The organism is Streptomyces sp. NPDC059679 (genome assembly GCF_042734105.1).
In the GTDB taxonomy this organism is placed as follows: Bacteria; Actinomycetota; Actinomycetes; order Streptomycetales; family Streptomycetaceae; genus Streptomyces.
Map to the genome: position 1 here is coordinate 1 of NZ_JBHWES010000004.1, position 115,343 is coordinate 115,343.

79 protein-coding genes and 10 pseudogenes (1 of these 89 running past the window's edge) are annotated in these 115,343 nt (G+C 69.9%); 48 read left to right on the forward strand and 41 right to left on the reverse strand.

The window, feature by feature from the left end; genetic code table 11:
• The first annotated feature begins 321 nt into the window (after positions 1 to 321).
• From ACFV2X_RS06850 to ACFV2X_RS06875, 6 genes are all read left to right on the forward strand, one after another.
• On the forward strand, positions 322 to 1,842 hold the full coding sequence (locus tag ACFV2X_RS06850) for a gamma-aminobutyraldehyde dehydrogenase (RefSeq protein ID WP_385612384.1): 1,521 nt from the start codon (positions 322 to 324) through the stop codon (positions 1,840 to 1,842).
• A 79-nt stretch (positions 1,843 to 1,921) separates the two neighbouring features.
• Positions 1,922 to 3,181 (forward strand): spermidine/putrescine ABC transporter substrate-binding protein, encoded by a 1,260-nt coding sequence (locus ACFV2X_RS06855; protein WP_385612387.1) that lies wholly within the window; start codon positions 1,922 to 1,924, stop codon positions 3,179 to 3,181.
• Positions 3,182 to 3,202: 21 nt separating this feature from the next.
• On the forward strand, positions 3,203 to 4,357 hold the full coding sequence (locus ACFV2X_RS06860; RefSeq protein ID WP_385612390.1) for an ABC transporter ATP-binding protein: 1,155 nt from the start codon (positions 3,203 to 3,205) through the stop codon (positions 4,355 to 4,357).
• Positions 4,354 to 5,295: an ABC transporter permease gene (locus ACFV2X_RS06865; protein WP_385612393.1), complete on the forward strand. Its 942-nt coding sequence runs from the start codon at positions 4,354 to 4,356 to the stop codon at positions 5,293 to 5,295. Before ACFV2X_RS06860 ends, ACFV2X_RS06865 begins: the two co-directional genes overlap by 4 nt.
• Positions 5,295 to 6,089: an ABC transporter permease gene (locus tag ACFV2X_RS06870; RefSeq protein ID WP_385612395.1), complete on the forward strand. Its 795-nt coding sequence runs from the start codon at positions 5,295 to 5,297 to the stop codon at positions 6,087 to 6,089. Before ACFV2X_RS06865 ends, ACFV2X_RS06870 begins: the two co-directional genes overlap by 1 nt.
• A 5-nt stretch (positions 6,090 to 6,094) precedes the next feature.
• The gene (locus tag ACFV2X_RS06875) at positions 6,095 to 7,540 is read left to right on the forward strand and encodes an NAD(P)/FAD-dependent oxidoreductase (protein WP_385612397.1); all 1,446 of its coding nucleotides are present in this window, start codon (positions 6,095 to 6,097) and stop codon (positions 7,538 to 7,540) included.
• 168 nt (positions 7,541 to 7,708) lie between these two features.
• Here the strand turns inward: ACFV2X_RS06875 and ppk2 are convergent, their stop codons facing one another.
• Positions 7,709 to 8,554 carry a polyphosphate kinase 2 gene (gene ppk2, locus ACFV2X_RS06880; protein ID WP_385612399.1) on the reverse strand — a complete coding sequence of 282 codons (846 nt, stop codon included), beginning with the start codon at positions 8,552 to 8,554 and terminating at the stop codon, positions 7,709 to 7,711.
• 112 nt (positions 8,555 to 8,666) lie between these two features.
• On the opposite strand from ppk2, the gene ACFV2X_RS06885 reads away from it, so the two are divergent.
• Together ACFV2X_RS06885 and ACFV2X_RS06890 are read left to right on the forward strand one after the other, a co-directional pair.
• Positions 8,667 to 9,647 (forward strand): helix-turn-helix domain-containing protein, encoded by a 981-nt coding sequence (locus ACFV2X_RS06885; protein WP_385612401.1) that lies wholly within the window; start codon positions 8,667 to 8,669, stop codon positions 9,645 to 9,647.
• Positions 9,648 to 9,807: 160 nt separating this feature from the next.
• A complete protein-coding gene (locus ACFV2X_RS06890; protein ID WP_385612403.1) occupies positions 9,808 to 10,293 on the forward strand; it encodes a rhodanese-like domain-containing protein in 486 nt (161 codons plus the stop codon).
• A gap of 278 nt (positions 10,294 to 10,571) precedes the next feature.
• Here the strand turns inward: ACFV2X_RS06890 and ACFV2X_RS06895 are convergent.
• Positions 10,572 to 10,814 (reverse strand): annotated as a pseudogene (locus tag ACFV2X_RS06895) (transposase); the annotation flags it as partial.
• A gap of 405 nt (positions 10,815 to 11,219) precedes the next feature.
• On the opposite strand from ACFV2X_RS06895, the gene ACFV2X_RS06900 reads away from it, so the two are divergent.
• The 3 genes and pseudogenes from ACFV2X_RS06900 to ACFV2X_RS06910 all read left to right on the forward strand — a co-directional run bounded on the left by ACFV2X_RS06900 (position 11,220) and on the right by ACFV2X_RS06910 (position 13,533).
• The gene (locus ACFV2X_RS06900) at positions 11,220 to 11,657 is read left to right on the forward strand and encodes a cupin domain-containing protein (RefSeq protein ID WP_385612406.1); all 438 of its coding nucleotides are present in this window, start codon (positions 11,220 to 11,222) and stop codon (positions 11,655 to 11,657) included.
• A gap of 144 nt (positions 11,658 to 11,801) precedes the next feature.
• Positions 11,802 to 12,082: pseudogene (locus ACFV2X_RS06905) on the forward strand (ATP-binding protein); the annotation flags it as partial.
• A 476-nt stretch (positions 12,083 to 12,558) separates the two neighbouring features.
• The gene (locus ACFV2X_RS06910; protein ID WP_385612409.1) at positions 12,559 to 13,533 is read left to right on the forward strand and encodes an acetylxylan esterase; all 975 of its coding nucleotides are present in this window, start codon (positions 12,559 to 12,561) and stop codon (positions 13,531 to 13,533) included.
• Positions 13,534 to 13,613: 80 nt separating this feature from the next.
• Here the strand turns inward: ACFV2X_RS06910 and ACFV2X_RS06915 are convergent, their stop codons facing one another.
• Positions 13,614 to 14,387, reverse strand: coding sequence for a hypothetical protein (locus tag ACFV2X_RS06915; RefSeq protein WP_385612411.1), 774 nt, complete (start codon positions 14,385 to 14,387; stop codon positions 13,614 to 13,616).
• Between the two features lie 30 nt (positions 14,388 to 14,417).
• On the opposite strand from ACFV2X_RS06915, the gene ACFV2X_RS06920 reads away from it, so the two are divergent.
• Entirely contained in the window at positions 14,418 to 16,190 is a 1,773-nt protein-coding gene (locus ACFV2X_RS06920) for a family 43 glycosylhydrolase (RefSeq protein WP_385612413.1), read from the forward strand.
• Positions 16,191 to 16,411: 221 nt separating this feature from the next.
• Here ACFV2X_RS06920 and ACFV2X_RS06925 read toward each other — a convergent pair whose 3' ends face one another.
• Complete coding sequence (locus tag ACFV2X_RS06925) at positions 16,412 to 16,789, reverse strand: zinc-binding dehydrogenase (protein ID WP_385612416.1); 378 nt, start codon at positions 16,787 to 16,789, stop codon at positions 16,412 to 16,414.
• Positions 16,674 to 17,177 carry an alcohol dehydrogenase catalytic domain-containing protein gene (locus ACFV2X_RS06930; RefSeq protein ID WP_385612419.1) on the reverse strand — a complete coding sequence of 168 codons (504 nt, stop codon included), beginning with the start codon at positions 17,175 to 17,177 and terminating at the stop codon, positions 16,674 to 16,676. The genes ACFV2X_RS06925 and ACFV2X_RS06930 overlap by 116 nt, the downstream gene beginning before the upstream one ends.
• Positions 17,178 to 17,202: 25 nt before the next feature.
• On the opposite strand from ACFV2X_RS06930, the pseudogene ACFV2X_RS06935 reads away from it, so the two are divergent.
• Positions 17,203 to 17,337 (forward strand): annotated as a pseudogene (locus ACFV2X_RS06935) (winged helix-turn-helix transcriptional regulator); the annotation flags it as partial.
• A 229-nt stretch (positions 17,338 to 17,566) separates the two neighbouring features.
• Positions 17,567 to 18,454 carry an alpha/beta fold hydrolase gene (locus tag ACFV2X_RS06940; protein WP_385612422.1) on the forward strand — a complete coding sequence of 296 codons (888 nt, stop codon included), beginning with the start codon at positions 17,567 to 17,569 and terminating at the stop codon, positions 18,452 to 18,454.
• A gap of 70 nt (positions 18,455 to 18,524) precedes the next feature.
• Here the strand turns inward: ACFV2X_RS06940 and ACFV2X_RS06945 are convergent, their stop codons facing one another.
• The 4 genes from ACFV2X_RS06945 to ACFV2X_RS06960 form a co-directional block, all read right to left on the reverse strand.
• Positions 18,525 to 19,787, reverse strand: coding sequence for an SMI1/KNR4 family protein (locus ACFV2X_RS06945; RefSeq protein WP_385612424.1), 1,263 nt, complete (start codon positions 19,785 to 19,787; stop codon positions 18,525 to 18,527).
• Positions 19,788 to 19,798: 11 nt separating this feature from the next.
• Positions 19,799 to 20,572, reverse strand: coding sequence for a copper homeostasis protein CutC (locus tag ACFV2X_RS06950; protein ID WP_385612908.1), 774 nt, complete (start codon positions 20,570 to 20,572; stop codon positions 19,799 to 19,801).
• Between the two features lie 92 nt (positions 20,573 to 20,664).
• Positions 20,665 to 22,185 (reverse strand): M81 family metallopeptidase, encoded by a 1,521-nt coding sequence (locus ACFV2X_RS06955; RefSeq protein WP_385612427.1) that lies wholly within the window; start codon positions 22,183 to 22,185, stop codon positions 20,665 to 20,667.
• Positions 22,186 to 22,210: 25 nt separating this feature from the next.
• Complete coding sequence (locus tag ACFV2X_RS06960; RefSeq protein ID WP_385612429.1) at positions 22,211 to 23,443, reverse strand: ROK family protein; 1,233 nt, start codon at positions 23,441 to 23,443, stop codon at positions 22,211 to 22,213.
• 312 nt (positions 23,444 to 23,755) lie between these two features.
• Here ACFV2X_RS06960 and ACFV2X_RS06965 point away from each other — a divergent pair, with 312 nt between their 5' ends.
• The 10 genes from ACFV2X_RS06965 (at position 23,756) to ACFV2X_RS07010 (ending at position 48,150) form a co-directional block, all read left to right on the forward strand.
• The gene (locus ACFV2X_RS06965; RefSeq protein WP_385612431.1) at positions 23,756 to 25,573 is read left to right on the forward strand and encodes a peptide ABC transporter substrate-binding protein; all 1,818 of its coding nucleotides are present in this window, start codon (positions 23,756 to 23,758) and stop codon (positions 25,571 to 25,573) included.
• Between the two features lie 50 nt (positions 25,574 to 25,623).
• A complete protein-coding gene (locus ACFV2X_RS06970) occupies positions 25,624 to 26,586 on the forward strand; it encodes an ABC transporter permease (protein WP_385612433.1) in 963 nt (320 codons plus the stop codon).
• Entirely contained in the window at positions 26,583 to 27,482 is a 900-nt protein-coding gene (locus tag ACFV2X_RS06975) for an ABC transporter permease (protein ID WP_385612435.1), read from the forward strand. Before ACFV2X_RS06970 ends, ACFV2X_RS06975 begins: the two co-directional genes overlap by 4 nt.
• Positions 27,479 to 29,236, forward strand: a complete 1,758-nt coding sequence (locus tag ACFV2X_RS06980) for a dipeptide ABC transporter ATP-binding protein (RefSeq protein WP_385612437.1) — start codon at positions 27,479 to 27,481, stop codon at positions 29,234 to 29,236. Before ACFV2X_RS06975 ends, ACFV2X_RS06980 begins: the two co-directional genes overlap by 4 nt.
• 11 nt (positions 29,237 to 29,247) lie before the next feature.
• Positions 29,248 to 30,168, forward strand: a complete 921-nt coding sequence (locus ACFV2X_RS06985) for an ROK family protein (RefSeq protein WP_385612910.1) — start codon at positions 29,248 to 29,250, stop codon at positions 30,166 to 30,168.
• A 379-nt stretch (positions 30,169 to 30,547) separates the two neighbouring features.
• Positions 30,548 to 33,655 (forward strand): amino acid adenylation domain-containing protein, encoded by a 3,108-nt coding sequence (locus tag ACFV2X_RS06990; RefSeq protein WP_385612440.1) that lies wholly within the window; start codon positions 30,548 to 30,550, stop codon positions 33,653 to 33,655.
• Positions 33,656 to 33,657: 2 nt separating this feature from the next.
• The gene (locus ACFV2X_RS06995; RefSeq protein ID WP_385612443.1) at positions 33,658 to 36,255 is read left to right on the forward strand and encodes a beta-ketoacyl synthase N-terminal-like domain-containing protein; all 2,598 of its coding nucleotides are present in this window, start codon (positions 33,658 to 33,660) and stop codon (positions 36,253 to 36,255) included.
• A complete protein-coding gene (locus ACFV2X_RS07000) occupies positions 36,252 to 39,743 on the forward strand; it encodes an amino acid adenylation domain-containing protein (RefSeq protein ID WP_385612446.1) in 3,492 nt (1,163 codons plus the stop codon). The genes ACFV2X_RS06995 and ACFV2X_RS07000 overlap by 4 nt, the downstream gene beginning before the upstream one ends.
• A 167-nt stretch (positions 39,744 to 39,910) precedes the next feature.
• A complete protein-coding gene (locus tag ACFV2X_RS07005) occupies positions 39,911 to 47,119 on the forward strand; it encodes an amino acid adenylation domain-containing protein (protein WP_385612449.1) in 7,209 nt (2,402 codons plus the stop codon).
• On the forward strand, positions 47,116 to 48,150 hold the full coding sequence (locus tag ACFV2X_RS07010) for a MupA/Atu3671 family FMN-dependent luciferase-like monooxygenase (protein ID WP_385612452.1): 1,035 nt from the start codon (positions 47,116 to 47,118) through the stop codon (positions 48,148 to 48,150). Before ACFV2X_RS07005 ends, ACFV2X_RS07010 begins: the two co-directional genes overlap by 4 nt.
• Positions 48,151 to 48,206: 56 nt before the next feature.
• On the opposite strand, the gene fabD (ACFV2X_RS07015) is transcribed toward ACFV2X_RS07010, so the two are convergent.
• Entirely contained in the window at positions 48,207 to 49,220 is a 1,014-nt protein-coding gene (gene fabD / locus ACFV2X_RS07015; RefSeq protein ID WP_385612455.1) for an ACP S-malonyltransferase, read from the reverse strand.
• Positions 49,221 to 49,246: 26 nt separating this feature from the next.
• On the opposite strand from fabD (ACFV2X_RS07015), the gene ACFV2X_RS07020 reads away from it, so the two are divergent.
• From ACFV2X_RS07020 to ACFV2X_RS07040, 5 genes are all read left to right on the forward strand, one after another.
• On the forward strand, positions 49,247 to 50,119 hold the full coding sequence (locus ACFV2X_RS07020) for a thioesterase II family protein (RefSeq protein WP_385612458.1): 873 nt from the start codon (positions 49,247 to 49,249) through the stop codon (positions 50,117 to 50,119).
• The gene (locus tag ACFV2X_RS07025) at positions 50,112 to 51,470 is read left to right on the forward strand and encodes an MATE family efflux transporter (RefSeq protein ID WP_385612461.1); all 1,359 of its coding nucleotides are present in this window, start codon (positions 50,112 to 50,114) and stop codon (positions 51,468 to 51,470) included. Before ACFV2X_RS07020 ends, ACFV2X_RS07025 begins: the two co-directional genes overlap by 8 nt.
• Positions 51,471 to 51,545: 75 nt before the next feature.
• A complete protein-coding gene (locus ACFV2X_RS07030) occupies positions 51,546 to 53,330 on the forward strand; it encodes an amino acid adenylation domain-containing protein (RefSeq protein WP_385612463.1) in 1,785 nt (594 codons plus the stop codon).
• On the forward strand, positions 53,330 to 54,613 hold the full coding sequence (locus tag ACFV2X_RS07035) for an ATP-grasp domain-containing protein (protein WP_385612913.1): 1,284 nt from the start codon (positions 53,330 to 53,332) through the stop codon (positions 54,611 to 54,613). The genes ACFV2X_RS07030 and ACFV2X_RS07035 overlap by 1 nt, the downstream gene beginning before the upstream one ends.
• A 36-nt stretch (positions 54,614 to 54,649) precedes the next feature.
• Positions 54,650 to 55,831 carry an argininosuccinate synthase-related protein gene (locus ACFV2X_RS07040; RefSeq protein WP_385612466.1) on the forward strand — a complete coding sequence of 394 codons (1,182 nt, stop codon included), beginning with the start codon at positions 54,650 to 54,652 and terminating at the stop codon, positions 55,829 to 55,831.
• 48 nt (positions 55,832 to 55,879) lie between these two features.
• Here ACFV2X_RS07040 and ACFV2X_RS07045 read toward each other — a convergent pair whose 3' ends face one another.
• A complete protein-coding gene (locus ACFV2X_RS07045) occupies positions 55,880 to 56,437 on the reverse strand; it encodes a hypothetical protein (RefSeq protein WP_385612468.1) in 558 nt (185 codons plus the stop codon).
• Between the two features lie 93 nt (positions 56,438 to 56,530).
• Between ACFV2X_RS07045 and ACFV2X_RS07050 the strand changes: the two genes are divergently transcribed.
• The 4 genes and pseudogenes from ACFV2X_RS07050 to ACFV2X_RS07065 all read left to right on the forward strand — a co-directional run bounded on the left by ACFV2X_RS07050 (position 56,531) and on the right by ACFV2X_RS07065 (position 60,289).
• A complete protein-coding gene (locus ACFV2X_RS07050) occupies positions 56,531 to 57,352 on the forward strand; it encodes a phytanoyl-CoA dioxygenase family protein (protein WP_385612471.1) in 822 nt (273 codons plus the stop codon).
• A gap of 165 nt (positions 57,353 to 57,517) precedes the next feature.
• Positions 57,518 to 58,432 (forward strand): annotated as a pseudogene (locus ACFV2X_RS07055) (UbiA family prenyltransferase); the annotation flags it as partial.
• On the forward strand, positions 58,350 to 59,216 hold the full coding sequence (locus ACFV2X_RS07060; protein ID WP_385612474.1) for an oxygenase MpaB family protein: 867 nt from the start codon (positions 58,350 to 58,352) through the stop codon (positions 59,214 to 59,216). The pseudogene ACFV2X_RS07055 and the gene ACFV2X_RS07060, both read left to right, overlap by 83 nt.
• Positions 59,217 to 59,365: 149 nt before the next feature.
• Positions 59,366 to 60,289: a GNAT family N-acetyltransferase gene (locus tag ACFV2X_RS07065; RefSeq protein WP_385612916.1), complete on the forward strand. Its 924-nt coding sequence runs from the start codon at positions 59,366 to 59,368 to the stop codon at positions 60,287 to 60,289.
• A 161-nt stretch (positions 60,290 to 60,450) separates the two neighbouring features.
• On the opposite strand, the gene ACFV2X_RS07070 is transcribed toward ACFV2X_RS07065, so the two are convergent.
• The gene (locus ACFV2X_RS07070; RefSeq protein WP_385612477.1) at positions 60,451 to 60,831 is read right to left on the reverse strand and encodes a hypothetical protein; all 381 of its coding nucleotides are present in this window, start codon (positions 60,829 to 60,831) and stop codon (positions 60,451 to 60,453) included.
• Between the two features lie 391 nt (positions 60,832 to 61,222).
• Here ACFV2X_RS07070 and ACFV2X_RS07075 point away from each other — a divergent pair.
• Both ACFV2X_RS07075 and ACFV2X_RS07080 read left to right on the forward strand, forming a co-directional pair.
• Positions 61,223 to 61,722: pseudogene (locus ACFV2X_RS07075) on the forward strand (class I SAM-dependent methyltransferase).
• Between the two features lie 20 nt (positions 61,723 to 61,742).
• The gene (locus ACFV2X_RS07080; RefSeq protein WP_385612480.1) at positions 61,743 to 62,312 is read left to right on the forward strand and encodes a GNAT family N-acetyltransferase; all 570 of its coding nucleotides are present in this window, start codon (positions 61,743 to 61,745) and stop codon (positions 62,310 to 62,312) included.
• Here the strand turns inward: ACFV2X_RS07080 and ACFV2X_RS07085 are convergent.
• Positions 62,301 to 62,879, reverse strand: coding sequence for a TetR/AcrR family transcriptional regulator (locus tag ACFV2X_RS07085; protein WP_385612482.1), 579 nt, complete (start codon positions 62,877 to 62,879; stop codon positions 62,301 to 62,303). The two genes, ACFV2X_RS07080 and ACFV2X_RS07085, sit on opposite strands and share 12 nt — an antisense overlap.
• Positions 62,880 to 62,964: 85 nt before the next feature.
• Here ACFV2X_RS07085 and ACFV2X_RS07090 point away from each other — a divergent pair, with 85 nt between their 5' ends.
• Positions 62,965 to 63,846: an SDR family oxidoreductase gene (locus ACFV2X_RS07090; RefSeq protein WP_385612485.1), complete on the forward strand. Its 882-nt coding sequence runs from the start codon at positions 62,965 to 62,967 to the stop codon at positions 63,844 to 63,846.
• 395 nt (positions 63,847 to 64,241) lie between these two features.
• Here ACFV2X_RS07090 and ACFV2X_RS07095 read toward each other — a convergent pair whose 3' ends face one another.
• The 4 genes and pseudogenes from ACFV2X_RS07095 to ACFV2X_RS07110 all read right to left on the reverse strand — a co-directional run bounded on the left by ACFV2X_RS07095 (position 64,242) and on the right by ACFV2X_RS07110 (position 66,511).
• Positions 64,242 to 64,727, reverse strand: a complete 486-nt coding sequence (locus ACFV2X_RS07095; protein ID WP_385612488.1) for an integrase — start codon at positions 64,725 to 64,727, stop codon at positions 64,242 to 64,244.
• 104 nt (positions 64,728 to 64,831) lie between these two features.
• A pseudogene (locus ACFV2X_RS07100) lies at positions 64,832 to 65,386 on the reverse strand (tyrosine-type recombinase/integrase); the annotation flags it as partial.
• Entirely contained in the window at positions 65,319 to 65,708 is a 390-nt protein-coding gene (locus tag ACFV2X_RS07105) for a site-specific integrase (RefSeq protein ID WP_385612491.1), read from the reverse strand. The pseudogene ACFV2X_RS07100 and the gene ACFV2X_RS07105, both read right to left, overlap by 68 nt.
• Positions 65,709 to 65,914: 206 nt before the next feature.
• A complete protein-coding gene (locus ACFV2X_RS07110; protein WP_385612493.1) occupies positions 65,915 to 66,511 on the reverse strand; it encodes a DUF308 domain-containing protein in 597 nt (198 codons plus the stop codon).
• Positions 66,512 to 66,723: 212 nt separating this feature from the next.
• Between ACFV2X_RS07110 and ACFV2X_RS07115 the strand changes: the two genes are divergently transcribed.
• Together ACFV2X_RS07115 and ACFV2X_RS07120 are read left to right on the forward strand one after the other, a co-directional pair.
• Complete coding sequence (locus ACFV2X_RS07115) at positions 66,724 to 67,917, forward strand: sensor histidine kinase (RefSeq protein ID WP_385612496.1); 1,194 nt, start codon at positions 66,724 to 66,726, stop codon at positions 67,915 to 67,917.
• Complete coding sequence (locus ACFV2X_RS07120) at positions 67,914 to 68,576, forward strand: response regulator (RefSeq protein ID WP_385612498.1); 663 nt, start codon at positions 67,914 to 67,916, stop codon at positions 68,574 to 68,576. Before ACFV2X_RS07115 ends, ACFV2X_RS07120 begins: the two co-directional genes overlap by 4 nt.
• Before the next feature lie 456 nt (positions 68,577 to 69,032).
• On the opposite strand, the pseudogene ACFV2X_RS07125 reads toward ACFV2X_RS07120, so the two are convergent.
• From ACFV2X_RS07125 to ACFV2X_RS07135, 3 genes and pseudogenes are all read right to left on the reverse strand, one after another.
• A pseudogene (locus ACFV2X_RS07125) lies at positions 69,033 to 69,215 on the reverse strand (transposase); the annotation flags it as partial.
• Between the two features lie 156 nt (positions 69,216 to 69,371).
• A pseudogene (locus tag ACFV2X_RS07130) lies at positions 69,372 to 69,581 on the reverse strand (helix-turn-helix domain-containing protein); the annotation flags it as partial.
• A 7-nt stretch (positions 69,582 to 69,588) separates the two neighbouring features.
• Positions 69,589 to 70,518, reverse strand: coding sequence for an NADP-dependent oxidoreductase (locus ACFV2X_RS07135; RefSeq protein WP_385612500.1), 930 nt, complete (start codon positions 70,516 to 70,518; stop codon positions 69,589 to 69,591).
• Between the two features lie 91 nt (positions 70,519 to 70,609).
• Between ACFV2X_RS07135 and ACFV2X_RS07140 the strand changes: the two genes are divergently transcribed.
• From ACFV2X_RS07140 to ACFV2X_RS07155, 4 genes are all read left to right on the forward strand, one after another.
• Positions 70,610 to 70,990: a winged helix-turn-helix transcriptional regulator gene (locus ACFV2X_RS07140; protein WP_385612504.1), complete on the forward strand. Its 381-nt coding sequence runs from the start codon at positions 70,610 to 70,612 to the stop codon at positions 70,988 to 70,990.
• 589 nt (positions 70,991 to 71,579) lie between these two features.
• Positions 71,580 to 72,365 (forward strand): phosphotransferase, encoded by a 786-nt coding sequence (locus ACFV2X_RS07145; protein WP_385612507.1) that lies wholly within the window; start codon positions 71,580 to 71,582, stop codon positions 72,363 to 72,365.
• A 23-nt stretch (positions 72,366 to 72,388) separates the two neighbouring features.
• Positions 72,389 to 72,601 carry a helix-turn-helix domain-containing protein gene (locus tag ACFV2X_RS07150; RefSeq protein ID WP_385612918.1) on the forward strand — a complete coding sequence of 71 codons (213 nt, stop codon included), beginning with the start codon at positions 72,389 to 72,391 and terminating at the stop codon, positions 72,599 to 72,601.
• A gap of 333 nt (positions 72,602 to 72,934) precedes the next feature.
• A complete protein-coding gene (locus tag ACFV2X_RS07155) occupies positions 72,935 to 73,468 on the forward strand; it encodes a hypothetical protein (RefSeq protein ID WP_385612509.1) in 534 nt (177 codons plus the stop codon).
• A 791-nt stretch (positions 73,469 to 74,259) separates the two neighbouring features.
• Here the strand turns inward: ACFV2X_RS07155 and ACFV2X_RS07160 are convergent.
• From ACFV2X_RS07160 to ACFV2X_RS07180, 5 genes and pseudogenes are all read right to left on the reverse strand, one after another.
• Positions 74,260 to 74,547: a hypothetical protein gene (locus tag ACFV2X_RS07160; RefSeq protein WP_385612511.1), complete on the reverse strand. Its 288-nt coding sequence runs from the start codon at positions 74,545 to 74,547 to the stop codon at positions 74,260 to 74,262.
• A 429-nt stretch (positions 74,548 to 74,976) separates the two neighbouring features.
• A pseudogene (locus ACFV2X_RS07165) lies at positions 74,977 to 76,483 on the reverse strand (DUF4246 domain-containing protein).
• A gap of 569 nt (positions 76,484 to 77,052) precedes the next feature.
• Positions 77,053 to 77,886 carry a PIG-L family deacetylase gene (locus ACFV2X_RS07170; protein ID WP_385612512.1) on the reverse strand — a complete coding sequence of 278 codons (834 nt, stop codon included), beginning with the start codon at positions 77,884 to 77,886 and terminating at the stop codon, positions 77,053 to 77,055.
• A 319-nt stretch (positions 77,887 to 78,205) separates the two neighbouring features.
• Positions 78,206 to 79,021, reverse strand: a complete 816-nt coding sequence (locus ACFV2X_RS07175) for a helix-turn-helix domain-containing protein (protein WP_385612514.1) — start codon at positions 79,019 to 79,021, stop codon at positions 78,206 to 78,208.
• A gap of 10 nt (positions 79,022 to 79,031) precedes the next feature.
• Positions 79,032 to 80,060 carry an SDR family oxidoreductase gene (locus ACFV2X_RS07180; RefSeq protein ID WP_385612516.1) on the reverse strand — a complete coding sequence of 343 codons (1,029 nt, stop codon included), beginning with the start codon at positions 80,058 to 80,060 and terminating at the stop codon, positions 79,032 to 79,034.
• Positions 80,061 to 80,479: 419 nt separating this feature from the next.
• Here ACFV2X_RS07180 and ACFV2X_RS07185 point away from each other — a divergent pair, with 419 nt between their 5' ends.
• On the forward strand, positions 80,480 to 81,145 hold the full coding sequence (locus tag ACFV2X_RS07185; RefSeq protein WP_385612518.1) for a hypothetical protein: 666 nt from the start codon (positions 80,480 to 80,482) through the stop codon (positions 81,143 to 81,145).
• Between the two features lie 55 nt (positions 81,146 to 81,200).
• Here ACFV2X_RS07185 and ACFV2X_RS07190 read toward each other — a convergent pair whose 3' ends face one another.
• Complete coding sequence (locus tag ACFV2X_RS07190) at positions 81,201 to 81,521, reverse strand: hypothetical protein (RefSeq protein WP_385612520.1); 321 nt, start codon at positions 81,519 to 81,521, stop codon at positions 81,201 to 81,203.
• A gap of 347 nt (positions 81,522 to 81,868) precedes the next feature.
• Complete coding sequence (locus ACFV2X_RS07195) at positions 81,869 to 82,069, reverse strand: type II toxin-antitoxin system VapB family antitoxin (protein WP_385612522.1); 201 nt, start codon at positions 82,067 to 82,069, stop codon at positions 81,869 to 81,871.
• A 239-nt stretch (positions 82,070 to 82,308) separates the two neighbouring features.
• On the opposite strand from ACFV2X_RS07195, the gene ACFV2X_RS07200 reads away from it, so the two are divergent.
• From ACFV2X_RS07200 to ACFV2X_RS07210, 3 genes are all read left to right on the forward strand, one after another.
• Positions 82,309 to 82,587 (forward strand): polyprenyl synthetase, encoded by a 279-nt coding sequence (locus ACFV2X_RS07200; protein ID WP_385612524.1) that lies wholly within the window; start codon positions 82,309 to 82,311, stop codon positions 82,585 to 82,587.
• Positions 82,577 to 83,632, forward strand: a complete 1,056-nt coding sequence (locus ACFV2X_RS07205) for a polyprenyl synthetase family protein (protein ID WP_385612526.1) — start codon at positions 82,577 to 82,579, stop codon at positions 83,630 to 83,632. Before ACFV2X_RS07200 ends, ACFV2X_RS07205 begins: the two co-directional genes overlap by 11 nt.
• A 98-nt stretch (positions 83,633 to 83,730) precedes the next feature.
• On the forward strand, positions 83,731 to 84,891 hold the full coding sequence (locus ACFV2X_RS07210; protein ID WP_385612529.1) for an oxygenase MpaB family protein: 1,161 nt from the start codon (positions 83,731 to 83,733) through the stop codon (positions 84,889 to 84,891).
• 316 nt (positions 84,892 to 85,207) lie between these two features.
• On the opposite strand, the gene ACFV2X_RS07215 is transcribed toward ACFV2X_RS07210, so the two are convergent.
• The 5 genes and pseudogenes from ACFV2X_RS07215 to ACFV2X_RS07235 all read right to left on the reverse strand — a co-directional run bounded on the left by ACFV2X_RS07215 (position 85,208) and on the right by ACFV2X_RS07235 (position 88,434).
• Positions 85,208 to 86,176: a DUF1775 domain-containing protein gene (locus tag ACFV2X_RS07215; RefSeq protein WP_385612531.1), complete on the reverse strand. Its 969-nt coding sequence runs from the start codon at positions 86,174 to 86,176 to the stop codon at positions 85,208 to 85,210.
• 224 nt (positions 86,177 to 86,400) lie between these two features.
• Positions 86,401 to 86,772 (reverse strand): annotated as a pseudogene (locus ACFV2X_RS07220) (copper resistance protein CopC); the annotation flags it as partial.
• An 87-nt stretch (positions 86,773 to 86,859) separates the two neighbouring features.
• Positions 86,860 to 87,549, reverse strand: a complete 690-nt coding sequence (locus ACFV2X_RS07225; protein ID WP_385612534.1) for a hypothetical protein — start codon at positions 87,547 to 87,549, stop codon at positions 86,860 to 86,862.
• A 504-nt stretch (positions 87,550 to 88,053) separates the two neighbouring features.
• Complete coding sequence (locus ACFV2X_RS07230) at positions 88,054 to 88,239, reverse strand: hypothetical protein (protein ID WP_385612537.1); 186 nt, start codon at positions 88,237 to 88,239, stop codon at positions 88,054 to 88,056.
• A 33-nt stretch (positions 88,240 to 88,272) separates the two neighbouring features.
• Positions 88,273 to 88,434 carry a hypothetical protein gene (locus ACFV2X_RS07235; protein WP_385612540.1) on the reverse strand — a complete coding sequence of 54 codons (162 nt, stop codon included), beginning with the start codon at positions 88,432 to 88,434 and terminating at the stop codon, positions 88,273 to 88,275.
• A 7-nt stretch (positions 88,435 to 88,441) separates the two neighbouring features.
• Between ACFV2X_RS07235 and ACFV2X_RS07240 the strand changes: the two genes are divergently transcribed.
• A complete protein-coding gene (locus ACFV2X_RS07240; protein ID WP_385612542.1) occupies positions 88,442 to 88,606 on the forward strand; it encodes a hypothetical protein in 165 nt (54 codons plus the stop codon).
• A 116-nt stretch (positions 88,607 to 88,722) separates the two neighbouring features.
• Here ACFV2X_RS07240 and ACFV2X_RS07245 read toward each other — a convergent pair whose 3' ends face one another.
• A complete protein-coding gene (locus tag ACFV2X_RS07245) occupies positions 88,723 to 89,400 on the reverse strand; it encodes a TetR/AcrR family transcriptional regulator (protein WP_385612545.1) in 678 nt (225 codons plus the stop codon).
• Positions 89,401 to 89,474: 74 nt separating this feature from the next.
• Between ACFV2X_RS07245 and ACFV2X_RS07250 the strand changes: the two genes are divergently transcribed.
• Positions 89,475 to 90,704, forward strand: a complete 1,230-nt coding sequence (locus ACFV2X_RS07250; protein ID WP_385612548.1) for an FAD-dependent monooxygenase — start codon at positions 89,475 to 89,477, stop codon at positions 90,702 to 90,704.
• Between the two features lie 95 nt (positions 90,705 to 90,799).
• Here ACFV2X_RS07250 and ACFV2X_RS07255 read toward each other — a convergent pair whose 3' ends face one another.
• The 8 genes from ACFV2X_RS07255 to ACFV2X_RS07290 all read right to left on the reverse strand — a co-directional run.
• Positions 90,800 to 95,359, reverse strand: a complete 4,560-nt coding sequence (locus tag ACFV2X_RS07255; protein ID WP_385612550.1) for a hypothetical protein — start codon at positions 95,357 to 95,359, stop codon at positions 90,800 to 90,802.
• 120 nt (positions 95,360 to 95,479) lie between these two features.
• On the reverse strand, positions 95,480 to 96,676 hold the full coding sequence (locus ACFV2X_RS07260; RefSeq protein WP_385612552.1) for a serine hydrolase domain-containing protein: 1,197 nt from the start codon (positions 96,674 to 96,676) through the stop codon (positions 95,480 to 95,482).
• Positions 96,677 to 97,002: 326 nt separating this feature from the next.
• Positions 97,003 to 99,453, reverse strand: a complete 2,451-nt coding sequence (locus tag ACFV2X_RS07265) for a hypothetical protein (protein ID WP_385612555.1) — start codon at positions 99,451 to 99,453, stop codon at positions 97,003 to 97,005.
• A gap of 166 nt (positions 99,454 to 99,619) precedes the next feature.
• The gene (locus tag ACFV2X_RS07270; RefSeq protein ID WP_385612557.1) at positions 99,620 to 100,336 is read right to left on the reverse strand and encodes a DUF6333 family protein; all 717 of its coding nucleotides are present in this window, start codon (positions 100,334 to 100,336) and stop codon (positions 99,620 to 99,622) included.
• A 96-nt stretch (positions 100,337 to 100,432) separates the two neighbouring features.
• On the reverse strand, positions 100,433 to 103,690 hold the full coding sequence (gene fabD, locus ACFV2X_RS07275; RefSeq protein ID WP_385612559.1) for an ACP S-malonyltransferase: 3,258 nt from the start codon (positions 103,688 to 103,690) through the stop codon (positions 100,433 to 100,435).
• Complete coding sequence (locus ACFV2X_RS07280) at positions 103,687 to 109,710, reverse strand: amino acid adenylation domain-containing protein (RefSeq protein WP_385612562.1); 6,024 nt, start codon at positions 109,708 to 109,710, stop codon at positions 103,687 to 103,689. Before ACFV2X_RS07280 ends, fabD (ACFV2X_RS07275) begins: the two co-directional genes overlap by 4 nt.
• Before the next feature lie 37 nt (positions 109,711 to 109,747).
• Positions 109,748 to 113,431, reverse strand: coding sequence for a beta-ketoacyl synthase N-terminal-like domain-containing protein (locus ACFV2X_RS07285; protein WP_385612565.1), 3,684 nt, complete (start codon positions 113,429 to 113,431; stop codon positions 109,748 to 109,750).
• 16 nt (positions 113,432 to 113,447) lie between these two features.
• A protein-coding gene (locus ACFV2X_RS07290; protein WP_385612567.1) for an SDR family NAD(P)-dependent oxidoreductase crosses the window boundary here: on the reverse strand, positions 113,448 to 115,343 show its 3' portion. Its footprint extends 7,092 nt past the window's final position; the window shows 1,896 of its 8,988 coding nt (coding positions 7,093-8,988); the start codon falls outside the window, past its right edge — the gene reads right to left on this strand; its stop codon occupies positions 113,448 to 113,450.

Below are 115,343 nucleotides of genomic sequence, written 5' to 3' on the forward strand. Positions count from 1 at the left end.
ACGGCGGCTTCAAGAAGTCCGGCTACGGCAAGGACCTGTCCGCGTACGGGTTCGAGGACTACACCCGGATCAAGCACGTCATGACCTCGCTGGGCGGCTGACCGACCCCGCGGAACCCCGGGGGGCACGGTCGCGCACACCGCGTCCGTGCCTCCGGAATCGGTGACCTCCAGGCCCTATCCGATCACCGAATCCGTCGTGAAACTAAAAAGCAACAACGGAATCCCTTGTTGAAGTGAAGGTCCTCTGTCAGGATCGGCCTTCGATTCCGGCTAGAACGACGCCATGCCCCGAGAGGCGACCGGCGGAGGAGAGCACGCGATGGATCAGCGGTTCGATGTGACGGAGCGGTTCGCCCAGGGTGCGCAGTACATCGCGGGTCGGCTGCGCACAGGCGGCTCGGAACACCTGCACGCGGTCGTCGACCCAGCCACCGGCGAGCAGGTGTACACCTACCGGCTCGCCGGTCCGGCCGATGTCGACGACGCCGTGGCGGCGGCGGAGGCCGCCTTCCCCGAATGGGCGGGCGCCACCCCCGGTGAGCGCTCGGACGCCATGCACGGGTTCGCCGCCGCGCTCGGGGAGCGGGCGGAGGAACTCGCCTACGCCGAGTCGTTGCAGTGCGGTAAGCCGATCAAGCTCACCACCGAGTTCGACGTCCCCGGCACCATCGACAACACCGCCTTCTTCGCGGGCGCCGCCCGCCATCTGGAGGGCAAGGCGGCCGCCGAGTACAGCGGTGACCACACCTCGTACATCCGCCGTGAGCCGATCGGCGTCGTCGGCTCCATCGCCCCCTGGAACTATCCGCTCCAGATGGCCGCGTGGAAGGTCCTCCCGGCCATCGCCGCGGGCAACACCATCGTCCTCAAGCCCGCCGAACTCACCCCGTTGACCTCGCTGATGTTCGCGCAGGCGGCCACCGAGGCGGGCATCCCGGACGGTGTCGTCAACATCGTGACCGGCACCGGCCTGGAAGCCGGTGAACAACTGGTCGGCCACCCCGGCGTGGCCATGACCTCCTTCACCGGCTCGACCGCGGTCGGTAAGCGGGTGGCCGAACTGGCCACCGCCACCGTCAAGCGGCTCCACCTCGAACTCGGCGGCAAGGCGCCCTTCGTCGTCTTCGACGACGCGGACGTCGAGGCCGCCGCCCATGGCGCCGTCGCGGGCGCCCTGATCAACACCGGCCAGGACTGCACCGCCGCCACCCGCGCCTACGTCCAGCGCCCGCTGTACGACGCGTTCGTGGCCGCCGTCGCCGATCTGATGGCGTCCGTACGCCTCGGCGACCCCTTCGACCCGCACACCGACCTCGGCCCCCTCATCTCGCACACCCAGCGCGACCGCGTCGCGGGCTTCGTCGAGCGGGCCCGCGGCTACGCCACCGTCGTCACCGGCGGTGAGGCCCCCGGCGGCGATCTCGCCAAGGGCGCCTACTACCGGCCCACCCTCATCACCGGTGCCGCCCAGGACAGCGAGATCGTCCAGTCCGAGATCTTCGGCCCGGTCCTGGTCGTCCTCCCCTTCGACAGCGACGACGAGGGCCTGGCGCTGGCCAATGACACCCCCTACGGCCTCGCCGCCTCCGCCTGGAGCCGCGATGTCTACCGGACCCACCGCGCCACCCGCGAGATCAAGGCCGGATGTGTGTGGATCAACGACCACATCCCGATCATCAGCGAGATGCCGCACGGCGGCTTCAAGAAGTCCGGCTACGGCAAGGACATGTCGGCGTACTCCCTCGAGGAGTACACGCAGGTCAAGCATGTGATGTTCGACAACACGGCGGAGGTCCGCAAGGACTGGCACCGCACGGTCTTCGGGGACCGACAGATCTGATTCGTGCGGCCACCGCGTGTGGCCTTCGGCCGGCTGGGACCGGCCCGCACCGGCCGGCACCTTCGAAAGGCACAGCTTCATGGAACCAACGGAACCAACCCACGAGCCCGAGAGCCTGTCCCCACCGCAGATCGCCGCGATCCGCCGCAGCATGACCAGCGGCCGGATGGCGCTGACCCGCCGCAGCCTGCTGCGCGCGGGCAGCGCCGGAGCGTTCGCCATCGGCGGGCTCGGGGCGCTGAGCGGCTGCGGCATCCCGCCCGCGGGGCGCGCCGAGGCGGACAACGCTTCCGACGACCACTCCGACGACGAGAAGCGGGTCAACTTCTCCAACTGGACCGAGTACATGGACGTCACCGACGACAACAAGCACCGTCCGACGCTCGAGGAGTTCCAGCGCCGCACCGGCATCACGGTGAAGTACACCGAGGACATCAACGACAACGTCGAGTTCTTCGGGAAGATCAAGCCCCAGCTCGCCGCGGGCCAGGACACCGGACGCGACCTCATCTGCGTCACCGACTGGCTGGCCGGACGGATGATCCGGCTCGGCTGGATGCAGCAGCTGAACGCGTCCAACCTGCCGCACGCCTACACCAACCTGGGTGAAGGCTTCCGCAACCCGGACTGGGACCCGGGCCGCGCCCACTCCTACCCGTGGACCGGTATCCCCGCCGTCATCGCCTACAACAAGAAGGCCACCGGCGGCCGCGAGGTCACCTCCGTCTCCCAGCTGCTGGAGGACCCCAAGCTCAAGGGCCGGGTCGGAATGCTGACCGAGATGCGCGACACCGTCGGGCTCACCCTGCTCGACATGGGCAAGCGCCCGGAGACCGTCACCGCCGACGAGTACGACGCCGCCATCGCCCGGCTCCAGAAGGGCGCCGACCGGGGCCAGATCCGCCGGTTCACCGGCAACGACTACACCGGCGACCTCACCAAGGGCGACCTCGCCGCGTGTATCGCCTGGGCCGGTGACCTCATCCAGCTCCAGGCGGACAACCCGGAGATCGAGTTCGCCATCCCGGAGGCGGGCTACATGATCTCCACCGACAACCTCCTCATCCCCAACAAGGCCCGCCACAAGAAGAACGCCGAACGGCTCATCGACTACTACTACGAGCCCAAGGTCGCCGCGAAGGTCGCCGCGTACATCAACTACGTCTGCCCGGTCGACGGCGTACGCACCGAACTTGCGAAGATCGACAAGGATCTGGCGAACAACCCGCTGATCATCCCGGACGACGAGATGGTCGCCAAGGCCCACGCCTTCCGCCTGCTGTCGAGCAAGGAAGAGACGGCATTCGAGGACAAGTTCGCCAAGCTCACCGGCGCCTGACAAGCGAGGAAGACCCCAGCCATGCCCCAGCAGCCCACCACCGGCGGTGATGTCCGCCTCACCGGGATCAGCAAGACCTACGGGTCGTTCACCGCCGTCCACCCGCTCGACCTGGACATACCCGCCGGCTCCTTCTTCGCCCTGCTCGGCGCCTCCGGCTGCGGCAAGACCACCACCCTGCGCATGATCGCGGGCCTGGAGGACCCCACCACCGGCACCGTCCTGCTCGCCGGACAGGACGTCACCGCCCTCCCGCCGTACAAACGCCCGGTCAACACCGTCTTCCAGAGCTACGCCCTCTTCCCGCACCTCGACATCTACGAGAACGTCGCCTTCGGCCTGCGCCGCCGCGGCATCAAGTCGGTGAAGAAGCAGGTCGACGAGATGCTGGAACTGGTCCAGCTCGGCGACTTCGCCCGCCGCAAGCCCCAGCAGCTGTCCGGCGGCCAGCAGCAGCGCGTCGCCGTCGCCCGCGCCCTGATCAACCACCCCCGGGTGCTGCTCCTCGACGAGCCGCTGGGCGCCCTCGACCTCAAGCTGCGCCGTCAGATGCAGCTCGAGCTCAAACGCATCCAGACCGAGGTGGGCATCACCTTCGTCCATGTCACCCACGACCAGGAGGAGGCCATGACCATGGCCGACACGGTCGCGGTGATGAACGGCGGCCGCGTCGAGCAGCAGGGCGCCCCCGCCGAGCTCTACGAGAACCCCGCCACCACCTTCGTCGCCAACTTCCTCGGCACCTCCAACCTCATCGAGGCCGAGATCAGCGACAAGAGCGGCGGCACCCTGGTGCTGACCACCGCGGGCGGCAAGCTCGCCCTGCCCGCCGCCCGATGCGGCGCACCCGTGCGCACCGGCGGCAAGGTGCTCGTCGGAGTGCGCCCGGAGAAGATCTCCCTCACCCACACCGAGGACGCCGACACCGTCGCCGACGGACGCAACCGGATCACCGGCCGGATCGCGGATTCCAGCTTCATCGGCGTCTCCACGCAGTACGTGGTGAAGACCCCGGACTGCCCCGAGATCGCCGTCTACGAGCAGAACATCGAACGCGATCCGCGGCTGGTCCCCGGCGCCGAGGTCGTCCTGCACTGGAACCCGGCCCACACCTTCGGCCTCGACGCCGCCCAGGACATCGACGCGGGCACGGAACGGGACGAGGAGGCGGCGTGAGCGCGACCACTGCGCCAAAGCCGGCACCCCCGGCCCCGCCCCCGGCAGCCCCGGCGGGCGTCCGCAAGGCCGCGCTCCGCAAGAAGCTGGTCCCCTACTGGCTGCTGCTCCCCGGCATCCTGTGGCTGGTGATCTTCTTCGCGGCGCCGCTGGTCTACCAGGCGTCGACCTCGGTCCAGACCGGCTCCCTCGAAGAGGGCTTCAAGGTCACCTGGCACTTCCAGACCTACTGGGACGCGCTGACCGAGTACTACCCGCAGTTCCTGCGCTCGGTGATGTACGCGGCGACCGCCACCGTGCTGTGCCTGCTGCTCGGCTATCCGCTCGCGTACCTCATCGCGTTCCGCGCGGGCCGCTGGCGCAACCTGGTGATGATCCTGGTCATCGCGCCGTTCTTCACCAGCTTCCTGATCCGCACGCTGGCCTGGAAGACCATCCTGTCCGACAGCGGTCCGGTGGTCGGCGTGCTGAACTCCCTGCACATCCTGGATGTGACCAGTCAGCTCGGGCTCACCGAGGGCGAACGGGTGCTGGCCACGCCGCTGGCGGTGGTCTGCGGTCTGACGTACAACTTCCTGCCCTTCATGATCCTGCCCCTCTACAGCTCGCTGGAGCGCATCGACGGCAGGCTGCACGAGGCGGCCGGGGACCTGTACGCCAAGCCCTTCACCACCTTCCGCAAGGTGACCTTCCCGCTGTCCATGCCGGGCGTGGTCGCGGGCACCCTGCTCACCTTCATCCCGGCCACGGGCGACTACATCAACGCCGAGCTGCTGGGCTCCACCGACCAGAAGATGGTCGGCAACGTCATCCAGTCGCAGTTCCTGCGGGTACTCGACTACCCGACGGCCGCGGCACTGTCCTTCATCCTCATGGCGGCGATCCTCGCGATGGTCACCGTCTACATCCGCAGGTCCGGGACGGAGGATCTGGTCTGATGGCTCTGACACGCTGGATACGGCGGAACCTGGTCGTCATCGCGGGGCTCGGCACGCTCGCGTATCTGATCCTGCCCAACGTCGTCGTCCTGGTCTTCTCCTTCAACAAGCCCAACGGCCGGTTCAACTACGAATGGCAGCGGTTCTCCACCGACGCCTGGACCGACCCCTGCGGCGTCGCCGACATGTGCGGCTCGCTCTCGCTGAGCCTGAAGATCGCGGTGTGGGCGACCATCGGCGCCACCGCCCTGGGCACCATGATCGCCTTCGCGCTGGCCCGATACCGTTTCCGGGCCCGCCCGGCCGTCAACAGCCTGATCTTCCTGCCGATGGCGATGCCCGAGGTCGTCATGGCCGCCTCGCTGGCAACCCTCTTCCTCAACATGGGCGTCGACTTCGGCTTCTGGACGATCCTCATCGCCCACATCATGTTCTGCCTGAGCTTCGTCGTGACCGCCGTCAAGGCGCGGGTGCTGAGCATGGACCCCCGGCTGGAACAGGCCGCCCAGGACCTCTACGCCTCCCCGGCCCAGACCTTCCTGCGCGTCACCCTGCCGATCGCGGCCCCCGGTATCGCCGCCGGTGCGCTGCTGTCCTTCGCGCTCTCCTTCGACGACTTCATCATCACCAACTTCAACGCCGGCTCGACCGTCACCTTCCCCATGTTCGTCTGGGGATCCGCACAGCGCGGTACGCCCGTACAGGTCAACGTGATCGGCACGGCGATGTTCGCCATCGCGGTGCTGTGCGTCCTCGTCGGCCAACTGGCCGGCACCCGCCGCAAGAGGAGCTGAAACCCATGGCCGCAGACGCCATGACGCGCTCTACCGGGGACAGCGCCCCCGGACCGTCCGCCCTGGAATCCCTGGCCGACGCCGCCTACACCCCGTACTGGCTGGAGGACCCCGGCCGGCCCCGTGCCCGTTCCGCCCTCATCGGGGACGAGCACTGCGATCTGCTCGTCATCGGCGGCGGCTACAGCGGACTGTGGACCGCCCTGATCGCCAAGGAGCGCGACCCCGACCGCGATGTGGTGTTGCTCGAGGGCCAGGAGATCGGCTGGGCCGCCTCCGGGCGCAACGGCGGCTTCTGCGCCGCCTCCCTCACCCACGGCCTCGGCAACGGTCTGGCCCGCTGGCCCGGTGAACAGGCCGAACTCGAACGGCTCGGCCACCGGAACCTCGACGAGATCGAGGCCGCCGTCGCCCGCTACGGCATCGACTGCGACTTCGAGCGCACCGGCGAGATCGACGTGGCCACCGAGCCCCACCAGATCGAGGAACTGCGCGAGACCGCCGAACTGACCGCCCGGCTCGGCGTCGCGGAGCAGGAGTTCCTCGACCGCGACGCGGTACGCGCCGAGGTCGACTCACCGACCTTCCTGGCCGGGCTGTGGGACCGCAAGGGCGTGGCGATGGTGCACCCCGCCAAGCTGGCCTGGGGGCTCAAGCGCGCCTGCGCCGAACTGGGCGTACGGATCTACGAGCACACCCCGGCCGAGCGGCTGACCAGCGCCGGGGCGGCGATGGCCGTCCGTACCCCGTACGGCCGGGTGCGCGCCCGTCAGGTGGCACTCGCCACCAACGCCTTCCCCGCGCTGGTGCGGCGCGTCCGCCCGTATGTCGTGCCCGTCTACGACCACGCGCTGATGACCGAGCCGCTGACCGAGGAGCAGCTCGGCGCGATCGGCTGGAAGCGGCGGCAGGGGCTGAGCGACACCAACAACCACTTCCACTACTTCCGCATCACCGCCGACCACCGCATCCTGTGGGGCGGCTACGACATCATCTACCGCTACGGCGGCCGGGTGCGCGCCGAGTACGACCACCACCCGGCCACCTACGGCACCCTCGCCCGGAACTTCTTCCGCTGCTTCCCGCAGCTGGAGGGCGTGCGTTTCAGCCACGCCTGGGGCGGCGCGATCGACACCTGCTCGCGCTTCTCCCCGTTCTTCGGCAGCGCGCACGGCGGACGGGTGGTCTACGCCCTCGGGTACACCGGCCTCGGCGTCGGGGCGACCCGCTTCGGCGCGGAGGTGATGCTCGATCTGCTCGGCGGTGAGCCCAGCGCGCGCACCCGGCTGGAGATGGTGCGCAGCAAGCCGCTGCCCTTCCCGCCGGAGCCGGTGCGCTGGGCGGGCATCGGGATCACGCAGTGGTCGATGACCCGGGCGGATGAGAACGGCGGCCGCCGGAATCTGTGGCTGAAGGCGATGGACAAGATGGGGCTGGGCTTCGACAGCTGAGGTGGGCCTTCGGGGCTTCGGGACTTGTCGCCCCGTTCAGTGCGGTGACGGTTTCGGGTCCAGGGCGGCGAGCGTACGGCGCACCTCGGCCTCGTCGACCCGGCCGCCCTCCGGCACCCGGGGAAGTTTCGCGCGGAGCAAAGTCGTCAGGGGCGGTGTGCCGTGTCGTCATCCGTGCGCCCCTTCGCCGGGGGTTTCGCGATCCGGTGCCAGGAGCGAGGCGGCGTGGTCGGGTACATAGGTCTGCAGATGCCGGGGCGGCCGCTCGTACCCGGTGGGCGCGGGACGGGGCGGCAGTCGCAGGTCCGGCAGCCGGACGTCGCCGTACGGCACGGTGGACAGCAGGTGGGCGATCATGTTGATGCGGGCCGCGCGTTTGTCGTCGGCCTCGACGACGTACCAGGGGGCCTCGGGGATGTCTGTGCGCGCGAACATCTCGTCCTTGGCCTGGGAGTACGCCTCCCATCGCGTGACGGACTCCAGGTCCATCGCCGAGATCTTCCAGCGCCGGGTGGGGTCGCTCAGCCGCCTGCGGAACCGCTGCTCCTGTTCGGCGTCGCTCACCGAGAACCAGTACTTGCGCAGCAGAATCCCGTCCTCGACCAGCATCCGTTCGAAGACCGGGCACTGGTGCAGGAAGCGCTGGTGCTCCTCCTCGGTGCAAAAGCCCATGACCCGCTCGACGCCGGCCCGGTTGTACCAGCTGCGGTCGAAGAGCACGATCTCACCCGCGGCGGGAAGCTGCTCGACGTAGCGCTGGAAGTACCACTGCGTGCGCTCCCGCTCGGTCGGCACCGGCAGGGCGACGATCCGCGCGATACGCGGGTTCAGGCTCTCGGTGACCCGTTTGATCGCGCCGCCCTTGCCGGCAGCGTCACGCCCCTCGAAGACCACCACCAGCCGCCACCCCTCGGCCCGCACCCACTCCTGGAGCCTCACCAGCTCGATCTGCAGACGTGACATCTCCTGCTCGTACCTGGCCCGGGGCAGTCGGCCAAAGCCGCGGTCGCCCATGAGGCCAGTGTCGCATCGCACGGACCGCTCCGCCCCCGCCCCCGTGCCCAGTCGCCCATCGCACCGCCCGCGCCCGTCATGGCTGGATCTTGGCGATTGTTAAGATCCCGCCATGACGAAGACGCATGTGGTGGCTGTACTGGCCTTCGATGGCATGGCGCCCTTCGAGCTGGGCGTGGTGGTGGAGGTCTTCGGCCTGTCCCGGCCCGAGCTGGGAGACCTGCCCTGGTACGAGCTGCGGGTATGCGCCGAGGAACCCGGCCGGGATCTGCGGGCGGTCGGCGGGTTCACGCTGCGCGCCGAGCACGGGCTCGATGCGCTGGCCGCGGCGGACACGGTGATCGTGCCGGGGGTGGCCAAGGCCGGGGCGGAGGTTTCGCCCGCCCTGGTGGAAGCGCTGCTGCGGGCCCATGCGCGGGGGGCGCGCCTGGTATCGATCTGCTCGGGGGCGTTCGCGCTGGCTGCGACCGGCCTGCTGGAGGGCCGGCGCGCCACCACCCACTGGCGCTACGCCCGCGCGCTTGCCGAACGGCATCCCGGAATCGAGGTCGACCCCGACGTGCTGTACGTCGACAACGGCGATGTCCTCACCAGCGCGGGCAGCGCGGCCGGTATCGACCTGTGCCTCTACCTGGTCCGGGCCGATCACGGTGCGGCCGTCGCCAACGCGGTGGCGCGCCGCTTCGTCGTTCCGCCGCACCGCGAGGGCGGGCAGGCCCAGTTCATCGAGGCGGCGGTGGGAGAGATCGACCCCGAGGACGACGGCGTCACGGAGAGCATGAACTGGGCGCTGCGCCATCTGCACACACCGCTGTCCGTGCCCGCCCTGGCCCGGGCTGCGTGCATGTCGGAACGCTCGTACTTGAGGCACTTCACCCGCCGTAACGGCGTGAGCCCCATGCGCTGGGTCATCGCCCAGCGGGTGGCTGCCAGCCTGCCACTGCTCGAGTCCGGCGAGGGCACCGTGGACGAGGTTGCCGCCGCGGTCGGCTTCGACAGCACCGCGACGTACCGGCACCACTTCACCCGCCAGATGCGTACGACGCCGACGGCCTACCGCAAGACGTTCACCCGCGTCCCCGCGCACTCATAAGGGTCACCCCGTACAGCTGGCGGAATCTTGATGAACTAAGGCGTTTACGCCACTCCTAGGGCGGGCCCAGGGATCAGAGGATGGAGCCGTCGCCGCCCGGGAGAAACCCGGCACGGCCCACCGGCCCCCGTCCCGACCAGCAAGAACAAGAGGTACCCCCATGTCTGTCACCGCTTCCGCCGAGATCACCAGCGCCGTCCTGAGCGTGCCCGCCGCCACCCCGGCCGAGGCCGCCGCCCACTACGCCGCCCGCCTCGCCTTCGAGGCGGATGTCTCCGACGTCCACGCCGATCTGGCATCCGGCGCACCCGGGATCGTGGTGGTCGACACCCGCAGCAATGCCGCCTGGGACCAGGGCCACATCCCCGGCGCCCTCCACATCCCCACCGCACAGATGGCCGACCTGGCACCGCAGTTGATCGACCCGGCCCAGACCGTGGTCACCTACTGCTGGGGCCCCGGCTGCAACGGCGCGACCCGCGCGGCGCTGGCCTTCGCCCGCCTCGGCTACCAGGTCAAGGAAATGCTCGGCGGCTTCGAGTACTGGGCACGCGAGGGCTACTCCTACGACTCCGCCATCGGCGCCGAGCAGCGCCCTGTCGACGACCTGACCGCCCCGCGCTCGGGCACCTCCTGCGCATGCTGAAGGGCACCGCACGGCCGAGCGGCGTGATCCGTCAGGATTTCCCCGGCGTCACATGGGATGACTTCTTAAGGGCGCGGGGCGTGAAACGGAAAGTCCGCCGCCCGGTGTGACGCACTGGGGCAGCGGACCTTGATGGCACGGCTCTGAGCTGGTCGGCCGATGGGGTTGACGAAGGTGGCGGGGCGGGTGGCGCTGCGCTGGTCGACGAGGCTGTCGTTCTCCCAAGGCCACTCGGTCTTGAGGGACTTGGTCTCGTTGGGTGGGGTGATCTCGACCCAGGCCGGCTGGTAGGTCGAGAACGGCGGGCCGTGCTCGGCCGGCTTGGATTTGGCGATCTTCCTGACCTCGCGCCACTCGGGCAGCGTAAAAGTCCTCGGGCGACCGCCCTTGTACTTGGGGTAGAGCGCCTCGAAGCAGTCGGTGTCGAAGTCGTGAATCACATCGCGGACCCGGTCCGCGCTGGTGAACGTCACCTCGGCGATCTCCGCCACCGCCATGCCCTGTGCTGACAGCAGCACCATCTGGGCCCGCCGCCACGTCACGACCGAGCCGGTGCCTCTGCGGATGATCCGCAGCAGCCTCCGGCACCCGAGTGGCGCGTCACATCACAACAGGGCAGACGCTGTCCGATACGGCGCTGGATGCCCGCCGATGACGTGGCGCGATGCGGTCTCGATGCCGCTGACTCCCGGATTGCGGCGGCCGCCGACGGGAGGCAGGGTGGTGTCGAGACCGTTTGGGCGAGCCAGAAGGCACACAGCCTGTCACGGATGCGGGTTGTGGCATGTCCTCATCGCGAAGCGAGTTGTGTGAGCAGGGAACCGGCGACCTTGGTCACAGCCGAACGAGTGGGTCGGTACACCGGTCCGGAACGCGGTGGCCGACGCAAGATCATCCATTCGGGCAGGCTTACGGAGGTGTGGTACATGTCAGCGAAGAACCCAGAGCACGGGAGCGCCCACGAGGTGTCCTTGCCGCCCGAAGTCAAGTTGCTGCAGGAAGTCACTCCGCCCTTCTTTCCCGAAGGTGGTTCGGGAATGACCATCCTCGTCGAGTGGCCTCCCAGTCACCCCGGGCTCCCTCCACATCGCCACTCGGGCCCGTCGTTCGGCTACGTGATGGAGGGCGCGCTCCGGTTCGAGCTCGAGGGTGAGCCGGAGCGTGTGGTCGAGGCCGGCGGGACGTTCTGGGAGCCAGGCGGTGACGTGATCCACTACCAGGACGGCAACGCCCTGTCGGACGCACAGACCAAGTTCGTGGTGACCATGTTGTGCGCGCCGGGCCAGCCGATGCTCACGCTGGTCGACGAGGAGGAGCTGAAGGAACGGGCGCACCTGCGCGCCCCGCGTCCCTCCGAAGGCTGACCCGCGAGATCGACACGAGTGCGGAATTCGGAACACCGGTCCAGGTGCCGGGGTTTGCAGCAACCTCCGGCCTTCCTCGTCATCGATCTCACGAGCCCGCACACGTTCTGCCCCCGGACAGACTCATGGTGACGCATCGCCGGCAAACTCGACTACCTCACACTCGACCGACGCGGCGCCTGGATGCTCTTCCAAGTACTGACCGAGCGCCAGGAGAAGGACAGCATCACCATCGCCCACCAACGAGGCGTTCACGGGCCGGACCAAGACCTTCACCGGGCCCACGGCTCTGCGCGGCGGTCGTCGACCGGCTCCCCTTCAACGCCACCCTCATCGGGACCGGCACCGAGCCCTTAGCGAATGATCGTCGGCTGTCAGGGATAGGGGGTGGTGCGGGCGACGTGGGTGTGGAGCAGACGTGGTGAAGCCTCAAAACCGTGGCGGGAGTATGCCGGGATCGCACGAGGACTGGAGTGCACGGTGACCCGTTCGAGTCCGAGATCCCGGGCCCTGGCCAGGACCGCGTCGATGAGCACGGGCCTCGATCTTTCGACTGGTGCGAACGATTCATTGACATGCTCAGATCGGGGGACGTAACGGTGGCCAGAAAGACCGGGAGGGCGACGATCACGTCGGTCGCGGAGTACGCCGGTGTCTCCCGGCAGACCGTCTCCAACTTCCTGCACACGCCCAGAGATGGTGGTGCCGGAGACCCGGCAGCGTGTCGAGGAGGCGATCGCCGCGCTGGATTACCGGCCCCACCTCGCGGCACGGAGCATGCGCACCGACCGGTCCCAGGCGATCGCGGTCCGGATCTCATCGGAAGGCGCGCCACCGTACGTCCCACCGGCGCATAGGTCACCCAACTCGCCCCCGTTCGACAGTGATCTACGATCACCGCATGCCGCGCTTCGCACACGACTTCCCGTTCGACCCGTCCTACGGCCGAGCGCTCGACGAACTGCTGCGGATCGCGGCACCCGCCGCCCCCGCCGACTTCGACAGGTTCTGGCGCGACAGATACGAGGCAGCCCGCCGGGTCGAGCCGGAGTCGCGCATCGGCGCACTCGTGGAAGAGCGCGATGGTGTGCGGATCTTCGACGTGTCCTACGCGTCGACACGCGGCCGGCGCGGCGGATGGCTGGTCCTGCCTGCCGACGTGGCATCGGTGCGCCACGGTTTCGTCATCGGCCATGGCTACGGCGGCCGGGCCCAGGTCGGCCAGGACATCCCGCTTCCCCTGCCCGCCTCGGCGGCGATCCTGCCGTGCGTGACCGGCATGCCGAGCAAGGGACTGCTTCCGGGCGTGCCGAGCGTCGCCGACGGCCATGTGCTGCACGGCATCGACTCGCGTGACGGCTATGTCATCGGCGACTGTGTCGCGGACCTGTGGTGTGCGGCCTCGGCGCTCACCGAGCTGGTCCCGGCGCTCGCCGGCCGTGGGTTCGGGTACCTCGGGGAGAGCTTCGGCGGCGGCCTTGGCGCCCTCGGGCTGCCGTGGGACGAGCGCTTCGCGGCGGCACAGCTACGGGTCCCCACCTTCGGCAACCACCCGCTGCGCCTGACGCTTCCCTGCGTCGGCAGCGGCGAGGCCGTGCGCCGCCACCACCGAGAACACCCCGGCATCGTCGATGTCCTCGCCTACTACGACGCGGCCACCGCGGCGACACGGATGGACATCCCGGTGCTTGTCGCCCCCGCCCTCTTCGATCCGGTCGTGCCGCCGCCGGGCCAGTTCGCGGTGTACAACGCGCTCTCGGGGCCGCGCGAACTGCGCGTCCTGCAAGCCGGCCACTTCCCCTATGACGGGGAAGACGTCGAGGCACAGGCGCTGCGTGCGGCCACGACGGAGTTCTTCACCAAGCACCTGGCATGACATCGGCACCGGTTTCCGTCGCCGTGGAGTGGCGTGGCGTAGGAGACCGGTGCCGATGGCCAATAGGGGTCAGTCAGGGCCTACGCGGCGTCGGCCCCGATGTTCGGCGGGCTGGGGATGGTGGCCCCGTAGTAGTCCACACCGCCGTTGCCGGACACGGCCGTTCCCGTTCCGAGTGCCGGGGAACCCGGCTTGAGCGTGTAGGCCTGCGGACACGGCTGCGGCCCCGTGCCCGAGGTCGGAGACCACGAGCACGTGCCGCCCCCGCCGGGCGTGGTGAACAGCGGGTCACCCCACACCGCGCCCGACTCAAGACCCGCCGCCTTCCACGCGGCGAAGTCGGCGTAGGTGGTGCCGCTCCAGCGCCAACCGCCGGTGTTCGTGCCGTAGTACAGGTTGTTCGACAGCGTCATGCCGGTCTGGCCGTACGGGTTGTAGTACATCTGGCCGGTCTTGCCGTACGTGCCCTTGTTGGCCATGTGGCAGATGTTGTCCTTGATCTGCGAACCGCTGGCCCATGTGCCCGAGGCATAGCCGAACAGGAAGCACGCGCTCGCGCCGGCCTTCTTGTTGGCACTTTGGTCCTTGTTGGTGAAGCAGGTGTTGCCGTAGATCGACAGCGCGTTCTTCGGTGCGCTGGGCACCACGTCGAACAGGCCGCCCTGGGCGTTCGCCCAGTCGTCGTTCTCGGAGATGTTGTAGCGGTAGGTGTTCGGCCCCCACACCCTCGAACTGGCGGTCGAGGTGTAAGCCAGGTAGCCGCTGCCCGCGTTGTTGTGGGTGTAGTTGTACTCCACCACCGAGTCGTCCCCGGGGGCTCCCGGTGCGCCGAATTCACCCACCACTGTCACCATCCACTGTCGCTCACTCCAGGAGACCCGCCGATGCACTCCTCCAAGCGCGTGCTCTGCAATCCCCTCGACCTCGCCTACCGCTACCAGGACATCCGCGCCACCGGCAGCGCCGACGGCATGAACGGCAGTGAGCCACGGCGGTCCGTCCACCGGGAGGCCGCGGATCCCTCCATCGTGCGGTACCGCGGCCGCTTCTATATGTTCGCGTCGATGTCGGCGGGGTTCTGGCACTCGGAGGATCTACTGCGGTGGGAGTACCGCGCGACATCCAAGCTGCCCGCCCTCGACTACGCGCCGGATGTCCGGGAGGTCGACGGAGCGCTGTACATCAGCGCGTCCAGGAAAGCGGACGACTGTCCCTTCTTCCGCAGCGTGGACCCGTTGACCGACGACTTCGTCGAGGTCACGCCGGGCACCTTCCCCTTCTGGGACCCGAGCCTGTTCCAGGACGACGACGGCGGCGCCTATCTCTACTGGGGTTGTGACAACAACACGCCCCTCTACGGGGTGCGACTGTCGGGCACCTTCGAGCAGATCGGCGAACCGGTACAGCTGATCCGGGCTGATGTCACCACTCACGGCTGGGAGCAGGTCGGCGAGGACTACATCGCCACGCCGACCAGCGCCGACCAGGAGGAACTCCTCTCCCGGCTCCAGGGCAAGCCCTATATCGAGGGCGCGTGGATGACCAAGCGCGACGGGACCTACTACCTGCAGTACGCGGCGCCCGCCACGCAACTCAACACCTACGCAGACGGCTATTACACGGCCTCATCCCCGCTGGGTCCGTTCGAGTACTCGCTCGACAGCCCGTTCTCGTCGAAGCCGGGCGGTTTCATCACCGGGGCAGGTCACGGATCCACGTTCCAGGACCGTCATGGAAACTGGTGGCACGCGTCGACCATGCGCATCTCGGTGAACGACGACTTCGAGCGGCGCATCGGGATCTTCCCCGCCGGATTCGACGAGGACGGCGTGCTCTTCTGCAACCAGAACTTCGCCGACTACCCCTTCATCGTCCCGGACGGGCCGTTCGCCCCTTGGACGCCTCCGGCCTGGATGCTGTTGTCCTACAAAGCGCACACCACCGCCTCGTCCTCCGCCCCCGGCCGCACTCCCACATCAGCGGTCGACGAGGACATCCGCACCTGGTGGGCAGCCGGGGGGCGCGAACCGGGCGAGTCACTGACCGTCGACCTCGGCGTGAGCAAGACGGTGTACGCAGTGCAGGTCAACCTGGCGGATCACAAGCTCGGCGACCTGGCTCCACAGGCCCCCGAAGGAGCCGACTGGAACAGCTCCTTCTGGCGTGGCATCTTCCCCACCCATGAGCCGGCGGATGCCTTGGTCGAGATCTCGCAGGACGGGCGCCAATGGACCGTCGTGCGCGACTCCCGGGGAACGAACACCGATGCCCCGCACGCATTCATCGTGCTCGACGCACCGCTGCGCGCCCGGTTCGTCCGGGTCACCGGCGGCCGCATGCCGTTCGACGGCGCCTTCGCGGTCAGCGGTCTACGGGTCTTCGGCACGGGTGACGGCGCGGCGCCGCGCTCGGTTCGTGCTCAGGGCCGCCGTGTCGACGGCCGCACCGCCAGGGTCGAGTGGGGCTCGGTCACCGGGGCCACCGGCTACAACATCCGTTACGGCCGCCATCCGGAGAAGCTGTACCACAGCTGGCAGGTGCACCAGCGCACCTCGCTCGACCTGCGCTCGCTCAATGCTGACGCGGAGTACTGGGTGGCGGTGGACGCGTTCGGCGAAGGCGGCGTCACGCCCGGGGAGACGGTACCGGTGAAGTGATCGGGGGCAGGGAGGACTGATTCGCTTCTCCGGCCCTACCTGGGGCCCCGGTTGGAACCCCGCCGACGCGTGGACCGCGCTGATTCGAGATCGACCTCGACGGCCCTGGCAGGGCAACCCGTTCACCGACATCGATTCGGCGCGACGTTCGGCAACGGGCAACGCGAGCTGCGTGCGGATGCCTGTGATCGCGGTCGGCCGCGCACTCGGCACCGGGCTGGTCAGGGGCAGATGATGTAGCGGCCGCGGAGGCCGCCCCCGGCGCTGGCCCGGTGGGCTTCGGCGGCCTGGTCCAGCGGGACGACGGCGTGGACGCGGGTCGGGAGGTCGCCGGCGGCGGCGCGGGTGAGGAGGTCGGCGAGTCGGGTGCGGTCGGAGGCGGTGACCACGGAGGTGACCGAGATTCCGCGCTCGGTGGGCGGTTCGAGGCCGGGCCGCAGGCCGACGTAAGAGCCGCCGTCGCGGACCAGCTTGACGGCCTGGTCATTGAGTTGTGCGGGGTCGACGGCTGCGTCCCATTCCGGCTCGGCGTGTGCGGTGAAGTCGGCGCCGAGGCCGCGGACGAACTCCTCGTCGCCGGCGCGGGCGAGCCCGGTCACCTGCCAGCCGCGTTCCCGGGCGAGGACGGTGACGTTCGCCCCGACCGCCCCCCGCGGCGCCGATCACCAGCAGTCGGCCGGCCCCGGCGGGCGCGTCCCCGAGCAGGTCGACGACCTGCGCGGCGGCCAGCCCGTTGAGGGGGACCGTGGTCGCGGCCAGCAGGTCCAGCCCGTCGGGGACCGGGGCGACGTCGGCCGCTGGGACCACGATCTGCTCGACGTACGTGCCGTAGTCGCGGTCGAAGCCGGCCACCAGGCCGGCCACCCGGGTACCGACGGCCCAGTCGACGCCCGGCCCGACCGCGTCCACGACGCCGGCGAACTCCCAGCGGCACTTGAAAGTACGTAAGCCCCCTTCGGGTACCGAAGGAGCGATCAATGCCGACACGGACAGCGGCTCAGCGCCGGGCCGAGGAGAAGACGGGCCCCGGTCGATGCGCTTCTCCGAACTGTCCCGCCGGCTCGCGGGCGCCCGCCAGAAGATGCTCACCCAGACCCTGCGCTCCCTGGAAGTCGACGGCCTGGTCACCAGGACCGTCACGCCCACCGGGAGGAACACCACCGCGCGGCAGCCGAACACTGAGCTTGCTGTCTGAAGCTGACCGTTGACGGCTCGATCGGCGCCACGGCTACGAAAGATGCGAACAGGGCGAGGCCGAACCATTATTCGACATCATGTGGATCATCTGCCCATCATGGCAGTGGCCTCGGCCGGAGCCGTCCTCCGCTCCGACGCCTCGTTCTCAGAGACCCCCCATACGAATCGAGGAGTACACCGTGAGCAAGCCCGGACAGACCGTCGAGATCCCTCACCTCGGAGGATCGACCATCGGGTACACCTTCGGCAAGCCGTACGACCCCGCACTCCCGACGCTGGTCCTGATCAACTCGTACACCACGTCGGCCGAGTTGTACCGGCCGCAGTTCGCCGACTCGGAGCTCGGGTCCGCGGCCAACCTGCTGGCCCTCGAACCCTACGGGCACGGCCGCACGAGGGCCGCGTACCAGCACTTCACCTACTGGGACAGCGCGGTCGCGAACCTGCAGGTCCTCGAGGCTCTCGGGATCGACGAGGCCTTCGTGCTGGGAACCTCGCAGGGCGGCTGGGTGGCGGTCCGCATGGCGCTGCTCGCCCCGGACGTCGTGAGGGGCCTCATCCCGCTCGGCACGTCGATGGACTTCGAGAGCCCGCGCAGCCGCGACCTGGGGTGCTGGGACGCGATAGGACTCAACACGCCGCTCGTCGACGCCCTCGCCGACCCGGTCGGCGAGGACTGGGTCGTGCCGGACGAGGTCGTAGACGCCGTCCTGGCCACGTCCCTGGGCAGCGTCTCAGCCGAGGAACGCGAGTTCTGGCTCACCGCCTACCGCGCAAACTACAGCGGTGACGCCGGACGCCACCGTCTGCGCCTCAGCACGGTGAACCTGCGGGACCGCGACGGGCTCCACGGCAGGCTCGACGAGGTCCGCTGCCCCGTCCTGTGGCTGCACGGCACCGCGGACCAGGTGTACTCCGTGCCGAACGCCCAGGACGAGATCCGGATGTTCACCAGCTCCCCCGAGGCGCGCCTGGAGATCATTGAGAACGGGCAGCACTTCCTGAGCGCCTCGCATCCCACGGAGGTCGGCTCCGCAGTGATCGAGTTCCTGAAGCGCTGGGCCTGAGCCTGAAGCCACCTGCGCGTCGGCCGGTTGATCTTCTGCGGCCGGGCGGGTCCCTCACCCAGGCACCGGTTCAGGCTGTCGCCGAAGGTGGCTCGTCGTAGGTGGTGACCCAGGCCGTTGAGATCGGCCAGTCGCGTTCGGGGCGGTGGGGGTGGAGACCGACGACGGCCAGTGGCGGCAGGTCGTCGAGTTTTGACAGCTCCCGCCATTGGTCCTGGGTCACCTCCAGGTAGCGCAATCCCTTCAGCTCACCCACCGTGGCGATGTCGGCGACGGGTGCCGCCGCGATGTCCAGCGCCCACAGGTTGGGCAGCGTACGGAGCGGAGCCAGCTCGACGGGACGCGCGCAGGTGACCGACAGCGAACGCAGCTCCCGGTTTCGGGCCGGCGCCGTCAGGTCAGCCGACTCCACATCCAGCTCCAGATACTCCATCGGAGGGCTGCCGAGCGGAGTCAGGTCGGGCGAACCCCCGCTCGACAGCGCCAGCGAACACACGTCGGGCAGCGCGGCGAGGAACGCGCAATCCTCGACGCCGGACACCCGGACCTCCTGCACGCGCGGACCGGCCTGCTCGGCCCGCGCACGGGAAGGTCGGCCGTCGCTGTAGCTGGTGTGCCCGCGGGACAGGCCCGGCAGGTCCGCCTCGATCCACAGGCCCTTGTTGTGATGGCGGTGGGCACCGCGTTCCAGCGCTTCCACCAGACGGCGCAGGAACGTGGTCACCGAGTCAGCGACGTACGTCGGCCCCCGCGTGTGGTCGACACCGACCGCGATGACCTGCCCGGGACGACCCTTCGGCCCCGGATCCATGTCCACGGCGAGCCAGTTGCCACCGGTGTCGAACGCGAACCGGATCCAGCCCGCACGCAGCGGCGACCTCCGGACGGTGTTCGGGGGCTGGGCATCGAACACCGTCTGGCGCCAGGGTTCGTGCTCCCATTCCCGGGCTATGTCGAGCCACTCGTCATCCAGGTCGCCGATCTCGGCGAGGGGGAGCCACTCCTGCCGGTCGAACAGCGGGTTGACGACGCCATCACCTTCACCGTCGGCGATGCCGTACAGCGCGCGGAGGTCCGGAGGCAACGCGACGCCGAGTTCCTCCTCCGCCGCGGCGAGGTCCTCCTCACTCGCGGGCTCGGGGAGTTCCTCCTCGTACCCGAGGATCTGCGCCATCAGCCGCCGGTAGTGGTGGAAGAGCCGCACCGCCTCGTCCGGATCACCAGCCGGAACCGCAGACTCAGGCCCTTCCTGCTCATCACCCCGGTCGGGCGGAACGAAGTCTTCATCGATCACGTAAAGGAACGGCGACTTCTGCGGGGAGGATGTCGTCACGCCGCCGCAAACTAGCACCCGCCCCCGACACCGCGGCCCGTGGTCCGTGCGGCGTCCAGTGCCTGCCGGGCCTCGGCCACCACCTCCGGGTCGGTGACGAAGTGGGTGTCCTGGAGGGCGGAGGCTCCCGCGGCTCCGAGAGGTATCCACGCACCGCCGCGCCGGGGCTCGGCCCGGGTCTTGGCGGAGAGGTGCACCGCGGCGACCCCCGCGGCCACCAGGGCGGGGATGTCAGCGGTGCGGACGCCGCCGCCTGCCATGACCTGCACGCCAGGAACCGCGGCGACCATCGCGGCAAGCGTGGTCGCCCCGCCGGCCGCGGTCGCCGCGCCGCCGGAGGTGAGAACCCTGGTGATCCCCAGTGAGGGGAGCAGCGCCGCGGCGGCGACCGGGTCGGCGGACTGGTCGATCGCGCGGTGCAGGGTGATGTCTACGGAGCGCTCGTGCTTCGATGCCGCGTCATGGGCGGCGTCGGTCAGGCGGGTGACGGCATCGGTGTCCAGGAGACCTTCGGCGGTCAGCGCGCCGACCACCACGCCCGAGGCGCCCGAGGCGACGACCGAGCGTACCTCGGCGACCATCAGGGCGATCTCCTCGGCGTCGTACACGAAGTCACCGGGACGGCACCGCACCAGAGCGTGCACCGGCGACCCGACGGCTGCGACCGCCTCCACCGAGGCCGCCGACGGGGTCAGGCCGCCCAGTTCGAGCCCGGTGCACAGTTCGACCCGGTCCGCACCGTGGTCGCGGGCGGCACGGGCACCCGCCGGGGAGGTGACCGCGATCTCGAGGGTGGTTCCCGACGTACCGGTGCCGCCCGGAGGGCCGGACCGCCCGCCGGGTCGGTTCTGGTCAGGGGCGTGACCGCTGCGGCCGGTCACTCGTCGTCCCCGGTGAGCGGCTGGTCGGAGGCCGGGATGAGCCGGGCCGCCAGGTCCGGGTCGGCCATGTCGCGGTCGAAGGGGAACATGGGCCGACGGATGCGCTGGTAACCGAGTCGCACCAGGTCCTGGTCGACACCGCCTGGTGTGAGGGCCATCTTCCACGCCGCGGCCATGTCGAACAACTCCGGCTCCAGGTAGCCGATCTTCACGATGACCACGTCGGCGGAGCGGGGGCCGAGGTCCAGGTCGGAGAAGTCGCGTTCATGATGGTAGGGCTTGCGCAGCCGGGTCAGGATCGCGTATACGCTGCCGACGCGGACCACGACCTCGGTCTCGGCGTCGCGGTCGCCGTGCCGGATCGCGTGTACCACGCCGGTGAGGGTGACGGGACCGGCGTGCCGGTCGTCCACCTCGGCTCCGGCGGTGACGGTGACGGTGGCGCCCACGCCGGCGGCAACCGCGGTGTCAACGGCGGCGGGGCCGGGCACCGAGGCGTACAGGACGGTCGGGCCGTCGTCCTTCTGGAACTCCGGGCGCTCCAGCAGCCTGGTCAGTCCCCAGGTGACGTCGCCGGCGCCGCCCGCGGTGGGGTTGTCGCCGGTGTCGCTGATGAAGTACGGCCGCTGCTGCGAGCCCAAGGCCTCATCGAGGAGGTCGTCGAAGGTACCGGTCGGGGCGACGAAGCCGAAGTCGTGACGGGCCTCCCAGAAGCCGCGGGCGAGGCGTTCGGCGCCTGACGACACGGCGTTCCGGTCGGGGCCGGTGACGACGACGGCCGCGCGGTTGCGTGGTTCGTCGGCCCAGGCGTAGCCGACCCATATCGCCGCGTCGGTCACCCCGTCCATGGCCTCGACCTCGTCGACCGCCGCGTACACGCTCCTGGCGGGCTCGATGCGGGTGGAGGTCTGCTCTCCGGCCAGCAGCACCGGGACCGGTACCCATGCCTTCACCGGTCGGGGGGCGCCGGAGGCGAGCAGGTCGACCAGGTTGCGCACGGCGCGCTCCTTGGTCTCCATGTGGTCCTCGTGCGGCGCCATCCGGTAGCAGGTGATGAGGTCGCTGCGGTGGGCGAGTTCGCGGGAGACGTTGCCGTGCAGGTCCATCGAGGTGGAGACGATCACGTCGGGGCCGACGGTGGCACGGATGCGTTCCAGCAGGACGGCCTCGGCGTCCTCGACGCCCTCCACGGTCATCGCGCCGTGGATGTCGTACCAGAGACCGTCGAGCCGGGGCAGTGCGGCGAGGCGGTCGATGAGTTCGCCGGTGAGTGCGGACCAGGCGGCGGCGGTGACCATGCCGCCGGGCAGCGACTTGCCCACCAGGGCGCCGTGCCAGTCGGCGGCCTCGCGCAGTTCCTCGCCGGGCGCGAGGAAGGGGTAGCGGCCGAACACATCAGCGCCCCGCAAGGGATGGAACGCGGGGGCCTCGGTGCGGGCCGGGGAGAAGGTGGACGACTCGATACCGAGCCCGGCGATGGCGATGACCGGGCGGGCGGCGGTGCGGGATTCCGACATGGCTCCTCGTGCGGGGTGTGGTGCGTCAGGGGGTGCGGTGTGCGGCGGGGCCGAAGTGCTCGACACCGAGCCCGGTGCCGCCGACGTCGCGCAGGGCGTGCGCCATGGCGCGCTGCAGGGCGAACTGTCCGGCCCCGACGACTCCGGCGTCGACGCCGAGGCTGGCCCGCTCGATCGTGAGGTGCTCGGTGACCAGCGGGTGGCAGCTGTCGTAGAGCTGGCTGCGGACCGCGGCGACGAAGGGTTCCAGAGTGGAGAGGATGCCGCCGAGGTAGACGGCGTCCGGGTTGAAGAAGTTGACGTTGGCGGCGAGCACCTGCCCGAGATGTTCTCCGGCTCGGCGGACCGCGCGGGTGGCCTCGGGGTCGGCGTCGGCGGCGAGGCCCACGACGTCCTCGAGGCTGCTGACGTCGGCGCCGCGCTCGCGCAGGATGCGTACGAGGGCGGCACCGGAGGCCACTGTCTCCAGACAGCCCGTCTTGCCGCAGGAGCAGGGGATGTCGGCGGCGCCGTCGATCCGGATGTGGGTGATGTCGCCGGCGGCGCCGGTAGCGCCCCGGTAGAGGCGACCGTCGACGATGACGCCGGCGCCGATCGCCGAGCCGATCTTCACCATGATCGACTGTCGGTGTTCGGCGGGCCGGACGGTGTGCTCGCCCATCGCCATGCAGTTGGCGTCGTTGTCCACCGCGGTCGGGACGCCGAAGCGTTCCTCCAGCCAGGTGGCGACCGGGAAGCGGTTCCACCCCGGCATCCGCGACGGCAGCATGGCGGCTCCGGACCGGATGTCGACGGGGCCCGGCAGGGACAGGCCGACACCGCACATCCGGTCGCGTCCGTGTTCCTCGGCCAGGGCCTCCAGGGTTTCGGCGAGCCGTGGCAGGGCCTGCTCGGGGCCGTCGGCGATGACGAACGGAACGGTGGAGACCTTTTCGAGTCGGCCGCCGGGCAGCGCCACACCGATCCGGGCATGCCGGCCGCCGAGGTCGGCGGCGACGGCGAACTCATCGGTGCCGCCGAGCCGCAGGACCTTGCGGGGGCGCCCGCCGGTGGACGACTGGGTGCCTTCCTCGGCGATCAGCCCGCGCTCGACCAGCTGCCCCACGGTGAGGGAGATGGTCGAGGGGGCGGCACCGAGCAGGCCGGCGAGTTCGGCGCGTGACGAGGCCTGGCCCGAGGCCACGAGTTCCAGGACGCGGGCGGCGAGGGGGGAACTCCCCTTCGTCGGCTGACGGTTCCGCGCACTTATTTCAGTCATGTACGAAGTAACTTCCGCAACGGTGGATGTGACGAAGACAGTACGCCCGCACAAGGCGTACGTGAACCGCTTCTCGGACGACATTGTCGTGATCGACAGCATGACAAATCGGACCAAAGGCAGTGTTTTCGCCACCCGGACAGGGCTTCGGGGAGTTCTGTCGAACTCGCAGAAACTTACTTTTTACTAATTCTTGTTTGTTTAATCAGCACGTGAGACGTTGACTGTCGTCGCAGCGCCGATCCCCGCGGCGCCCGCCCCAGGCCCAGGCCCAACGGGGCACACACGGGTCCTTTCACTCCGAGGAGAGTCATGTTCCTTGCTCATACGGCGACCGGCCGCCGCTGGGCCCTCGTCGCGGGTGCCGCCCTCACGTCCGGCGCACTGCTCACCGGCTGTTCCGGGGGCGGTACCTCGTCGTCCGGCGGACACTCGACCGACACCATCAACTACGCGCTCCCGGCCAACTTCACGCCGAACTGGATCCTCCCGGTCGGCACGGCCGCGCACCTCAACACCAACAACTCCTCCATATCCCAGTCCCTCTGGGAGCCGCTGATCGCCTATGACGGCTCCACCGGCGAGGTCGGCTGGAACAAGGACAACTCCCTCGCCACCGCGGCGGACTTCGCCAAGGACAGCAAGAGCGTCACGATCACCCTCGGCAACCGGCACTGGAGTGACGGCAAGCCGATCACCTCGCGCGACGTCGAGTTCTGGTTCAACCTGGTCAAGGCCAACAAGGCCGACTGGGCAAGCTACAGTCCGGGCAAGGCGCCGGACAACTGGACCTCGCTGAAGATCGTCGACGACACTCACTTCACCATCACGTTCGACAAGGCGTACAACAAGCAGTGGATGCTCGCCAACGAGTTGAGCATGATCCGCCCGATGCCGCAGCACGTCTGGGACAAGACCGGCGACTCCGACGCCGTCTCCGACCTGGACCGCACCCCCGCCGGCGCCAAGAAGGTCTGGAAGTACCTCAACAGCGCCGCCAAGAACATCTCCGGTTACGCCACCGACCCGCTGTGGAAGACCGTCAGCGGTCCGTACACCCTCAAGTCCTTCTCCACCGCGGGCAGGGTCGAACTGACCGCCAACGCCAAGTACGACGGCGGCGGCAAGGCCAACATCAGACACGTCAACCTCCTGCCGTTCACCACGACCGACGCCGAGGCGAACGCGCTGCGGGCGGGCACGGTCGACTACGGCTACATCAACGCCACGGACCTCAGCCAGGAGGAGTCCTTCAAGGCGAAGGGCTACACGGTCAAGCCGTGGGCGGGCTGGGCGATCACCTACATGCCCTACAACTTCAACAACCCGGCCATGGGCACCGTCTTCAAGCAGCTCTACGCCCGCCAGGCGATCCAGATGTCGGTCGACCAGACCAGTCTGGCGAAGGTGATCTTCAACGGCACCGCGGTCCCCACCTACGGTCCGATCCCCCAGGGACAGGCCTCCGACTTCGTCTCTCCTGAGCAGAAGAAGAACCCGTACCCGTTCGACACCGCCAAGGCGAAGCAGCTGCTGACCTCGCACGGCTGGAGCGAGCAGAACGGCACCATGGTGTGCACCGACGCGGGCAGCGGCGACGACCAGTGCGGCTCGGGCGTCGACAAGGGCACCAAGTTCGAGATGCAGGTGCTGTCCCAGTCCGGCTCGACCGTGACCGACAACATGATGAGCGCGCTGCAGTCCTCCTTCTCGAAGACCGGTATCAAGTTCACCATCAAGACCGCCCCGGTCAACTCCGTACTCTCGCAGTCCGGTCAGTGCAAGTCCGGTGACTCGGGTTGCAAGTGGCAGCTGTCCTTCTTCGGCACCGCGGGCAGCTGGTACTTCCCGGCGTACCCGAGCGGTGACTCGCTCTTCCAGACCGGCGGCGGTTCCAACTTCGGCAGCTACTCCAACCCGGCGGTGGACAAGCTGATCGCGCAGACCACCACCTCCGAGTCGGCCGCCGCCGTCCAGGAGTACAGCGCCACGCTGGCCAAGGACCTGCCGGTGATCTGGCTGCCGGAGCCCGACTACCAGGTCTCCGTGGTCAAGAACGGGCTGGGCGGTTTCGCCCAGGACTCGCTCGCCAACTTCCACCCCGCCATGTGGAAGTGGACGAACAAATGAGCCCGGCCGGTGACCCAGCGCATCCCTGAGCCGAAGCGACCGGAAAACACATGAGTACTCCTTCGTACCTGATCAGACGCGTCCTCCAGGCCGTCGCGGTGATCGTGATCGTGACGATCGTGGTCTTCGGTCTGCTGCACGCCCTGCCCGGGGGTCCCGCCCGCGGCATCCTCGGCCCGCAGGCCACGGCGCAGCAGATCGCCCGCTTCAACCACGAACAGGGCCTCGACCGGTCTCTGCCCGTGCAGTACTTCCACTACCTGAACCAGTTGCTGCACGGCGACCTCGGCACCTCGTACACCCTGAACGCGCCGGTCTCCCGGCTCATCGGGGAGCGGCTGCCGAAGACCCTGGTCCTGACCGTCCTGTCGATGGTCATCGGCCTTCTCCTGGCGATCCCGCTGGGGATGTGGCAGGCCGTGCGCCGCAACGGGCCGGTGGACTATGTCATCACCACGCTGAGCTTCATCGCCTACTCCACGCCGGTGTACTTCCTCGGGCTGATCCTGATTCTGGTGTTCAGCCAGGTGCTGCCGTGGTTCCCGTCCCAGGCGCCGCAGGGGGACTCGCTCGCCCAGGTGTTCTCCGACCCGCAGGCCCTGGTACTGCCGGTGGCCGCCGGCGCCGCCTCCATGGTCGCGGTGTTCAGCCGCTACATGCGCGCCGCCACCTTGGAGAATCTCTCCGAGGACTACGTCAGGACGGCGCGGGCCGGGGGTTCCCGCTCCCGCGCCATCCTGTGGCGGCACGTCTTCCGTAACTCCCTGACGCCCGTGGTCGCCATGCTCGGCTACTACCTGCCGGTGCTCTTCGGCGGTGCGCTGGTGGTCGAGCAGCTCTTCAACTACCCCGGTATGGGGCTGCTGTTCTGGTCAGCCGCACAGGCCTCCGACTACCCGGTCCTGCTGGGCTGTGTGCTGGTCATCGCCGTCGCCACCGTGGTCGGCACGCTGCTCGCCGACATCGTCCAGCGGATCATCGATCCCCGAGTGAAGGCAGGCAGCCGGGCATGAGCGCCGTCATCCAGCCGGCCAAGACGCCCGGCACCGCGGACACCCCCCGGGAGAGCTCCGGCACCCGGCTCGCCGTGCGGCGCTTCCTGCGCAACCGGCTCGCCGTCGCCGGACTCGCCGTCGTGGTGTTCTTCATCCTGTTCTGCTTCGTGGGCCCGCTGGTGTACCACACGGACCAGACCCACACCGCCCTCCAGCAGGTCAACCTCTCGCCGAGCGGAGCACACTGGCTCGGCACCGACGCCGTCGGCCACGACGAGCTGGGCCGGCTGATGTACGGCGGCAAGGTGTCGCTGATCGTCGGTCTCGCCGCAGGCGTCCTGGCCACCGTCATCGGCACCCTGTGGGGCGCGGCCGCGGGCTATGCCGGCGGCTGGATCGACGCGGTGATGATGCGGATCGTGGACGCGGGCATCGCCATCCCCGCCCTCTTCATCCTGCTGGTGGTCTCCGCCATCACCACCCCCGGCCTGGCCGGCCTGATCCTCATCCTCGGGCTGGTGTCCTGGCTGGTGCCGACGCGGCTCATCCGGGCCGAGACCCTGACCCTGAAGAACCGCGACTACATACTGACGCTGCGGGCCATCGGAGGAACACACGCCCGCGCGATCCTGCGGCACATACTGCCCAACTCCGTGTCGACCATCGTCGTTGCCACGACCTTCCAGATAGCCGACGCCATCCTCCTCGTGGCGTACGTCTCCTACCTGGGCCTGGGCCTGCAGCCGCCGGCCACCGACTGGGGCGGCATGCTCTCCGCGGGACTCACCGCCGCCTACTCCGGCTATTGGTGGCTCATCCTGCCGCCCGGCCTGGCCATCATCCTGGTGGTCTGGGCGTTCAACGCGATCGGGGACGGGCTCCGTGACGCATTCGACGTGAGGGGACGCGGATGACCGCCACCCAGACCTCCGCCGCCCCGACGGCCGAGCCGATTCTCGAACTCGACGACCTCGGTGTCGTCTTCACCACCGAGTCCGCGGAGGTTCCCGCCGTACAGGGGGTGTCCCTGCACGTCCGTCCCGGTGAGACCCTCGCTCTGGTCGGCGAGTCGGGCTCCGGAAAGTCCACCGTCGCGCTGGCCGCGATGGGGCTGCTGACCGGAAACGCCCGTGTCACAGGCCAGGCCGTGATCGACGGCACCGACATCGTCGGGGCTGACGAGGCAGGGCTCGCCGCGCTGCGCGGCCGGACCGTCTCCATGGTGTTCCAGGAGCCGGCCACCGCGCTCGACCCGCTCACCCGGATCGGCAGGCAGATCGCCGAGGTGATCCGCAACCACAACGACGTCTCCGCCAAGGACGCCGCCGCTCGCGCCGTCGGCCTGCTGCGCAGGGTCGGCATCCCCGAGCCGGAGAAACGCGCGGCCGCCTACCCCTTCCAGCTCTCCGGTGGCCAGCGCCAGCGGGTGGTCATCGCCATGGCCATCGCAAACGACCCGGCCCTCCTGATCGCCGATGAGCCGACGACCGCGCTGGACGTCACCGTGCAGGCCGAGATCCTCGACCTGCTGCGCAGGCTCGCCGCCGAGACCGGCACCGGCGTCCTGCTCGTCACCCACAACATGGGTGTGGTCGCCGACTTCGCGGACCGGGTCGCCGTGATGTACCAGGGCCGGATCGTGGAGACCGGCCCGGTCGAGGACGTACTGCTGCGCCCGTCCCACGACTACACCCGGCGGCTGCTGGCCGCAGTGCCCCGGCTGTCGGTCGCGGAGTCCGACGAGCGCCCGCCGGCCTCACGTCGCCGCAGCGCCACGGCAGTTGGCGAGGCCCGCCCGGACGGCGGGTCCGGCAGCGGCGACACCACCGCGCCGGTCGTCGAACTCCACGACATCTCGGTGGTGTTCGGTCGCGGAAAGCGCGCGGTGCACGCCCTGGACGGCATCTCGCTCGTCGTCCGCCCCGGCGAGACCCTGGGCCTGGTGGGCGAGTCGGGCTCCGGCAAGTCCACCGCGGCGCGGGTCGCACTCGGCTTGATCCCGCCGACGTCCGGCGCCGTGTCGCTGTTCGGTGCCGACCTGGCCCGTACCCGTTCCCGTGCCCGCCGGAGGCTGCGGTCCGGCATAGGCGTGGTCCTCCAGGACCCGGTCGCCTCGCTCGACGCCAGGATGACGGTCGGCGAGTGCGTCGCCGAGCCGCTGCGGGTACATCGCCGTGAACTGTCCGCCCAGGAACAGCGCAGCAGGGTCGAAGCAGTTCTCGACCGGGTCCGGCTGCCCCGCGACATCGTCCGGCGCGCCCCCCGCGAGCTGTCCGGCGGTCAGCGCCAGCGGGTCAGTCTGGCCCGCGCGCTGGTGCTCGAGCCGCGGCTGCTGGTCGCCGACGAGCCCACCAGCGCGCTCGACGTGAGCGTGCAGGAGTCCGTGCTGAAGGTCATCGCGGAACTGCAGGACGAGTTGGGCTTCGCCTGCCTGTTCGTCTCCCACGACCTCGCCGTCGTCCAGCACTTCGCCCGCCGGGTCGCCGTCATGCGGGCCGGGCGGATCGAGGAGCAGGGCCCCACCGGTGAGACGCTGCTGCGCCCGGAAACCGACTACACCCGGCGGCTGCTGGCCGCCGTGCCGGTCCCCGACCCGGTGGTCCAACGCGGACGCAGAGCCGAACGCCTGGCCACCTTGGCGGCCGGACGCACGGAGGCCGAGGCGTGAGCGACCGCCCCTTGTTCGCCGGCGTGGACATCGGCGGGACCACGACCCAGGTGGTGCTGTGCGACGACGACCTCACGGTGCTCGACCGGGCCGGAACGACCACTCCGGCGGCCTCCGGCGGGCAGGCCATGATGGACGCCGCGCTCGGTGCACTGGCACCGCTGTTGCGGCGTACGCCCGGCCGACTGATCGGCGCCGGCGTCGGCGCGGCCGGGGTGGTGGACACCGCCGTGGGCCGCATCCTGGTGGCCAGCGACTCCTTCAGCGGCTGGTCGGGCTTCCCCGTCACCGCCGCCGTGGAGGACGCCCTGGGCGTTCCCGCGTTCCTCGACAACGACGTCAACGCGTTCCTGCGCGGGGAGGTGTCGGGCGGCGCGGTACGGGGTGAGCCCGATGTTCTCGGCATTGCGCTGGGCACGGGCGTGGGCGGTGCGCTCTGGGCGGGCGGCCGGCTCTTCGCCGGTCCGCACGGCGCGGCCGGCGAGATCGGGCACATCCCCGGATTCGGCGATTTGCCCTGTACCTGCGGGGGGCGTGGTCACCTGGAGACCTTGGCCTCCGGCCGTTCCATCGGGGCCCGATTCGCCGAGCGCACCGGCCGCCGGCTCACCGCGCGAGAGGTCGCCGACGCGGCCGCGTACGGCGACGAGGACGCCCTGGAGGTGTACCGCGCCGCCGGCGCCGGGCTCGCGCGGGCGGTCGTCATGACAGCCGGCCTGGTGGACATCACCACGGTGGTGATCGGTGGCGGCGTCAGCGGTGCCTGGCACCTTCTCGAGCCCGTCGTACGGGCCGAACTCGCCAAGGAGCCCCCGGTCAGTGGTCATCCGGTCCGCCTGGTCCGTGCCCGGCTCGGCGCCGATGCCGTACCCGTGGGCGCCGCCGCCCGCGCCCGCCTGGAGACGACGGCTATTCGCACGGCCAACCGCTGAGTCAAGAGGCTCGATGAAAATCAGCCACGCCAGACTTAATATCGCCAAGAGTCCCGGCCGACATCATGTGCACCAAAGCGGGCAACAGGGGGGGTACGCTCCTCAATCCACACCCCCAAATGCGTGACCTGCATCACAAAACCGCGACAGCTATGGTCGGAGCGACGCCACGTGTCGCAAACTCACTGCGATCTTCTGTTAGAAGAATTGCTCACGGGGAACTCGGTTACGAGGGGGCAACAGTGGGTCATCTATCGATTCAGATACGCGCTTCCAGATCCAGCGGATCGCCGGTTTTGAGGCATATCGCCGCCGATATTCACGCAAGCTCAGGGAAACCTGGACATCTCGCATTCCAGCACCTCTCCAGGGTGACTCTGTGAATTCCGCCGGGCATCCGCTGTCCCGGCAGCAGCAGACCGTCTGGGCCTCGCAGCAACTCCAGCCCGACGGGGACTCCTACCATGTTCCCGTGGCCTACCGCCTTTCAGGTCACGTCGCCGAGAAGGAGCTTGCCGAGGCCATCCGGTCGGTGCTGGACCGGCACCCCGTGCTGCGTGTGGCGATTCATCAGTTATCGAGCGGCGAACTTCGTCAGAGCGTACGTCCCACGTCGGACCGCGTCCTGGATGTACACCAGGTGACAGCCGATGAGCTGCGGGAACGGCTCGCCGCAGCCGCTTCGGAGCCGTTCTCCGGTGAAACCGCGTGCCGTGTGCGAGCCGACTTGTTCCGGCTGTCCCCGCAGGACGCCGTTCTCCTCCTGGTGTTCGACCACATCACGGTGGACGCACCTTCGGTCGGCCTGATCATCGAGGAATTAGGCCAGGCCTATGACGATGCCCTCGACGGCCGCCTCCCGGCGGATGCGCCTATTGACGAGTCGCCCTATTTCTCCTACGTCCGCCAGCAGCAGGAGCGGACGAATCTCCCCGAAGAGCAGGAACACACCGACTTCTGGGAGAAATACCTGGAGGGCATGGACGTACTCGCGTCCGCACCACGCAAGCGCCCGTACGGCAATGATTCGCCCATTCGCCATTCCTCCTGCCCGCTGTCCTTTCGGGCGGATTTCTTCGAGCTCGTCGAACGTCGGCGGGTGACCCCCTTCGCAGTGCTGCTGTCCGCTTACTCTCTGACGCTTCAGCACTTCCTCCGCTCCGATGACGTCGTCGTCTCCTATCCGGCTGTCGACTGGCGACGCACCGAATTCGACAGGGTGGTGGGGCTGTTTACGGACATGATGCTCTTCCGCTGCCCTCCGCAGGCTGAAACAAGCCTTCAGGAGTACGTCCGGGAGGTTCAGGAATCGCTCTTCACCTGCCTGGAGCATCAGGGAGAGTCCCTGGAGAAGCTGTGGGCCCGTATGCGGGTGATCGCCGGTGGCGGTGCGGCCCTCCCGGCCATGCTGTCCGTCAACGACCTGGGCACGGACCCCCGGTTGCGCGGGCTGGATGTGGAACGCATCCCGCTGATCCCGCGTGACGGCAAGTCGGAGCTGCTGCTGGCCATCAACATCAGCGGCACCGAAATCACCGGGCGGCTGGACTTCGACCCCGACGTGTACGCCCCGGCCACCGCACAGCGGCTGGCCCGCGCGTGGGAAACCGTGCTCGGCCAGATCGTCGACGGCTGGGACGGCACCGCGCGGGAAGTGGAGCTCATCACCGAGGCCGACCGCTCCCTGGTGCTGGACACCTGGAACGCGCCGCCCGGCGAGCTCGACCCGCCGCACGTCCCGGAGTCCTTCCTGCGTCAGGCCACCGCCGCCCCCGAGAAGGTCGCCCTGATCGACGAGGGACACGAGGTCACCTACGGGGAACTGGAACGGGCCTCCCGCTCCCTTGCCGCCCGTATCACGGCCCTCGGCCTCCCCTCGGGGAGCGTCGTCGCGCTCTGCCTGCCGAGGTCGGCCCGGTTCGTCGAGGCGGCCCTGGCCGTGCTGCGATGCGGTCTGGCCTTCCTCCCCGTCGACATGGAACAGCCGCCGCGCCGACGCGCCTTCGTCCTGTCCGACGCGGGAGCGGCAGCCGTGATCGCGCCGAGCCATGCCGGACTCGACGCTCTGCCGCCCGGGGTGAAGCCGCTCGGCCTGGACGCCGCCGAAGCCGCTGCCCCAGGCGACGGGTTCGAAGACCGGCCGGTGGACGCCGAAGCCCCCGCCTACGTCATCACCACGTCCGGAAGCACAGGGCTGCCCAAGGCGGTCGTCGTCCCGCACCGTGCGCTGACCAACAACCTCCGGTGGAAGCGGGACGAGTTCGGCTTCCGCCCGGAGGACCGCTTCTACTTCAAGACGCCGCCCATCTTCGACGCGTCGGTTTGGGAGTACCTCGCCCCGCTCACCGTGGGCGCCACGCTGGTGGTGGCGCCTCCGGGCGCGCACCGGGACCCGGCGGCCATGCTCGGCGAGATGCGGCGCCACGCGGTGACCGTGGCGCAGTTCGTCCCCACCCTGCTCAAGGCCCTGCTGGCGGAGGACGGATGGGGCGGCCTCCCCGCGCTGCGCCGGCTCTTCGCCGGTGGAGAGGCCCTCGACTCCTGGGTCGTGAAAGCCGTGACAAAGGGCTGTCATGCCCAGGTCATCAACCTGTACGGGCCGACCGAAGCGGGCTGCGACGCGACGTCCCACGTGTGCCGCCCCGGCGCCGAGCCGGAAGCGGCGGTGCCCATCGGCCGTCCCATTCCCGGGGGCCAGGCCTATGTGCTCGGGCCCGGCGGGCAGTTGATGCCCCCGACCTTCGTGGGGGAGCTCTGCCTCGGCGGGCTCCCGCTGGCTCTCGGATACGCCAACCGCGCCGAACTGACCGCCGAACGGTTCGTACCGCACCGGTTCAGCGAGGATCCCGGCGCGTTGCTCTACCGGACGGGTGACCTCGCCCGCTTCACCGAGGACGGCTTGCTCGAGTTCCACGGGCGCGACGACGGGCAGGCGAAGCTCCGCGGACTGCGTGTGGAACTGGACGGGATACGCAACCTGCTGCTCGGGCACCCCGGAGTCCAGGACGCCGTCGTGACGGTCCGCCCCGAGCTCCCGGACTCCCTGCTCGCCTACGTCGTCTGCGAACCGGACGACGTACTCGCCGACCTCCGCGGACACCTCGCCGACCGGCTGCCCCCGGAGCACCTGCCCACCCACTTCGTACGGCTGGCGGAGCTGCCGCTCACCGCCACCGGAAAGGTGGACGTACGAGCGCTGCCGCTGCCCGAGGCGGGAGCGGCCCCGTCGTCGCACAGCGAACCGCGTACCGGCCTCGAACGGCGGCTCGCCGCGCTGTGGGCGGAGGTCCTGGGCACGGAACCCGACCGGGTGCCCCGCGACGTGAGCTTGTTCCAGCTCGGGGGCAGCTCACTGACCCTGATTCAGCTGCATCGCCGGCTCAGGACGGAGATCGCGCCCGGCTTGTCGGTGACGGACCTGTTCAAGTACCCGACCGTTGCCGCTGTCGCCCGCTCGCTGAGCGGCTCGGAGAACGACGGAGGATGAGCATGACCCTTGCGCAGGAGAGCCGGCTCATAGCGGTGGTCGGGATGGCCTGCCGTTTCCCCGGCGCCCGTGACATCGACGAGTACTGGAACGCGCTCATGAAGGGGACGACGTCCCTGGTGCCGCTGACGGCCGACGAACTCGCGGCGAAGGGCGTCTCCCAGGAGGTGCTCGCCGACCCGAGTTACGTTCCCGTGGCCGGGGCGCTCGAAGACGTGGAGATGTTCGACGCCGCCTACTTCGGGATCCCGCCCGCCGAGGCGGCTGCCATGGATCCGCAGCACCGCCTCTTCCTCCAGGAAGCGGTGCACGCCCTGGAGCACGCGGGGTGGGCGGGCGGCGAGGACCGCAGGGTCGGGGTCTTCTGCGGCTCCGGCGAGAACCGTTACGCGGCGATGCTGCCCAGCCCGGACAGCGGCGCCCGGACCCACCGGTCCATGTCCGACACCCCCGCCGCGCTGCCCCTGCGCGTCTCCTACCATCTCGACCTGCGAGGGCCGAGCGTCTTCATCAGCAGCCTGTGCTCCACCTCGATCACCGCCGTCCACTTGGCCAGGCGCAGCCTGTTGGCGGGCGAGTGCGAACTCGCCCTGGCGGGCGCGGTGTCCGTGCAGCTGCCACAGCACCACGGCTATCGCGCGCTCGACGGCTCCGTCATGTCCCCGGACGGTCGGCTGCGCCCGTTCGACAGCGCGGCAGCGGGCACCGTACCCGGAAGCGGCGCGGGAATCGTCGTCCTCAAGCGCCTGGACGACGCCCTGCGCGACGGCGACACCGTCCACGCCGTCATCCGTGGCTCCGCCCTCAACAACGACGGGGCGGACCGGCAGAGCTTCGCCGCGCCGAGCGTGCGCGGACAGCGCGACGTCGTCATCGCCGCGCTCACCGACGCGGGTGTCGACCCGGCGACCGTGGGGTACGTCGAGGCACACGGCACCGGCACCTCCCTCGGGGACCCCGTGGAACTCGCGGCGCTCCGCGAGGCCCGGGAACAGCTGGGTGCCACCACTCCCTGTGCGATCGGCGCCGTGAAGTCGTCCCTGGGGCATCTGGACACCGCCGCCGGCATGGCCGGGCTCATCAAGGCCGTACTCGCCGTCCGCGAAGGCACGGTGCCCGCGACGGTGGGGCACGACGAACTCAACCCCCTCATCGACCTGGGGGACAGCGGCCTGTACATCAGCGTGGGCAGCCACCCGTGGCCGCATACGGAGCACCCCCGGCGCGCCGCCGTCACCGCGCTCGGCGTCGGCGGCACCAACGCCCACTTAGTGCTGGAACAGCCACCCAGGCAACCCGCACCGTCCGGGCCGGCCGCCCCGGACGAGCCGCACATCTTCCCGCTCTCCGCCCATACGCCGGTGTCGTTCGACCGGCTCTGCGACCGGCTCGCCGAGACGCTGGACCACAAGGAACACGCCCCGGGCGATGTGGCCCGCACCCTCCAAGAGGGCCGCCACCACCGCACGCTGCGCCGGGCCTGGGTCGCCTCCTCCCTCCAGGGGATCGGCACCGCCCTGCGCGAGAAGCCCGTCCCCGCGCCGGCGGAAGGGCTCGTGCTGGCGATCGACCTCGGGGACGAGAACCCGTACGACCTCGACGAGCGGCTCGGCGAGCGCATCCCGGAGCTCCGCCGTGCCCTCGAGCACACGGGCTCCGGGGCCTCCCGGGCGGTGGTCGCGGCGCACACCGCGCGGGGCCTGCTCGACGCCCTGGCCGCACGGGGAGTCGTCCCGGACGCCGTGGCCGCGGTGGGCGCCGGCGAGTACCTGGCGTTCGCCCATGCCGGAGCCCTGCCCTGGGACGTGGCGCTCCGCTGCGCCGAGCGGCACAGCCGGGCCCTGGAGGCGTCACTGCCCGGCGGGGATCTGAGCGTCTGCGAACGGCTGCTGGACGAGATCGAACGGGACCTCGCAGCCTGCCCGCCCACTCCTCCGGCCGTCGAGGTCCGGTCGCTCACCTCGGGCACCGGTTTCCCCGCCGGCCGGGTACCGCCGACGGGACACCTGCCGACGATGACCCGGGCCGCGGTGACCGGAGAAGAAGCCTCCGCACCCCCGCCGGGCTGCCCCAGCCTGCTCGACGGCGCGGCAGGCTGGGAGCAGTGGCTGCGTCTGGTCGCCCACTGCTGGGAACGGGGCGCCGACGTGGCCTGGCACCTGCTGCGCGGGGCCGGACGCCGGATTCCGCTGCCGGGCTACCCGTTCGACGAGGCCCGCCATTGGGCCGCTCCGGCGCCGGATGCCACCGCGGGACACACTCCCGTACCTGCCGGCACCACCGCGGCCGCCACCTCCCGCGCAGGCGGTGCGCAGGACGTCCTGACCGAACTGGGCGCCATCTGGCGGACGGTCCTCGGCGTTCCCGAAGTGGTGCCCGAGGACAGCTTCTTCGACCTCGGCGGGCACTCGCTGCTCGCCTCCCAGGTCATGACCAGGATCCGCGAGCTGTTCGAGGTGCGGATCCCGCTCGGCGATCTGCTGGACGCCGAGACGCTGGAAGGCATGTCCGAACTCGTTCAGGGCGAGCTTGCCGCGCTGCGTGTCTACGCGACGCAGACCGCCCCGACCGACGAAGCGATGGAGACGGTGGAACTGTGAGCGTCACCCGCTTTCTGGAGGACATGTCCGCGCGCGGGATCCGCATCGCGCCCAACGGCGAGAAGCTGTCGGTGTCGGGCCCCGACGGCGCCCTCACCGACGCCGTCAAGGACTCCATCCGCACGCGACGCGCGGAGATACTCCGGTTCTTCCGCGAGTACGAGGAGGAGCAGTACCGTCGCGGCGTCCGCATTCAGCGCGTCGACCGCCGGGAACCGATCCCCGCGTCCTATGCCCAGCGGCGCCTGTGGCTGGTGGAGCAGACGGCGAGCGACCTGTCCGTCTACAACATGTACTTCGCCACCGAATTCCGGGGCGACCTGGACGAAGCGGCCCTGCGCGGCGCCGCCGACGATCTCGTGCGGCGCCACGAGATCCTGCGCACGGCCCTGACCGAGACGCCGGAGGGCCTGTTACAGACCATCGACGACGACTGTGCGGCGCCGTTCGGGACACATCGGGCGGACACCCCGGAGGAGCACGACAGGCTGCTCCTCGACGTCGTCTCCACGCGTTTCGACCTGGCCGCGGCCCCGCTCATCCGCTTCGACCTGCTGCGCACGGCACAGCGGCGGTGGACCTTCGTCGTCACACAGCACCACGTCATCTCGGACGGCTGGTCCACCGGGCTGATCAAGAAGGAACTGTCCGAGCTGTACGCGGCGCGCGTCGCCGGGCGGAGCCCGCGGTTACCCGAGCTCTCCGTGCAGTACGCGGACTACGCCGTCTGGGAGCGTGAATGGCTCGGCAGCGATCTGGCGCAGCGGCAGCGCGCGTACTGGCGCGACAGGCTCGCCGAGCTTCCACCGCTGCTCGACCTGGTCCCCTCCCGGCAGCGCCAGGCGGTGCAGAGCTATCGCGGCTCCGCGCTGACCTTCCGGTACGGACGCGAACTCCTCGACAAGGTACGGGGGTTGTGCCGGGAGACCGGTACCACCCTCTACAGCACCTTCATGGCGGCGTACTCACTGCTGCTGTCCCGCATGACGCGGCAGTCCGACATCGCCGTCGGCAGCCCTCTGGCCAACCGGCCCTATCCGGCGCTGGAGCGGACCCTGGGGCTGTTCTTCAACACCATCACCGTGCGGACCCGGGTCGATGAGAGCAGTACCGTCCGCGACTACCTGGCGCAGACCCGGAGCAGCGCGTTCGACGCCTTCGCCCACCAGGACCTTCCTTTCGACCAGGTGGTGCAGGCGACGGCCCCCGAGCGCAGCAGCTCGCACTCCCCGATCTTCCAGACCATCTTCATCCTGCAGACCTATCCGGGCGAGCAGTTCACCTTGCCCGGTGTCCACGCCGAGGCCGCTCCGACCCCCTTCTACTCGGCCCAGTACGACCTGATGTTCAAGCTGCGCGAAGACAGCCGGGCGGCCGGGCTGCAGGGGCTGCTGGTCTACAACGACACGCTGTTCGACGAGGCCGACGCGCGGCGCTTCGCCGACTGTTTCGTCCGCCTTGTGGAGCGTATGTGCGAGGACCCGGACGCACGGCTCGCGGATCTGCCGCTGATCGACCCCGACAGCTCCCGGCACATCGACCGGTGGAATGCCTCCACCAGCCGGCCGGTGCCGGCGCGGCGCGTGGAGGACGAGCTCTTCGACCGGCTGCGCGAGGATCCCGAGCAGGCGGCCGTCACGTTCCGGGGGACCGTGCTGTCCCGGGGTGAACTGGCGCACAGGGCGGAGTCCGTCGCCGCCGGCCTGCGCTCCGCGGGGCTGCGGCCCGGCGGCCGGGTGGGCGTGCTGGTGCCCAGGTCGCCGGAGCTCATCGCCGTACTGCTGGGGATCCTCCGGGCGGGGCTGGTGTACGTGCCCCTGGACGGTGCCGCTCCGGATGGGCGCACCACGTCCATGCTCGACTCGGCCGGCTGCGCCGCGCTCGTGACCGGGGAGGTGTACGAGGGCAGGTGCCCGTCGTTCGCCGGTGTGCGGCTGAGCGCCGCGGACCTGCTCCGGCACCCGGGGACGGCCGGCTCCCCGGGTGAGGCCGCCGCCAACGCCGCCTATGTCATCTTCACCTCCGGCTCCACCGGGCGGCCCAAGGGCGTCGAGGTGTCGCACGCGAATGTGCTGAACCTCTTCACCGCCCTCGACGCGGTGGCTTCGCCTCCGGATCCGGCCGTGTGGCTCGCCGTCACCCAGGTCACCTTCGACATCGCGGTGGTCGAGCTGTTGTGGACCGTGGCCCGCGGTGTTCCCGTGGTGCTCTCGGAGACGTCCGAGACGCTGCGGCACACCACGAGTGACCCGCAGGGGCTTCAGGCGCCCGCGACCATCCCGGAGCTCATCCGCCGTGAGGGGGCGACGGCCATGCAGGCGACCCCCACGCTGCTGCGCGGCGTGCTCCGCCTGCCCGGCGCCGAAAGCGCCCTGGCCGGACTCCGGCTGCTGATGGTGGGCGGCGAACCGCTCGACCTCACCCTGGCCCGGCAGCTCAAGGACCTCGGCATCCCGCGCGTGCTGAACATGTACGGACCGACGGAGACCACCGTGTGGTCGACCTGCTGGGAGGTCCCGCGGGAGCCCGACCGCATCCTCGTGGGCCGGCCGCTGGCGAACACCGCGGCCCACGTGGTGGACGCGACGCTGGGCCCCGTGCCGATCGGCATGTTCGGCGAGCTGGTCCTCGCGGGGGCCGGTGTGGCCCGCGGCTACGTCGGCAGTCCCGGGCTCACCGCCGAACGCTTCCCCACCCTTCCCGCCCTGAGCGCTCCCTCCCCGTCCGCCGACGGTCGCGTCTACCGCACGGGGGACATCGCCCGGTGGCTGCCGAGCGGTGAGATCGAGTTGGTCGGCAGGGTCGACAACCAGGTCAAGGTGGGCGGCTACCGGATCGAGCTGGAAGAGGTGGAGCAAGCGCTCAACTCCCTCGCCGGAGTAGCTGAATCCGCTGTGACCGTCCAGCGTGAGCGGGAGCGCGGCCTGCTGGTCGCCCACTATGTGCCGGCGCCCGGCGCGGTGATCGACGAGGCGTATCTGCGGGCCGGGCTCGCCGACCTGCTCCCGGACCAGATGGTGCCCTCGGCCTTCGCGCCCTGTGCCGCCCTGCCCACCACCAGCAGCGGCAAAACGGACCGCAACGCCTTGCCGCACATTCGCGTCGAGACCCGGGAACAGACGGCCAAAGAGCCCGCGAACGATCTGGAGGCCCGGCTGCTGGCGGTCTGGCGAGCGGTGCTCGGCGACGACGGCATCGGCCCGGCCGACGACTTCTTCCAGTCGGGGGGCACGTCGATCCTCGTCGCCCAGCTGCTCACGGAGGTGCGCGACCGGGTGCACGAGGAGGCGCGGATCGTCGACCTGTTCCGCTACCCCAGTGTCCGGGCGTACGCGGCCCATGTCAGCGGGACGTCCCCGGCCGAGGACCCGCGGCGCGGTCGGGCGCCGGCCACGGACGCCCGCCGGGCGGCCCGGCAACGGCGTGGCCAACAGGTCTCCCGGAAGAAGCAGCTCCGGGCGGACGCGTTCCGGCCCGCCATCGACTGACCCCCGTCCCGCGCGACCCCGTCCCGCGCACCCCCGTCCAGCGCACCCCCCATCCCGCGCACTCGGCGTTTCGCGCGCCGCTGCCCCACGCGTCCCTCGCCGCATCCCGGTACGCCGACTCGCCGCTCCCGCGAGTGCGTGCCGGCAGAAGTCCCGGAGTGTGAGCCTTGGCTGCCGAACTTCCCGACGAACCCGACGACGAGCTCCCGGCGATCGCCATCACCGGTATGGCCTGCCGCTTCCCCGGGGCGGATTCCACCGATGCGTTCTGGGAGCTGCTGCGCGACGGCGTGGAGCCCCGGGAGACCGTTCCCGACGAGGAGCTGAGGCGCGCGGGACTGCTGGACCGGGTGCGCGACGACCCGTCGTACGTCGCCACCCGTATGCGGTTCACGGACCCCTCGCTCTTCGACGCGGGCTACTTCGGCATGACTCCGGCCGAGGCGGCCGCGACCGACCCGCAGCAGCGCCTGCTGCTGGAGACCACGGTCCACGCCCTGCGGGACGCCGCTCTCGAACCAGGGACGTTCGACGGCAGCGTCGGCGTGTACCTGGGCATGAACCTCTCCGACTACCTGCTGCGCCATGTGATGAGCCACCCCGAGGTGGTCGAGGCCCTGGGCTGGCACCGCGTCCTCATGGGCAACGACCGGGGTTTCACCGCGACCGGTGTGTCCTACCGCCTGGGCCTGACGGGCCCGAGCGCGGCGGTCGACTGCGCCTGCTCCTCCAGCCTCGCGGCGGTGCACCATGCCTGCCGCGCGCTGCTGGACTACGAGGCGGACGCCGCCGTGGCCGGTGGCGCCGGCATCAAACCGACCGACCTCGGCTACTCCTATGTGGAGGGCGGCATCGGTTCCCCCGACGGCCGCTGCCGACCCTTCTCCGCGGACGCCCGGGGCACGGTGTTCTCCAGCGGTGTCGGGGTCGTGGTGCTGCGGCGTCTGGAGGACGCGCTCGCGGACGGCGACCGGGTACTCGCGGTGATCCGGGCCGGCGGTGTCAACAACGACGGGGCGCGGAAGAGCGGTTACACCGCGCCCAGCGCCCGGGGACAGGCCGAGCTGATCACCTCGGTGCTCGAGCTGGCGGGCATCGACGCCGAGCAGGTCTCCTACGTGGAGGCGCATGGCACCGGCACCGCTCTCGGCGACCCCATCGAGGTGAGCGCCCTCACCGAGGCCTTCCGCACGACGAGCCGTACGAGCGGTACGAGCCCTGCGACCGGCTTCTGCGGGATCGGGTCCGTGAAGTCCAACATCGGTCACCTGGACTCGGCCTCGGGGATCGCCGGCCTGATCAAGGTGGTCCTCGCGCTGCGCCACCGGACCCTGCCCCCGACTCTGTGGTGCGAGGAGACCAGTCCGCACATCGACTTCGACACCTCACCGTTCCGGGTCACCGGAAAGCTGCGGCCATGGGACGGCCCGCGACCGCTGCTCGCCGGGGTGAGCTCGTTCGGCGTGGGCGGCACGAATGTGCACCTGCTGGTGGAGGAGGCGCCGGAGGAGCCGGAGGCGGCCGGCGACAGCGTGTCGTCCCGTCACGCACGGCTGCTGCCCTTCTCGGCCGCGTCGCGTACGGCCCTGGACGCATGGGAGTCCGGCCTGCGGGAGCGGCTTTCGGCGCAGACTCCCGAGGGCGTACGCGACATGGCGTACACCCTTGCCCGCGGGCATGCCGTACTGCCCTTCCGGCGCGCACTGCTCTGGACCTGTGGCCGGGAACCTGTCACCCTCGACGGGGACGGCGCGGACACGCGGCGCGGGGGCGTCGCCTTCGTGCTGCGGCACACCGAGCCCGACCAGAAGTCGGTCCAGGAACTTCTCGGTCGCCATCCGGTGTTCCGGGACACCGCCGAGCGGCTCGTCGGGCCGTGGGCCGCGGCGCGCGGCATGACGGTCAAGCAGGCGCTGAGCACCCTGGCGGCCCGCGCCCCGGCGCCGCTGACATCGGCCGTCGTGGCACTGGGCGAGGCCGCCGTGTGGGCGGAGCGCCAGGGAGCCGCCCCCCGGGCCGTCGTCGCCGACCGGGCGTCCCGACCCGCCGCGGCCGTACTGGCCGGCGCGCTGACGGAGGACGAACTCGCCGCCGCCATGGCGGACTTCCCGGCCGACAGCGCCTCTGTGGCCGAACACGTCCTGCACCGGGTGTCGCTTCGTCCCCTGACCATCCCCTGGTACGACGAGGACAGAGCGGAACTGTGCCCGGCGGGCCGCCTGCCGGATCCGGTCCTGGCTTTCGGTAACGCCGCGGCCACACCGGGTCGGCGCACCCTGCCGCCCCGGATCTCGGCGCTCGTCCACCTCGGCGCGGCCGCGGCGCTCCCTGCCGCCGCGGTGCCGGGCGTGTTCGCGGGAGCGGTCCACGTCGTCGGTCCGTCCGGCACCCGAGGCGGCGACGCCTCGCTGCTCGGGCGCCTCGGCCGGGCCTGGGCGCTGGGGCTCCTGGAAGACCGCTCGGGACTCGTCGATGCCGCCGGCGGCCGGGTCGTGGACCTCCCCGCGTACCCCTTCGACCGGCAGCGGCACTGGCTGGAACCACGGCCGCCGCAGGGCGCCGCCGAGCGGTCCGTACGCTTCTCCGGCCCAGAACCGGCGGCGGTGGAGGCAGGCGGTGCGCAAACCGCCGGACAGTCGGCTCGGCACATCTTCGCGCAGTGTCTGGGGGTCGACGAGGTCGCGGAGGACGACGACCTGTTCAGACTCGGCGGTGACTCCCTGCTCGCCACCCGGGTCGTGGCCATGGCCCGTGCGCGGCTCCGGGTGAACGTACCGTTCGGCACGTTCCTGCGGGAGCCGACGCCGGCCCACTTGGCCCGGCTGGCCCTCAGAGAGCACGAGGAGGAGAAGGAGGAGACGGGGGGCACCGGAGCACGACCCGAGCCGCGCGATCGAGGCCCGGTGTCCGCCGGCGGTCCGATCCCCCTGACTCCCCTTCAGGAAAGGTTCCTGTTCCTCAGCGAGATCGACGGCGCGGCCGAGGCGTACAACGTGCCGGTCCTCGCCGACCTGCGCGGCCCGGTGGACATCGAGGCGCTGCGTGCCGCGCTCGCCGACGTCGTCGCCCGGCACGAGAGCTTGCGCGCGGTGTTCCGTACGACCGCGGACGGCACGACGCAGGAGATCCTGCCCGAGGTGCCCGTCGAGCTCCCCGTCCTCGCCGTCGACGGCGAGAAGTCCCTGCGGTCCGCGATCGCCGGACTGCTGGACCGCGGGCTCCCGCTGGACCGGGCTCCCGCCTTCGCCGCGCGCGTCTTCACCACCGGGCCCGGCCGGCACGTCCTCGCCCTCTCGGTGCATCACATCTGCGCGGACGCCCACTCCACCGGCATCCTGCTGCGTGACCTCTACGCCTGCTACGCGGAGCGAACCGGTGGCGACAAAGCCGCCCTGCCCGCCGTCGAAGGTCTGCCGGCCGCCCATATGCGTGCCGTCGCCGCATGGCTGACCTCCGCGGACGCCGACCGGCAGCTGCGCTTCTGGCTGGACGAGCTGGCGGATCTGCCCGAGCCGCTCCAGCTGCCGGGTGACCGGCCGCCCGGTGCGGTCCGCGGTTACCGGGGCAGCACCGTCGACTTCGCCCTTCCGGCGGAACTCTCGGGCCGGGTCCGCGCACTGGCCGAGCAGCACGGCGTGACGCCCTTCGTCGTCGTACTCGCCGTCTTCTTCCTGCTGCTCGGCAGGGTCACCGGGCGGACGGATCTCGTCGTCGGGACACCGGTCTCCGGACGGCACCGGCCCGAGACCCGCGACCTCATCGGGAACTTCGTGAACACCCTCCCGCTCCGGGTGCGGACCGAGGAAGCCCTGGACTTCCACGCGTTGCTGGGGCAGGTCGCCGAGCGGGTGACCACGGCCCTGGACCACCAGGATCTGCCCGTCGAGGTGGTCACCCGTCGGCTGGGAGGCAGCGGCCAGGACCTGAACGCCACCCCGATATTCCAGGTGCTGTTCAACATGCTCAACCTGGACGCGGGCAGCGCCGCGCCACCGGCCGGGCTCGAGCGCCGCCCCCTGCCGTTCGAGCGGCACACCAGCCCGTACGAGCTCTCCCTCGACTGGTGGTTCGGCCGGGACGGAAGCATCACCGGACGCTTCCTCTACAACACCGAGCGCTTCGAGCGGGAGACCGTCGCAGGGTGGCAGGACACCTTCGCCTTTCTCCTGGCCACCGTCGTGGACGCGGCGGACCGACCGCTGAGGGACGTCCCCTCCGAGTCGCCCGCCACCGCCGCCCGGACCTCCGCGGCCCTGGCCGGCCCGCGGATCCCCGTCCCGCCGCGCCCGGTCCACGCGGTCTTCGCCGACTGGGCGGCCAGGGAACCCGGCCGCCTCGCGGTCACCGACGGCCGGACCTCCCTGACGTACGGCGAACTGGCCCGTGTCTCGGCTGGGGTGGCCGACCTGCTCGCCGGGCTCGGCGTACGTCCCGGCCAAAACGTGGGTATCGCCATGGAACGGGGAGTGCCCCTGGTCGGCGCTCTCGTGGGCGTGATGCGCGCGGGAGCCACCCCGGTGCCCTTCGACCTGACCCACCCGCGGCGGAGACTCGCGGCCATGGCCGAGGACTGCGGCGCCGCCGTCGTCGTCTCCGAGCGCAAGGAGGACGCCGACTTCGCCGCCTGCGCGACGGCTCTGGAGCTGGCGGACATCACGGCGGTGCGAGGCGGCGCGGGCAATGTCCCGGGCGACACCGTGGACCTGTCGGTGGGTGCCTATCTGACCTACACGAGCGGCACCACGGGCCGGCCGAAGGGCATCCACTTCCCCCACCGCGCGCTGGCGAACCTCATCCACTGGGAGACCGCCGGCCACACCGCGGGGCTGCGCAGGCTGCAGCTCGCGTCCTTCGGTTTCGACGCCTCCTTCCACGAGGCGTTCGCGGCCCTGTGCTCGGGCGGCTCCCTCCACATCGCCGACGACGAGACCAAACACGACCACGACCTGCTGGCCGGTTTCATCCGGGACCACCGGGTGGAGAAGGCCATCCTTCCGGTGTCCCTCCTGCACGCGCTCGCCGCACGCTTCGAGCACGACACCGCCGCCTTCTCCTCGCTCAAGGAGATCGCCTCCACCGGCGAACAGCTGCGCCTGAGCGCGTCGGTGATCTCCTTCTTCGAGTCACTGAAGGAATGCCGGCTGATCAACAACTACGGGCCGGCCGAGACACACGTGGTGACCTCCTACCGGTTCAGCGGACCGCCTCGTGCCTGGCCACGGCACGCACCGATCGGCCGCCCGATCCAGAACGTCACGCTGTCCGTGCTGGACGGGCAGGGCCGCGACGCTCCCCGCGGCTCGGTCGGCGAACTGGTCATCCACGGCGACTGCGTGGCCACCGGCTACCTGGGGCAGCCGCGGCTGACCGCGGAACGCTTCCCCGGCGCCGCTGCGTACCGCAGCGGAGACAGAGCCCGGCTGCTGCGCTCGGGCGACATCGAGTTCCTGGGCCGTGGCGACAACCAGGTCAAGATCCGCGGCTTCCGTGTGGAGCTGGGCGAGGTGGAGACGGTGATCCGCGAGGACCCGGCGATCCGCGACGTCGCCCTGGTCATCGGCGGCACGGAGGGCGATCGGCGCATCGACGCCTATGTGGTGGCCGCTTCCGGGGCCGGGGTGGCCGAGCGGACCCGCGACCGGCTCAGGGATGAGCTGCCGGCGGCGATGGTGCCGTCGTCCTTCACCGTCCTCGACAGCCTCCCGGTCAATGTCAACGGGAAGGTCGAGGTGTCCCGGCTGCCCCGGCCGGGCGGCCCGGTACCACGGGGCGCGGGCGGGGACGCGGGCGGGGACGCGGGCGCGGGTGCGGACACATCCGAGGCGGACGGTGCCCTGCACGGTGTCCTGACCGTCTTCCGCCGCGTACTGGACAACCCGCTGCTCGGCCCGGACGAGGACTTCTTCGACGCCGGCGGCCACTCCCTGCTCGCCACCCGCGTCATCCACGGCGTACGGGAGGAATGCGGCATCCGGCTGTCGGTGCGGGAGCTCTACCGGCGCGGCACGGCCGCGGAGGTCGCCGCCCTGGTGGCCGGCCACCGCCCCGTGACGGACGCCGAGGAGGTGCTGCCCGCCGTCGCCGCCCCGCTCGTCGTCCCCGCGGGGCACCGCGCGCTCCTCGACGGTTCCCCGTCCTCCGAGCGGCAGAAGACCTTCGTGTTCGACACCGGGCAACGACTGGACCCGGCACGGCTGAGTACGGCGGTGGATGCCGTCCTCGGCCGGCACGCGGCCCTCCGCGTGCCGTATGCGGCGGATGCGGCGGCCGATACGGACGGGGAGTCGCAGGCCCGGACACAGGGCTTCGCCGTGCTCGATCCGCCCGGGACACCGGCGGGCATGACACCGCACGAGGCCGCGGCATGGATGTACGACCGGGCTCAGCGCAGGCCCATCGATCCCGCTGGGGAACCCCTGTTCCGGGTCGCGGTGGCGCAGCCGCCCGAAGGCGGCCCCACCCTGCTGGCGCTGACCGTCCATCTGGCCGCCCTGGACGGGCGGAGCCTGAACACCCTGTGCCGTTCCCTCGCCGAGGCATATGCCACGCCCGCGGCCCCCCGCGAAACGGACGACGGATTCCTGCGCCACCTCACCTGGCGGCAGTCCCTGGCCGGCAGCGAGCGCGCCGAGGAGACCGTGCGCCGTTGGCGCCGGCTCCTGCCCGGGACCCCTCGGGAGGCCGACACCCTCGGCCCCGCGGCCGACGGGGAGATCGCCGGGCAGCGGTCCTGGGCCCCCGGGCAGCGGCTCCAGCAGACGCTGCGCCGCAGATGTGCGGAGCACCGCGTCACCCCCTTCCTGCTGCACCTCACCGCCTTCGCGACCGCCCTGGCCTGGTCGCGGGACGAGGACGAGGTCTGCCTGGCGCTGGCGCTGGACGGCAGGATCCACCCCTCCCTCGACGCGACGGTCGGCAGCTTCGCCAACGTCGTCCCCTTCCCGTTCCGGCTGCGCGCCGCGGAGCCGCTGCGCCACGCCCTGGAGGCCGTACGCGAGGTCTTCGACGACGTGGACGGCGTACGCACCGTGAACTACGCCGACCTCGCGGCCGCCGACGAGGGGCTCGGGGCCTTCCGGAGCCTTCCGGTCGTCTTCACCTACGCACGCGACGAGGGCGAGCCGCTGCGGCTCGGCACGCGGGAACTACGTGCCGTCGGGCCCGATGTACTGGCCGCCGGGCAACGGCTGCAGCTGACCGTCGCCGACAGCCCGCGCGCCTTCCGCGCACAGCTCGCATACGCCCGCAGCCCTGCCGAGCGGCGGGACGCACGGGTGATGGCGCTGTATCGCACCGTGCTGTACGCCCTCGTGTTCGAGGCCGACACCACCGCCGCGGACCTTGCCGCATCCATCGATCCCGGGGAGGGCGCGTGAAGTTCAGCCTTTTCTTCTTCGCCAACGGGCAGGACACCACCGAGCAGTACCGTCTCCTCCTCGATGCGGCGCGGTTCGCGGACACGGAGGGCTTCTCGGCCGTGTGGACGCCGGAGCGGCACTTCCACGACTTCGGCGCCCCGTTCCCCAACCCCTCCGTCACCTCGGCGGCCGTGGCCGCCATCACCTCCCGCGTCGACGTACGCGCCGGAAGCGTCGTGCTTCCGCTGCACGATCGCCTGCGCGTGGCCGAGGAGTGGGCCGTCGTCGACCAGCTCTCGGGCGGCCGGGCGGGCCTCGCCATCGCGTCCGGCTGGAACCCGCAGGACTTCGTCCTGGCACCCGGCAACTTCGAGCGGAACAAAAGCCTGGTCCGTGACGGCATCCAGGAGTTGCGCGCGCTGTGGTCCGGTGAGGCCGTGCGCCGCCCGGGGCCGGGCGGGGAGGAGCGGCTCATCCGCACCTACCCGCGCCCCCGGCAGGACGAGGTGCCCCTCTGGGTCACCGCGGCGGGCTCCGCCGAGACGTTCTCCCTCGCGGGAGAGCTGGGGTGCGGCATTCTGACCCACCTTCTCGGGCAGTCCTGGGACCGGCTGGAGGACAATCTGGCCGACTACAGCGAGGCGCTCGAAGCCGCGGGATACGGCATCGAAAGCGATCGTGTGACGGTCATGCTGCACACGTTCGTCGCCGAGGACAGCCGTACGGCGCTGGAGACGGCCCGTGCCCCCATGACCGCGTACATGCGCTCGTCCATGAGCCTCTTCGGCCTCAAGTCGCCGCAGAGCCACGGCGTGGGACCGGCATCGGACGCCGCGATGCGCGAGTTGCTGGACCACGCCTACGAGGAGCACGCACGGACCCGGTGCCTCATCGGCTCCGTCGACAGTTGTCTGCCCATCGTCGAACGCCTCGCCGACCTGGGTGTCGACGAACTCGCCTGTCTGATCGACTTCGGCGTCGCGGCGGACGAGGCGCTCGGCGCGCTGCGGAACCTGGCGGTGCTGCGGGAGAGGTGCGAACAGCTGTGATCTCCCGGACCGGAGGACGGCGGGCGGCCCTCTGCCGCCCGCCCGCCCCCACCGCCCTACGCCCGCACCGCGGTGAGCCGGGCGAGGGCCTGACGCAACTGCTTGACGGTGCCCACGGCCATGGCCGGCACCTGCGAGGCCGAACCGCGGCTGATGTTCGTCAGCACCCTGCCGGGACCGACCTCGACCAGCGCGTCGACGTCCTCCTTCACCAGCAGCTCCAGCGTCTGGCTCCAGTACACCGGCGAGGAGAGCTGGCGCCTCAGCGACTGACGTGCCTCCTCGCCCGTGTGCACATACGTGGCGGTCGCATTGGCGATCACCGGGATGACCGGAGTGGAGAACGGAACGGCCTCCAGGTGGGCGGCGAACTCCTCCTCGATGTCCTTCATCAGGAGCGAGTGGAAGGGCGCGCCCACCTTCAGCTGTGCGACGTGTGTCGCACCGGCCGCCCGCGCGGCGACGGTGACGGCCTCCACCCCGGCCACCGTTCCGGACACCACCGTCTGCGTCGGCGCGTTGTAGTTGGCCACGACCACGCTCTCACCGGTCGAGCGCGACGACTCCTCGCACAGGTCACGGACCCGCTCGGCGGGCAGCCCCAGGACCGCCGCCATCCGTCCCGGTGTGCGCCGGTTGACCCCGGCCATCAACTCGCCGCGACGGCGTACCAGACGCAGCGCATCCTCCCAGGCGAGCACCCCCGCATGCACCAGGGCCGGGTACTCACCGAGGCTGTGGCCGGCCACCACGCCCGGCCGGATGCCGTGTTCCCGGAGCACCGCGGAGACGGCGAGGCTGGTGAGGAACACACCGGGCTGGGTCACGGCGGTGTCCCCCAGCTCCTCCTCGCTGCCCCCGAAGCACAGCCGGCTCAGCGGAAGTCCCAGAATCTCGTCGGCCGATGCATAGTAGGCCCGTACGCTTTCAGCGTATTCCTGGGCGAAATCCTTTCCCATTCCGGGCACCTGCGAGCCCTGCCCGGGGAAGAGAAACGCAATCCTGTCCACGGCTACCCCGTTCGCGTCGGGACAACAAAACTTGACGCGGCCTCGACCGCGATCGCTCACCCTATCGATCAGGCGGGACGGAGACAATGCCAAGTCAAGTAATCATCAGGGATCTCGGATCCCGGTCCAGGCGATACGGGAACGAAGAGCACCGGAATCGAGAGCAGGCGAACCGGGAGTACCGGTACCGAGAGCCGGAAACAGAGCTGACCTGCTTTCTGATTCACCATTCCGGCGGCTCGGCCGCCGGCTACGCGCCCCTGGCCGAGCACCTTCCCCCCACCTGGCGGGCGCTGGCCGTCGAACTGCCCGGACGGGGCGCCTCCGTCGGCGAGTCGGCCTGCGGCGACATGGCCGAACTGATGGCACATGTCGCCCCCGCCGTGCTCGACAACGCTCCCGGCCGCTATGCCGTCTTCGGCCACAGCTTGGGGGCGCTGGTCGCGTATGAGCTGGTCAGAGAGGCCGAACGGCGGGGCGCCGGACCGGCCTGGCTGGGTGTCTCCGGAAGCCCCGCCCCGCACCGCATCCGGGACCGGCTGCCGGAACGGCGTGACCTGTGGCCACGTGAGCGGCTCGTCGCGTTCCTGCGGGAGCTGGGGGGAACACCGGAGGAAATGCTGGAGATCCCGGACGTGGTCGACTACATGGTGACCGTTCTGCGCGCCGATCTGCGCATCGTGGACACCTACGAACACATCGAAGGACCACCCCTCTCCACACCCGTCTCCGTCTTTTCCGGGGACGCCGATCCGCTCGCCGAGCATGAATTTCTGAGCGGTTGGCGAGAGAGAACCCGGGCACCGGTCCGTTTTCACGCCTGGCCCGGTGGACACTTTTATCTGTTCGATCATCCGGAAAGCTTCTGCAAGAGACTCGTGGCGGACGTCAGTTCCGCTCTTTCCGGTACACCAGCAGCGGCGCGACAAGAAATGGAAGACGCTGAGAGCCATGGCTGAGAACAAGCCCTCCGGTCCGGAGGGAGAGAAGAAGACGCGGCAGATCGCCGGTGCCGCGCTCCCCCTCTACCTGACGATGATCGCCTCGTCGGCGGCGTCCCTGGTGGACACGGCCGTCCTGGGGCGGCATGCCACGGCCTCGCTCGCGGCCTTCGCCGTCACGCTGGCCGTGTTCAGCCCGGCCACCGCCGCGGTGTCCGGAGCCATGCGCGGCGTCATGCCGTTCGTGGCGAGCCACAAGGATGATGCCGACGGCCTGCTGCCCGTGCTGCGCAACGGCATGTGGCTCGGGATCTGCGTCGGACTGCTCGGTGCCGTGGCGGTCGCCTCCGTACCGCTGATCGGCAAGGCCGGTGGAGTGCCGCAGACCACCCTCGACGAGTTGGGTGTCTTCCCGTACATCCTCGCCTGCAGCGTGCTCGTGATGTCGATCGCCGCCACCGCGACGTCCACTCTCGTCGGGCTCGGCAAGGGCAAGGCGGTGATGCGTTCCGGGATGGCCGGCACCGGCGCCGCCGTCGTACTCTCGCTGCTCCTGGTCGGCGGCGTCGGTTCGTTCGACGGCCTCGGCCTGCCCGGCGCCGGCATCGCCATGCTCACCTCCAGCCTGATCAACGCCTCCGTGGCGCACGTCCAGTTGCGCCGGAACACGGTGTTGGCCGGGAGGCCGCTGCGGCTGGGGCGTCCGCATCCGCGCGAGGTGCTCAAACTGGCCGCGGTCGGCATCCCGCTCGCGGCCACCGTGCTCATCAAGTTCGCCGTCCTGGGCGTCCTCGCCTTCTCCGCGGCCCGGGTGAACACCGACAGCGCGGCCGTGCACAGCATCTCCCTGTCCCTGGTGAACCTCATGTTCACCGCGGCGGTGGCGGTGGGCCAGGCGACCGTGCCGCTCATGGCCGCCCATGTGAAGACCGGCGACGTACAGGAGGTCAGGCGCAGCGCTCACGCGGGCGTCCTGGTGGCCCTGGGCGCCGTCTGCGGTCTCGCGCTCCTCCTGGTGGTGGCACGCACCCCGGTGATCTCGCTGTTCACCAAGGACACCGGCCTGCACGACAAGGTGCTTGACCTGCTGCCCGTCGTCCTCCTCGCGGTGCTGGCGGACGCCGCCCAGGCGGTGTTCGGCTTCGGACTGATCGGCATCAAGCGCACCGTCCCCAGCCTGGTCGTCTTCGCGATCTGCTACGGGCTGCTGGCCCTGGTGGCCCTGCCCATCGGCGCCGCGGGCGGTCTGAAGGCGCTGTGGCTCTCGCTGGCCGGCGCCAACCTCCTGCTGGTGGCCGGGCAGGCCTTCTTCTTCCAGCGCCGCAGTGGCTCACTGACCAGGCCCGAACCGGCCCCTGCGAGCGCGTGACCCACCTTTCCGCGACCTTTCCCCACCCGACGTGTGCACCGTCATATCCGCGAAGTCAGGAGTACCTCCATGGGCATGTCCGACGATCGTGAGCGACCCAGCACGCTCGTTGAACTCTTCGAGACGACAGCAGCGCGTCACCCGGACCGCAACGCCGTCAGCGACGGCGAACAGACCCTGACCTACCGTGAGTTGAGCGCGCGCTCCGACGTGCTCGCCGCGCATCTGGCCACACAAGGGGTCGGCCGGGAGGACCGCGTGGTGGTGCACCGCCCCCGCTCCAGCGAGGTGTTCGTCGCCCTGCTCGGCATTCTCAAGGCGGGCGCGACCTACGTCGCGGTGGACGTCCGGTATCCCGACAAGCGCCGGGATCTGATGATCCGGCGAAGCGAAGCCAAGGCCATCGTGACCGAACCAGGGTGGGGTGCGCGGCTCTCGCACCTCGGGCCCGACGTGATCGAATGGCACAGCGCGGCCGGCTCCCCCGCCCCGGGCGACCTGCCGCTTCCCGCGCCGGAGAACGGGGCCTGCGTGCTGTTCACCTCGGGCTCGACCGGGGTCCCGAAGGCCTTCGTGCTGGAGCACCGCAACCTGCTCGCCTTTGCCCGCAACCGCGTCATGCCTCAGCTGCTGCCCACCGATCGCACCAGTCAGATCGCCAGCGTCTCCTTCGACGCCTTCCACTTCGAGACCTGGTGCAGCTTCGCGTACGGAGCGGAGATCGTCGTCATGCCCGCCATGGCGGAGCTCCTGGCCTCCGATGTGAAGCGGGAGCTGGAGGACCGCCGCATCAGCGTCATGATCGCCCCCACCATGGCGTTCAACCACCTGGCCCGCGAGAGCCCGGAGACGTTCGCCGGCCTGCGGGTCCTGCAAGTCGGCGGTGGCACCATGCTGGCCTCCGCCTGCCGGGACGTCCTGGCGAGCGGCTTCCGAGGGTCGCTGTGGAACCTCTACGGCCCGTCGGAGACCACGACGGGCTGCTCAGTGGCCCACATCGAGTCGGTGGGACCCGAGGACACCTCGGTGCCCATCGGCCCCGTCCTGGACGGCTTCTCCATGTATGTGCTGGACGCCGACCGGAAGCCCGTGCCCGTCGGTGAGGTGGGCGAGCTGTACGTGGGCGGAGTGGGGGTCTGTCGCGGGTACATCGGTCAACCGGAGCTGACCGAGCAGCGCTTCGTCCCCGATCCGTTCGCCGAGGACGGCAGCCGCATGTACGCGACCGGCGACCTCGGCCGACAGCGGCCCGACGGGGTCTTCGAGTACGTCGGGCGCGCCGACGACCAGGTGAAGATCCGCGGCTACCGGGTGGAACCGGGTGAGGTGGAGCGCGCGCTCGCCCAGCACCCGCTGGCCCGGGAGGCGATCGTGCTGGCCACCGGCGAAGAACTGGACCTGCGCCTGGTGGCATTCGTGGCGGCGGACAGCGCACTGACCGACGAGGAGCTCCTGGCGTACGCCAAGCGGGAACTGCCCGAGTACATGTTGCCCAGCCGCGTCCTGCTCCTGCCCCGGATCCCCGACAACGAGAACGGCAAGCGGGACGTGGCGGCGCTCAGGGCCCTGCTGGCCGAGGACTCCCGGCAGCTCTCGCCGTCCGACCTGCCGTCGGGGGAGACGGAGACGTACCTCGCCGGGCTGTGGCGGGAGTTCCTGGGCGACGAACCGGTCGGCGCCACACACGACTTCTACGCCGCCGGCGGCAACTCGCTCCTCGCCTTCCGCATCCGGCAGCGGGTGGCCAAGGAGCTGGGCGTGTCCATTCCCTTCAACGCGATCCTCAACCACCCGGTGCTCCGCGATCTGGCGGCGCTCATCGACGCCCAACGCGACACCGCGGACCGGCAGGTGTCGTGATGCGGCGGATCGCAGTCGTCTACGACATGGGCGCCGCGGACGTGGTGGAGATCGCTGCCGCACTCGAAGGGCTGGCCGAACCGATCTTCGTCTGCCCGGACTCCGAGTTCGGTGAGCAGCCCACGCAGCTCATGGCCGAGCTCGGCCGGCTGTGCGACATCAGTGGGCTGGACCTCGGCCGCGCCGCCGCGAAGGTGCGCGCGGAACGGCCGGACGGAATCGTCACCTTCACCGACTATCAATTGGAGAGAACCGGGGCACTCGCAGCAGAACTTGATCTCCCGTTTCACTCGCCCGAGCTGGTGCGCAAGCTCACCCACAAGCACCTGCAGCGTGACGTGCTCAACGGCTGCGGTGCGTCCGCGGTGCCGGCGCGGCTGGTCACCGGGGAGGATTCCGCCCGGCGCGCCGTGGCGGAGGTGGGCCTGCCGGCCGTGTTCAAGCCCGACGTGGGAACCGGCAGCCGAAGTACCTACCGCATCTCCTCATACGACGACCTTGTTGCCGCCTGCCGTTCGGAATTCCCGGGACCAGCGGAGTCCGCCGCGCCCCGCCGCGCGGCCGCTACAGAAGCCTTCGTCTTCGAGAGGGAACTGCGGGGAGTCGTGGACACCGCCCCCTGGGGCGACTACGTCTCCGTGGAGTCGGCCGTCTTCCACGGTGCCATCACCCATCTCACGGTCACCGGAAAATTCCCGCTTGCGCCACCGTTCCGGGAGGCCGGGTCGTTCCTGCCCGCGGCCTTGCGGGAAGAGGACGAGAAATCCGTCCTGGACGTGGCCACACGCGCCTTGACCGCCCTGGGCGTGCGCACCGGAGTGTGTCACACCGAGGTGAAGCTCACTCCGTCGGGACCGCAGGTCATCGAAGTGAACGGGCGCCTTGGGGGCCTCGTCAACGCTCTTCTCGGCCGCGCGACAGGAGTGGACGTCATCCGCCTGGCGGCCGGTATCGCTCTTGGGGACGAGGAAGCCACGAAAGCGGTGGACAACATCGCCTACGAGCGGATCGCGTTCGTCTACGCCCGCGTGCCTCCTTTGGAGGCGCGGCGTGTCGCCGAGGTGTCGGGACTCGAGCAGTTGCGGCGTCTGCCCGGCATTTCCCGTGTCGTCCTGAAGCGCGGAGCGGGGCACTCCATCGACTGGCGTGCGGGGAGGCTGGGGCAGGTCTACGTCTGCTTCGGAGCCACGGAGACCCATGAAGCGCTGGCCTCGCTGCTCGATGAAATGACCGATGTGGTCAAGGTCCGCTATGAACCGCGCTATCCGCCACCGATCAATTGATTCCACGTCCACACACCGCACCCTGGAAGAAGTTCCTTGAAGAAACCTCGAGTCGTACGCTCCTTCAGCGACCTCGCCACAGGGGTCCTCGACCAGAACGTTCCCGTGGTCACGCTGTTCAGCGGAGGGCTGGACAGCACTTATCTGCTGTACCGGCTGCGCCGGTCCGGGCACCGTGACATCCATGCGATCAGCGTGGACGTAGGAGGTGACGAGACCCTGGAAGAGAAACAGCGCATAGCCGACCGGCTCGGCATTGAATTGCACATCGTTGACGCACGGGAAACTTTCGCGCATGAGTTTGTTCTCCCAGCCATATCCGCACAGGCCATCTATCTGAACACGCATCCGATCAGTTCCTCGCTGAGCCGTCCCCTTATGGCACGAATAGCGGTCGAGATGGCCCAGAACATGGGGGCATCGGCAGTACTGCACACCGCCAATCAGTCCCAGAACACGCTGCGGCGACTGAACGGGGCAATCAATCTGCTCGGCTTCCCGGGCCGCTACGGAAGCCCCTACGAACTCGATCCGGTCGATCGCGCCCAGAAGATCGAGGAACTCAAGGAGGCCGGCCTGGACGAGATGGCGGATCGGATCGTCAGCGGTGACTCGAATCTATGGTGTCGCGAATTCGAGTCGGGAATCCTGGAAGATCCGGAGGACCATGCCACTCCCGAGCATCTGTATCGGTGGTCCATCGCCGAGAATTCCGCACCCGAGGGCCTCATGGACATCAGGTTCCACGCGGGAGTTCCCATCGCAGTCAATGGGACCCAGCTTCCGCTGACAGGGCTGATCCAAGAAATGAACCTGCGTGTGGGTGCCTTCGGTATCGGCCGTTACAGTGGCCTCGAGCATTTGCCCGACGGAGAAAAGGTGCTGGAGATCCGGGAGATGCCGGCGGCCTGCCTGCTCTTGCGCACATACCGGCATCTGGAAACAGCCACCCTGGATGCCGAGACCATCCGGGAAAAGATGCACATGGAGCAGCTCTGGGTGCGCGAGGCCGTCGAGGGTCGGTGGTTCGGCCCCCTTCGAGCCGCCTGCCAGTCATTCATGGACAACTGCTCGGCGCGTATCACCGGATCCGTGCAGTGGAGGCTGACTCCCGGATCGGCACAAACGACGGCAATCCTCGCGGAGTACCCCCTTTACCTGCGCGACCGGGAATCCTGGGAAAAGGAAAAAGTCGCCGACGCCTCCTGTTCTTGGTGAACTGATTGCTCTAGGTGAACCGATCGTCCTTGGTGAGCCGATGCAAGATCAAAGGGCGAGATAAGGAGGCCCGATAGGATAAAGACCGACCTGATCGGCAAGCCATTGAGCCCGCAGATACGTGCCCTTCCGGTCGTGAATGTGCACCGTATGATCGGGTGCGGGCTCATCCCAATGAATTTGTCGCGAATTGATGGAGATGGAAACATGCGCATACTCCTCCTCCGCGGACAGCCGCAGCGCAGGCACCTCCGGCCAGCGCACCCCACTCCACACAAGCGTCGCGGGACACTTTCCCGCAGCAGCGACAAAGCGGTCCTCAAGCCGGCCGAAAGGCTGGGATGTCCACTCCAGAAAAATCGGAAACGGGCCCGCGACAACTGAACTGGTCGACGCCTGAATGGCCGGACTCTGCCCGCACCCGAACGCGGTGGCCGTCGGCATGGCGGCGCTCAGCATCTCCAGTTCCGACGCCTCGGACACAGTGGCTTCGAGACTCACCTCGGCGTCAGTCGGGTCGCCAATCGCCATCAAGCGACGAGCCGCCTTCACCGCAGCAACCAAATCCGTCGTCCGGAACACCGGATGCGCCTGAGAGTTCCCCATGGAAAGCATTGTGCCAGCGGCGCCATGTGGCGTCCCACGAGGCTCTGCATAAATATTTCACAAAACGGTCTTTCATAGTAGAGAGGGTGCATCATGTCTACATCGGTCAAGGACTCTTCGACCGCGCTGAAGTCTGCCTACGCCGAGGCCGGGTGGAGCCGGATACCTTTCCGATTCGGCAACAAAGCGGTTGAGCTGATCCGCGAGCGTGTGGCGTCGATCAGCCGGGAGCGCAGGCCGGAGGTCGTCCTTGAGAAGGACAGCGATGTCGTCCGAGCCATCCACGGCTGCCATCTCTTCGACGACGTGTGCTCCGCGCTCGTGAGACACCCGCAACTCGTCGCTCTGGCCGAGGCCCTGACGGGAAAGTCGGTCTACGTCTACCAGTTCAAGGTCAACCTCAAGCAGGCCCATGAAGGCGCGGCCTGGCCATGGCACCAGGACTTTGCGTTCTGGAGCAAGGAGGACGGCATGCCACGTCCGGAGGCCGTCAACGTCGCCGTATCACTGGACGACATCCATGAGGACAACGGCCCGTTGGCCGTCATCCCGGGCTCCCATCGCCTCGGCCTCATCGGTCTCCCCGACACGGTGGAAGGGGAGGGTGACTGGCGGCGGCACGTATCCGCCGATCTGGCGTACACCGTCAACACCGATACGGCGTCCGACCTTGCCCAGCGGAACGGCATCGAACTCATGGTGGGTCCGGCTGGGTCGGTTCATGCCTTCCACCCGAGCATCGTCCATTCCTCGTCGAACAACTCCTCGGCGGACCGGCGTGCGCTGCTCCTGATCACCTACAACGCGGTCGACAACGCACCCGCCAACCCGACACGCCCCGAGTTCCTCGTCAGCAGGGAGGCCACCCCGATCACCCCCCGCTGTGATGACCGGCTGGGCGTTCACGGGTCGTGACGACCGCGGGCCTGATCGCGGCCACCTCCCGGCCTGCACTTATAGACCATTTCCCTTGCCCATAGGACCGTCGTTTCTCCCTGGAAGCACGCGGTAACTCGCCCTGGCCAGAGCTGGGTTGGACCGATCGGCATGCAATCCCCGTGGAAAGGGACATGAATCGGTATGACCGTCGCCCCACACGCCCCGGCCCCGGCCCAAGCCTCTACTCAAGTCCCGGCCCAAGCCTCTACTCAAGTCCCGGCCCAAGCCTCTACTCAAGTCCCGGCCCAAGCCTCTACTCAAGTCCCGGCCCAAGCCTCTACTCAAGTCCCGGCCCAAGGCCGTACCGCCCGGTTGGTGGGGCGGGCGCCCGCCGGGGTGCGGCCGTATCTGGAGTTGCTGCGGCTGGACCGGCCGGTGGGGGCCTGGCTGCTGGTGGTGCCCGGATGGATCACCCTGGGAGCGATCGCGGGGCCCCGGGACGGGGTCCTGCTCGGGCTGTTGCTCCTGGTGTACGGGGTGCTGTCGAGAGGGGCCGCCTGCGGGCTCAACGATGTGCTGGACGCGCGGTTCGACGCGCGGGTGCCGCGTACGGCGGGGCGGCCCGTCGCCTCCGGGCGCCTGGCGGCCGGGCGGGCGCTGATGCTGTGTGTCGTGGTGAGGGCCGCCGCTCCGCTGGTGATGGGGTTCTGGAGTGTGGAGGCCGTGGTGTGGGCAGCGGCCGGGGCGCCCCTCGCGGCGGTGTATCCGTACATGAAACGGGTCACCCACTGGCCGCATGTGTGGCTGGGGATCACCATGAACTGGGCGGTGCCGCTCGTGTACGCCCTGCTCACCGGAGGGCTCGGGGACGGGGGCTGGGTGCTGTACGGGGCGCTGATCTGCCGGGCCGTGGGGACGGACGTGATCTACGCCTGCCAGGACCGGGAAGCCGATGTGCGGGCCGGGGTGCGGTCGGCCGCCGTGCTGCTGGGGCGCCGTAGCCGGCTGCTGGTGGGCGGCGTGTACGCGGGGTGTGTGGTGCTGCTCGCCTGGTTCGGGGTCGTGGCCGGGCTCGGACCGCTGTACTGGCCCGGACTGTGCGTGGTCGCGGGGCAGTTGGGATGGCAGGTATGGCGGGCCGACCCTGCGGACGTCAGAGCCTGCGGGCGGGCGTTCGGCACCAACCCCCTGTGCGGACTGCTCCGGCTCCTCGGCCGCCGCCCGCGAGGTGATCGACCTCGTCCGGCGGATCCACACCCGGGTGCACGGCACCGCCCCCGACGGCCGGCCGTACCGCGCGGACGACCCCGACCTGCTCACCTGGGTGCACACCGCCGAGGTACGCAGCTTCCTCGCCGGCCACCAGACCTACGCACCCCGACCGCTCCGACTGACCCCCGCCGAGTGCGACGCCTACTACCGCCAAGCCGCCCCCATGGCCGAGGCGTTGGGCGCACGGAACGTACCGCGCACGTCCCTCGAAGCCGAGCGCTACCTGGCCCGCCTCCGCCCCCAACTCCACGCCACTCCGGCCGCGTTGGACTCGGTACTGTTCCTCCGCCGCTTCGGACGCACACGACGGGAGCGGCTGGTCGTAGGCCTGCTCACGAACGCCTCGGTCGGCCTCCTCCCCGACTGGGCCCGCACCGAACTCGGCATCCAACGCCCGACCCCCATCCGCACCGGCTGGGACCGGCCCCTGGCGACGGCCGTCGGACGCACCCTCCAGTGGGCGCTCGGACCCTCCCGGATCCAGGCCGCAGCACGGGGGCGGCTGGCGGGGGCGCGGCACCGACCTCGGCACGCGCATGGACTGCCGGACGCGGGGCGATCGAAAAGGGCTTGCGGACGGGGCGGCGCTTGGCCAGACGTTACGGCGGAACCCCCACCACAAGAGTGAGGGGCCACGACAGCGAGAGGAGGGGTAAGCCCATGATCGCCATGATCACCGCGCTTGTGTCCTCCCGGGGTGCGGACCACATCTGACCTCGGAGCGGACGGGCGCCTTCACCGGAGCGTGCCTTGACCGTGAAACAGAACGACCTGACCATGCGTCCGATCACCGGACGCGAAGAACTCGTCCTCTTCTCCCAACTGCCTTACACCCTCAACGAGGAACTGGCGGACGACCTTGCCGCCGGCCGCCGACGCCCGGAATGGATGTGGGTCGCCCTTCGCGGCGAGCGCCTACTGGCCAGGGCCGCATGGTGGGGTCGGGCCGGAGACGACACACCATTCCTCTTGGACATTTTCGACATCGACGACAGCAGCGCGGATCGCGATCGCGTGGACATCGGCGTGCGGCTGCTGCGGGCTGCCACGGCCGCAGTGGCCCCAGCCAACGCCCGTCCACCCGAGTACAACCGAACCGTCCCACCCGATTGGCGCGAGGGCGGAGTGATGGGGCGCATCGTCGAGGACCGCATGCTCGCCCTGGAACGGACCGGCGCCCGCCAGTTCGTCGAACGGCTGCTTCTGGAGTGGCGTCCCGGGACACCACTCCCCGAACCGAAGGGGCGCCTGGCGTTCCGGCCGGTCCACGACACCGAGGAAATCCTCGCCCTGATGACTCGGGTCCTGGACGGAACGCTGGACGCGCACAGTAGGGACGCCCTGACCCGGATGTCCCCCCGCGAAGCGGCGGCCAGACACTATGAGGAGGAACTCGCGCACTTCCGGAGCCCGCAGGACTGGTGGCGGATCGCGACCCTTCCGGACGGCGAGCCGGTGGGGTTCGTCACCCCGGCCCGCAACGACTACAACCCCGTCATCGGCTACCTCGCCGTACTCCCCGAACATCGGGGCAACGGCTACATCGACGAGATCCTTGCCGAAGGCACCCGGATCCTCAGCGAGCAGGACGTCCCCCGCATCCGGGCAGCCACGGATCTCGGCAACACCCCCATGGCGAACGCTTTCCAGCGCATCGGATACGTCAACTTCGCACGCCGGATCTGCATGATCTGGAGCTGACCGAGGGCGCGGAGCTCCCACAACGGCGTCCCGCCCACTCACCCGCCATCAACAGAGTGAACTGCATCACACCAGCTTGTGCGGCCCGCCTCTACAACCTTACGGGGCCACAACCGCTGCACCGCTGGCCCCAGGTGTCGCCGGCCGCTGGCCCGCCCGCTCTATTGGGTCTCCAGTTCCCCGATCCGCGTCAGCGTCGTTCCCCTCTTCGGGCATACCCACACCGCCGTTTCCGCGCGGACTGTCGCCGTCAGCGGATGCGTGTCCGGGTGTGTCGGGCACTGTGGCCAGACCGCCGATGCGCCTTCGGACCATAGTGCCTCCACCGCCCATTCCTGGACCTGATCTGCCAGGTTCGCCAGCCGCTCTGCGGCGGTGCCACCAGGTGGTGAAGTCAGACCCTGGCCCGAACCGTCCGGGGCGAAGAGCATGAGCATGATCCCGTACCCGTCGTCCGCACGTATATGCGGCTGCACCGCGCACTGCGCCTGGAGGTCCCGCAGGACTGTCTCCAGAGCTTCGGCGAATTCCACGTCGTCCACTGAGGGCTCCTGATCACATCGCGGAGGACTGTCCCACAGTCTCCACTGTCCCTGAAGCTTGCGGAGGATCTTTTCCGGCCCAGGCCCCCGTTTCAGCAGCCGCCTCAATCCGGGCGCTGCGGGCCGACTGTCCGGCAATTGACGCCCATCCACACGGCCGGGGCTGCACTGCCTCCTTGAGCGTCAGCCTGTGGGCGCCGGAGCGGCACGGCTCCGACTCGTCAGCAAGCAGCGGCGTTCACAACCCGGCCCCGGAGGTGAGCCGACCTGGCACTCGACCTGGCTTCTCCGAACTACCGGGCCTCCCGTGATCAGGTGACGAGACGGTCAGTCCCGAGGGGAAGGGCCGGTATGGGTCCGGAGAACGGCGCGGGTGTTAGGTTCCCTTCCCGTGTCAAAACACCAGGACGAGACCAGGGCGGCCTACGACGGGGTCGTCGAGCTGCATGCGTCGATGTTCGCTAATCGGTTGTGGACGCCTTCGGGCTCGGCCTCTCCCCGGCTATGGTCGCCCACGCCCGGTGGGCCCATCCGGCGCTGCGGTTCGACGAAGCGGGAATGGAGGCCCTGCCGGTCGAGGACGGCGCGCTCGGCGGAGTGCTGGCCCACTACTCGATGATCCATACCCCACCTGGAGAGTTGCCTTCGCTGCTCGCTGATCAGGTGCGTGTCCTGGCACCAGGAGGCCTGCTCCTGGTGTCCTTCTTCGGGACCGAAGGGCCGGAGCCGATCCGCTTCGACCACAAGGTGGCGCCCGCCTATAGCTGGCCGGCGGAGCAGTTTGCCGAGCTGCTGGCCGGGGCCGGACTCGTCACGGTGGCTCGGTTGCTCCACGACCCAGCGTCCGAACGGGGCTTCCTCGACACCCACTTGCCGGCCCGCCGTCCCTAGGCACCTGTTAGCGTGCGCGGATGGAAGGTCTGGGACCCGTGGCTTGGCCGCCTGAGCCGATCAGGACCGAGAGGCTCGTGCTCCGCGAGCCCGAGACCCGGGACCGTGCGGTGTTCATCGAGCTGCTCGCCTCGCCAGAGGTGCACACCTACCTCGGCGGCCCCCGACCGCGTGACGAGCTTGAGCGCGAGATGCCCGCAGCGCCCGAGCGGTCGCCCGGGAGCTTCGTGGTTGAGCTCGACGGGTCGATGATCGGCCAGATCCTGCTCAGGAGGGCAACGGGGCACCGTCGCCCGGCTGCCGCGGGGAAGGCCGATCTCGGCTACCTGTTCCTGCCGCGGGCGTGGGGGTTCGGGTACGCCGCCGAGGCGTGCGCGGCGGCACTCGGCTGGCTCGCCGACGCGCTTCCCGGCGAGCCGGTGGTGCTCACCACCCAGACCGCCAACGTCGGCTCGATGCGTCTCGCGGCGAAGCTGGGGTTCACTGAGGTAGAGCGGTTCGAAGCCTGGGGCGCCGAGCAGTGGCTCGGCATGTGGTCCCCGGTCCAAGTACGCCATGAGCGGCCGGGGTTGGTCCGGTCAGCCCAGTGATGCGCTCGCCGCACGCAGCTCGTCCAGGGCTGCCAGGACGTATCCGGCGAGCTCGTCCTCGGCGTCACGGTCGCCCTCGGACCATTCGGCGTACCCCCGTTTGAAGGCGAGGATGGCCAGCTCGCCCGCGAGAGCCGCGGTCGGGTCGGGTACGCCGCGGGCGGTCAGGGCGGTTGTCATGGCGGCCGCGAGGCTGACGGTCTTGAGGGCGTCGCGCTCCTGGAGTTCGGTGCTGGCGGCGATGGCCGCCTTCAGGCGGGGGGCGAGCTCGCGGTTCATGGGGCCCATCGCGCTGGAGGCGCGCTCGAGACCGGCGGCGACCGCCTCGAGCGGGCTGGCGTCACCCGGTGCCTCGGCGATGCCCTGGGTCAGCAGTCGGCTCAACGTCTCCTGCCCGGCCGCCAGCAGCTCGCGCTTGTCGGGGAAGTGCCGGAAGAAGGTGCTTTTGGTGACGCCGGCGCGCTCGACGATCTGCGCGACCGTCGTGGCGTCGTACCCCTGTTCGGCGAACAGGTCGACTGCGGCCACGACGAGGCGTTCGCGTGCTCCTGGTTCCCATCTCCCCATGGGTTCATCGTACGTGATGGGACTCTTGTCCCATCGCTTGCTACAGTGATGGGACAAGAGTCCCATCACTTGTGAGGAAGTTTCCATGCGCGTCTTCGTCACCGGCGGTACCGGTCTGATCGGGTCCGTCGTCGTCGCCGAACTCCTCGGCAACGGCCACACGGTCCTCGCACTCGCCCGCTCCGACGCGTCCGCGCAGGCCGTCGAGGCGGCCGGTGCCGAGCCGCTCCGGGGGGCCCTCGCCGATCTGGACGCCCTTCGCACCGGCGTCGCCCGGGCCGACGGGGTGATCCACCTGGCGTTCGGCAATGACTTCAGCAGCCCGGAGGCCCTCGCGAAGAACGTCGGCGAGGAAAGTGCCGCCCTCGCGACCCTCGGCGAGGAACTGCTCGGCAGCGACCGCCCCTTCGTCACCGTCTCGGGTACGCCCTGGGCGCCAGGCCGCGCCTCCACCGAGGCCGACCCGGTGCCGACCGACGGGCCCGTCGGTGGTCGCGGTCGCACGGTCACGGCGGTCCTTGGCCTGGCCTCGCGCGGGGTCCGGAGCACGGCCGTACGCCTGCCGCGCACGGTTCACAACGAGGGCAACGGCGGGTTCGCCGGCCTGCTGACTCAGATCGCACGCCGGAGCGGGGTGTCCGGCTACCCGGGCGACGGCACCCAGCGCTGGCCGGCCGTGCACGCGCTCGATGCGGCGGTCCTCTTCCGGCTCGCTCTGGAGCGGGCGGAGGCCGGCACCGCCTGGCACGCCGTGGCCGACGAGGGCGACCGTGTGCGGGACATCGCCGCGGTCATCGGCCGACGGCTGGGCCTGCCGGTCGAGTCGGTGCCCTCGGAGACCTACGGCCCCCTCGGCCCGATCTTCGCGACCGACCAGCCCGCCTCCAGCAACCACACCCGCCAAGTGCTCGGCTGGGAGCCGAAGAACCCCAGCCTGCTGGAGGACCTGGAGAACATCCAGCCCTGACCGGCGTCCGACGATCGGGTGGCAGTCGTCTTCGGCGCTCGCGGTAACGCCGGTCGTCACGTGGCCGATGACCTGTCGGCGCCCGCACCCTCCTGTCTTTCCGGCGGCACGGGGAACGATCACTCGCCAGACGGGGAAAGCTCTTCGATCTCGGTCGAGGTCGCTGGTCACAGGCGCTCGTGAACACCCCGCGCGAGCGGCCTGCAACCGCGACTTGCCCGCGCGCATGCCGGGCGTCACCTCTAGCGCCTGCCCCGTGGCCTGGGACGGAGTGGTGTAGATCATCCGCGTGGATGAAGCTCGTCTGGAGCGCCACCTTCTGGCCGATCCGGAGTGGGCGCTGCTTCGATCGGTGCTGGCGTCCTCTGACCTGCGCCGGAGTACAACCGTCGAGGTCATAAAGGCTCCAGCGGTGCGGCCACCGCAGTGGTGCGAGCAACGATCTCCCGGAAAGTGGGAATTCCCAGGTCGACGGACTCCTGCTGCCGGGAGATCTGCGCGTCGAGTTGGGCGAGCTTCTCCTCGGCGTGGGCCAGGCTGCTCTGCAAGCCTTCGAGCTCGCCGAGCCAACCCTCGCGTTCGGCTTCCAGGATGCGCGCGAGGAGGTTGTCGCGGATCTCGACGAGCCGCGGACGTTCCTTCGCGTGAACGATGAGGACGGGACAACGGACACAGGCGTGTTCATGAGCACAGTCGGTTCCGTATGCGCGGCCGCAGCCGCCCAGGGCGAGCTTGCGGCGCTCGAAATGTCCGAGGAACTCGTCCCATTCCTCTGGGGTGACGGTGCGGTATTCCTCGACCGGCCGCAGGGCCCGGCGTCGGGCGATGAACGCTCGATGTGCCTCGATGGCGTCCGTCGGGTAGATGGCGGCGTATCCCATCGTCGTTCCGATGTGGTCGGGACCAGCAATGACCTGGGCGCGTCCAGGGTCGACAGGTACTTGTGACCGAGGATCTTCTGCACGTAGACCGGCGGCATGTTCGGGTCGTCGAGCATCAGGAACGTCGCCGTGTGCCGCAGGTCGTGAAGGGTCCAGTTGGCCCCCAGGAGCTCATTGGCACGGTTGAACATCATGCGGGCCGCGTCGTACTCCAGCGGCCGCCAAGGGCGCCGCAGCGTCCACCACAGTGGATGGTGACGGCCGCGAGGGACGCCCTTCTTCCACGCGGCCTCTTGGTAAAGCCGCAGCCAGACGAACGCATCCGGGGTGGTGGGCAGGTCCTGGTACTCGCGGCTGCCCTTGCGGATCACGCCGATGGTCTGCTCGCCGACGACCGCACCGCCCTGCCTGACCGTGAGCAGTTCCTCGGCGCGAGCGCCGGTGGCGACCCAGAAGGCCGGCAGGGCCCGGTCGCGGTGCGAGCGGAGCCCGGCGAAGACCTCGGTGTACTTCTCGTCGGGAATCCGTCGCGGGATCTGCTGAGGAACGGTCGGCCGGTAGAGACCCGTGCGCCGGTTCCGGTGCTTCTTGTCACCATCGCTGTGCGGCCCGGGCCGAGCCGAGCGGCGTTCGCGAGATCTTGCCTCGGTGGCGCCAATGGACGCGTACCGGCTTGTCCGCCACCTTCATCCACAACATGAAGTCCCGGGCGTCCTCCCAGGTCGCACGGTCCCACTCGATCCCGAGCACCCACAAGAACCGGAACCAGCGCAGCAGATCCATGCCGTACGAGCGCGGCGTCAGCGGCGAGCTGTCCCTCGCCATCAGCTCCTTGAGATACAGCACGGTGGGCTCCACCGGTCTCCCAACCGGATCCAGCACCCTGAACGGCTCCCAGGGGTCTCCCGTCTCCAGTAGCCGGCCTAACTCGAGCAGGACGAAGTCCCTCAGATCCCTTCCGGGACGTTGCTCGTCAAGCACGTCGGGAAGCTAGCAGATACCCCGCCTGAGCTGCGAAGGCTCATGAGTTAGTTCGGTCAACAAGCCCCACACTGCACCGCGGCTTCTGCCCGCGCTGCGGGACCCATCTCGTCTCCGTCGCGGGTGTGCTCTGGCGGGCATCGTGATTCGGTTGTTCAGCTGAATGGCGATGGCCATGTCTGAGGCGGTGGCTCCGACGGCGGTGGTCAACGCTTTTCGCGTCGGCTGCGGATGCTCAGGGCGATGGCGGAGACAAGGAACCAGAAGGCGCCGAAGGCCGAGTATCCGGCGACGGTGGACAGGCTGCTCGTCGCCGAGGCGGACATGACAGCGAAGGAGGCACCGGCGAGGACGGACAGTCCGCCGCTGATGACCATGGGCCACTGGGCACCGACGGTGCGTCGGCGCCGGATCGCCACGGCGAGCTGGATCGCTCCGGCAAGGAGGGCCCAGATGCCGAACACGAGCAGGGCCGTCCCGATGGTGGAGAAGACGGCGATGATCATTCCGGCGGTGGTGGCGAGGCCGAGAGCCACGTTGGCGGTACCGACGCTGTCCGTGGAACCGGTGCCGGCCATGCGACGCTCGAGGAGCGTGGCGATGACGTCCCACAGGGGGTAGATCACGAGCAGCACGGCCGCGATCGCCGTGGGCCTGTCCGCCGACACGAGCGAGGCGGAGGTCGTGACGACGAGTGCCACCCAGATCAGGGAGAAGGCGACTCGGATCAGGTAGAGCGATCGGAGCCCGGAGGACGTCGTCGTGGTCGTGGTCGTGCTCGAAGTCACGGTGGTCTGAATCATCGGGTGTCCCGTTTTGTGATCGTGATGGTGTGAGACGGTCGCCTCGATGAGGAGTCTCAGCGGCCTCGGGACGGGGCGTGTACTTCGAACGAAGTACTTTTGCCATCCGCTTCGAATCGAATGAGTTCTGCCGTCCCCATCGCCTTCCCCGGGCTCGCCGTCTACATCATTCGAAGTACACGGCCGCAGCACACGTGGACGAGAATTAGGTCATGGTCAAGGCGCGGAACAATCAGGACGGGCCCGTGGCACCCCTGTGGGTCCGCCGCCCCGAGGCGCTGCACCTCGTCGCCTATTCGGTGGCCGCGCTGGTGTTCACCGGCCAGATCGTGGCAGTGATCCTGCGAGGGTCGGATTGGCCGACGGCCCTCTCCGTGCTCCTCGCCGGTGGCGGTGTCGCCCTCTCGTGGTGGAGGCCGTGGTCAGGACTGGTCATGGCGAGCGCGGCGTCCTTCGCCGTCACAGCGGTGGGCCGCGACCCCCTGTCGGTGTGGATGATGGCCGTGCTCGTGCTGTTCTCGGCCACCCTCAGAGGGAAGCAGCCGCTGGCCGGAACCGGCATCGTGGCGGCGTTCTTCCTGGGGGCGTTCATGACGCTGGGAGGATTCCGTGGCGGCGCGATCGTGGGAGCCGCCGCACTCTTCTCAGCCATAGCAGGAGGTGCGACAGGGGCCGCGCTGCGCATCCATCGAGAGCACTGGAGCACCCTGGAGGAACGGGCCGAAAGCGCCATCGCCACCCGCGAGATCGAAGCCACCCGACGGGTGACCGAGGAACGACTCCGCATCGCCCGGGATCTCCACGACGTCATCGGCCACCAGGTCGCGATGCTGAGTATGCATCTCGGTGCCGCGGAGATCGGGCTGCCCGAAGACGCCGAGTCCTCCCGGCAGGCCCTTGTCTCGGCCAGGTCCAGCGCCCGCACCGTCGTCGTCGAAACGCAACGGATCCTCGCGCTCCTCCGCCTCGGAGACGACATCTCCGACGACGAGGCGCTCCGGCCGACCCCGGCGCTCAGCGGCCTGGAAGGCCTTATCGCCTCTTTCGAGAGCATCGGGCTCGACGTCCGGCCCTCCATCGGCATCCCCGCCGGTTTCGTGGAGCCCAGCGTCGGCGTGACGGTCTACCGGGTCGTTCAGGAAGCACTCACGAATGCCTACCGGCATGGAGAGGGGGCGGCAACGGTGGATGTGCGCGAGCGCGACGGCAGGATCTGCGTCACCGTGGAGAACCGCATCGGTCACTCACTGCGCGGCTCCGGCTCCGGCTCCGGCAGCGGCAGCGGACTCGGACTCGTGGGGATGCGCGAACGCGTCGAGTCCTCCAGCGGGCGGCTGACGATCGACAGTGACGGCGGGCGATTCCGGGTCCATGCGGAGTTCAGCCCCCTCGGAGCCGCCGTATGACGACGCGGATTCTGATCGTCGACGACCAGGACGAGATAAGGGCCGGCATCAAAGCGATGCTCCGGCTCGACCCGAGTCTCGTTGTTGCGGGTGATCTCTCCGATGGACTCCAGGTCGTCCCCTTTCTCAGGGACCACCCCATCGACCTGGTCCTGATGGACATCCGGATGCCCGGCATCGACGGTGTCGAAGCCACCCGCCGGATCCGCAAAGAGCATCCACCCGAGAAGATGCGGGTGATCGTGCTGACCACTTTTGACCAGGACGACATCGTTCTCGCCGCCCTTCGCGCGGGCGCCAACGGTTTCCTGAGCAAGACCGTGAGCCCCGCTGAACTCGTCGCCGGAATCACCGAGGTCGTTGGCGGTGGCGGCGCGCTGTCGGCCGCCGCGACGGCAGCGCTCATCGGTCACATGACCGACAGTCCGCCCCCGGTGATCGACCAGGAACTGCTGCGACGCTTCGACGCTCTGACACCCAGGGAGCGGGACGTGGTCGTTCTCGTCGCGAGCGGTCTCGGCAACGACGAGATCGCGGCCCAGATGTCCGTGTCGCCGTTCACCGTGAAGACGCATGCGGTGCGGGCCATGACGAAGGTCGGCGCACGTGATCGAGCGCAACTCGTCTCGTTCACCTTTCGGGCCGGCCTCTACCCCTGAGCCTGCCGAGCAGAACCCCGAAACACCTGGCCGCCGTGGCGATGCCGAGCAGTCCGGCGGGATGGCGGGCCGACGGGACGGCGTGGGCGGGTACCTGGAAGACCTCGTCGTCGCGCTGTGCGAGCGGCGTGCCTGGACCTGTACCTGCGGAGCAGGGCTTGCGCCACGGCGGCGACAGTCGCTGCAGTGCCGCGGAGCGGCCGTCCCGGTGGCCGAACCGCTGTGGGGAAACCGGGCGGAGTAAGGCACGGCCGAAGGGAGCGTCAGGCGATCAGCGTTCTCTGCGCCGGCGAGTGTCCGTGGCCGAGCTTGCCAGGGTAAGCCCCGTGGTAAACGGGGTTGGCAGCGGCCAGCTGTATTTCCGCAACGTCCGGACCGACCCGCCGCTGACCATCATCATGTTCGCACCCGAGATGCCGACCGACAGTGGCAGACCGGCACGCTCGGTGATCAAATGGTCGGCCCCGGAGACCCGAACGAGGGAGGCAACCGCTTCCACGTACAACCCGAGGTGGCCACGAAGATGATCGCCGCCAGGACCTCCCGGTCCCCATGCCGCCTCCGGCCACCGTCTTGCGGCCGTGACGGAGCGGGTGGCACCACCCGCTCGAACAGCTCCCACACTTCATCCGGCACCAGACCAGATGCTCCACAAGGCCCACGGCCGCAGACTCCGAACACGCCAAATGAGATGTCCTCGAAGCTGGTCTCGGGATCGTCGCCGGAGTCCGCGATCTCCTGGAAAGGGACGGCGGACCGCTCGGCCCAGTCCCCGAAGACGAACCTCACGAGGTCGTCCTTGGCGTCGAAATAGTGGTAGATCGCGGCCTTGGAGATGCCGACCTCTGCTGCCACGCCCTTGAGGGCGACCGCGGATATCCCTCGTTGCATGAAGAGTCGAGCCGCTGCGTCGCGGACCTCTCGTCTCATCAACTCTTGCCGGTCGCCACAGGCGGGAGGTGACCGGCCGTTCATCAGTCGGGCCTCGCTCACACGAGGTCCCATGACGCGATCAGACAGTGAGGACGAGCTTGCCCCGGAGGTGACCGCCGTCGAGCAGCCGGTGCGCGTCGGCGACGCGCTCGAAGGGGAACGTCTCCTGCACGTGGACCCGGAGCCTGCCCTGTTCGACGAGTTCGACGAGACCTCGCAGGGCGACCGGATCGGGGTCGACCGCGATGCCGCTGAAGCGCATGCCGGCCGCCTCGTACTTGGCGGCGAGCTGCAAATCCTCCTCGGCGACCGCCGTCACCAGGTGACCGCCTGGGCGGAGCACTTCGAGCGACCGCTCGACGGTGTCGCCGCCGATCGTGTCGAGCACGACGTCGATGTCGCGGACCGCCTCGGTGAAGTCGACCGCGGTGTAGTCGATCACCTCGTCGGCGCCGAACCCCTCGACGAACTTCCGCTTGCTCCCGCCGGCTGTCGCGATCACGTGCGCGCCGAGCGCTTTCGCGATCTGGATCGCGATGTGACCGACCCCGCCACCACCGCCGTGGACCAGGACGCGATCGCCCTCGGTCACGCCGCCGAGGTCGACGAGGCCCTGCCACGCGGTCAGCCCGACGATCGGCAGCGCCGACGCCTCGACGTGCGAGAGCGACGCCGGCTTGCGTACCAGGTGCAACGCCGGCGCCGACACGAACTCGGCGTACGCGCTCGCCGCCCGCGGGAACAGCGGCATCCCGAACACCTCGTCGCCGGGCCTGAACCGCCACGTCCCCGGCGCCTCCTCGACCACGCCGCTGATGTCCCAGCCGAGGACGAACGGCGGCTGGCCGATCAGCGGGAACTCGCCGGCGCGCAAGCGCGCCTCCAGCGGGTTCAGCCCGATCGCCTTGACGCGGACGAGAACCTCGGCCGGGAGGGGCTGGGGCTCGGGCGCGTCCACGATGGTGAGCACCTCGGGACCGCCGAGCGTCTGCTGGGTGATGACTCGCATGACTCTCCTGTGCTTTGGAGGGGGGAGAGATTCCAGGCTAGGTTTCCGATAGGAACCAGCAGGTACCTTTGGCACAGGTAGCTTTGGCACCATGAGCGGTTTCGGTCCCGGCGGTCCCTTTCTCGCCGACTGTCCGGCGCGTCTGGCGGTGGAGCTGATCGCCGACAAGTGGACGGTGGTCGTGCTCTACGGCCTCAGCGAGGGCCCGGTGCGCCATGGCGAGCTGATCGAGCTGATCGGAGGCATCTCCCGCAAGATGCTCACCCAGACGCTCCGACGGCTCGAGGCGCACGGACTCATCCGCCGCCACGCCTACGCCGAGGTGCCGCCCCGCGTCGAGTACGAGCTCACCCCGCTCGGAGCGACGCTGATCGATCCGATCCACATGCTGACCGAGTGGGCGAGGGCGAACGGCGACGCAGTGCTCGATGCGCTCGACGCCGATCCCGAGCCGGTCGCCCCTGGCGACTGAGGCCCCCGCCAGAGCACTGAGTATCCTCGAGGCCGCTACTCGGTATCGGCCCGGCCGCAACGCGACTGACTTGTCGCCAGTCCCCGGAGCGCCGAGGGCGAGTTCGGCGTGGCGGTCGCCTACTACGACCTGTTCCGCGTGGCCAACGGCAGGATCGTCGAGCACTGAGACGTCATCGCGCCCGTCCCGGCCGAACTGCCTCACGAGAACGGCTGACCGACCCGGTCATGCGGGGACCGGACGCGCCGCGGTGCCGTCAGGCGCGGTCCGGCTCCTCGGGGTAGAAGGCTGCTCGCAGCGCCGCCACCCCCGCGTCCGCGCATGGGACAGCCGGCTCTGCCCGAGCACTTGGTGCAGCTTCCTCTGCGTGTGCAGCTCGCCGACGGCAACGACCAGGCGCTGCATCTGCTCCAGGAGCCGCTCCCGCTCACGAGCTGCATCGGCCTCCCGCTGCCGTACGTCCGCCTCGCGTTGCCGCGCTCTACGGCCGCGTCGAACCCGTCGGGTGGCGCAACGCGCAGTGGGCGCGGTGGGTTCGCGGCCGGGAAAAGGAAATGTGCGGCCGGTCAGGATGCGGTAGAACCAGCGCATGGAAGAACAGCGTCTGCCCGGCGGTAGGACTGTGGGCGCAGTGCGGATCGGGGATGCGGTCCACCGGCCCCTGCAGCCCTGGACGCCTGGCGTACACGCGGTACTGCGCCACCTGGAAGCCGTGGGGTTCGACGGTGCGCCCCGAGTGTTGGGGGTGGACGATCAGCAACGCGAGGTCGTGACCCATCTTGTGGGCGAGACGGCCGGTGAGGACCTGCCCTGGCCTGCGTGGGTGTACTCGGACACCGCGCTGGAAGGTGTCGGCCGGTGGGCTCGGCGGTTGCATGACGCGACGGCGGAGTTCGTCCCACCGGAGGGCGTGCGATGGCTCGCCGGACAGACCTGGCGGCCTGGTTTGATCATCGGTCACCATGACGCGGCCCCGTGGAATGCGGTGTGGCGCGACGGCAGTTTGGCCGGGTTCTTCGACTGGGACACCGCCGGGCCTTCGTCGCGCGAGTTCGACCTGGCCTTCATGGCCTTGACCTGGGTTCCGTTGCACGCCCGCCGGTTTGCCGAGAAGACCGGATTCATGGCATTCGAGGACCGATCCCGGCGCCTGCACCTGCTGCTCGATGCCTATGGGTACGACGGCGACCGGGCGGCGTTCGGGGCCGTTGTCGCCCAGCGGGCCCGCGTCAATGCCCAAGTCATTGAGCGTATGGCCGCCGACGGCGACCCGCTCTACACCGCCCTGCTACCGGTCGCCGCTGATCTTCGCCAGGCAGCCGTCGAAGTCGAAGACCTACCCGCAGGCTTCTGGCGCAGGCCGGCCGACGACTAGCAGGACTCCGTCAGGCAGCCTGGATACGCCACCGCCGCCTTGAACGCTGCCGCCTCGACCTGGCCAACCACCGCCTGAACACCAGCCCCATCCAGGCCATCGCCAAACGCTGGGGCTTCACCAACCCGACCCACTTCAGCCGCCCGTTCCGAGCCACCCACGGGATACCACTGCAGGACCACCGAGACCCGCTGCCCAAGAGGTGCGAGAATCGGCAACAAGCTTGCGCGGAATGACAAGGCTGGGTGCTACCGCCTTCGGCATCCTGAATGCCGAACACCGAGCAGTGGTGATGCAAGCGCCCGGAAGCTCTCTGCGGCGCATGCATCTGCTGTCGTGCCCGATGGGTAAAACATCCTCGCCTGAGGTTCGGTCAGGATCAAACCAGTTTCGGCGGGCGCAGTCAGTCGGTGGCGCGGCCGAACCTCAACCGAGAGCTGAAAGATCCACTGACATAGGGAGGAACAATGCGCCTGTTATCCCGGAGAGCAGTGCGAAAGTCGTTAGGAGGCAACAAACTGTGGCGTCTCGCCGCTGTGCTGGCGGGTGTCATGCTCACAGTCGCGACGTTGGGGACGGCTGAGGCGCGGGAGGCCCTGCGGGCTGACAGCAGCAAGGCGAGCTTCATCGCGCAGGCCAGGGCGGCACACCTCGGCAGCGCCAAGGCCAACGCGCTCCAGGCAAAGGTAGACCGCTTCATAGAGAAGGCCGATGGGACGCAGGTGGCGCCCAATCTGATCAACCTGGTCGGCGGCGGGACCGTGTACGTGGCAGTACCCGGCGAAGCCCACTTCCGTGACCTGACGCCCGGGGACAGCACAGTTACGGCTGATCCCTGCGCTGAGCCGGCAGACTATGGCTACTTCTGCGCCTACGAGGGCACGTACTACACCGGCAGCTCAATTCCCATGTACCAGTGCCACTCCTACAACGTCCCATTCATTGGGGCTGGTTCGTGGGACAACAATCAGTCAACCGGTACCAGGGCCAAGATGTACACCGGGATAAACGGCGCCGGCGACCTGAGCTACACGACCCGGCCCGCGCACAGCTGGGACGCTGACGGCGACTGGACGCCGGTGGGCTCGGTAGTCAATTGCTAGTCCGCTCGGCAAAGCACGCGCTTCTGCGGCTCGAATTCTTGCAGACGCGGGGCGGCCGAGTCGCTGACCGGGGCTGAGCCGGATCGCTGGCTCAGCCCTGGTCCACCCGTAGGGCCTCGGGCATCGGATGGGCGGCTCCGGGTTAAACCGGAAGCGCCCGGCTCTGTCTTCGAGGTCCATGAGCAGGTTGCGGGCGAGTTGGGTGACCGCATGAAGTCGCAGGCGAGCAGCGTGTCGGCCTGGGAACGGAGGAAGGAACGCCAGGTCTGCCGGGAGGCACGCCGCGGTGCGGGCGGTGGGCCGGAGCGGCGCAGGACGCGCCGGATCGTGGCGGCGGCACCCCGATGACCGAGCCGTCGCAGCTCGCCATGGATCCTGACGTACCCCCAGGTCGGGTTCTCTCGCGCCAGGCGCTGAGTGAGCTCGACTGTCTCTTCCGACAGCGGTGGCCGACCGGGTCCGACCGCCGTCTGGCGCCATTTCCAGCGAACCAGACGACGGTGCCAGGTCGGCAGTGTGCCCGGCAGGTGCCGTGCGAGAGCGGAGAGCACGGCACGAAGGGCAAGGATCCCGGCGTTGTTCGCGGCGGTCGATCGGCCCACCAGGAGGAGGGGAGGCAGCTCAGGAGTCGGCAGAAGATCAGGTAGAGCGGTCAGAGACCCACGATCACTGATCATGCCCATACGTAGGCGATCACAAAGCCCCAGGCCAACCACCGTACGGCAAGAGAGACGCCTTTCAGGCGACGAGTTTCCGCACGGCACACGATCGGCAGACGGACATCGTCAAGCTTAGGACTTGCCAGCGGCGTTGGCCGCATCAGCCAAGGCAGCTTCGTTCGTCGCAATGACAACGAAACGGCGTATGGCTTCAACGGGCATGTCGAGCGCCTCAGAGGCGGAGCGCTCGTCACCGAACACCTGCACTGCCTCGGCGACAGCAACAGCCAGTTCGGCCTCCGCCTTGCGGACCTTAACCTCAGCCTTGTCAACAGTGTCGACCACCGCCAACTGGCGACGCTGCTTCTCCTGGAGTCGCTGCTTACGGGACGGCGTCTTGTCAGAGTTCTGCACAGTCACAACCAAGATCATAAACGGGCCTGTGCACCCTTGCGAAATCGGTAACTCCGCCCCCTCAAGCCCTATTCATGCTCTAGACGCCCCGCAGACGGAAGGCATGGGGTCTACGTCGCCACCAGGCCCGGCACACGCCGGCCATCCGCCTGCTGCGGCACGGCGCCACCCTGACCCTGCGCTTGCCGAAAACCCCATCCGTCCCCATGGGAAGCGGTGAGCGGGTTGATCGGACTTCGACGGCGATCGCTTGATCCTGCCCTCTCGCGTGGGTACCGCACCGCGCTGCTCACGTGCCCTGCTCACCCGGCGCTCTCCCTGCCCCCGACACCAACGGCTCCATCGCGCTACGCCCCCGGCGGCACCGGACGGTGCGGCTTCCGATGCCGGCTCGGAGCGGCGCGGATCAGGGAGCGCAGGCAGCCGCGCGGCTCCTCAGTGCTCGCAGAGGGAGAACTCTCGTTCGTAGAGCTGCTCGTTGTGTTCGTCAACGAAGAACTTGCGTTCCTGCATGAGTTGTTCGCGGTAGCTTTTGGCCTGTTCAAGTGTCATGGTCGAGGTGTCGGACCATGGTTGCTGCGGTGGCACATCGGATGTTGAGACGATCTTTTCCGACGGGTCGACCAGGAAGAACGCGAGAATTTTGCGATATCCCGGGCGGGTGGGGTCCGTGAGGCGGAATGAGCCGACGCGATGTTGCAGGATGTTCGGGAACGCCAGGCAGCGGCCCGCCGGGGTCGATGCCGATCCCAGCATCTGGTTCAGTGCGTCTTCGTCCTCCAGGCCGTAGACCGCACGCAGACCGTTGTCGTCGTTCTGCTCGTAGTCCGGGTCGTCGAGTGCCGCCCGGAAACTCAGCCGACTTTCGGTGATGTTCTCGCTGTCCCAGTAGTAGATGCCGGTCGAGACGATCCGCTCGTTCATCATCCCCTCGACATGCCAGGAACCGCCAGGGTAATCGGGCTTGTCCGGGGTGAGATGAATGGTGGCGAGCTTGACGATGACCTGGAGACGGCGACCGCGCAGGTCGACTCGGGCGGATTCATCAGGCAACTCGGGCGGGATGAAGGCCGGGGCATCCGGGATGGCCGGACGGCGGTTTTCCCACCAGTCGTCCTGGGCCTCTCCCCACGCACGGACGGCTTCTGCGTAGGCCCCATCATCACTGTAGGAGGATTTGTCTGGGTACTCCGGCTTCGAGTCGTACCATCCGTAAGGATCGGCCTCGATCCGCAGGGGCCGCGGATGGCGCAGATCGGTGAGCACGTTCTCCAGCAGCGGGCGAAAGCGCGAACAAGTCTGGCAGGACGGAGGCTAGTTCGCGATGAGTCTCGGGGTGAACGTTGTTGACGTACGAACGGAAGGCGACATCGCCGTCGTCACTGACGTCGACATCCGTGGGCAGCCACTGGAATTTCTCCGAGAATTCGTACCGCGAATAGCGGTCCGTCGGGTTCTGCCAAGCCCGCTCGGGCGCGCCGCTCACCTCTCTCACCAGGCAGAACAGTGAGGGATGAACCAGATCCAGTACCTGGCCATCGGATCCGGGATGCCAGTCCTGTTCCCCTTCGGGGACCTGCTCCAGAACCCGAACCGCCTCGCGCAGCCGGGATCGGAGCTCGTCGTCGACCAGTGTGTCCGACTGCCACACCCCGTCGACGGCGGACACCTCGACGCCGGTTCGTCCGTCCCGCAGCGCGGCGTAATGCGCAAGTTCGGCAAGCACGTAACGAACCTGCGCTTCGGTGAGGCCCTGGGCGACCGCTTCTTGCGTCCACTTGGCGACGATGTCGGCGTCGTTCATCTTGTCGAACCACCCCGGCTTCGCCCGAATGTGGGCGCTGCACTGCATCATCTGAAGTTCCCGCAGCGTTCGGGGTGTCGCGAACGATATGGAACGGGAAGCATGAAAGGGCAGCGGGAAAGCAGACAGGCCAGTCAATTCTCTTGATCCTCCCAGTCGGTTTGCGGTGGCGGGAAGGATACTTCAGCAGACTGACACCGCAGCCGTGATCCCCATCGCTGGTCCGGAAGCCAGGGCTTCGACGTAGTCGCGTGATGTCCGGTTCGCGCTCATTCGAGGCCGTGTTCCATCGATACTCCTGCGTCGCAGGACGGTGAAGGAGGCGGAACTGCTGGTGCTGCGGCATGAGAACGCGGTCCTGCACCACCGGCTGGCCGGACCGGTCCGCTATGAGCCGGCCGACCGGTTCTTGTTCGCCGCCCTGTCCGGGCTGATACCCCGGCGCCACCGGTGCGAGATCTTCCCTGTCACCCCCCCCCGGCACCCTGCTTGCCTGGCATCGCAGGTCCGTCGCCGCGAAGTGGGACTACACCGCGCGCGCCGTACGGCCCTGCCCGGGTGGGTGGGGGGACTGGCGTCCTCGTAACCGCCGCACGACCGAGCAGGGCCGCCTGATGATCAAGGGCCGCCGGAGCGGAACCCACGTGCACAAGCCTCCGGGTGTACGAGCCGGACCATGAGCTCTCTGACCCCGGTGGGCGGGCGGATCAGCGCAGTCCGGCGAAGAGGTCGTTCTCGGGCACGGCCGCGCCGGTGGTGTCCTGGACACGTACGAAGGTCTCGACGCCCATCAACTCGGTGAACCTCTCCTGGCCCATCCTGAGGAAGAAGATGTTCTCGCCCTGGCTGGCGTGCGCGGCCAGCGCATCGAACTTCTGGCCGCCGAACGCGGTGGTGTCCACCCAGGTGGTGATCTCCTCGTCGGGGAGTCCGATCTCGGCCATCGCGGCGGCCTCAGCGGGATCCGGCTCCTGCACGTCCGCACCGAACTCGCGCATGACCTCACCGAACCGCCGCATCATCGAGCGGGGCGCCGTCGTCCAGTACACCTTCGGTGTCAGCGCGGTCATCGCCAGCGCCGCCATAGTGATGCGGTTGGCCTGGATGTGGTCGGGGTGGCCATAGAAGCCGTTCTCGTCGTACGTGACGACCACATCGGGCTGATAGCGCCGCAAGAGTTCCGCGAGTCGGGCGGCGCCCTCCTCCACGGGTGTCTTCCAGAAGGAGCCTGGGGCGTCATTGGCCGGCCAGCCCATCATCCCGGAGTCGGCGTAGTCCAGCATCTCCAGATGGCTCACCTTCAGGACTTCGCAGCTGGCCTCGAGTTCTCGACGCCGCATCAAGGCGACGGCCGCCCCATCGTGCCCGGGATCGCCCGGCTTGACACCCTCTGGTCCGTCACCGCAACCGCCGTCGGTGCACGTCACGAGGACCGTGCGGATGCCCTCCGCCGCGTACCGCGCGAGGACACCTCCTGTTCCAGTGGCCTCATCGTCGGGGTGGGCGTGTACCGCCATGAGCGTCAAGGGCAAGTCATTCATAAAACAGTCCTCCTGTGTGAAAAGGCCTTGGTCCGAGTCTGCAGCGGGCGTATGAGCGGTCGCCCTGCAATATCGGATGTCGGATGACCTGGCGCACCGCGAGCCCGAGGGCCCCGGATCACATCGGCTGTTGGCCTCTGTGTTCCCCGCCCGCGCCACCGCTCTCTTGAGGTGCAACAGTGGCGGCCGGACCGGCTGTTCCCGCCGCACACCGGAACTGCGCCACTCCCGCGAGAACGAAGGAGAGGCGGTCGGGGTGGCGTGGTGTGGTACTCGTTGAGCAGTCGCGTTGTTCGCGGCGGCCGACCGGCCCGCGTGGTCAGAGGGTGCTGAGGAGTGTCAGGCGCTCGGCGCTGGTGGAGCCCTGGTCGGCGTAGTAGATGACGATCAGCTGACGGGCTTGCGGGCGCACCATCTTCTCGTAGTGCAGGTCGAGCTCGCCGACGAGCGGGTGGTTGAGCCGGGTGTAGCCAGTGTCGCGGCGACGGATCTCGCGGCGGGTCCACAGGGTGCTGAACCGCTCACTGACGACGGTGAGTTCACCGATGGTCTCCAACAACTCCGGGTCGACGTCGTCGATGTTCAGCATGGCGCGCAGCCCGGAGACGGCCTTGGCGGTCATGTCGTCCCATTGCGGATAGAGGCTGTGCATCTCGGGTTCGAGAAAGGCGGCCCGCAGCGGGTTGTGGCCCACGGCGAAGAAGGGGCACAGCAGCACGGCCAGCCGGTTCGCCGCGACGACGCGTCCGCTGGGCCCCTGGGCGTAGGCGGGGGTCTGCGGCCAGCTGTCCAGGAGCGGCTGGAGATCGCCTTGGTTCGTACGGGCGGGGGTGCGCGGCCTGCGGACGGGCGGGGTGGGGTGCGCGAGGCGGTGCAGGTAGGCAACCGCGTCCTCGTCGAGCTGCAGGGCGCTCGCCAGGGCGGCCAGGATCTGGTCGGAGGGGTTGAGGTTGCGGCCCTGTTCCAAGCGCAGGTAGTACTCGGGGCTGATGCCGGCGAGCTGGGCGACTTCCTCCCGCCGCAGTCCGGGGACCCGGCGTCGCTCGCCCGCGGGCAGCCCCGCCAGTTCGGGGCTGATCTGCCCGCGCCGGGCCCGCAGGAACTCGCCCAGGGTGTCTGTCGTCTCGTGCGCCATGCTCTCGACGCTAGCTGTTCAGCAGCCCGAGGCGCATCAGGCTCTCGGCGGTGGCCGTGACGGCGTCCTCGTTGGAACGCGGGGACCAGTCCAGCTCCTTGCGGGCCTTCGCATGGGAAGCGCGACGCACCACGCCCAACTGCGGCACCGTCTCGCGCAGCGCCGGGTTGACCGTCGCCAGCAGGCGCAGCAGCCAGGTCGGAGCCGAGCCGGTGGGGGCCTTGGCGGCGGCCTCGCCGAGCCGGGTGCGCAACGCGAGGGCGATGTGGTGGAAGGAGACCGGCTCGCCCGCGAGCGCCAGATACCGCTCTCCCGCTGCCTGGGGCGCCGTCATGGCGCGCAGATGCAGGTCGGCCGCGTCGCGTACGTCGACCGTGTTGGTCCAGATCGGCGGCGCGGCGCGCATTCCGCCGGTCAGCATCGCGTGGATGATGCGGATCGATGCGGAGTAGTCCGGTCCGAGGACCGGCCCGAAGATTCCCACGGGGTTGATCACGGTCAGCTCCAGGCCGCCGCCCTCGGTCTCGACGAAGTCCCAGGCGGCCCGTTCGGCAACCGTCTTGGACTTGATGTACGCGGACACCCCTGGGCCCTCGGTGTCCGTCCAGTCGTCCTCGGTGAAGGTCCGGCCGGTGTGGCCATGGCCGTAGCCCACCGCCGCGAAGGAAGAGGTCAGCACGGTGCGCCGGACGCCCGCGCCCCGAGCGGCGCGCAGGACGCGCAGGGCACCGTCACGGGCCGGGACGATCACCTCGTCCTCGTTCTTCGGCCGCGCTCCGGGAAACGGCGAGGCCACGTGCAAGACGTAGTCGGCCCCCTTCACGGCCCGGGCCCAGCCATGGTCGGACGTCAAATCCGCCTCCACGTAGGAGACGCCGTCCGCGTGCGGGGCTCCGGCCACGGCGAGCATCCGCTCGACGTCGGGCCGCCGTGCCGCGGAGCGCACCGTGGTTGTGACGGTGTGCCCGGCGGTCAGGAGCTGCGCGATCGTACGGGAACCCAGAAACCCGGTTCCACCAGTGACGAGTACATGTGCCATGCCTTCATGGTCGACAGCCGGATCGTCCCGTTCCAGATCTCCGCGATACCAGTACTCCGAGGGACAGGCTCAGCACCCAGCGCGACGCTCACCGCTCCCCCACGTTTCGACGCGGATGTTCAAGGTTCGGCCGCATCGGACAATGGGCCGAGTTGTCGGTAGGTGATCAGGCAACAGGCGCGCTTGAGGACCGCCCCGTGGATGTCGGCCCGGCGTTCCCGGCGTGCGGCGAGGACGCCCGACTCGTCGACCGGCGACGGACTCGGCGAGTAGGACCTCGTGCAGGCCGCTGCCGCCTCGACAGCGAAGGCTGCTTCCGGTTGCCTGCAAAACAGCAAACGCTCTCCACCATTTCGGCATCTCATGACGGCCGCCGGGCAAGAACACCGAGCGTCAGACGCATACGCTTGGATGTGCACGTGACCGTTCATGATATTGCTCGGCAGCTGCCCGGGATAGCCGTCCTCCAACATCACTGCCGCTCCATTGCAATGCTGGAGGCGGTACTGAGTCCCGAGTGGGCGGACCGCTACTACTCCTTCGACGCCCACTGGTCCGAGACGGAGACGATGGCCTCGATGCGCAACGGGTCGGGCGACGAGTACTCGATCGTCTTCTCGGCCGCAGGCGCGTATATCCGCGGGTTCGCCCACGAATCACCCATGAGCCCCTATGCAGGGGACGGGCCATGGCCCGGCGTGCTCGACGATGTTCCGGAAGTCTTCCGGGCATGTGTGGAGGAGCCCGCGTTCTCCGACGAAGACGGGATGCCTGTCATCACCACGTGTATCTGGCGGGAGCCGGGAGACGACGGGTGGAAGACGGGGACAATCGACTTCCCCGAGGAGGCCACGGGAGATCCGGACGGCGCCGAGTACCTGTTCCGCCTGCTGGTGGATCGCTCGGCGGAGGCGTTTCAGCGCTGGGCGGAGGACTACTACGAGGCCCCGGTCAACGTGCGGGCCGTTCGTCATGTCCTTTCCTCACGTCCACTGACCAAAGGGATGGTCAGCGCGTTGAACCCAGAGATCACGCTGACCGACCTCGCAGGAGACATCACACAGATCGGCTATCCACAGAGCTGACCTACGTCACCGCACAGACAGCGCAGCAAAAGCTCAATCTCGACAGCGCCGTGCTCTACATACCGCTGAGGGCCAACATCAGGGCACCAACGGACAGGAGTGTGCCGACGACATAACCGGCGCCACCGGCCACCATCGCCTGCGTACCCGTCAACCGTCGGCGCGCCACAAGATAGACCACGAGCCCGATCGCGAAACCGAGCAATGCGTGGAAAAGCGTCAACAGCCAGCCAGCACCCACAGCCACGGCAGCGCACCCGACGGCCAGTAGTGCACCGGAAGGGCTGAGGTCACGCCGGACGAACTGGTAGGTCACAGCACCGGCGGCTATCGCCACAACCAGGGAAAGAACGGCAACAATACAAAAATCACTCACGTCGAATCTCCTGCTCCACGCTAACATTCAACTGACCGACGCTGCCCGAATGCTGCTGTCCCGGTTGAGCCGTTGGCCGACGCAGGACGTTACTTCGACCCGAAGGACCTGAGGTGCGGCCGAATCCTCGTCGCGGCAGCATCTGCCACGGAATGCGCGCAGGCTGTGGGCTGCCCAGGCGGAGGTGGGCTTGGTGGGCGCTGGTGCGGCTGGCTCGGGAGGATTTCTCAGAGGCCCTGCAGTCCTACCTTCACGGGAATCACGGACGGTCATGACAGTCGTCCGACGCAGCAGTGAAGCTTGAGTGTGTGCCAGTGAAGCCTGATGGCACCAAGTGCTCTGAATGATCAGGCTTGCGGATCCTGCGGCTTGATCTCCACCTCGCGCAGAGTCTGATCCCTGAGCTCGGTGCGCGCCTCTGTGCGATGGCCACGAGCGATGTAGTCCCGTACGACCACTTCGATGGCATCCTGGGGCGATCCGACCCCGGCCAGGACCATCACTTCCACTACCAACTCGGCGTCGAGACTGATGTTGACCTTGGCCACGGCGCTCCCCTTCGTCGCGTTGCACTTGGACTCTAACCGCTCAAGGTTCGTTGGCATCCGCTCAAGGTTCGACAGCACGGGACAGCAAGTTTCGTGCCATCGAAGTCTGAGCAGCATGGAGTGCGGGTGCGGGGCTGCGGCAGCTGTGATCCGTACGATCGAGCGACGTGTGACGCGACGCTCGGAAGGACGGCGTGTGACCGGCGCCGCCAGGATGTGCAGTGGGTGGGAGGGATGCCATGACGCAGGACGCGGGACGGGGCAGGGGCCTGGACGGCAAGGCGTTGCTGCTGGCGGCCGGGCTGGCCGATCTGGCGGTGAGCACGCTGGGTGCGGCCCTGGGGACGGTGCGGGGGGTGCTGCGCCGCTCGGACGCCGCGGAGCTGGCAGCGGAGGCCGGGGACGACCTGATGGCTCGTGGGCGCCTGGCGCTGGACCGGTACGCGGCCGTACCCCCGGCCCACCTCGAGATCCTCGCCCGGCACGCCCTGGCTCGGAAGACCGCTGATGATGTCTGACCGGTGGGAGCCGGCCGCGTTCAAGGTCCGCGTCGACGAGGTACTGCACCGGTTCGTCGCCCAGGAGGCCGACCAGTTCGCGGCGATCGATCCGCTCCTGGGGCCGGTGGCCGAGCAGTTGGAGGCGGCAGTAGCGGACGGCAAACGGCTGCGGGCGGCATTCTGCTACTGGGGCTGGCGTGCGGTGGGACAGCCGGACAGCGACGCGCTGGTGCGGGCGGCGGCCTCCATGGAGCTGGTGCACGCCGCCGCGGTCGTGCACGACGACCTCATCGACGACAGCCCGCTGCGGCACGGGCGCCCCACTGCACATGTCGCCCTGCGCCGTGCTGTACCGCGTCGCCCGCGCGCCGACGCCGCCGCCAGGTCGCTGGCCATGCTGGTGGGAGACCTGCTGACGGCCCTGGCCGGGCAGTTGTTCACCACGAGCGGTCTGCCCGCCGCGTACCTCGCCCGGGCCCGCCCTCTGTGGTCGGTGATGGCCCGCGAGCTGATCGCGGGCGAGTGCCTGGAGATCCTGCGTACCGGAGCGGGTCCGGACACCACAGCGTCACTGAAGGTGATCCGCTACAAGACGGCCAAGTACACCGTCGAGCAGCCCCTGCTGATCGGCGGTGCCCTGGCCGGGGCCGGCGCGCGGCTGCGCGCGGGCTACTGCGCGTACGGGCTGCCGCTGGGCGAGGCGTTCCAGCTGCGGGACGACCTGCTTGGACTGTTCGGAAATCCGGAACGCACCGGCAAGGCCAACGCCGACGATGTGCGCGGCCACAGGCCCACGGCCCTGCTGGCAGAGACCTGGCGCCTCGCCCGCGACGACGACCGGGAGGGGCTCCGCACAGTACTGGGCCGAGGCGACCTGGACGCGGAGGATCTGGATGCGGTTCGCGAGGTGATGTGCCGGCTCAAGGCACCCGACCGCATCGAGGACATGATCAGCGCACGGGTCGAGGAAGCGCTCGGTGCCCTCCACGAGCTGGATGTACCAGCGCAAGCCGAAGCCGCCCTGACCGCGCTGGCGCATTCGGCGGCGGTCCGCCTGTCCTGACCCTCGCAGCGGGGTGGCACAGATCCGTGCTCTCCACGGCCGCCGGCCATCCCGCCGACCGTGGACGGTCCCGTGGAAGACAAGGAGCGAGCCCTGCCATGACCTACACCGAGGCGTCGATGGACGCCCTGCGGCAAACCAGTGACGAACTCGCCGACGCCACCGTCGCCGCACTCTTCGAACGCGGTCAGGTAGGCATGTTCAACAGCCTGATGCGCTACGTCTCCACCGCCGGCGCTCCCCTGCCGGACGGGCTGCCCGACGTCGCGCGGGACTACCTCGAGGCCACCCGTGTCCCGCCGTCCTGGGTGGACTGGGCTGAGATGGAGAAGGCTCGGCTGTTCTTCATCGACAACAACGTGCACATCTCCACCGCGCTGTCCTTCGCCTCCATGCCCGCCTGCTACGTCGTCCCGCACGTGGCGAAACTGCTGTCGGCCGCCCACGGGCTGAAGTACCCCTCCAAGCGCATGGCGGAGACCGGCCAGTTCACCGTCTACCTGATGCAGCCCGACGCCTTCGAGGCCGGCAGCCGTTTCATCCCCGCCGCCCAGAAGGTGCGCCTTCTGCACGCCTCGATCCGCCACCACCTCAAACGCGAGAACCGGTGGGACACCGACGTGCTCGGGGTGCCGATCTGCCAGGAGGACATGATCGGCGGGCAGATGTTCTTCTCGCTGCTCGTGCTGGACAGCCTGCACCGTCTCGGCATCCACATGTCGCAGGAAGGCGCGGAAGCCTACTACTACGCCTGGCGCGTGGTCGGCGCCATGCTCGGCGTCGACCAGGACGCCGTCCCCAAGACCCTCGAGGAGGCGCGCCGGTTCCTCGACCTGTACATGGTCCGGCACATGGGGCCTTCCGCGGAGGGCACGCACCTGACCCGGCAGCTCATCGACCTCTACGAGGAGGTCGTGCCCGGCACCTTCTTCGACCCGATCGTCTCCGCCCTCATCCGCTACCTCATCGGCGACACCTGCGCCGACTGGCTCAACGTGCCGCACACCCCGTGGGACACCGTCGTCAAGGCTGTGCCCCACCTCCTCGGCGTCCTGGAGACCATCGAGGACCACTCCCCGCTCGGCGCCTGGGCCCTGGACCGCCTCGGCCACCTCACCACCGTCTTCGAGCTGTCCTCCCTCACCCGCGGACGCGTCATGCACTACGCCATCCCGGAACAGCTCAAGAAGGACTACGGCATCTCCAGCACGGTGCCTCGTACCCGGCAGTGGATCCCACCAGCCGCCACACTCTCTTGAACACCGACGCGCTCAAACTTCGGTGGCACCCGGTCGAGGTCGTGAGGAAAATCGTGTCGCGCGTCCACGGCCTGGCTTTCGGCTCTCGACCGCCATCCTTCAAGAGGGCAAGGCCGTTCCGGGCGGGTACGTGTTCGGACACCCGGCGTCGGAACAGCCGCTCAGGGGAGGGCGTGGTCAGCCGATGGGGTTGACGAAGGAAGCATTTGCCCGGCCTGCCATCCGCACCGCCGCACCGGGCCCGTCGGTCACCAGAGGCGGGACCGGCCTTCCGGGCGGTGTGCCGGCAGGCAACCGCCGGCACACCGCCCACCGCTCAGCTCTGCGACGCGGAGGCCCGGCGTCGGATCAGCCACCACGCGCCGCCGGCGAGGACCAGCAGGACGGCGACGATCGCCCCGATCAGTACGCCGGAGGACACGCCGTCGCTCTCGCCGGAGGTCTTTTCCGCGGCCGACGTGGCGTCCTGTTCCGCAGCGCTGTCGGCGGAGGAGATCTCATCGGGTGCCGGACTCGACGCAGAGCTGGGGCCGGCCGGCTTGGCGTCCGGGGCCGCCGCCTTCAGCTGCAGGACCGGCGCGGGCTGCTCGGGCTCATCGCCCCCGCGGGGCAGTTCGATCCAGCGGGAGACCTCACCGTCGCTGTACGTTTCGACGGTCTTGAACGCGATCTGCTTCGCGTCCGGCAGTCGGTTCACCTTGATCTTGTGTTCGGCGTTGACACCGGGCTTCAGCGCGGGCCCGCCGACGGTGTAGCCGTCAGCGGTGGCCTTCAGCCGCCACCCCTTGGGGGCGCCTGCGAGGCTCACGTCATCGGGGGCGATCCCGACGGGCAGCACGATGCGCAGCTCACGGAAGCCCGCCGAGTCGGCGAGAACCGCGGGCGAGGCGATGCCCGCGACCGGCGTGGCGAACAGGTCGGACAGCGTGAACACCAGGGCCGCCACCGACGCGGCGCCCCACAGCGCGGCTGCCGCGGCGGCCCAGTTGAGGTAGCGCAGCTGCGTCGCGGTGAGCTTCCGGCCGCCCGGCAGCAGGACGACCACCAGCAGCAGAGCGCCCACGGTGGCCACGGAGGCCACGTCCATGAGGGTCCGGGCCACCGGCAGCCCCCACGCGGTCATGGCCCCGGCCTCCGGGATGCCGGGGATCGCCTCGCTCGCGCCTCCGCCTGCCCCCACGGCCGCCAGCGCCACGGCGACGGCCACCCCCGCGCCCGCGGCGAGCAAGGCGGCCAGCCGCGGCAGCAGCCGCTTGGCCCCGGTGTGCCTGGTCTCAGTCGCCATGACGCACCCGCCTCCGTCGTGCCGCGAAGACACCGGCCCCGATCATGGCGGCGATCCCGGCGGCGGCCAACGCGCCGGCTCCGGCGAGGACCGACCCCCGTGCATCTGTGGATGCGGCGTCGTCCCGGTCCGCCCCCGGATGCCGGCGCGATCGAGGGGTCGGCGGTCCCTCGCGCCGCCGACGGTGACGGACTCGGGCTGTCCGCCACCTTGACCGTGAAGGGGTACGAGCCGGAGACGGGATGACCATCGGCGGACACCACCCGGAAACCCACCGTGTAACGCCCCGCCGGAGCACCGGCCTTCAGCGGAAGCGTGACGGTCCTGCCGTCCACCCGCGGCCGGCCGGCCGCCGCCGACGTTCCGTCCGACGCGGTCACGGCGACGTTGGCGTACTCCTCGGCCATCGCGTCGGTGAAGGTGAGGGTGATACGCGGGGGCAGCCCGGCGAGCGTCGCGTTCGCACCGGGGCTGCTGGTGTCGAGACCCGTGTGGGCCACGGCCTGCCCGGCCACTGCGGCCGGCACCACCAGGGCCGCGGACAGGACGAGGATGCGTGCCGCCGCGTGGGCGGCACGCCGATGGACGGCATGCATGATGCGGAACTTTCTGTCGTCCCCCGGCGGCGCGGACCACCGGGACGGGAGGGACCGGCCCGCCGGGCAACCCTCGCGTCGCGCCCGTCAGGGCAGGCAAGGACCGCCGATCGGCATCGGCCGGGGAAGGACATGCGGAAGGACATCCGGAAGGACATCCGGACGGTGCGCACGCGGCGGCGCGCGGCCTTCACGCAGCCGCATCAGCACAGCCGACTTCAGAGGCGCCGCGCTCTCGACGAAGGTGACCTGCGGACCGGCCCCCTGAACGCGGCCGAGCAGCGGCCAGACGAAGGCGAGCAGAGAGCGTACGGCCGCCGACAGCGGCCTGGACTGCCACAACAGCCGCTCCGTGACCCCCAGTAGCCGGGCCGCGAGCAGCAGCGTGATGAGGTGCCCGGCCAGCAGCACGCCGCGGGGCGGCCCGGAGATCGCGTCGTGCTCGACCAACCACGGTCCGGAGCCGAAGCCACCCTGCCCCGCGACCGCCGCACAGGCCCCGGGCAGCGAGTAGGCGACGTGGTAAGCGAGTTGCGCGGCGGCCAGAACGCCCAGCAACTGGGTGTCGGTCAGCCGCCACCGCGTCAGCACGGCCGCACCGGGTACGGCCACCAGCGCCATCGCCGCCACCACGGCCCACCGCGGAGTGTGGCCCTGCGACAGCACGTGTCCGACCAGCGGGAGGAGCACACACAGCACCGCCAGCACCCCGGCCCGTACCCCACGCAGCACGCCGGACGCCGGGGAGGCGGAACACGGCAGGAGGAACGGTCGCATCACAGGCGGCTTTCGGAAGTCCGGCGGGCGGGCGAGCGGCGGAACACGCGGTGAAGCCCAGTCCTTGGCAGCGTACCCACCCCTCCGACACGGTTCGCTGCCGGGTGGCCCCTTTCGTGCCCGCCCCACCCGCAGTGCACCTGACCTCTCGGCTGCGAGGACCCGCACGTCCCGGTCCGCCGGGACGGGCCGCACAAGCATCGGCCCTCCGGGTTGGGCACGGCAGATCGTTGTCACGGTGCCGTCGCGCGACGGCCGGGCGAACCAGTGCCGGAAGAGGGCTGGGTCTACCTCCGGCTCGCGGGAGACGCGAAGCAGCGCGGCGAACAGCATGGGAAAGCACTGGCGAAGGAACTGCGAGACGCACTCGACGTCGGCGACTTCATGGCTGAGTGAGACACCTGGGACCGATACTCCATCGCCGAGTGTTACAACATCACGTGATGACCGACGCGGGGCTGATGATCTGCGAGACCTCCATCGGAAGCTTCACCGGACACTTCCTCAAGGGCAAACCCCGAGTTCCAGCGTTCCCGGAAGGCGGCCCAGTACGGCGACAGCATCGCCGATCCCGGCGCCTACTCCGATATCCGCGGCAACGGCGCCCGGCGCGTGCGTTTCGGCCAACTGCTGGGCAACTCCCTCCGGATGACCGCCGAGCAGGCCCAGAAAGTGATCGCGGATCACCACGATGTCTACTGCGACAACGCGATCCGCCCCGGTTCACGGTCGATCTGCGGACATCTCGACCTCGACGACGGCCATGCCGGCAACCACGGCCGGGATCCCTTCTACCCCCGGGGCCAACGACGGGAAGGTCATGGACAGCGACATGCCGAACAACCCGACGCCCCACGACATCACGTCGGTGGTGAAGAACGCCATAGGTCCCATGGAGGACTACGCCATGGGCTATCTCAACCCCGTGGGCACCGACCCGGCACCCCCGTCAGGTTCACAGGCCACCGGATACGTCGCGACCATGAAGCTCTCTGTGGGCACGGTGGGAATCAGCGATGCCGACATCCTGGACGAGGGCACCGAGAACACCGTGTAGGCGCTTGCGCAGGGCGCCGATCTTGGCATTGACCTCGTGCGCCGCGTCCGCCTCGCCACGCAGCTCGCCTGGCCACAGCCAGGCGCGGCCGTCCAGGACTGCGGCGACGGCACCTTCTACATCAAGCTCCTCAATTCGGAGTTCGACCGCCCCGACCCCAAGCGCATGCCGCGCAGCAGCTCAACGAACCCCTTGCGCAGCGCCGCGCGGCCGGGCACGGCGGCATGGTCCGCTCCGGCGGCGCAGAGGAACATCAGCCCCTCGCACCAAGCGGCGAGCGACTGGGCATGGCGCCGCGGTTCGGCGGATCCCAGGTCTGTCAGCAGCGCCTCCAGCGGCTCCCGGAAGCCGCGCCCGGCCGTGTCGTAGAACTCCCGCAGCTCGGGTCGGCGAGTCGCCTCCAGTGCCAGCTCGTAACGGGCGATCAGCAGTTCGCGCTGACCGGTCAGTGTGCGGTGCAGGGCGAGGGCGAGGGCGTCGGCCACCGAGTCGAGCGCGTCGCCACCCTGACCGTCGGCGGTGCCGAGGGGGTCGCCGCCCGGATGCGGCATCTCGTCCGGTGCGAGTACCCGCGCCTCCCGCTCGGCCAGCCGTCGGACGGCCGCCGCGAGCAGGGCGGCGCGGGTGCGGGCATGGTTGGAGGTCGAGCCCTGGGGCAGCCCGGCCGCCTCGTCCACCGCGCGGTGCGTCAGGCCCCGCATGCCGCGCTCGGCCAGCAGCGCGAGGGCGGTGTCGGCGATGAGCTCGGCGCGGGATCCACCGGCCGGGGCGGCGGGGGTCTGATCAGCGGTCATGGCACCCAACCTATCTCCCCAACTACAGGTGTAGTAGCTTGACCGCTACTACACCTGTAGTGTCGGGAGGAATCATGAAGCAGCCCCGTGCCGTCGTCATCGGCGCCGGAGTCGGCGGACTCACCGCCGCCGCGGCCCTGCACAGCAGTGGCTGGGCCGTCACCGCCCTGGAGCGCGCCGCCACCCTGGAACCCGTCGGCGCCGCGATCTCACTCGCGCCCAACGCCCAGCGCGCCCTCGATGTGATCGAGCTCGGCGACGAGATACGCGCCCTGACCGCCTGGCGGAGCGACGGCGAACTGCGCGCCCCCGGCGGCCGCCGGCTCGCCCGGATGGACGGCGCGGCGGCGATCAGGCGGTTCGGCGGCCCGACCGTCCTCCTCCACCGCGCGACCCTCATGGGCCTGCTCGCCTCCCGGTTGCCCGGTGACCGCGTACGCACCGGAGCCGCCGCCGAACTGGCCGACCCCGGTACCGCCGGCCGCCCCGCGCGGGTGACCGTGGCGGACGAGGAGTTCGAGGCCGAGCTCGTGGTCGCCGCCGACGGCATCCACTCCGCGGTCCGCCACGTCCTCTTCCCCGGCCATCCCGGGCCCCGCTACGCCGGATTCACCACCTGGCGCATCATCGCCCCCGCCCCCGAGCAGCCCTTCACACCGCACGAGACCTGGGGGCGGGGACGGTTCTGGGGCACGCAGCCGCTCCTGGACGGCCGCATCTACGCCTACGCGGCGGCCTTCACCCCGGACGGCGGGCGCGCGCCCGACGACGAGAAGGCCGAACTGCTCCGGCTCTTCGGCGACTGGCACCGGCCGATCCCCGATGTCCTCACGGCCGTCGAACCCGGCGATGTCCTGCGCCATGACATCCGCCACCAGACCGAACCGCTGCCCGCCTACCACCGGGGCCGCACCGCACTCCTCGGCGACGCGGCCCATGCGATGGCCCCGACCCTGGGACAGGGCGGCAACCAGGCCATCGAGGACGCCGTCGTCCTCGCCCACCACCTGACCGCCGCCAACGCCGCCGACCTGCCGGACGCGCTGGCCGCGTACACCCGCGACCGGCTGCCCCGCACGATGGACATCGTGCGCCGCTCGGCACGCAGCAGCCGCATGACAGCTCTGTCCAGCGCCCCCGCGGTCGCCCTGCGCAACGCTGTGCTGACCGCGGTCAGCCGATTGGGCCCCGGCCTGCTGCTGCGGGGCTTCGACGGCATAGCCGACTGGCACCCGCCGGGCCCGCGGCAGGGACCGTCCGGGCACGGCCCATCATTCCGGGTCGCCTGGCTTCCATATGACTGACGGGGAAGGACCAAGTGACGGCCCCAAGGCCGCGGGCGGACGGGCCGGATTCGTCCAATGGCGTGCCGACGGGGCGTAGCGGTCGACTCCGGTCCTCAGCTCGGGTTGACGGGGTGTGAGAGGTGCCGGTCAGGCCCCTCACCTCTCAGTACCCAGCTGAGGTCGTGATCCGTGTGCTCCCGGGACCGGGCGCTGAGCTGGTCGCTGATCCACATCTTGGTGCGCTGCGGCACCCGTGGGTGGGCGACGAGTTCCTCCAGGTCGTGGCGGGTTGTTGGATAGGCCCGGCGGACGGCGCAGCTCACCAGCGCCAAGGCGTACCGTTCCGGAAAGACCACGTGGCCGACGTCGCCCTCCGCACCAGGCTCCTTGAGGTGCTCCCACAGTCTCCGGTACGCAGCCGGGGAACCGTGGTCGAAGATGCTGTCCATCGCGCCGCGGAGCGCCTTGGCCAGGTGGTTCTCCGCGGCCGGGCCCTGTTGTGCGGCCACGGCCCTGCCGATGACGCGGATCAGCAGCTCGGTGGCGGGTGCCGCGCCGTGTGCGGTGCTGAGCCGGCGCACCAGCTGGCCGAGCCCGCTGATCAGTCCGGCGTCGGTCGGTGGGGCGAAAGCCAGGTCGAGGGCCTTGGTGACGGCCGTGTGGGTGAGAGGGCCGGACTCGCAGGCGGCGTGGAGGAGCGCCTTCCGGGCGGCGTTTCGGGTGCCGGCCGATGTGTCGTCGAGGTGGGGGATGTCTCCCGCGGGATCGAACACCAGCCGCGAAAGGAAGAGGTCTGCCGTGGAGTACTGGCCGGGTTCGCGCGCGGCGATGGTTCCCACCAGCCCGACAAAGGCCGCCCGGGTCTTCTGATCGGAGAAGACGCCGTACCGCGGAAGGAGATCGGTCAGGCCGGGCGCGGGGAGAACACCGGCTGACACGGAGCAGTCCCAGAGCGTCAGTGCCTGGCGCTGCCGCTTGCCGCTGTTGCCCTCGGCCGTTTCGTCCGCGATCAGTCCGGTGAGGGCCGGGGCCGATGCCCGTAGTGCGCCCAGCACCCGCTCATGGGCGAGGGGTGTCAGCGGGCCGGTGCCCTTCTTGGCCCGGCCGGTGGTGATGGCCTCCAGGAGCACGGTATCGGCGTCCAGGAGTGACAGGGTCACCAGCAGGCCGATGTGGCGCTCGGTGTGGAGACCGGCGTCCGTGACCGCTCGGTGCAGGGAACGGCGGATGAGGCTCCGGGCGGCTGCGGGGGCGGTCGTCGCCTTCTCGATCCTGTGGACCGCGGTGGGGTGACCGCCGAGCGCGGCCGGCAGCAGGAGCGTCGCCAGGCCGTCCCGGGACAGCCACACGTCGGAGTCGGCGTCCCAGCCGGAGTGTTCCAGGACCTGCCGGACGCGGTGCGGGGGAACGTCCCGGTGGGCGAGGATCCGGCGGGCGACCAGTGCTCGCCGTTTCGAGGGCGTGACCGGCTGGTTTTCGGAGCAGGGCAGTGCCTTCAGCATGGCCGCGAGCCTGTGCATGAGAACCGCTGCCGCGGCGCAGTCGCTGCTGAGCAGCGAGGGGAAGACCATGCGGTGCTGCAGTGCGTGCGGCGCTCCGTGGCCGGTCATCTCCAGACAGCGGTCGAGGGTGGTCTCGATGGCCCAGTGTCCGTGCGGCAGCGTGGTCAGGATCGCGGTGACGGCGATGAGTCCGGCATTGCCCACGGTGTCCTGGTCGTCCGCTTCGAGCAGCGCCAGCGTATGGTCGAGGCAGTGTGTCCAGGGGTGGGTTCCGGTGTCGGGACGGCAGTCGGCGCCGTCGCCCGGGAGCCCGTGGTCATGGGTCCAGGAGGCGGCCACCACCCTGGCCAGGGCTGTGCGGAAGATTTCGGCGTCCCCCGACTTCGGCGCGATGCGCACACGCTGGATCCGCTTCTGGACGGCGGCGGCCCACTCCGGCGAGCCCAATGTTCTCCAGTGCCGCGCCCACAGGGTCATGACACCGGATGCGAGCTGCGCCAACCCCCGGGACAGGGCGAAGTCGAGCACCCCCATGAGGCCCCTTTGGGCGGATGCCACATCGAGGTGTGAGGTCAGTACGAGAAGCCGAGGCAGGATGTCGATGCCCGCGCTGCCCGTACGGCGCCCGGTCAGTTCCCGGACGCAGCCCCAGTCGGCCAGGGCGGCGTGCACGGCGAGCGAGTTCTGCGCGGCCAGCCGTTCCAGGGCTTCGAGCACGGCCTCCTGCAGACTGGGTTCCTTCCTTTCCCACAGCCCGCGGAGCTGCGGGAGGAGTGCGTCGACGTCCGTGTCGCGTACGGTCGGGGCCAGGACCGCGTACCGCCGGGCGACGCCGTGCGGCGCCATCGCGAGCAGCGGCTCGACGGGCACGCCCACGGCCGGGTTCCGGGCGGCGACGGCTATCGCGACGGTATGGAGGAGCACGGCGTCCGGGTGCGCCGCCATGCGGCTCAGCGTGTCCCGTACCGGGCCGCGATACCGCTCCGGCCCCGCCGCGAGCATGAGGAACTGTTCGAGGATCGCCCCGACGAAGAAGTCATGGGGATGGGACCCGACCCACTCGGACAGCGACCGCAGCGCTCGCATCCCGGTGAGGCGCAGCAGGCCACGCGCGGCCGCGTACTCGAACATGGTCTGGTGGAAGAAGTGGATACCGTCCGAAGCTCCTCTGGCCAGCACGCCCCGGTCGATCAGCAGATCCATGGCCGCCCCGACGCGGGCCGGTTCGTACGGCCACGAGGGGCGGGGGCCGGCGTCCGCCGAGGTGAGCCGCTCGACCAGGTCCTCGTGGGACAGCTCGGTCCGGCCGGCCGACATGAGTACGACGGCGATCGCACCGGTGATCGATGAGAGATCCTCCGGCGCCGTGGTGCTCTGGTTGCCGTGAACGCGCCGATCGGTGACGACCCGGTGGCCCCAGTAGCGACGGTAGAGGCCGGTGGCGTCGATCTCGGCGCTGGGGAACGCCCCGTCGTCCCGCGCGAGTTCGAACAGCAGCCGCAGCTGGAGGGGGCTTCTGCACACCTCACGCACCGGCAGTCCGCGGGCGACGGGCTCCATCAGCCTCCGCACCCGTGCCCCGTCGTCCCGGGGCACGGCATCGGGGCAGTAGAGCGCGGCGTGTCCACGGATGGCGTGGGGGATCTCGCCGTCGTCGTAGGGGCCCAGCGACATCCGGACGAAGCCTGTGCGCAGCCGGTTCGCCTCCTCCGGCCGGGAGGTCAGCACCAGGCGGACACCAGCGGCGGCGAGATCCTCGCACAGGTCGAGCAGCGCCATCTCGTGGAAGTCGTCGTGCAGCAGCAGATCGGCGGTGTCGAGGAGCACGACCGGTGCGCGCCCCCGAGCCCGGGCATGGTCCGCCCCGGACACCACGGTCCGGGAGGTCAGCATGGGGCTTCCGGAGGTGCCGCTCAGGGGGCGCAACAGCCACGCGGCGTTCACCAGGAAGACCTCGGTGTCCTCCAGCGCGGTCAGGTCCCGGGCGATGCCCCACAACAGACTGCTCTTGCCGTTCCCGGCGTCCCCGGTCACCAGGACTGCCTGCGGATCACCGTCGTAGAGGGCCTCCATCACCCGGTCCTGGACGGTGCGCCGCACATACAGCCCGCCGCTGAGCTGCGGCGGGGAGCCGGTGCCGCCGTCCGGCCGGGGAGAGGCCACGACGTCCAGGTCGTCCGAGAACCTCCGTGCCCATCGGAGGAGTTGCCGGTGTGCGGCCGACTCGCTGTCCGACGGCCTCCCCTCATCCGGATCCGGTGCCGGTGCCCTTGCCGGATCCGGTGCCGGCTCCGGCTCCGGTCCCGCCGACCCTTCCGGGCCCAACTCGTACGCCGGCGCCGGGCCCGTGGAATTTCCCGGCCCGGGTGGGGCCGGATCGCCACCGGGCGGCAGTGCGCGGAGAACGGAGAAAGCGAAGGCGGCGGCATGGCGGGCCGCGCGGGACTGCCAGCCCTGGGCATCGGCGTCGTACTTCTTCCCGTCGGCCCGGTCGCTGATACCGCGGACGATCAGGGCGGGTAAGGCCGCGTTGAGATGGGCGGCCTGCGCCACGCCGGCGCCCTCCATCTCGATGGCGGCGGCGTCCTGGTAGTTACGGCGCAGTTGCCGGCGCAGGGGCGAGTCCGCCGAGTTGAGGACGACCTCCCCGGCGGCCACCGGCTTGAGGTGGACGGCCGGGAGGGAGGTGCCGGGCGGGAGAGAGGTGCCGGGCGGGCGCTCCCGCAGCAATCCGGTCCATGAGCCGGACCTGCGGGCGAAGCGGGCCAGCTGGTCGAGTTCCTGGCGCACCGGCCAGACCCTCGGGCGGGAGTGAAACTCGCCGTCCTCGTCCTTTCCGCCGTGGTACGCGTACACATGCGTGGCGACGACCACGTCGCCGAGCTCGATATCGCCCTTGAGCGCCCCGGCCACCCCGACGAACGCCACCGCGCGCGGGCGGAACATGGCGATCGCCCGCTCGGTCAGCACGGCCGCCCCCTGGTTGCCGTCGCCGAGTTCGGCAAGCGCCACACGCCATGACGTACCGACGAGTCGGCCGACCTCGAACAGGGTGCCGGACGCGTGCATGCGCGGCAGCAGATCGACCAGATGTGCCCGAACGGCCTCGTACTCCACGTCCAGCGCGGTCAGCACGACGAGGGAGTCGCTGTGATGTCCGGTGCTCTCCACGTTTCCCCCTGGCCCCGCGTCCACCAGCCGCCCGCAGGCGAAATGCTACCGTCCGACGGCTTCCTGCTACCGTCCGACGGCTTCCTGGGGTCGCGCCGAGGGCAGGCGCCGGGTTCCGGCTCACCGGCAGAACTCCGCGATGACGGCGGCGTCCTCCAGCTTCTGCTCGCCCCAGTCACCGTTGCGGTTCATCGTCATCGCGTGCCGCCCGTCACCGGAGACGACCGTGCGGGTTCCCGAGCCGGGGATCATGCCGCCGTGTCCCCAGGCCCAGCAGTCGCCGTCGAGCTTGAAGCGGCGTATGCCGAGGCCGTACAGGTCGTCCTCACCGCCATGTCCCTTGTCCCCCGCTACGGACACGGCCGTGAGCAGTCGGCGCTGCTGTGCGGCGGGCAGCAGCTCACCCCTGAGGAGCCGTGTCATGAACGAGTTCACATCGTCGGTCGTGGAGATGATCTGGCCGGCCGAGAAGGCCACCGTGGGCCTGAACTCCGTGACATCGCGCACCTTCGCGTCCGGTCCCTCCTCGAAGAGCGTGGAGTAGTGCCTGGCATGCGGGTCCGGCAGGACGGGGGAGGTATCCGGGACGCTGGTGCCGCGCAGGCCCAGCGGCTTGATGAGGTACTGCTCGACAGCCGCCTCGTACGTGCCGCCTGTGACCTCTTCAATGATCATTCCGGCGAGGATGTAGTTGGTGTCCGAGTAGTCCCACTCTCCGGGCTCGCCAGGGCGGCTGCCCTGCTCCGGCAGGAAGTTCGCCGGATGGGCGAGAGCTATGTCCACCAACTGGCGCGGTGTCCAGCGCCGGTGGCGGTTCTGGTCGAAGGCGTCGCCCGCGTACAGGGCTCGGAAACCCTCGTCCATGTTGTAGTCGTAGATGCCGCTGGTGTGGTTGAGCAGGTGGCGGACGGTGATGTGCCGGGGGCGGTACCCCTCGCCGCGCACCACGCCCGGCAGCCACCGCTCCACGCTGTCGTCCAGCGATATGCGCCCCTCGGCCTCCAGCTTGAGCAGCACCACGGCCGTGAAGGTCTTGGTGACGCTGGCGATGCGGAACCTCTCGCCGACGGCGCGCGGCTGCTGTCCCGCGAGGTCGCGGAGGCCCGCCTGGCCGTTCCACACCCCGTGTCCGTCCCGCACCTGGGCGATGACCCCGGGCGTGCCCTGCGCGACGATCCGGTCGAGAGCCGCCTGCGTGCGGTCGTGCGCGCGACGGGGCGGATCGGAGGAGTCCGCGAGTGCCGGGGCCGCGAGAGCCAGGGCGCCCCATGCGCAGAGCAGCGCCAGAGGGCGACGACGTAACCGATGTGATCCCATGAGTCCAGCTCACCAGCCGGGCGGCGGACAGGACATCGGGGAAGCCCCGGAGAACCCTCGGGGTACGGAACTCGCCATCCCTGAAGGGGTGTTCTCGCGCCGGGCGCGCACCGCAGGGGCTGTGTGCAGAACTCCCCGCACGGGCCCGCCACACCCTCGGACTGCGAAAACGATCAGACCGGCACGACAGTGGCGAGGTGACACCGTTTCCGGCACTCACAGGGACAGGGCCACGCGGAGTAGCTCGTGTTTCACACCTTGAGAACCCCGCGTGGCCGTCCTCATTTCGCAGCCCGCCTCAACCCCTGCTGTTCCTCTGGAAGTCGTTACTCATGGGCGGCCTTGCGACGGCGCATCCACCACGTCAGGGTGGACCCGACCGCTGCGAGGGCGGCGGTGATACCCGCGATGAGCCCCACGGGGGTGTCGGATCCGGTGCCGGCGAGATGGCCGTCCGGGTCCTTCGTCGCGGGCGGCGTCGGCTTGTCGTCACCGCCGCCGGGAGTCGACGGGTCCGGAGCCGGAGTCGACGGCGGGTCGTTCGGCTTGCCGGTGTCCGACGGCGTGGGTGTCGGGGTGGGCGTGGGGTCACCGCCCGGGTCCTCGTCGCTGCCACCGCCTCCGGGTCCGGCCCCCAGGTAAAGGGTGTCGGTGTCCCGGTACGACGCGTCGTCGGACTTCCGGGAGTTCGTGGTGGTGTTGTCCAGGTCCCGGTTCTGGACGCGGAACTGGGTGCGTGTGATGTTCCGCTTCGGCTGCTTCGAGAAGTCGACGCCGCCGACGCCCTGGTTGAAGGTCTTGCCGTCGTATTCGAGCTTGAACCACTCGACGCCCTCGCGGGCAGACTTCATATAGCGGTCGTAGGTGCCCTGCTTGGTCCACTTGTCATTCGGCGCGCGAAGCGGCCACGCCTTCACATCATTGCTGTTGATGATGTCGTGGAAGTCGGTGGGCTTCTTCGCGTCCTGCTGTCGGATGTATTCGGCGGCGACGCGGGAGGTGTAGACGCGGCGCAGGTCGGCGTACTTGGGGTCATTGTTGACCCGCTGCACGACCTCGGGCATCACGTTCTGGCGCAGGTTGGTCTCGCTGAACCGCTTCTCGGCGTCGGTCCAGGTGCACTGGTGGGCGCCGGGCGCGGACCAGTCCATGTCCATCCACTCCGTCGACACCTTCAGCGGGGTGTCGAGGATATAGATGCCGCCGTTCTCCTCACGGACCTTGGCGACCTCGGGTTCGATCCACAGACGGACGTCCGGGAAGCACGGGATGCCGTCCTCGCGGGGCTGGGTGTCCCAGAACCGCTTGGCGCCGGCGAACTTCTCCGGGTTGATGGCCGCGGCGAAGTCGTGCTTCATGTCCAGGTCGGCGTCGAGGAGGATCCTGCCCGCGTCGGTGGTCGCGAACTTGTTGTCCATGATCTTGTCGGGCTGGTCCGGGTTCAAGTTCACCCAGAACTTCTCCGGCGTCAGGGCGAGCCAGGTGAACAGCGAGTCGGATGCGAGCTGCATCTTGGCAGCGCCGCCGAAGCCCGGGGTGTTGTCCGGGTCGGGCATCTGGTCCGCGCGCATGGAGTACGTCATGCCCTTGCCCTTTTCGAGGCCGCCGACGTAGCGGAGCTCCAGGGTCGTGAAGTCGACACCGCCCGGACCGCCCCTGGGGAGGGTGCCCCGGGTGTCGAGGCGTCGTGCGTCGGCCTGGAAGCGCTTGGCCTCCTCCAGGGTCTTGCCGGAGGACAGGGCTCGCTGGTTGGCCGGGCCCCTGGTGCCACACGTGTTGGCGCCGGCGGCCATGACCTGGGTTCCGCCCGTCTGGCAGGCGGGAGCGAACCAGCGCTGGTGGTCGGAGTATCCGCGGATCGGGGTGGTCTTGGGGACCGGGTTGTAGAACCGCTGGTTGCCGCGCACCTGGCCGGTCTTGCCGTTGCGCATTTCGCGCACATCGCGTTCCAGGGCGTTGATGTGATTGACCTGGCCCTTGGTGAACTTCTTCGCACCGGTGAAACGGAAGGTGTGGTCCGGCATCGACCTGGCGACGATCCGGTCCTTCGCGAGCTGCTTTGCCGTCAGCTTCGAGTTCGATTTGAACTCATTGAATTCTTTGGTCCGCTTGTTGTAGGCGTCGTACCGGCGCTCGCCGACCTTCTCACCGTTGGCGTCGAACAGCTCGACGGTGACTTCGCACAGCCAGTCCGGGCCGATCAGTTTGTAGTCGGTGACCAGTTGACGCTCGAAGCCGGAGCCCTTGTGGTTATTGATCTGGTTGCGGATGTACCGCTTGTCGAACCAGTCCTTGAAGCTGAGGCCCTCTTTGTTCGCCAAGTAGCGGGCGTAGATCTCCATCGCGCGGTCCGCGGGCTTGCCGGACGCGTTGGCGATCTTCTTCCACGCGTCCACGTTCTTGTCCAGGTCCCCGGGAACCTGGGACAGCGCCTTCGTCTTCTCGGCGGCGGTCGGGGCCTTGAGGCCGTCGTACGCCTGCCCGGGAAGGTCGAACTCGAAGTTCTTCGGGAGGGCGTTGTCCTTGTAGATCGTCCCCGCCAGATCGTCGGGGAACCCGGAGTTCGTCGGTGTCCTCGCGGCGGGCGGGAGACCGTTGCGGGTGTCGCAACGCTTGCCCGACCCCGGTTTGAGCTTCGCCGTCACCGGCGGGCCGGCCGCCTGCGCGGTCTCGATGGCGGGCAGCCCGGTCACGGTGACAGCGGCAGCCAGGCCGACAGCAGCCGTGAAGCGGGCCGCGAACCGCCACCTGGACGGTATGCGGAGTATTAAGTTCAAGAACTCGTCCTTCCCCCGTGGGTGGGGCCTCGAGGGATTGCGGGCAGCGCGTGAGGCCCCCGTGACGTGTACGCGCCGCCCGACCACCATAGACCTCATGAGCCCCAAGTAAAGACAAGATAAAATATGTCGACGGCGCGTCAATCTCTGGCCATGGCTTGCCAGTTCAGATGAAGTACAGGCTCTCCATGTCCCGCACCGCATCCTCGGAATGCCGCACGCGGAACGCCGTCGCCTGCAGCTGCTCCCACCCCCACGGGTCCGAATGCCCCAGTGCCAGGCCCGCCAGCCGCGCCCACTCGACCTCGTTGGCCTCCTCGTCCAGGTCGACGCCGGCGTTGTCCAGCATCCAGCCCGTGAGGCCCAGGGAGGCGATCACCGCATTCGGGTCACCGGTGACAACGAATGGCTCACCCCCCGGCCAGCCCGACGCGTGGAACATCGCACCGTTCGGCAGCCACACGATGTCCTCGGTGTGCTCCATGCCACCGTGGTAGGCGACCCGGCCCACGATCCGCGCGTCGGGGAACCGCTCGCGCAGCGCCTTGGCCGCCAACCTCAGCGGCTCGTCATTCCCATCGGTCGCGAACGCTGGATCCGCAATCCCCACCATGCTCCCCCACGCCGCGACATGCACCACGTCCAGATCGGCACGCACCGCCGAGGGCAACGGCGTCTGCACGGAGCGCGGACCGAGGTCCTCCAGTACCTCCTCGATGTCCTCCAGCGACTCGGCGAACGCGCGGGCCTGCGCCGGGTCTTGCGGGGGGTAGTTCCTGGCGTCGATGTTGAACGGCGGCTCGAAAACGGTCACATGACACAGCCCCATCGAGCCACGCATGATCCGGTCCGGAGCAGAAGTCCAGTACTTGTTCTCGGTCATGCGGGCCACCGTAGCGGCACCAAATGACAGGGCGTTCGTCGTCACCCGGAGCCGATCAGAGAACAATCAGCGATCAGAACTCCTCTCCCCTTACCGTCACCTGGAGCCGTAGTGGGCCGCCCGGTCCCGCAGCAGAGCAGCCGTCTCGGACATCAGGTGCTCCGCGATGGTGTCGACGTGGCGGGACCGCCACGGCTCGAGACCGGTACCGGTCACCCAGGAGTTGAACGCGCCCATCGCGGGACCGCAGTAGACCAGGTAGTCGACCTTCCGCCCCGGGTCTCCGCGCAGCGCCAGCCGGAAGCCGCGGTGGAGGTAGGACCGGAAGGCCGTGGCCATTCGCCGCTTGCCGTCGCCACCCGGCCCCGCGTCCGACTCCGCGGCGGCGGCCTCGTGGAACGATCCGTGCAGGAACTTCTCCTCGATCCGACGGCGGGTCGGCGCGTCGATGTCCTCGAAGGAGTCGTGGCGCCGCCACAGCTCGTGCAGCTTCCCCGCCTTCGCCGGGAGCAGCACACCGCGCTTGACCACCTGCGCCCGGACCCCCAGTTCGAACATGTCCGGGGCGGGTGCGAGGGCGACGTCATGGACCTCCATCTCCTGCAGCAGGTCCTTGACGGCCTCGCTGGTGGCCGCTTCCGGGGTGCACTGGTTGATCGAGCCGGTGACCAGGAAGTCCGCGCCCAGGACGAACGCGGCGGCCGCGGCCTCCGGGCTGCCGATCCCGCCGGCCGCGCCCACATGGATCCTCGGCCCGGATCCGGCCCGTGCGGACCGGGCGTCCCGCAGCCGGACCACGGCGGGCAGCAGCGTGGCCAGCGTGCCGGTGGCGTCGTACCAGCCGGCGCCGACCTCCACGCACAGGTCGTCGGCCATCGGCAGGTGCGCGAAGCGCTCGGCGTCCGCGGCGGCTATCCGCCCCTCGTCGAGCAGTTGCCGGACGATGCGCCGCGGCGCGGGTTCCAGGAACGCGGCCGCCATATCGGTGCTGGACACCTTGGCCAGCACCCTGCCCCCGCTCAGCCGGTACTTGACCAGCGCGGGGGTGATCCGCAGAAAGCCGGATGCCTCGATGGTGCGCACACCGGCCCGCAGAAACAGGTCGACCAGCGCCGACTCCCGTTCCGGGTCGGCGTACTGGTGCAGCAAGTTCGCTCCGTATGCCCCGTCGGCGCCCAGGGCGGCCCGCACCGCGTCGAGCCCCGCCTCGACCTCGTCCAGGGCCAGCCCGCCGGTCCCGAAGAAGCCCATCCCGCCGGACTTCGCCAGCCGCACCAGCAGCTCCGCTCCGGACACCCCGCCGTACATGGCACCGGCCAGGCAGGCGTAACGGAGGCCGTAGCGCTCCCGGAAGGTCCCCGCGCCCAGGGTTTCCGCCCCGACCGCGCCGGGGGCAGCGGCCACCTCGGCGGCGACCGGTGGCGCCGCGGCCGGTGGCGCCGCGACCGGTTGCTCGGTGGCGCGTGGCTCGGCAACAGGTTGCTCGGTGACCTGTTCCTCGGTGACCAGCGGCTCGGCCACGGCCTTGATCTTGGTGACCAGCTTGCGGAGCACCGCGCCCGGTCCCAGTTCCTCGAACTCGAACTCGCCCTTGCCCATGAGGTACCTGACCGTGTCCGTCCAGCGCACCGTCGAGGCGATCTGCCGGGCCAGCGTCCGCTTCACCTCGCCGGGCCGGTACGGCCGGGCGTCCACGTTGGCGATCACGGGAATGTCGGGGTCGCGCAGCGTGAAGCCGTCGAGGTGGCGGGCGAACTCGTCGGCGGTCTCGCACAGATAGCGCGAGTGGAAGGGGGCGCTGACGTTCAGCATCACATAGTGCGCGCCCAGGCCCTCGAACACCGGTTTGGCCCGCTCGAGCTCATCGGTGGGTCCGGCGAGGACGAACTGGGCCGGCGCGTTGTGGTTGGCGATGTCCAGGCCGGTCAGCCCGTGGTCGTTCAGCGCCTGTTCCACCCGGTCCAGGTCACAGCCCAGGACGGCGGCCATCCGCCCGCCCTCGGCGCGGCTCATCAGCTCGCCGCGGCGTTTGACCAGCCGCAGGCCGGTCTCGAAGTCGAAGGCCCCGGCGGCGAACAGCGCGACGTACTCGCCGAGGCTGTGCCCCACCAGGTAGTCCGGCGGGGTGGGGTCGTCGCGCAGCTTCCGCAGCCAGGTCAGGGCGCTGACCACGTACAGCGCGGGCTGGGTGAACTGGGTGAGCTTCAGCTCCCGTCGGGGGTCCTGGGTGCACAGCTCCCTGATCGAGTACCCGAGCACGGCGTCCGCCACCGCGGTCCGTTCCGGGAACTCGTCGAAGAGGTCCTTTCCCATCCCCTTGGCCTGGCTGCCCTGACCGGGGAATCCATATACCTTCATGATGCCCTCCTGGGGGTGCTGAGGGGCGGGGCGGGTGCGGGCGCGGGGGGCCATGGCGGAGCGCAACTCGGCCAGCGCGCGGGTGTCGTCGCTCAGCGGGCTGAGCAGCGCGTGGGAGCTTGACCGCGAGTGGGCGGGCAGGCCGGCCCGGACGAAATTGTGCAGGGTGCCGGACGGACCGAGGTCGAGGTACTGGTACGGGCCGCTCCGCTCCAGCGCGGTCAGCGTGGCCGCGAACTCGATCGGCGCCCTGGTTGCCCGCCACAGGTGGTCGGCCGTCACCCGGTCGACCGCGCCCATGGCGGCGCAGGACACGATCGGCACACGCGGCGGCCGCAGCTCCGCCTCCGCGACGGTGGTCCGGAACATCGGCTCGCCGGCGTCCATGAGGGCCGAGTGGAAGGCGTACGGGACGGGCACCCGGTGGCAGGCCACGTCGCGCGCCCGCAGCAGTTCCTCGGCGGCGGTCAGGGCGTCGGCGGCGCCGGACAGGACGAGGTGCCCGGGGTAGTTCCGGGCGGCGACCTCGGTGTGGTCGCGCAGCAGCGGGATGTCCCGGTGCAGCCGCTCGTCGCCCAGGACCGCGAGCATCCCGCCGGGCGGCGCTCCGCGCGCCGCCCTGGCCTGCCGGATCAGCAGCCTCAGACAGGTGTCCCGGTCCACCACGCCCGCCAGCACGCACGCGGTGAACTCGCCGAGGCTCGCGCCGAGCAGCAGGTCGGGGTCGATCCCGTACCCGGCGAGGGTGTCCGCGAGGGCGAGTTGCACCATGACGATCGCCGGATGGGTGAACTCCAGGTCGTCGAACGGTTCGGCGGGGCCGCGGCCCGGGTCGTACATCCGGCCCAGAACGGACGCCCCGAGTTCCGCCTCGGCGACGGCGTCGAGGCGGTCGAGCGTCTCCCGGAACACCGGCTCGGCCCGGTACAGGTCCTGGCCCATCCGGTGGTACTGGGAGCCCTGGCCGGAGAACATGAAGACGGTGGGCCGTCTCACCCCCGGTCACCGTCCCCCCGGTCACCGTCCTGCAGCCGGCGGATGTCACCGATCCGGAACTCGCCGTCGTGGAATACATGCAGGCCGTCCGGGACCGGGCGGTCCCGCAACGCCGCCTCGACCAGCCGGCCCACCGGCTGCTCCGTACCGTCCAACATGGCTTCCAGTACGGACAGCAGGCCGAGCAGCAGCCGGGTCGCGGCGGCGTCGGGGAGCGACTCGCGCCGGTAGGACAGGTGCACGGCGATCGTGTTGGTCGGGAAGACGTCGAGCCGCAGGGGGAAGCCCATCTTGGAGTCGAAGAACGCGGTGCCCGAGAGCTCGCTGGAGTCCACGCCGACGTTCTGGAACACGGTGTAGCTCTCGCAGGGCAGCTCACCCTCGGGCAACTCGCTCCAGCCGATGACGGCATCGAGCGGGGTGGTCTCGTGGCCGCCCGCCTCGATCAGCCCGGCGTACAGCCCCTTCAGGAACTCTCCCGTGCGGCGGCCGAGGTCCAGCCGGGTGCGCAGCGGCAGAATGTTGAAGGTCGGCCCCACCACACCGGAGAGCGCGTCGACGTCGACCACCGACGAGGAGCGTCCGGCCAGCAGCACGCCGTGCACCACGTCGGCGGAGCCGGTGAACGCCGCGTTCACCAGCGCCCATGCGGCCTGGAACAGCGCGTTGAGCGGAAGGTGGCCGTCCTGGGACAGCCGACGCAGGCCGAGGGCGGTGTCCCGGTCCAGAGTGATCATCTGGCGGGCGCCGCCGGCCTCTGCGGGGCCTGCGGGCAGATGCCGTCGTACGGCCTGGGACAGCGAGGTCGGCCGGCGCAACCCGGACAGCTCCTGCCGCCAGTACTGCTCGGCGGGACGCTGGTCCTGGCCACGCACGCCCTCGACGAACTCCTTGAACGGCAGGGCCTGCGGCACTGGCGCGGGCTGCCGTCCTTCGGCCGTGGCGGCCAGCGACTCCAGGATTTGCCCCGTGATGATGTCGAAGCTCCAGCCGTCCACGACGAAGTAGTTCAGCGTCACCACGATCAGCGCCGTGTCCGCGTCCACTTGGGCGATCAGGTAGCGCAGCCCGGCGGGGGTGCCCAGGTCGGCGCCTCGTTCCCGGTCCGCGCGGAGGTGCTCGGCGAGCCGGGTGTTCTGTGCGGCCTCGGACAGCCCGCGCCAGTCGGCGAAGCTCGCCTCTGCCGTCGCCTTCTCGTGCACCACCTGCACCGGTTCCGCGAGCCCCTCCCAGACGAACGTGGTGCGCAGCGCCGGATGCCGGTCGATCACCTGCTGGAGGGAATCGGTGAACGCGACCGGGTCGATCTCGGGCAGCCGCAGGATCTGCATCCGGCGTGCGAGGAAGGCGCCGGGCTCGGGGTACCGGCGCCAGTGTCCCAGCGCCCACCGCTGGAACGGGGAAAGCGGGTAGGCGTCGACGACGCCGGGGGCTTCACGGAGCCCGCGCAGCCGCGCGCCGGGGTCTTTGTCCGAGGTGGCGGGCGCCTGCGGAGCGGGGCCGTCCGACGTGGCCGACGCCTCGTCCAGGGCGGCCGCCAGCGCGGCGATCGTGCCGTGCCGGAAGATCGCCTGCGGGGCGAACTGGAGACCGCGCTGCTTGGCCTTGGCCACGACGTGGATGGTGTGGATCGAGTCGCCGCCCAGCTCGAAGAAGTTGGTGTGGACCCCGACTCCGTCCAGGCCGAGCACCTCCGCCCACAGCTCGGCCAGCGCGCGCTCGGTCGCGGTGGTGGGCTCGGCAAAGGCGTCTTCGTCGCCGTGGTCGGGCACCGGCGGCAGCGCGGCGCGGTCGAGCTTGCCGTTGACCGTGACCGGGAGCGTGTGCAGGGCCACGAAGCCGGACGGGATCATGTAGTCCGGCACCAGGTCCTCGAGGTAGCGGCGCAGCCCGCGCACCAGCTCGCCGCCCACCCGGTTGAACACCGGGTCGTTGGTCAGCTCCTCCGGCGTCCCCGGCAGCGTCCCCGGCACCGGGAGGCGTTGGGTGCCGGCGCGGCTGAACAGGACGGCGTAGCTGCCGTCGGTCGCCCGCGGCATCCACTCCACCCGGACCGAGTAGCCTACGGCCTCGCCGAGCCGCCACCACTCCTCCGGGTCTACGGAGGCGCCGGGGTCGAGCACCGGCTCGCGGATCAGTTCGCCGACGATCTCCCCGCCGTCCTTGCGCCGCAGTTCCTCCCGCTTGGCGTTGACGCCGGCCAGCCGGGCGTTGGGCACGCCGAGCACCGCGAGCGCCTCGGGGCGCTGTTCGGTGAGGTGCCTGCGCACCTGCTCGGCACCTCCGCTGTCCGGCCAGTCGAGGGTGACGACGGCTTCGTCCCGGTGGGTGGCCGGCTCTCCGAGGTGGAGTACGGCGTCGTAGCGGTAGCGGGTCAGTTCGTTGTCGTACCGGCCCCGCCGCAGCTGTACGTCGACGCGCTGGATGTCCGGCCGCTCGGAGCGCAGCTCCGTGAAGAACTCGGGGTGCACCAGCAGCTCCTGGTCCTGGTGGCGCTGGCGGGCGATCCGGCCCCGCAGCCGCGCGACGGGCAGTTTCGCCTTCGCGCGGCGGAGTTCGACATCGGTGTGGAAGGTCTCCAGCAGGGCCAGGTTCCGCAGGTCGCCGACGAAGAGCGCTCCGCCGCCCCCCAGGCTGTCCAGGGCCTGGTCCAGTACGGTGCGCAGATAGGGGCCGTCGGGGAAGTACTGGGCGACGGAGTTGAGCACCACCACGTCGAAGGGTTCCTCGGACAGTCCGGCGATCTCGTGGGCGGCCCGCTGCGAGACTTCGACACCGGAGAGCCAGGGGCGCCGGGCCAGCAGCCGGGTGCGCACGAAGTCCAGGGCGGCCGCGGAGATGTCGGTTCCGTGGTAGGCGTCGCAGTGCGGGGCGATCCGGGAGAGCAGCAGACCGGTGCCACAGCCGATCTCCAGCACCCGGCGCGGCTTGAGGGCGAGGATGCGCGCGACGGTGCCCTCCACCCACTCCCGCATCTCCTCGGGCGGCAGCGGCTCGCCGGTGTAGCTGCTGTTCCAGCTGGTGATGTTGAAGTCCGCCTCGTGCGGGTCGGTGTCCTGCGCGTACGCCTGGTCGAACACCGCCGCCCACTCGAGGACCCGCTGTGCCATCGGGTCCTCGTCCTGCGGCGCCGCGGCACCGCCGCTGCCGCCGTCGGTCGCCGGCACAACATAGCCGACCAGGCGCTTGTGGCCGGCGTCGCGCTCGTCGTCGCGAGCGATCACGGCGGCCTCCCGTACCCCCGGGTGGCGCGCCAGCGCGGCTTCGACCTCGCCGGGCTCGATCCGGATGCCGCGGACCTTGACCTGGAAGTCCGCTCTGCCGCGGTACTCGATCGTCCCGTCGGGCAGCCACCTCGCCAGGTCTCCCGACCGGTACAGCCGGTCGTCCGGCGCGCCGAACGGGTCGGGGACGAACCGCTCCTCGGTGAGCTCGGGGCGGTTGTGGTAGCCGCGGGCCACCTGCACACCGCCGATGTACAGCTCGCCCACGACGCCGACCGGCACCGGGTTGAGGTGCGGGTCGAGGACATGGACGCGGGTGTTGGCGATCGGACGGCCGATCGGCACGATCGCGCGCTCGTCACCGGGCACGCACTGCCAGGCGGTGACATCGACGGCCGCCTCGGTGGGCCCGTACAGATTGTGCAGCTCCGTCCCCGGCAGCCGTTCGAAGAACCGCTCCTGCAGGGCGAACGGCAGCGCCTCACCACTGCACACGATGCGCCTCAGGCTCGCGCATTCCTCGGCCGCTCCCTCCTGGGCGAGGAACACCTGAAGCATCGACGGCACGAAGTGAGCCGTGGTGATCCGTTCCTCGTTGATGAGGGCGGCCAGCCTCGCCGGGTCCTTGTGTTCCTCGGGCCGGGCGACGACCAGCGTCGCACCGGTCATCAGGGGCCAGAAGAACTCCCAGACCGACACGTCGAAGCTGAACGGCGTCTTCTGCAACACCCGGTCCGAGCCGTCCAGACGGTAGCGGTCCTGCATCCACAACAGCCGGTTGACGATGCCCCGGTGGGTGTTCAGCACACCCTTGGGGCGGCCAGTGGATCCGGATGTGTAAATCATGTAGGCGAGGGTTCCGGGGCCCGCCCCGTGCTCCAGCGGCGCGTCGGACTCACCGGCGATCTCCGTCCAGCGCCTGTCGACCGCGATCACCTCCGCGCGCGTCGGCGGCAGAGCGGGCACCAGGTGTTCCTGGGTGAGCAGGAGCGCCGGGTCGGCGTCGGCGAGCATGAACTCCTGCCGAGCCACCGGGTAGGAGGGGTCGACCGGCACGTACGCCGCTCCGGCCTTGAGGACGCCGAGCAGGGCGACGACCAGTTCCACCGAGCGCTCCGCGCACACTGCGACGAACCGGTCGGGACCGGCTCCGCGCCGGCGCAGCCAGTGGGCCAGTCGATCGGCGCGGTGGTCGAGTTCCGCGTAGGTGAGCCGCTCGCCGTCGAAGACGAGCGCGAGGGCGTCGGGTGTGCGCAGGGCCTGGGCGGCGATGAGCTCGTGCAGGCAGCGGTCCGCACCGTCGAACGTCCTGGCGGTGTCGTTCCACTCCTCAATGACCTTGCGACGCTCCGCCTCCGGCACCACCGCGAGCCGGGAGACGGGCACCCCGGGGCTGGACACCGCGGACTCCAGCACGACCCGGAAGGCGTCCATCAGGCGCCGCACGGTGTCCGGCTCGAAGACGTCGGAGTTGTACTCCACCTCGACCAGAAGCGTGTCCGTGCAGTCGACGACGCTGACCCACAGGTCGAACTTGGCCGTGTCGATCCGGACGCCTTCGATCTCCTCGATGGTCAGCTCTTCGCCGGGCTTGAGCTCCCTGGCGGGCAGGAAGTTGAAGCACACCTGGAACAACGGGTTCTGCGACAGATACCGCTCCGGCTGCAGCGCATCGACCAAGACCTCGAACGGCAGCTCCTGGTGCTGCTGGGCACCGTTGACCGCCTCCTGCACCCGGCGCAGCACCTCGCGGAAGTCCGGGTCGCCGGACAGGTCCGCCCGGTACACCAGGGTGTTGACGAACATGCCGATGAGCGGCTCGATGTCGACCTGCGTCCGGTTGGTCACCGGTGACCCGACCGGGATGCCGGTCTGGCCGGTGTAGCGGTGCAGCAGGACGTTCAGCGCACCGAGCAGCAGGACGAACAGGCTCACGCCCTCCTGGCGGCACAGCTGGAGGAGCTCGGCGCGCAGGGAGCCGGGGTAGTGCCGGCGGAGATCCCCGCCCGCGAAGGTCTGGATCGGCGGCCTCGGCCGGTCCAGCGGCAGCTCCAGGGATTCCGTGCCGTTGCCGAGCTGCTTGCGCCAGTAGTCGAGCTGGGCTGTGAGACGATCGCCCGTGAGGTGGTTCCGCTGCCACACAGCGAAGTCCGCGTACTGCACGCGCAGATCGGGCAGCGGGGAGGGCCGGCCCGCGGCGAATGCCTCGTACAAGGTGAACAGTTCCTGCCAGAACAACCCCAGCGACCAGCCGTCCACCACGACGTGGTGGACGTTGAGCAGCAGGACGTGCGACTCGGGCCCCAGGCGGTAGGCGGTGATCCGCAGGAGCGGCCCTCGCGACAGGTCGAACGGGCGGCGCCCCTCGTCGTAGATGAGCGCGTCGAGCCGGGCCGGGTCCGCCGTGAGGTCGACCAGGCCGACCGGCACCTGAAGGTGGTCCAGGATCTCCTGCCACGGTTCGCCGTTCTCGCTGGGCAGGCGGGTGCGCAGCGACTCGTGCCGGCGCACCACCTCCGCGACGGCGCGCTCCAGGACCTCATGACGCAGCGGCCCGCGCAGCCGGAAGCTCATCGGGACGTTGTACGCGGGGCTTTCGGGCACCATCTGGTCGAGGAACCACAGCCGGCGCTGGGCGAAGGAGAGCGGCGGACGGTCGTCGGCAGGGCGGCGCGGGATGCCGGTGGTGCGCGTGGTGCCCGCCGACCGCTTGGCGCCACTCAGCTTCTCCAGCAGCGCCCGCTTCGCCGGGGACAGGTGCGCCTTGCGCGTGGTGGCGAGGTCTTCGGAGGACATGGCGGGAGGACTCCTTCAGGTATCCGGGTTCCGCGACTCACGCGAGCAAGGTGGCGACGGTGTCTTCGGGCAGTTCCTCGATGCGCTCGACCAGTTCGGCTTCGAGCATGGCGACCATGTCGGCCAGGGTGCGGGCCTGGAACAGCTCGCCCAGGTCCAGCTCGATGGGGAAGCCGCTCTTGAGCCGGGAGATGATCTGGGTCGCCAGGATCGAGTCGCCCCCCAGCTCCTGGAAGTCGTCGTCCGGCCGGGCCGAGGCGACGCCCAGCACCTCCCGCCAGGCGTCGACCACCATGGCCTGGAGGGAGCCGTCGGCGTCCTCTTCCGAGGCATGAGCGGGCTCGGCGGGCTCGGCAAGCTGCGTCGCCTGCGTCGCCTGCGCGGTCGGTGCCGGTGTCGCGGTGACCGTCGGCGGCTCCGCCGACGCGGCCGGGCGCGGCAGGACCGGGGCTGTGGTGTCCGTCAGGCCGGTCACGGCCCCCTCGTTCTCCGCCAGGACGACGGCCTGGTACGCCTGGTCCTCGCGCACCGGGGCCAGCGACAGGCTGCGCACCGCGCGGAAGCCGCCCTGCTCCAGGGCCTGGCGCCACAGGGCGACGCTCAGCAGCGGCGAGCCGGGCAGCCTGCGCTCGTAATCCTGGAACGCCCACCAGCCGGCCATCAGGCCGAAGGTGAGGGTGAAGAACTCCTGCACCCGGGTGGTCTCCAGCAGGATCAGCACACCGCCGGGCCGCAGCAGTTGCCGGGCGTGGGCCAGCGAGTCGTCGATCCGCCGGGTGGCGTGCAGCACGTTGCAGGCCAGCACGACGTCGTAGGCGCCCGCCTCGAAGCCCTGCTCGGCCGGCGGGGTCTCGATGTCCAGCTGCTGGAAGCTCAGGAACGGGTGGTCCTTGGCGTACCGGTTGCGTCCGTACAGGGTGAAGCTGCGCGAGATGTCGGTGTACGCGTAGCGCAGCCGGTCCTGGAGGCCGTCCAGCGCGGGCAGCACCTTCGCGGTCGTGCCGCCGGTGCCCGCGCCGATCTCCAACACGGACACCTCCGTGCCCGGGTCGCGGGCCAACCGGGCCCGCGCGTACGCGGCGACCAGTTGGGCCACCAGGGCGTTGGTGTCCTGATCGCTGTGGTAGACGGCCTCCACCGCGTCGAAGGAGCCGTCGGGGAAGAGGACTTCATGGGCCTTCCGGCGGCCGGTGAGGATGGCCGGGAACTCCTCCAGGCAGGAGGTCAGCAGCCGGAAGTAGCCCTCCATCTCCGGGTAGTGGCCGGTCACCTCACGCTTGAGGGTCTCCAGCCGGTCCGGCTCCCAGCGCAGCAGCGCGGGGTCGGCGACCCGGTCGGTGGTGACCAGTTCCTCCCCCTCGGCGCGCAGCAGCCCGTCGTCGGTGAGGATGCCGAGCAGCGCGCGGAACAGCGAGGTGTGCTCGTCCACGACGCCCAGCCGCCGGATCAGCTCGGGCGCGCCGTGGCGCTCGCCGGGGGCCTGGAAGACCTCCATCCTGCGCAGCGAGGCGAACAGCAACTCCCGGCACACCTTGGCCAGTTCGCGGACCATCACATCGTTGCGGAGCGCGGCTTCCATGTCCGCGGCCGACGGATCGGCCCGCAGGTGTTCCTCGGCCGCCGCGTCGAGTTCCACCAGGACGGAGGGCACGGCTCCGGCGGCCGGGCGCGGCGGCGCGGTGTCATGGCCGGGCGCGTCGGCCAGGGCGCCGTCGGCCGGGGCGCCGTCGGCCGGGGCGCCGTCGGCCCAGGCGTGGCGGAACACCTCGCGCTCGAAGGGGTGGCCGGGCAGCTGGATCCGCCGGGGCGCGCCGCCGGTGTGCAGCCGTGGCCAGTCCACCGCCGCGCCGGTGGCCCAGGCCGCGGCGAGCTCGTCCACATCGCGCCCGGCCGCGGCCGGGGCCTGCCCGCCCGTACGGTCTTCGGGGGCCCGCCCCCGGTAGGTGGCCGGGACAGCGTCGGTGCCGCCCGCGAACGCCTCCAGCCGCTTGATCAGTTCGCTCATCGAGTCTGCGGACACCGCGAGCCGCTCGGGGAACGCCTCGCGGCCCACCTGGAGCGTGTACGCCACGTCCTGCAGCGCGTCGTCGCCCAGCTTGTCGTTCCGCAGCCGTGCGGCGAGAGCCCCGGCCTTCTGCCGCAGCTGGGCATCGGTCTTCGCGGAGAGCGGTACGAGCTGCCGCCGCCGGGGCAGGGCCCGACCGCGGCGCTCGGCGGCCGGGAACTCCTCGATGATGACGTGGGCGTTGGTGCCGCTGTACCCGAAAGAGCTCACGCCGGCCAGCCGGGGGCCAGTGTCGTCCGCAGCCCAGTCGGCCGGCTCGCGGTTGACGTGGACCGGGGTGTCGGCGAAGTCGACGTGCTTGTTCTCGTCGCGGAAGTTGGCTGCCGGGGGGAGCTTTCCGTACCGCAGGCACAGCAGCACCTTGATGGCGCCCAGCACGCCCGCGGCCCCCATCGTGTGGCCGATGTTGGCCTTGACCGAGCCGATCGCGCAGAACTGCTTGCGCTCGGTGAACTCCTCGAACGCCTCGGTCAGGCCGTGCACCTCGATGGGGTCGCCGAGGCTGGTCCCGGTGCCGTGCGCCTCCACGTAGCGCAGCCGGCCCATGTCGACGCCGCTGCGCCGGTAGACCTCGCGCAGCAGGGCGCTCTGCGCGGTGGAGCTGGGGGAGGTGATCCCCGAGGTCCGGCCGTCCTGGTTGGTCGCGCTGCCCCGGATGACGCCCAGGATCCGGTCGTTGTCCCGGACCGCGTCGGACAGGCGCTTGAGCACCAGCACCCCGACGCCGTCGCCCACCAGCATGCCGTCGGCCTCCGCGTCGAAGGGGCGGCAGGTGCGGCGCGGTGACACGGTGCCCAGGGCCTCCATGGTGACGAAGGTCCCGGGGTGGTTGACCACGTAGACCCCGGCGGCCAGAGCGAGTTCCGCCTCGCCGGACAGCAGCAGCCGCCGCGCGATGTCCACGGCGACGAGCGAGGACGAGCAGGCCGTGTCCACCGTCAGCGCGGGCCCGGCGAGGTCGAGGTGGTAGGCCAGGCGAGCGGCCATGATGCTGGTGTCGGAGCCCATCAGCGCATGCGCGGAGTACTCGTTCTGCGGGGCGAGCCCGGTGCTGCCGACGACGGTCGCGACCGCGCGGCCGCGCAGCGCCGAGGCGTCCTGGGCGGCGTCCTCGAGCGCGTGATAGCAGGACTCCAGCAGGACCCGCTGGGCGGCGTCCATCGCGGCGGCCTCGCGCGGTGAGATCCGGAAGAACGCCGGGTCGAAGCACTCGGCCTCGGCCATGGCGCCGTAAGCGGGCACCGCCGCGTCCGGGAAGTGCTCGCGGAACAGCGAGAGCGCCACCGGGTCGGCCACCGGACCGGTGCAGTCCCGGCCCTCACTGATCACCTCCCACAGCTCCTCGGGGTCGGCGGCGCCGGCGGTACGGCAGTGCATCCCGATCACCGCCACCGCCTCCGGCGGGGCGGCCTGCCGGGCGAGGGTGGCCTCGACCCGCTCGGCGAGCCGGCCGAGATCGCCCGCCTCGGTCACCGCGCTGGTCGGAAGCGCCGTGCCGAACCGGGCGTTGACCTCCTCGGTCAGCTCCACGGCCGCGACCAGGCCGAGGCCCAGCTCCTGGAAGGATGCCTCGGCCACCCGCTCGGGGGAGGCGTCCAGCACCCGGGCCGCGAGCTCCGACAACGTCTGCTTGAGCTGCTTGACGTGGGGCGACATCGTCTCTGAATCTCCTTCAGCTCGCCGCGGCGCGCGGACGCCCGGTGGTCTCGGCCAGGTGTGCCCGGTTGAGCTGGAGCCGTTCCTCCTCGGTCGAGGCGGTCACCTTGCGCAGCCGGAAGAGGTGGTGCCGTATCCAGCCCCGGCGCAGCGGCTCGGCCAGGTCGGGGTCGGGCGCCACGGTGTCGTGCGGGATGAGTCCATCGACCACGAGCCGGTTCCGGGCGAAAACCTCGGCCCAGGTGCGCGCGGTGGGGACGCTGATTCCGAGCCCGGGGTCGACCAGGTCGCCGCTCAGGGTGCACAGGAAGTCCGCCAGCAGGACCTGGCCGCCGTCCACGACGGCGGCGTCCAGGTTCGCGAACAGCGCCTGCTTGTCCTCGGCCCGGAAGCAGGCGCCGACGCCGAACGCCAGGTCGTAGTGGCCGGGGAAGGGTTCGGCGGGGTCCGCGTGGAACAACGCGGCCCTCTCCCGCAGGCCGCGCTCCCGGATCTCCCGGTCCGCGCGGTCGGCCAGCTCCTTGTCGCCGGTCACGCCGTGGACCACCAGGGCCGGGTGGGCCTCCGCGAGGCCGACGGCGCCACCCGCGCCACGGCAGCCGAACTCCAGCACGGCGCCGAGCCGGTCCAGGCCCTGGCCGTCCAGCAGCAGCCGGCGGATCTCCTCCTGGCCGGGGGCCGGGGATGTCGCCACCGCCGGGGCCGGTGTCGGTGCGGGTGCCGCAGCAGGTGCGGGCGCCGGGGGCGAGGGCCTGCCGCCCTTACGGGCGGCCGTGGCGAGCCGCTGCCGCAGGTACCCGGCGAGCGCGCCGGGCGACGGGTGGTCGAAGACCAGGGTGACCGGCAGCCGCAGCCCGGTGGCCCGGCCCAGCCGGTTGCGGAGCTCCACCGCGGTGAGCGAGTCCAGGCCGAGCTCGACGAACCCGGTGTCGGACCCGACGTCGTCGGGATCGACCACCAGCACGGCCGCCACCTCGCGCCGTACCACCTCCATGACCCGCGCCTGCTGTCCGTCGTCGGGAAGGTCGGCGAGGCCGTCCAGCCCGCCGGTGTCCGGCGCGGCGGCCGCCGACCGCGGCGCGGTCCGCACCAGCGCCCGGTGCATGGGGTGGCCGGTGCCGGACTCGGCCTGGCTCCGCAGCGCGGCCAGGTCGATGCGCATCGGCACCTGCAGCGCCTCGTCGGCGCCGCGGGCCACGTCGAACAGCGCGAGCCCCTGCTCGGAGGAGAGCCCCAGCAGACCGCCCCGGGTCATCCGGCCCGTGTCGCCCTCGGTGAGGTGCTTGGTGAGGCCGGTCGCCTGCTCCCAGTAGCCGTACGCCATGGAAACGCCCGGCAGCCCCCGCGCCCTGCGGTGGTGGGCGAGCGCGTCCAGGAAGGAGCTGGCAGCGGCGTAGTTGGCCTGGCCGGGGTTGCCAAGCACCCCGGCGGCCCCGGAGAAGAACACGAACTGGGTCAGATCCGTGCCGCGGGTGAGCTCGTGCAGATTCAGCGCGCCCTCGGCCTTCGGCCGCAGCACGTGTGCCAGCCGGTCGGGGGTCAGCGCGTCGAACACCCCGTCGTCGAGCGCGCCCGCGGTGTGGATGACGGTGCCGAGCGGATGCTCGGCCGGGATGGCGCCGAGCACCTCGGCCAGCCGGTCGCGGTCGGCCGCGTCGCAGGCCACCACCGTGACCCGGGCGCCGTCCGCGGTGAGTTCCGCGGTCAGCTCGGCCGCGCCGGGGGCATCGGGGCCGCGCCGGCTGAGGAGGACCAGGTGCCGGGCGCCGTGTTCGGCCACCAGGTGCCTGGCGAGCATTCCGCCCAGGGTGCCGGTGCCACCAGTGATCAGCACCGTGTGCGACGGGTCGGGGCGCCGGGGCACGGTCAGCACGATCTTGCCGACGTGCCGCGCCTGGCTCATGAACCGGAA

Coding starts and splice junctions, on each gene's coding strand:
- ACFV2X_RS06875 (WP_385612397.1), top strand. CDS start 6,095: ATGGCCGCAGACGCCATGACGCGCTCTACCGGGGACAGCGCCCCCGGA.
- ACFV2X_RS07025 (WP_385612461.1), top strand. CDS start 50,112: ATGGCTGAGAACAAGCCCTCCGGTCCGGAGGGAGAGAAGAAGACGCGG.
- ACFV2X_RS07205 (WP_385612526.1), top strand. CDS start 82,577: ATGATGTCTGACCGGTGGGAGCCGGCCGCGTTCAAGGTCCGCGTCGAC.
- ACFV2X_RS06955 (WP_385612427.1), bottom strand. CDS start 22,185: ATGTCGGAATCCCGCACCGCCGCCCGCCCGGTCATCGCCATCGCCGGG.
- ACFV2X_RS07085 (WP_385612482.1), bottom strand. CDS start 62,879: ATGGGGAGATGGGAACCAGGAGCACGCGAACGCCTCGTCGTGGCCGCA.
- ACFV2X_RS07135 (WP_385612500.1), bottom strand. CDS start 70,518: ATGCGAGTCATCACCCAGCAGACGCTCGGCGGTCCCGAGGTGCTCACC.
- ACFV2X_RS06900 (WP_385612406.1), top strand. CDS start 11,220: ATGTCAGCGAAGAACCCAGAGCACGGGAGCGCCCACGAGGTGTCCTTG.
- ACFV2X_RS07200 (WP_385612524.1), top strand. CDS start 82,309: ATGACGCAGGACGCGGGACGGGGCAGGGGCCTGGACGGCAAGGCGTTG.
- ACFV2X_RS07180 (WP_385612516.1), bottom strand. CDS start 80,060: ATGGCACATGTACTCGTCACTGGTGGAACCGGGTTTCTGGGTTCCCGT.
- ACFV2X_RS07235 (WP_385612540.1), bottom strand. CDS start 88,434: ATGGCGTTCTTCACCACCGACGTGATGTCGTGGGGCGTCGGGTTGTTC.
- ACFV2X_RS07280 (WP_385612562.1), bottom strand. CDS start 109,710: ATGTCCTCCGAAGACCTCGCCACCACGCGCAAGGCGCACCTGTCCCCG.
- ACFV2X_RS07140 (WP_385612504.1), top strand. CDS start 70,610: ATGAGCGGTTTCGGTCCCGGCGGTCCCTTTCTCGCCGACTGTCCGGCG.
- ACFV2X_RS07250 (WP_385612548.1), top strand. CDS start 89,475: ATGAAGCAGCCCCGTGCCGTCGTCATCGGCGCCGGAGTCGGCGGACTC.
- ACFV2X_RS06870 (WP_385612395.1), top strand. CDS start 5,295: ATGGCTCTGACACGCTGGATACGGCGGAACCTGGTCGTCATCGCGGGG.
- ACFV2X_RS06915 (WP_385612411.1), bottom strand. CDS start 14,387: ATGGTGACAGTGGTGGGTGAATTCGGCGCACCGGGAGCCCCCGGGGAC.
- ACFV2X_RS06910 (WP_385612409.1), top strand. CDS start 12,559: ATGCCGCGCTTCGCACACGACTTCCCGTTCGACCCGTCCTACGGCCGA.
- ACFV2X_RS07050 (WP_385612471.1), top strand. CDS start 56,531: ATGTCTACATCGGTCAAGGACTCTTCGACCGCGCTGAAGTCTGCCTAC.
- ACFV2X_RS06960 (WP_385612429.1), bottom strand. CDS start 23,443: ATGACTGAAATAAGTGCGCGGAACCGTCAGCCGACGAAGGGGAGTTCC.
- ACFV2X_RS06965 (WP_385612431.1), top strand. CDS start 23,756: ATGTTCCTTGCTCATACGGCGACCGGCCGCCGCTGGGCCCTCGTCGCG.
- ACFV2X_RS07285 (WP_385612565.1), bottom strand. CDS start 113,431: ATGTCGCCCCACGTCAAGCAGCTCAAGCAGACGTTGTCGGAGCTCGCG.
- ACFV2X_RS06920 (WP_385612413.1), top strand. CDS start 14,418: ATGCACTCCTCCAAGCGCGTGCTCTGCAATCCCCTCGACCTCGCCTAC.
- ACFV2X_RS07245 (WP_385612545.1), bottom strand. CDS start 89,400: ATGACCGCTGATCAGACCCCCGCCGCCCCGGCCGGTGGATCCCGCGCC.
- ACFV2X_RS07080 (WP_385612480.1), top strand. CDS start 61,743: ATGGAAGGTCTGGGACCCGTGGCTTGGCCGCCTGAGCCGATCAGGACC.
- ACFV2X_RS07095 (WP_385612488.1), bottom strand. CDS start 64,727: ATGGGATACGCCGCCATCTACCCGACGGACGCCATCGAGGCACATCGA.
- ACFV2X_RS07225 (WP_385612534.1), bottom strand. CDS start 87,549: ATGCGACCGTTCCTCCTGCCGTGTTCCGCCTCCCCGGCGTCCGGCGTG.
- ACFV2X_RS07145 (WP_385612507.1), top strand. CDS start 71,580: ATGGAAGAACAGCGTCTGCCCGGCGGTAGGACTGTGGGCGCAGTGCGG.
- ACFV2X_RS07170 (WP_385612512.1), bottom strand. CDS start 77,886: ATGAATGACTTGCCCTTGACGCTCATGGCGGTACACGCCCACCCCGAC.
- ACFV2X_RS06850 (WP_385612384.1), top strand. CDS start 322: ATGGATCAGCGGTTCGATGTGACGGAGCGGTTCGCCCAGGGTGCGCAG.
- ACFV2X_RS06970 (WP_385612433.1), top strand. CDS start 25,624: ATGAGTACTCCTTCGTACCTGATCAGACGCGTCCTCCAGGCCGTCGCG.
- ACFV2X_RS07065 (WP_385612916.1), top strand. CDS start 59,366: ATGCGTCCGATCACCGGACGCGAAGAACTCGTCCTCTTCTCCCAACTG.
- ACFV2X_RS07115 (WP_385612496.1), top strand. CDS start 66,724: ATGGTCAAGGCGCGGAACAATCAGGACGGGCCCGTGGCACCCCTGTGG.
- ACFV2X_RS06890 (WP_385612403.1), top strand. CDS start 9,808: ATGTCTGTCACCGCTTCCGCCGAGATCACCAGCGCCGTCCTGAGCGTG.
- ACFV2X_RS06885 (WP_385612401.1), top strand. CDS start 8,667: ATGACGAAGACGCATGTGGTGGCTGTACTGGCCTTCGATGGCATGGCG.
- ACFV2X_RS07210 (WP_385612529.1), top strand. CDS start 83,731: ATGACCTACACCGAGGCGTCGATGGACGCCCTGCGGCAAACCAGTGAC.
- ppk2 (WP_385612399.1), bottom strand. CDS start 8,554: ATGGGCGACCGCGGCTTTGGCCGACTGCCCCGGGCCAGGTACGAGCAG.
- ACFV2X_RS07030 (WP_385612463.1), top strand. CDS start 51,546: ATGTCCGACGATCGTGAGCGACCCAGCACGCTCGTTGAACTCTTCGAG.
- ACFV2X_RS07270 (WP_385612557.1), bottom strand. CDS start 100,336: ATGACCGAGAACAAGTACTGGACTTCTGCTCCGGACCGGATCATGCGT.
- ACFV2X_RS07035 (WP_385612913.1), top strand. CDS start 53,330: ATGCGGCGGATCGCAGTCGTCTACGACATGGGCGCCGCGGACGTGGTG.
- ACFV2X_RS06860 (WP_385612390.1), top strand. CDS start 3,203: ATGCCCCAGCAGCCCACCACCGGCGGTGATGTCCGCCTCACCGGGATC.
- ACFV2X_RS07120 (WP_385612498.1), top strand. CDS start 67,914: ATGACGACGCGGATTCTGATCGTCGACGACCAGGACGAGATAAGGGCC.
- ACFV2X_RS07175 (WP_385612514.1), bottom strand. CDS start 79,021: ATGGCGCACGAGACGACAGACACCCTGGGCGAGTTCCTGCGGGCCCGG.
- ACFV2X_RS07240 (WP_385612542.1), top strand. CDS start 88,442: ATGGAGGACTACGCCATGGGCTATCTCAACCCCGTGGGCACCGACCCG.
- ACFV2X_RS07215 (WP_385612531.1), bottom strand. CDS start 86,176: ATGGCGACTGAGACCAGGCACACCGGGGCCAAGCGGCTGCTGCCGCGG.
- ACFV2X_RS07090 (WP_385612485.1), top strand. CDS start 62,965: ATGCGCGTCTTCGTCACCGGCGGTACCGGTCTGATCGGGTCCGTCGTC.
- ACFV2X_RS06975 (WP_385612435.1), top strand. CDS start 26,583: ATGAGCGCCGTCATCCAGCCGGCCAAGACGCCCGGCACCGCGGACACC.
- ACFV2X_RS06995 (WP_385612443.1), top strand. CDS start 33,658: ATGACCCTTGCGCAGGAGAGCCGGCTCATAGCGGTGGTCGGGATGGCC.
- ACFV2X_RS06980 (WP_385612437.1), top strand. CDS start 27,479: ATGACCGCCACCCAGACCTCCGCCGCCCCGACGGCCGAGCCGATTCTC.
- ACFV2X_RS07110 (WP_385612493.1), bottom strand. CDS start 66,511: ATGATTCAGACCACCGTGACTTCGAGCACGACCACGACCACGACGACG.
- ACFV2X_RS06855 (WP_385612387.1), top strand. CDS start 1,922: ATGGAACCAACGGAACCAACCCACGAGCCCGAGAGCCTGTCCCCACCG.
- ACFV2X_RS07020 (WP_385612458.1), top strand. CDS start 49,247: ATGCCAAGTCAAGTAATCATCAGGGATCTCGGATCCCGGTCCAGGCGA.
- ACFV2X_RS07045 (WP_385612468.1), bottom strand. CDS start 56,437: ATGGGGAACTCTCAGGCGCATCCGGTGTTCCGGACGACGGATTTGGTT.
- ACFV2X_RS07260 (WP_385612552.1), bottom strand. CDS start 96,676: ATGGGATCACATCGGTTACGTCGTCGCCCTCTGGCGCTGCTCTGCGCA.